The organism is Atlantibacter sp. RC6 (genome assembly GCF_014193285.1).
In the GTDB taxonomy this organism is placed as follows: Bacteria; Pseudomonadota; Gammaproteobacteria; order Enterobacterales; family Enterobacteriaceae; genus Atlantibacter.
Genome location: NZ_JACHZE010000009.1, coordinates 101,381 through 193,578, shown reverse-complemented (window position 1 = coordinate 193,578; position 92,198 = coordinate 101,381). Strand labels below are relative to the sequence as shown.

Below are 92,198 nucleotides of genomic sequence, written 5' to 3'. Positions count from 1 at the left end.
TCGAAATCGCCGAAGCGTTCGCGGGAGGCCGGGGCTGGCGGCATGGATGCCGCCAGAGGGTGCGAGCTACAGGATGTAGCATCGCGCCCGACCCGGAGCCGGACGCGATAAGCTGAGGGTACCGCGAAGCGGCGATTTCGCTCGGGGGAGCCGGGGTCGCCAGGGGGGCGGCGGCGAGCCCCCCTGGCCCGTTCGCGTACACTGGCGCCAGAGACTGACCCGAAAGCCCATGCGAACGGAACAATTCCACTAAACCCACGCGAACGGAACAATTCCACTAAACCCATGCGAACGGAACAATCCCCCTAGCGAGTCCGCCAGGCCTCCCTGGCATTCCCCTTACCTTTCACAGCCTCACCGCCCTTCTCCGGCGTAATCGCCTCCAGCGAATACCCTTTCGTATTCACCCCCCAGGCCAGCAACACCACAACCCCCGCCGCGAGCACCGAAGTCGTCATCGTAAACACCCCGGCAAAACCCAGCGATGCTGAGAACACCCCGATAATCGACGGCGCCATGATGCTGCCCACACGACCAAAAGCGCTGGCGAAACCGCAGCCGGTGGCGCGAATGGCGGTAGGGAAACTCTCCGGCGTATAGGCATACAACCCGGCATAGCAGCCGTTAAGGAAGAATGACAGTACCGCGGCGGCGGCGACAATCGCCCCCGCGCTATCGGCCTGGCTCAGGCACCAGGCGCTGATGGTGCTGCCCACCAGATACAGCGCGATGGTGCGTTTACGGTCGAGCCAGTCGGAGCAGACGGCGGCGGAGAAATACCCGGGTATCTGCGCAATATAAATAATGATCGAGAACTCAAAACTGCGGGTCACAGTGAAACCGCGTTCGACGAGTAATGACGGTATCCAGGCGAAAAATCCGTAGTAGCAGAACGTCACCACAAACCAGATCACCCAGATGACCGTGGTCTGGCGACGCATCGCGCTGCCAAACATGATCACCAGACTCTGAAGCAGGCCCGGCGATGGCGCAGGCGCAACCCTGGGCTCAACCTCACGCGGCGTATCTACTGGCGGCAACGGTTTGCCGGTAGCCGCGATCACCTGGGTCTCCAGCGTTTCGACAATCGCGCGCGCTTCGTCGGCGCGCCCTTTGCCCAGCAGGAAGCGCGGAGATTCCGGCAGGCTGCGGCGCCACCACAGCAGCATCAGGATCGGCAGCGCGGTGATCACCTGCGCATAACGCCAGCCATCTTCAAATTCCGGCACCACAAAGCGGCCCAGCAGCGCGGCCCCGACAAAACCGAATGAGAAGAACCCCGCCAGCGAGCCGATAAACCAGCCGCGTTTTTTCGGGGGGATAAATTCGCTCAGGAACGGCGCGATAATCACGCTTTCCGCCCCGGTACCCACGCCCGCCAGCACGCGGGCGATAACGAAGACCGTAAAGTTGGGTGAAAACGCAGCAACCAGCGTCATCACGCAGTAGATCGCCAGCGCCCAGCACATCACTGTTTTACGGCCATAGCGGTCGCCCACATAGCCCGCCAGTAGCGCGCCAATCAGCACGCCAATCGGTGTGGCAGAGCCTACCAGGCCCAGCTCGGCCCCGCTCAGCGACCAAACGTCGCGCAGGGCGGGCAGTAAAAAAGCAATAATGGCGACGTCCATGCCATCAAAGGTGTATCCCAGTCCACCTATCAACAACAACATGTAATGCGGACGGCTCAACGGGAGCCGGTCGAGACGATGTAACAGTGACATAGGCGCATTCTCATCTTAATAATTGCTGTGTTGGCACGGATGCCGCGTAGTCGGGTGTGTTCGGGAATTAGTCCACTGGCAGGAAGCCCGCGTTTTTCACCGGTTTGCCCTGCTGGAGGATCAGCGGAATGTGTTTGCCCTGGCCGGTCAGCAGGCTGATGTCGTCCAGCGGGTTGCCGTTGACCACGATCAGATCGGCCCAGGCACCCGGCGTCAGGCTGCCGATTTCGCCCTCTTTACGCAGCAGGCGCGCGGCGACAGAGGTGGCGCTGCGGATCACTTCTGCGGCAGGCAGCACGCGGTTACGGATGACAAATTCCTCGGACTGGTGCACGTGCATATCGCCCAGCAGATCGGAGCCATAAGCCATCGGCAAACCGGCTTCGAACATGATTTTCAGGCTGTCGAGGCCGCTTAAGCGCACGTCGTCTATTTTGGCGATGGAGTCTGGTTGCAGGCCGTATTGCTCGCCTTCGTTTTTCAGCATTTCATAGGTCACCAGCGTCGGGCAGGCCATCGCGCCTTTACTGGCGGCGAGCGCGGCGGTTTCCGGGGTGATCAGATTACAGTGTTCGAGAGAGTGGACGCCCGCGTTCACCGCGCGGCGAATGGCTTCATCAGTATAAAGATGGGCGCTGACGTAGGTTTGGGCGTTACGGGCTTCTTCAACGATGGCTTCCAGTTCGGAAACCGAAAAGCTCAGGAAATCGATAGGGTCGCTCGGAGAAGAGACGCCGCCGTTCGCCATCACTTTAATAAACTCGGCGCCGGCTTTAATTTCTTCACGCACCGCGCGGCGCACCTCATCCACACCGTTACAGATGCGGCCCAGCGCGCCAAGCTTTTTGGCATAAAAATCGGCGTTGCGCGAATCATAACGACCGCGATAGTCGGTATGGCCGCCGGTTTGCGACAGCGCTTTTCCACAAATCATCAAGTGCGGGCCGCTAAGCAATCCCTCTTCCAGCGCCTGCTTCAGACCGTAGTCGGCGCCGCCGACGTCACGCACGGTGGTAAAGCCGCGGTTCAACATGCCCTGCATGATCTTCGCGGCGCGGGCGGTAATCAACGAATCCGGCAGCATGGCGTTGTGGCCCAGATTGGCAGAACTGGCGATCACATGAACGTGGCAGTCGATCAGGCCCGGCATCAGTGTCTTGCCTTTTAAATCCACCACGGTGGCGGAGGGCGCGTCGATAGAACCGGCAGAGATCTGGCTGATTTTGCCGTCTTCAACCAATAACTGATGGTTTTTTAGCGCGGTGTCGGAAACGCCATCCACGAGGGTAGCGTTGATAAAGAGTAACGGCGTGTGTTGCGTTGTCATAAGGGTCACGCTCCTGTTGTGATGGCGTTGTGTTACTTCTTGATTACGAATTGGTTAAAAGATTTACAATGTTTAGTTAAAATTCGTAAATGAAAAACACGCATGCCACCATGCGCAGCGATCATGACACGGGTTAAAAAATCGCCTCATCAGGCGTGACGGTTTTGCGCCACATCATCCAACAGCCAACGCTTAAACAACCGCGTGGCGCGGTTCTCATGGCGATGTTGGGAAGTAATCAGGAAAAATCCTCCGCCTTTACTGACGGAAAAATTCGAGGCTTTAACCAGCCGTCCGCTGGCGATCACGCTGTCAATGATGTGACGCCACGCAAGCGCCACGCCGTTGCCGAGACAGGCCATTTCAATCAGCGGCGGATAGTGATTGACGCGCAGCGTCTGGCGCAGCGGCGGGCTGGCGGTGCCGTTGATTTCAAACCATTCCGGCCAGCCAATCCACTGATGTTGCGCGTCCTCCAGCACCAGCAGGGTTTCCTGCTTCAGGGTTTCCGGCGTAAACAGCGGCCTGCCCGCCAGATAGCGCGGCGAACAGACCGGGAACATCTCTTCATCGAACAGTTTTACCGTGTCGAAGTTAATAAGGTTTTCCTGTCGCAGGTAATAAATGCCCAGATCAAATTCGAATGACGTCAGGCGGGTGACGCCGTCGCGCATGATTAAATTGATCTTGATTTCCGGGTGCTGGCGGCGGAATTCGCTCAGGCGCAGCGGCAGCCAGAATTGCGCAATGCCCGATGAGCAGGCCAGGGTGATGTCGTTTTCACCGGCGTTTTTCATTACCTGGGCGGTGGCGTCGGCGCACTCTTCGAGAAAATGGCGGATCTGATGCAGATAACGCTCGCCAGCGGTGGTTAACTCCAGGCCGTGGCGACGGCGGATAAGCAGCGTGCGGCCTAACGAGGCCTCCAGTTGGGCAATCTGGCGGCTGACGGCGCTTTGCGTCAGGCTAAGCTCTTCCCCGGCGCGGGTAAAACTGCCAAGGCGCACGGTGGCTTCAAAGGCAATCAAAGTATTCAACGGGGGCAACGGCGCAATCGACATGGGTTCTGGCCTGGCTGAATCATCGTGGGTCAATAAGACTCTACTAATTAACAGCTTAATGCAAACCCGTTCCGGCGCGTAACAGCTCAAAAGCCGCAACGGCGTCGGCCAGAGCATTCATTGTCAGTAAAAAAGGGCTGCCAGTAACACTGACAGCCCTGTTAAAAGGCGCTTTTGGCTATGCATCAACACATCCGCCTGAAAAGGCGGGGTTTCCCCCGCCTCCAGGTGCTACTTACCAGGTTCGTAAGCCAGTAACGCAGCGACCTCCCTGCTTCCGTCTTTCACCCTCAGCTCGCAGAGCGAACTGCGCGTCAGATACGTGAATATCAACAGTGTCAAACACACCATAAATACACACCAGATCAGGGCGTTTCGCGGCAGTTTCATGCTTTCTTCTCCTTGTCTTGCGACAGGTAAGAGGCTATCCTGATGTTGTTTATGTATAGGGTAGCCTCGTTGGTTAATTGAAAAATTGACCTTCGGGGCTTTCTTCTTTCTGCCGCACAACACCACTTCACTACCCTGCGTTAATGAGGCAAAAAGCCTCAAGCGCCGCCGCCATCATACGCCCGCGTTTGACTGACTCCCGCCGCATCCATGTCCAAAAGTAGAACGCATTAAAAGCGCTTAACCAATTTGCGGCAAAGGTTCCAAAATCGGTAACAAGGGCAGTTATGACGCCGTCGAGAAGGGTTTTACTGCGCTTCGGTATGATTCACCGTAGCGGTATAGCCGGTTTTCGCCACCGCTTTCAGCAGCGTCTCGGTAGGGAACCCTTCAGGGACGATCACTTCAGTCTGGCGGCTTTTCAGGGACGATTTGGCTTTGATTACCCCGTCGGTCTCCCGTAGCGCCTGATTCACGGAGATCACGCATAGCGAACAGGTCATGTTTTCCACATCCAGCACCACTTTTTCATTTCCTGCCTGCGCCCACAGGGGCAGCATCAGGCAAGCGGCTAGCGCGAGTCGTTTCATTCAAATACCTCATAAAACCAGCCGACAACTGTCGGGTAAAACAGGATCAGCAGCATAAACGGCAGCGCCAGACAGTACAGCAAACGCATCTGGCCCAGCGTCAGCCGCCCGGTACACCACAATCTTTTCGAAAACCAGAGCCGCCAGAAGCCGCGCGCGATAAGCCCGAGTGAAAGGGCGATCATCGGGATACGTAAAAACTCCAGCTTCGCAAGCCCGGCAAACCCCGCCGCCGAGATGCCGAACAGCAGATACAGCAGCGGGCCGATGCAGCACAGCCCGGCGGTAACGGCAGCCGCAGCTGCCGTCAGGAGAGTCAATCCCGCGCTTTTAGCGCTGTTCGGTTGAGACATAGCGATAAGAGAATACTTTCGGATCGTAGAAGTTAATTGGGTCGCCATCGACTTCAGCATAGGGATAGCCAAAGTTGTTCATCGCGCCCTGCTCCGTGGCCGGGTAGAGTTCAAAGTCGCGCCCGTAGTTAAAGCCGACCCAGTTCATTTCCCAGTTGCCGAACAGATATGTATTCACCGCCTGCACATCGGCATCTTCATGGGCTTTTTTCTCCGCCAGACGCATTTTGGTCACGTCCGCCGGATCGCACGGCAGCCAGCCGTAGCCCGCCAGATAAAATTCCGCCCGGCAGTGCTGGCCGCCGCTGACGTCAGCCACGCCCTGCTCATCGGCTTTACCAAAAGCGCTTTTCGAGTAGCGCTCAAGCTTGTTGGCTTTGCCCAGGCGGATACCGAACAGTTCACGCGCCGGAATGCCGCTGGCGCGCGCTAGGGCCACGAACACCGAACTCATATCGGTGCATTTGCCGCTGAGTTTGCCGCTTTTCAGGATCGCCGCCACATCGCCGGTACCGCAGCCGATAACGTCGTTATCGCGTTCCATATTCCGGCTAACCCACTCATAAATCAGGCGCGCTTTTTTCAGCGGGTCCTGTTCGCCGTTGGTAATTTTCTGTGCCGTTTCCCGGACCTGGCCATCAACCGGCGTATGGGTGGTTGGCAGCAGATAAGGCTTCACGTCCAGCGGATAAATAATGTGTTCCGGTGCCTGCCAGGTTTTCAGCGCGTCGTGCTTCAGCGGCTCCCAGTCGGCGGTTTCGATTTCAATTTCCACCTTCATCTGCAAATCGCCGCCGGATGTCGGCCAACTGGCGAACAGCGTTTTCGCGCCGTAGCTATTATTGGTGGTGATGTAAGCCTGCTGGTAGTTGCCGCTGAATGTCAGGTTCGTCATCTGCTGAAACGCGGTATCCACCGGCAGTGGGATCCACAGTTTCACCACGCCGCTGGAGCCCTGCGGCGGATTCAGTTTATAGGTTTGCGAAAGCACAAAACGACGGCGCGCAACCGGCGCGGCGGCGGGTTCGGCAGCATGAACCGTCTGGCTGACCACCGAGGGGCCAACTAAACCGGCAGCAGAAAGCAGCACACTATTTTTAAGGAATTGTCGACGTTGCATAGTTATCTGTCTTTTTTGATGGAAGTGAGGCGGCGGCAGCGCGGGCCAAAACCGCAGAGGGTCATCACAGCAGACAGGGACTGGTGGAGAAAGGCGGGTCGATAACTATTCATCAATAACAGACCTGTTAACTGTGAATGAAAACGCCGTTATTAAGCCGCGAACAATAACCTATGTACAGTAGGGATATCAAAAAACCGGCAAATAAATATAAAAAACTGATGATTCGCCGCGAAAAGCGACGGCTAATTATCAGTTTGCCTAAGGTTGATCCAGAACAACGCCCGCGTATGCAGTTTTCATAAAATCATCATACTCATTTTGGGTCCCCCCTTATTCCGCAAGGAGTAGTCCTTTGTTCACTTTACGGCGTTGTTTAACAGTCTTGCTGGCGTGTGTTTCATTGATGGCTGGCGCTGCGACACCGCATGAAATAACTACCGCCTGGCCGGTCAACGTGGGGCCGCTAAATCCCCACTTATATACGCCAAATCAAATGTTCGCCCAGAGCATGGTTTATGAGTCTTTGGTGAAGTATCAGGCCGACGGCAGTATCGCGCCGTGGCTGGCAAGCGCATGGACCCATTCCGCGGACGGCAAACAATGGATTTTCACCCTGCGCGATAAGGTGACCTTTTCCAATGGCGAGCCCTTTAACGCCCAGGCCGCCGAAGCTAATTTCCGCGCGGTGCTGGATAATCGCCCGCGGCATGCCTGGCTGGAGTTGGCGAACCAGATCGTCGGCGTGAAGGCGCTGGATGAACACCGTCTGCAAATCGAGTTAAAAGACGCCTACTATCCGTTTCTGCAAGAGCTGGCGCTACCGCGCCCGTTCCGCTTTATCGCGCCGTCGCAGTTTAAACAGGGCGGAACCAAAAACGGCATTATCGCGCCGATTGGCACCGGTCCATGGGTGCTGCAGGAAAGCAAACTTAATCAATACGATGTGTTTGTGCGTAACGATCATTACTGGGGAGATAAACCAGCGCTGGATAAGGTCACCATCAAAGTGATTGCCGACCCCACCAGCCGCGCGGTGGCGTTTGAAACCGGCGAAATCGATCTGATGTACGGTGACGAGGGGCTGCTGCCGTTGGATACCTTTGAGCGCTTCAGCCATAACCCGCAGTGGAAAACTCAGCTTTCTGCCCCGGTGGAGACCGTGATGCTGGCGCTCAACTCCGCGAGATCCCCCACCCGTGAACAGGCGGTGCGGGAAGCGCTGAACTATGCGGTGGATAAAAAAACCCTGGTCAACAGCGTACTGTACGGCACTCAACAGGTGGCGGATACCCTGTTCGCCCCGAGCGTGCCCTACGCGAATATCGGCCTGACGCCGCGCCACTATGATCCCGAAAAGGCGAAATCCCTGCTGGAAAAGGCCGGTTGGACGCTGCCCCCCGGCCAGCAGATCCGCGAAAAAGCGGGCCAACCGCTGCGCCTGGAGCTGGCGTTTATCGGCACCGATGCCCTGAATAAATCGATGGCGGAAGTGATTCAGGCCAACCTGCGCCAGGTGGGCGTAGAGGTAAAACTGGTTGGCGAAGAAGAGAGCAGCATTGACGCCCGCCAGCGCGATGGCCGCTTCGATATGATTTTCAACAGCACCTGGGGCGCGCCGTTCGATCCGCATGCCTTTATGAGTTCGATGCGCGTCCCGTCCCACGCCGATTATCAGGCCCAGCTCGGCCTGGCGGATAAAGCGCAAATCGACGCGGAAATCGGTCAGATCCTCACCGGCACCGATGAAACTCAGCGCAAAGCGCTGTACCGCGACGTGCTGACCCGCCTGCATCAAAGCGCGGTGTATCTGCCGCTGAGCTACGTTTCCCTGATGACCGTCTCCCAGCCGCAGTGGGGCGCGCTGCCCTTTGCGCCGATGTCCTCGGATATTCCGTTTGAACAGATTAAGCCGGTAACGCCCTGATGCTACGTTATATTTTGTGGCGCGTTGCGCTGCTGGTGCCCATGCTGCTGGCGGCGTCGCTGATTATCTTCCTGCTGCTGCGCCTCGGCAGCGGCGACCCGGCAATGGACTATTTACGGCTGTCCAACCTGCCGCCAACGCCGGAGCTGGTGGCCTCGACCCACGTGATGCTCGGCCTCGACCAGCCTCTGCCGGTGCAGTATGGCCGCTGGCTGTGGAACGCTTTGCATCTCGATTTCGGCGTGTCGTTCGCCACCCAGCGCCCGGTACTGGACGATTTACTGCGCTTTTTCCCCGCAACGCTCCAGTTGGCGGGTTTCGCGCTGGCGTTGATTCTGGTGACCTCAGTGCCGCTCGGCATCTGGGCGGCGCGCTACCGCGACCGGCTACCGGATTACCTTGTGCGGTTAATCGCCTTTCTGGGCGTGTCGATGCCCAACTTCTGGCTGGCCTTTTTGCTGGTGATGCTGTTTTCGGTCCATCTGCAATGGCTGCCTGCGCTGGGTTACGGCGGCTGGCAGCACATCATTTTACCGGCAGTGTCTATCGCCTTTATGTCGCTGGCGATCAACGCGCGCCTCCTGCGCGCCAGCATGCTGGATGCGGCGGGTCAGCGTCATGTCACCTGGGCGAAACTGCGCGGGCTTAGCGATCGGCAAACCGAGCGGCGGCACGTGCTGCGCAACGCCACGCTGCCGATGATAACGGCGGTGGGCATGCATATCGGCGAACTGATCGGCGGCACCATGATTATCGAAAATATCTTCGCCTGGCCCGGCGTCGGGCGCTATGCCGTATCGGCGATTTTTAATCGCGACTACCCGGTGATCCAGTGCTTTACCCTGATGATGGTCGGCGTGTTTGTGATCTGCAATCTCGGCGTCGATCTGCTGAATGCCGCGCTCGATCCGCGCATTCGCCGCCACGAAGGAGCGCACTCGTGAATTTTTTCCGTATGGCGCGCTGGCCGGTGCGCCTGGCGCTGCTCTCTCTGGCGTTGTTGATGACCATCGCCCTGACCAGCCAGTGGTGGCTGCCGTTCGATCCGCTGGCGATAGATTTGCCGCAGCGTCTGCTGCCGCCGGATGGCACCCACTGGCTGGGCACCGACCATCTGGGGCGCGATATTTTCTCTCGCCTGCTGGCGGCGACGCGCGTGTCGCTGGGATCGGTGCTGGCCTGCCTGTTATTAGTGTTGACCCTGGGGCTGGTGATAGGCGGCAGCGCCGGGCTGATGGGGGGGCGTGCCGACCAGTTGATGATGCGTACCACCGATATGTTTATGACCTTCCCCACCTCGATTCTGTCGTTTTTTATGGTGGGCGTGCTGGGCACCGGACTGGTGAACGTGATCCTCGCCATCGCCCTCTCCCACTGGGCCTGGTATGCGCGCATGGTGCGCAGCATCGTGATTTCGCTGCGCCATCGGGAATTCGTGCTGGCGGCCCGGATGAGCGGCGCTAACCGCTGGCATCTCTTCTTTGATCATCTCGCTGGCGCGGTGATGCCCTCGCTGCTGGTGCTGGCGACGCTGGATATCGGCCATATGATGTTGCACGTGGCGGGCATGTCGTTCCTTGGGCTGGGCGTCAGCGCACCCACGCCGGAATGGGGCGTGATGATCAACGACGCGCGCCAGTATATCTGGACCCAACCGATGCAGATGTTCTGGCCGGGCCTGGCGCTGTTTATCAGCGTGATGACCTTTAACCTGCTGGGCGACGCGCTGCGTGACCAACTGGATCCGCATCTTGCCATGGAGCATAGCCACTGATGTCACAACTTGAATTGCACAACATTACGCTGGCAGCAGAGCGCCCGCTGGTGCAGGGCGTGTCGCTGACGCTGCGCTCGGGGCGCGTGCTGGCGCTGGTCGGCGGCAGCGGCAGCGGGAAATCCCTCACCTGTGCCGCCGCGCTGGGCGTACTGCCCGCCGGGGTGCGGCAAACCGCGGGCGAGCTGGCGCTGAATGGGCAGACCGTAACCCCGCAATCGCTGCGTGGCAGGCAGGTGGCGACCATCATGCAGAACCCGCGCAGCGCCTTTAATCCGCTGTTCACCATGGCGACTCACGCCAGAGAAACCTGCCGGGCGCTGGGCAAAAGCCTGGATGACGCCGTGCTTATCGCCACGCTGGCGTCCGTTGGGCTGGAAGAGGCCGAGCGGGTGCTGGAGCTCTACCCGTTTGAGATGAGCGGCGGGATGCTCCAGCGCATGATGATTGCCCTGGCGGTGCTGAGCGATGCGCCGTTTATTATCGCCGACGAACCGACGACCGATCTCGACGCGCTGGCGCAGGCGCGCATTCTGGAACTGCTGGAGGATCAGATGCGCCAGCGCGCGCCTGGCATGTTGCTGGTCACCCATGATATGGGCGTGGTGGCGCGGCTGGCTGACGAAGTGGCGGTGATGGAAAACGGCAAAATTGTCGAACGGGGCGACGTACAAACGCTGTTTCGCGCGCCGCAGCACCCGGTGACCCGCAATCTGGTATCGGCGCATCTGGCGCTGTATGGCATGGAGTTAGCGTGATGGCACTGTTATCGGTTTCGAACGTTTCGCACCGCTACGGGCGGATGGGGCTGACCGGCGCACACCATCATCAGGTGCTGACCGGTATTTCGCTGGCGATTAGCGAAGGTGAAAGCGTAGCGCTGCTGGGCAGTAGCGGCTGCGGGAAAAGCACCCTGGCGCGTCTGCTTATTGGCCTGGAATCCCCGAGCGCGGGCGATATTTGCTGGCGTAACAAGCCCCTTTCCACGCTGAAAGGCGACGAGATGCGCGCTTTTCGCCGCGAAATCCAGATGGTGTTTCAGGACGCCATCAGCGCCGCCAACCCGCGCCGCACGGTGAGCGAAATTATCCGTGAACCGCTGCGGCACTTATTGAAACTCTCTGGCGCACAGCAAAATGAACGCATTGCGCGGGTGATGGCGGCGACCGAACTGGACGCCGGTTTACTGGATAAACGCCCACCGCAGCTGAGCGGCGGCCAGCTTCAACGGGTGTGCCTCGCCCGAGCGATGATTGTCGAGCCGAAGCTGTTAATTCTCGACGAAGCGGTGTCGAATCTGGATTTGGTGCTGCAGGCGAACATCATTCAGCTACTGAAAAACCTCCAGCAGCAGTACCACACCGCCTGCCTGTTTATCACCCACGATTTGCGTCTGGTGGAGCGCTTTTGCCAGCGGGTACTGGTGATGGATAGCGGCGAAATTGTCGAAACCCTGCCGGTGACCACGCCAATGGCGTTTGCCAGCGCCCCAGGCCAGGCGCTGCAACGCGCCGTGCTGCCTGCCTTCCCCATCCGCCGCGAACCGCGCGGGCCGGGACTCACGCTGGTTAGCGATAATGCTGCGCCCGCGTCGAGGCCGCGTTTGATTAGCGCGTGACGGCGGTGAGTTAACATCGCTATACCTGACAACAGTAGTAAAAAAGTCAGAAATTTGCGCATAGTAGCCATAGCCAAAAAGCTATAACTTTGCTATAGCTTATTTGCTATGGAGTGGCACCATGTGGGAAGTCATCACTACCGATGTTTTTGATCAGTGGTTGTTCGCACAGAACCAGGGATTACGTGAAGATGTACTGGCAGCAATGCATATTCTTGAGGAGTTTGGTCCCCATTTGGGACGCCCTTATGTCGATACGCTTCATGGTTCCATTTTCCCGAATCTGAAGGAGCTACGTATTCAACATGAAGGAAATCCTGTTCGTGCGTTTTTTGCTTTCGATCCACTGCGCCGCGCCGTCGTACTTTGCGCTGGCGATAAAACAGGCGTGAACGAAAAGCTTTTTTACAAAACGATGATCCGCCAGGCCGAAGCGGAATATCGTCGTTATCTATCGCAAGAGGAGAAAAATGATGTCCACACTTAAACAACTCATGGCTAAAGAGAGCCAGGAAAGCCAACGGCGCATCCTCGAGAAAGCGGACATTATTCGTCATGAAATTGCCCTGAATGCGTTACGGGAGGCGCTGAATATTTCGCAAACCGAACTGGCGCAAATTCTGGGAATTTCGCAACCCACCCTCGCTAAAATTGAAAAACCGCAGAATGATTTACGGCTTTCCACGCTCAAACGTTATGTCGATGCGCTCGGCGGTGAGTTAAGCATCAATATTAAACTGCCCACAGGGCAACAGATGGGCTTTCATCTTTAGTACTTCGCATTCCCTTTCCCTTTTACTTATCCCCCCGGGGAGGTTTTAACCTCCCCTGATACCGCTCTACATCAAAGCGTCTCCGTCGGCGTCGGGGTTAGGATGCCATGTCAGGCCGTCTGTCGATGCGGGTCAAAGTGATAATAATGACATGACACTTTTGTCGAATTCTCCCCATCGCTCATCAGCCCGTTTTATTTATCTATCAATTTCAACGCATTAAACAAAACAATCTTTGTGGCATGGATTATGCATTAAAGAGTCGTTGAGAAGGTAAAGACGTTTTGCAAGAACACGATTAACTGGAGAGCCAGGATGAAAAAAGTCGTCACGGTTTGCCCGTATTGCGCGTCGGGGTGCAAGATCAACCTCGTCGTCGATAATGGCAAAGTCGTTAAGGCGGAACCGGCGCAGGGTAAGACCAATCAGGGGGATTTATGCCTGAAAGGGTATTACGGGTGGGATTTTATCAATGACACCCAGATCCTGACGCCACGCCTTAAATCGCCTATGATCCGTCGCCAACGCGGCGGGAAGCTGGAAGCCGTTTCCTGGGATGAGGCGCTGAAGTATGTCGCCGATAAGCTCAGTACCATCAAAGCCAAATACGGTCCGGACGCCATTATGACCACCGGTTCGTCCCGTGGTACCGGCAACGAAACCAACTACATCATGCAAAAATTCGCGCGCGCCGTTATTGGAACCAATAACGTCGATTGCTGCGCACGTGTCTGACACGGCCCATCGGTTGCAGGTCTGCACCAGTCGGTCGGTAATGGCGCGATGAGTAACTCCATCGTTGGCATCGAAGATGCTGATTTAGTGTTTGTGTTTGGCTATAACCCTGCTGATTCTCATCCGATCGTCGCCAACCGCGTGATCCGGGCGAAACAGAAAGGGGCGAAAGTGATTGTCTGCGATCCGCGTAAAATCGAAACCGCGCGTATTGCCGATATGCACCTGGCGTTAAAAAACGGCTCGAATATCGCGCTGTTAAACGCCATGGGCCATGTGATTATCGAAGAAGATCTGTATGACCACGCGTTTGTCGCGGCGCGTACTGAAGGCTTCGAAGAGTATCGCAAAATCGTTGAAGGCTATACGCCGGAATCCGTGGAAGAGATCACCGGCGTAAAAGCCAGTGAGATCCGCCAGGCCGCGCGGATGTACGCGAAATCCGAACGTGCCACCATCCTGTGGGGCATGGGCGTGACGCAGTTCTATCAGGGTGTGGAAACGGTACGCTCGTTGACCAGCCTGGCGCTGCTGACCGGCAACCTCGGCAAGCCGAGCGTGGGCGTCAACCCGGTGCGTGGGCAAAACAACGTTCAGGGTGCCTGCGATATGGGCGCGCTGCCGGATACCTATCCGGGCTACCAGTACGTGAAGTTCCCGGAACACCGGGAGAAGTTCGCCAAAGCCTGGGGCGTGGCTGAGTTGCCAGCGCATACCGGTTATCGCATTAGCGAACTGCCGCACCGCGTTGAGCATGGCGAAGTGCGCGCGGCGTACATCATGGGCGAAGATCCGCTGCAAACCGATGCCGAGCTGTCAGCGGTGCGCAAAGCCTTCGAAGGGCTGGATCTGGTGATCGTTCAGGATATCTTCATGACCAAAACCGCCGCGCAAGCGGATGTGATTTTGCCGTCCACCTCGTGGGGGGAACATGAAGGGGTATATACCGCCGCCGACCGCGGATTCCAGCGCTTCTTTAAAGCGGTGGAACCGAAGTGGGATCTGAAAACCGACTGGCAGATCATCAGTGAAATCGCCACCCGTATGGGCTATGCGATGCACTACAACAACACCAAAGAGATTTGGGATGAACTGCGCGGACTGTGCCCGGACTTCTACGGCGCCACCTATGAGAAAATGGGTGAGCTGGGTTATATCCAGTGGCCGTGCCGTGATGTCTCCGAGGCCGATCAGGGAACCGACTATCTGTTCGAGGAGAAATTCTCCACGCCCAACGGTCTGGGTCAGCTCTTCACCTGCGACTGGGCGCCACCGCTCGATCGCGTGAATGACGAATACCCGATGGTGTTGTCGACGGTGCGTGAAGTGGGCCACTACTCCTGCCGTTCCATGACCGGCAACTGCGCCGCGCTGGCCGCGCTGGCGGATGAACCGGGCTACGCCCAGATCAACACCGCCGATGCCGCCCGGCTGGGCATTCAGGATGAAGCGCTGGTGTGGGTGAATTCACGTAAAGGTAAAGTCATTACCCGCGCTCAGGTGAGCGATCGCCCGAACAAAGGCGCGGTATATATGACTTACCAGTGGTGGATTGGCGCCTGTAATGAGCTGGTAACGGAAAACCTCAGCCCGATTACCAAAACGCCGGAGTACAAGTACTGTGCGGTGCGCGTTGAACCGATTGCCGATCAACATGCGGCAGAGCAGTACGTGATCAATGAGTACAACAAGCTAAAACGCCATCTGCGGGAAACCGCAATGGGCTAAGCGTTAGCTGATGATAAAAAGCCGGACAGTTTTCACTGACCGGCTTTTTTATGTGACAAATAACGCGGCGACGTTAAACAATAATCACATCAATATTTCTGCTTTCCAGCAGTGTGACTATTTCACGGCTGATGCCATCATCAGTAATTAATATGTCAATATCGCTAATCGGCAATACCGGATTAAAACCAATCCGGCCAAATTTGGTTGAATCAAGTACCGCCACCACTCTTTTCGCCGCTCGCGCCATAACCTTACTGATGGCATAACCCTCGTTAAAGGTGGTGATGCCTTTATCAATATCAATACCGTCGGCACCAATAAACAGATAATCCGCAACGATGCCTTTTAATACCGATTCGGCATGCATACCGTGAAAAGAACGGGTTTTATGGCGAAACGTTCCCCCGCATAGCACCAGCGTGATGTGCTGATTAATCGACAGCACTTCCGCAGCGGGTAAATTATTAGTGACGACGATTAAATCGGCGGCATCCGCTAATTGTTGGGCAATTTTTAAGGTGGTACTTCCGCTGTCGATAATCACGCTATTGCCGGTGGAAACCAGGCGCGCGGCGGCATTGGCGATGCGGGTTTTCGCATCGGCAGAGAGCAGCGCGCGGTCTTCCAGTTTCACTTCGTTATGACTATCGCTATTCCCGTTGGGCTTTCCGGTCAGCGCCCAGTTATTTATTTGATTAGTCGCCCCGCCGTGAAAACGAATAAGCAGCCCCTGGGTTTCCAGCTCCCGTAAATCGTTGCGGATAGTGACCTCGGAAATACCAAACTTATTTGCCAGATGCGCCACCTGCACACTGCCCTTTTCCGTCAGCGCGGCCAGAATTTGATTCCTTCGTTCCACCAGATGCATCGTTTCGCGTCCCCGCTGTTTTTATGTGGGCATATTTTGATGATAGCGATCATAAATGGGCTGATAGATCGCCCGCTGCTGCGGACAGGGCAGTATAACGTCACGCCCAATATCGCGCAGTGATGCGGGTAATATCCCGTGCAGCGGAATCATGTCGCCTGGCTGCTGAATATTCTCATGGCACCAACGGGCCTGTAATGCCGCGCCTAACGCGCCAGCGTCGCTTACCGTTGGGCGGATGACCTCAATGCCGCTGATATCGGCAATTAACTGGCACCAGGCCCGGCTATTGGCCCCGCCGCCAATCACCCGCAGCTGCCCGAAATGCAATCCGCACTGCTGGAATATTTCGATGCCTTTACACAGTTTAAAGGTCACGCCTTCCACCACGCTGCGCAATAAATTGGCTTTATTAAAATTGCGGCTGGTGATGCCCATTACGCTGGCGGTAGCGTCCGGGCGATTCGGCAGACGCGCGCCGTTCAGCCACGGGTAGCACCACAGCCCCCCTGCCCCCGGCTCGCTGTTAATGAGATAATTTTCAAATTCCGCCAGCGGAATATCCATCACTGTGCGAAAGGCATTGATGGCGTTGGTCACGTTCATGGTGCTGACCAACGGCAACCAGCCGCCGGAGGAGGAACAGAAGGCGTTAATATCCGGATGCTGCTGGGTTTCGATTTGCTGCGCGGCGTGAGTAAACAACGTGCCCGAGGTGCCGAGACTCATGGTCAGAATGCCGGGTTCAATATTGCCGGTGCCGATGGCGGACATCATATTGTCGCCGCCGCCGCTGGAAACCGGGATACCTTCCGGCAGCCCCAACAGCGCGGCGCTGGCGGCGCAAAGAAACCCGGCGGGCTGATGAGCTTCAATCAGCGGCGGCAGTTTCGCCATCAATAGCGGATCGATGGCGTCCACCACCTCTTTGCACCAGCGGCGGTTAAAAGTATCAAACCAGCCGGTGCCCGATGCATCGCCATATTCCGCGCAGTAGCGACCGGTCAGCCAGTAATTAACATATTCATGGGGCAGAAAGAGTTTCGCGATGCGCTGATACGCCTCAGGCTCATGCTCTTTCACCCACAATAACTTAGCGAGCGTAAACGCGACGGGAATATGGATGCCGGTGAAATGGGCCACCGGTGCGCCTTTCGCGGCGTGAAACCGCGTCAAAAATGCGTTCAGTTCCGGCACCGTTTCGGTATCGCACCACAACTTTGCCGGGCGGATAAGCGCATCCTGTTCATCCAGCAGCACTAAACCGTGCTGCTGTCCGGATACGCCCATCGCCGCAATCTGCTCAGGCGCGATCGCCGCGTTGGCAATAACCGCCTGAATCCCTTTTTTTATTGCGTCCAGCCAGGCGGCGGGATGCTGTTCTTTTTGCCCCGGGCGATCGCTGATGAGCTCACAGGTGTGGTAGCTGGATGCCACCACCCGTTCCATTTCAGCATCCCACAGTAAAACCTTGGTGCCCTGCGTGCCACAGTCGATGCCCAGATACATAGTCAATTCCCCGGTGAAGAGTCAGTGTCGCGTGGGTTATTTGACGATAACGCCGTCAAGATCCCACAGGTCTTCCCAACCTTTGGCGTGTTCCCATAAGAACACCTGACCTTTGATTAACCGGTTATTGCGATCGATACCGGCAATCGCCGCCATCTCCTCATCGGTTAACGGGTCTTGCGTAATGCAGGTGATGTTGCCGTAGATCTGATCTTTATGAACCGAGAACGGGATCGGGATATGGCCGCGCTGCACCGCCCACTTGATGCAGACAATCGCCGGATGAACACCCAGGCGATTTGCAATCTCTACAATCACCGGATCTTCAATATCGCAAGTATCGTCTTCGGTGCGGTCGCGATCCGGACGCATCGGCGAACCAATCGGGCAGAAGCCGATCGGCTGGATCTCCCTGGCGACCAGGTAGTCATACAGTTCCTGCTGCTGAAAATGCGGATGGATTTCCATTTCGTTAACCACCGGGCGGATTTTGCAGTCGCGCAGCAGCAGTTCCATTTTGGCAATGGTCATGTTGGAGGTGCCGATGCTTCGCACCAGGCCCATCTCCACCAGTTGCTCCATTTGCGCCCAGGTCTTCATAAAGCGCTCGTGGGAATAAGGCGTCGCGTCCGGGCTACGGGAATCCACGCTACAGCCAGGCGCGTGATAGTTAGAGAACGGCCAGTGCACTAAATACAGATCGAGATAGTCGAGTTTGAGGTCCGCCAGCGACTTTTTGCACGAGGCGATCACGTCGTCATGCTGGTCATTCCAGACTTTCGAGTCGATATACAGCTCAGAACGGCTCACGCCGCTTTGCATGATCCTGGCAAAGACCTCACCAATCATACTTTCATTGCCGTAGACCGAAGCGCAGTCAAAGAAGCGGAAACCGGCTTCGGCGGCGTGAAATACACCCTCTGCCACCTGTTGTGCGGTAAAACGGTCAGAGCCGAAGGTGCCCATGCCAATACCGGGGATCTTATAGCCATTCGCTAAGGTTTTATAAGGAATGGCTTCCTGCGCGGGTGCGACTACGTTTGATAAGTTGCTCATTTCTCACGGCTCTATGAAGAAGTTATCGTTATTCCCGTTCATCGGGCCGCTTAAGCAGCCCGATGAACGGCGTGAATTAATACAGAACAGCCTGGGCTTCCGGGGAATCGATATTGTTTTTATCGATGTACACCACGCCGGTATCGATGACTTTGTCGACTTTTTGCTGGTTCAGAATATGGTCGATGGTCTCAACGCCTTTTTTACCCATCTGATAAGAGGACTGAACGATAATCCCGTTCAGGGTTCCGTCACGGACGAAATGCTGCAGCGCGGCGTTACCGTCAAAACCGACGGCCACCACTTTGCCGCTATAGCCCAGCTGTTTAATGGCGCGCGCCATACCGACCGCAGTCGGCTCGTTAGCCCCAAACAGTGCGGTAATATCTTTGTTGGAGGAGAGCGCGTCGATGGTCTGGTTCAGCGCCGTGGCCATGTCCGCCTGGGAATAGAAGGGGCCAATCATGTTTAATTTCGAATCGGCTTTAATCACGTCGGTAAAGCCGCCGACACGTTCAATGGCGCTGCCTGCGCCCGGCGTAAAGGACATCACGCTGACTTTCCCTTCCTGGCCGTTGGCTTCAATCAATTTCTGTGCGGCCAGGGCGCCCGCTTTACGGTTATCGGTAGAGAGGAAGGACTGGTAATATTTTGCGCCTTTTTCGCCTAATGAGGAGTCAATCAGCACCACCGGAATACCGTTTTCCCAGGCCTTTTTCACCGCCGGGATCAACGCGTCCGGATCGGACGGCGCAAGGACAATACCGGATACGCCGCGGTTAATGGCGTTATCCACCATATTCACCTGCTCGGCGACCTGCGTTTCCGCTTCCGGGCCCTGGAAGGTCACTTTATATTTGTCTTTAAATTCGCTACCCGCGTCCGTGGCGCCTTTATTCACGTTTTGCCAAAAGTTAGAGTTAGCCGTTTTAACGATAACCGCAATTTCATTTGATTTGGCGAACGCAGCCGATGTGCTCATCGAAATTGCCGCCGCCAAACCCAGCATTGCAAATGTTGCTAATTTCTTCATGAACGTGTTCCTTATTATCTTATGTGTAGTGGTACTACGGTTAATGTCATTTCACCGAAGGATTAACCTGTGGCTTTTTATTACTGACTTTTTGCTTTACGGATTTTTTGGTTGCCGGACGCTGGCGGATCTGGTCATAGGCCACCGCCAACAGAATCACGCTGCCGATAATAATTTGCTGAACGAAGAACGATACGCCGTTCATATTCAGGCCATTACGCAGCACGCCGATAATAAACGAACCGATTAAGGTGCCCGGAATGGTGCCGACGCCACCCATTAACGAGGTGCCGCCCACCACCGCACTGGCAATCGCATCCAGTTCATACATCATCCCGCCGTTCGGCTGGGCAGTCACCAGGCGAGAGGCGATAACCACGCCGCACAACCCGGCAAACGTGCCGCTGATGATGTAGGCCACTAATTTGACCTGATTGGTTTTAATGCCGGACAAACGCGCCGCTTCTTCGTTAGAGCCAATCGCGTATAAATAACGGCCCATGCGCATTTTGGTTAAGGCGAAAGTAAACAGCACCGCCGCGACAATCATTAAAATTACCGGGTAAGGAATGCCGGGGAAAATCACCTGCGGTAAACCGTTATCCCCTTCCTGAACGATGCGGAACAGCGAGCCGTTGCCCAAATCGCCGAAGGATTCCGGCATACCGGACACCGGCGCGGCATTGGTGACGTACAGCGCCAGGCCGCGCAGGATCATCATGGTGCCAAGGGTGGCGATAAACGGCGGCAGACGGAACGTCGTCACCAGAATGCCGTTCGCCAGGCCGCAGGCGCTGCCGGTCAGCACGCCAAGCAGCAGCCCCATGCTGACCGGCACCCCGGCATTTACCGCCAGGCCTGCCGCCACGCCGGAGAGCGCCACCACTGAACCGATACTCAGATCGATGCCGCCGGTCAAAATAACGCAGGTCACGCCAATACCGATAAAGGCGATAGTCGAGGTTTGCAGGCCCACCGTCATGATGTTATTGACGGAGAAGAAGCTGTCGCTGGTAAAGGAAAAGATAATAATCAGTAGCAGTAAACCGCCCAACGCAGTCAACTTCTGCAATAAAAGTTTTCTTTTATCGTTCATTTAAGCTAACTCCTGTTCGGTGACGTACATATTTTTCACTCCTGTCGCGTACTGCATGATCTCTTCCTGGCTGGTGTCTTTGGTTTTTAATACCGCCGTCATCTGCCCTTCCTTCATGATCACCACGCGATCGGTCATGCCCAATATTTCCGGCAGTTCTGATGAGATCATGATGACGCCGATCCCCTGGTCCGCCAGTTCATCCAGTAATTCATAAATGGCATATTTCGCGCCGACGTCGATCCCCCGGGTTGGCTCATCAAAAATCATGATCCTGGCGTCGCGGAATAACCATTTCGCAATAACCACTTTCTGCTGGTTACCGCCGCTGAGGTTTTTAACAATCTGCTCAATGTGCGGTGTTTTGATACTTAATTTTTTTATGTATAAATCGCATGCCACTTTTTCTTTGATGCCGGAAATCACGCCCCACTTACTACAGACTTTATCCAGCGCCGCCATCATCACATTGCTTTTCACCGACATATCCACCGCCAGACCATTTAACTTACGGTCTTCCGATAAATAGGCGATGCCGGCTTTAATGGCGTCGTTCGGGCTGGTAATGGTAATTTCTTTATCGAAAGAAACTATCTGCCCGTCATCCAGCGTTTCCGCGCCAAAAATCGCCCGCGCCAGTTCGGTTCGTTTCGCGCCGACCAGGCCGGTGATGCCGAGAATTTCCCCTTTCATCAGGTCAAAATCGATACCTTCAAAGACGCCGAAACGGCTGGCGTTCTGAATCGATAAAATCACCTTATCTTCCGCCTGTGATTTGCGCGTCGGGAAATGATTATCCAGCGAACGCCCGACCATTTTGGTGATAATTTCATCCATGGTGATGTCGGCAAATGGATGGTCAGAAATATAGGTTCCGTCGCGAAAAATGGTAATATGATCGCAAATGCGCTTTAATTCTTCCATGCGATGAGAAATATAAACGATACAAACATCGCGGCTTTTTAATTTCTCAATCAGCTGGAAAAGTTTATCAATTTCTTTTTTCGTTAATGCCGAAGTCGGTTCATCCATAATTAAGACTTCAACATCAAACGACAGCGCTTTAGCAATTTCCACCATTTGCTGTTTCGCCACCGACAGGGTGTTAACGATATCTTTTGGCGAAACATCAATATCAAACATTTCCAGTAATTTAGCGGATTTCTCTTCCATTAAGGCAAAATCCACCAGCCCGTTTTTTAACGGCTCGCGCGCCAGAAAAATGTTTTCCGCCACACTAAGATGCGGAACTAAGTTAAGTTCCTGGAAGATCATGCTGATACCACTTTTCTGCGCTTCCAGCACCGAATCAAACGCAACTTCTTTATCTTTATAGTAAATGGTCCCTTCATCTGCGGCATGTACGCCAATCAACACTTTCATTAATGTCGATTTACCCGCACCGTTTTCGCCCATTAAAGCGTGAACTTCCCCTTTACGTAGCTGGAAATTCACATTTTTAAGTGCGTGAACACCGGCAAATGATTTGGATATATTTCTCATTTGCAATATGGCTTGCTTCATGAAAAACTCCGGAAAAAAGAGAATAAGAGGATTAACATTCCACTGGCGTAACGCCTTTCTTCAGAAGAATGTTTCCATATTTCCGCGTTGAGGAAGTGATCACCACGCAACTGGCTTTTTGCGCTCTTTCATAAAAAGCAAAGCGGTCGATAAAGGTAATTTCCTGGTTTTTTGGCAACACCGATTTATAATCATCAATTAACCCTGGCGGTAATTCATCACCCGCGCTCGCGGACATCATTACAACAGCATCGGTAACGTAGCTGTCTAACTCAAAAAGCGGCATTATTGCTTTTAGTAATTGTTCCACCTGATTACCATCAGCGCGAATAACATTTTCATTCACCGAGTGAGCCGGGAAATGCGCATCGCTCAAAACAATTTCGTCGCCGTGACCCATACAATATAGCGTATAAAGCAATTCAGGAGAGAGACGGGGATCAATATTTTTAAGCATGATTGCTCCAGTATTAATAAAAATCGCAAATATGTTTTTAGGCGCAGGAATAAATACGCCCGGCGCTGCCGCAGGTCATAATTTTATGGCGTACGACATCGGCCATGGCCGCTTTCGCCAACTGGTTATATTCGCGCGGATCGGTAGAACCTGGCTTTTCAAGGAAAAAGGATTTTAATGTTTCCGCGAAAGCTAATTTAAGATCGGTGGCGACATTGACCTTACTTATCCCCAATTCAATGCATTTTTTCACATCGCTATCGGGAATACCGGATGCGCCATGCAGCACCAGCGGAATGTCCACTAATTTGGCGATTTTCTGCAACCGCTCAAAATCCAGCTTTGGCGTGGACTTATACAGACCATGCGCCGAGCCAATTGCCACGGCCAGCGAGTCGATGTTGGTTTGCTCAACCAGCAAGCGCGCGTCCTCCGGGTTGGTATAAGGATCGGCCACTTCATCGACAATCAAATCATCTTCCTGACCGACAAGTTGACCAATTTCCGCTTCCACGCTGCACCCGTAGTAATGGCATAATTCGGTGACTTTACGCGTAATAGCAATATTCTCTTTCAGCGGCATGGCGCTGCCATCAATCATTGCCGAACGGATCCCGGCGCGAATTTTGCTGTGAATATCTTCGAAATCATGGTGATGGTCGAGATGCACGACCACCTGCTGATTATTTTCCGCCGCCATAGATTCCACAATGGCGATGATTTGCTGCACCCCGGCATAACTATAGGTGCCCGGCGTACCGGCTAAAATAACCGGCGATTCCAGTTCTTTGGCAATGGTTAATACCACCTGAATAGTTTCCAGGTTATGAATATTAAAAGCCGGTACGGCATAACCAAATTTACGGGCATGATTAAGCAAATAGCTGCTGTTAATAATATGGTTCATTGATTACTCCCAGTGCAGTAGAATTTTGCCGTTTGCCGGACCGCCCTGTAATGCCATCACCTGCTCGACATAGTCATTTTCATTCACGATGCAGTTAATCAGCGGGTCGATTTGTATTTGCCCGTTACGGAACATGTCAATGGTCAAGCGCCATTCATCACCGGGGAATGGCGCGGAATAATTCATCCAGCTGCCGAACACCCATAATTCTTTGCGCAGGATTTGCTCATATTCGGTATAGGTCAGCGCGAGGTCTTTATGCAGCGTACCGATTAATGCGACCTGCGCCCGGGGGCCAGCTATTTTTAATGCCAGTTTAAAAGTCTGCGGCGTACCGGCGGTTTCCAGAATGAGCTGGTCGAAACGGATATCAGCGAGGAACGCGGCTTCTTCCAGCGCATTCTCTTGCGCCACGTTGATAACGTGATCTGCGCCAAGTTGCTTCGCCAGTTCTAAACGCTCGTTATTAATATCTACCGCCGTGACGGATTTAGCGCCAAGCGCTTTGGCGCTTTGCATCGCCAGTAAGCCAATGGTGCCGACGCCCAACACAATGACATTTTTATCCTGGCAACCGCCCGCCATTAATATCGGATGCACGCCCACGGTGACGGGTTCAAAAAATGCGCCCTGCAACGGCGTTACGCCTTCCGGTAATAAAAAGCAGCTGCTTTCCGGCATGGTGACGTATTGCGCATTGCCGCCCGGCAGACGGGAGCCGACAAATGAATACCCCTTCCCTAAGGAATAAAATCCACGCTGGCATTCCGGCGCTGAGAAATTGGGGATCAAGGGTACACAGCAAATGTTGTCGCCTTCTTTTACCGAGCTAACCTTGCTGCCGGTCGCGACTACCCTGGCCGAGAACTCATGGCCTAAGCGCACCGGGTAAAAATGCGCGCCGTGGTGAAAAATACGCGGAATATCGGAGCCGCATAGCCCGGAATAGATGACTTTGACCAGCACATCATATTCGCCGTATTCGGGGATCTCGGTTTCACGAATTTCCAGTTGGTTATTTTCCGGGATCACTATCTCTTTCATGGTTGTCATGTTGATGTCCTTATTCCGGGTCGCAACCATAGGCATACAGGCGCAGAACATCCTGAATACGGAACAACACCAGGTTTTTCGGCGTCAGGGGAATTTGCTTCGCGTTAATGCGCTGGAACTGTTCCGGGAAGTACTGGCTAATCACTCCCAGCGGCAACGTCACGCTTTCCAGGTTGGCGAACATTTTGTTCACGGCTTTATTGATGGTCGGATGCGGCCAGTAGTAACGCAGACGGTCTGACAGGCTAAAGTGCAGGTCGATCATCGCCTTTGAATGCAGCGTGCTGTAGTAATTCTTCCAGTAGCCCGGTTCGTCCTGCATCACATTGTCGATTACCGAAACCAGTTCGCTACGTTCGCCCGGCGCGACCAGGGTATTTTCAATCATTGCCAGCGCGAACATGGCTTCACGCAGGGCGAAAGTGAGCGCCGGGCCGACTTTCAGAATCGCAAAGTGGTCGCGCACCAGCGCTTTGTAAGCCTCTGCCGTCTGGTAATCGGTCGAGTGGGCTTCATACACCAGGCTGGTGCTTTCGATTGCTTTCGTCAGATCGCGCGCCAGTTCCGGCTGATAGTGAACGATGGAAGAGTGGTCAAACTCCACCCCCGGTTGCACCACGATGGCGATGATGCGCTCAATGGCGTCATGCAAATCCAGTTTGGCGAAGGCGTCGTAATGGGTCTGGATGGTTTCCATCGCCGCATCCGGCGTAGTGATGTGTACCGACTGGATAGCGGCTTTCTCACCGCCCGGTACCGGTACTTCCGTCCCCACCACATAAGTGATGTGCTGTTTTTGCTCGTCGGTCGCCACGCGCTCCGCCACCTGGCAAAGACGCGCTGCGCGCTGGGCGACGGTAGCCGGCAGCAGTGGAACCGGATCGTCGCCGCAGGACATGGAGGTATCGATATGAATTTTGGTAAACCCGGCGCGCACGTATTGTTCAATCAGAACTTCCGATTTCAGTAACGCGCTTTCGGCGTCTTCGCTTTGCCAGCAGTTGGGGCCCAGATGGTCGCCGCCCAGGATCAGGCGCGAGTGGGGGAAGCCCACTTTATCGGCAATCGCCAGCACAAAATCCCGGAACTGCTCCGGCTTCATTCCCGTGTACCCACCGAACTGGTTCACCTGGTTGGAGGTCGCTTCAATCAGCACTTTGCGATCGCTATTCAGATCGAACAGCAGCGCCGCCTCTATGACCAACGGATGGGCAGAACAGACTGAACAGATACCAACAGGTTGCCCTGATTTATGTTTATGTATGATATCTTTCATTTGATTTCCTTTATGTTGCAAATTTGAAAAATATTGATTCTCTGGTTTCTATCATTACCCTTTTACTTTCTTTTGTTTGCGATAGGCATCACAAAAATGGTCAAAGCGAAAAAAGAAAACGAAAGTGAAACGTTTAAAGGAAAGAGTTCTTTCGGTTGGTTTCGGTTTCGGCGAGCGCGTGTAATGACGTTGCGAAGCGCGTAAAGGCGGAGCCCCATCACGAGAAAGCGGGTTTTTACGAGAGAAATTCCATTGTTGAAATATACAAGGCCAGACGGTTGGGTCTGGAAGGGCGTTTGATTACCCTGTTAATCGTGAGGTGTTTGTAGAGGAACCATTAAAACAGGGACCACCTTCATGGAAGAACTTTCGATTTTAGAAATCCATCAACTCTGTATCGCTATGACTAACCAGATTATTCAGCGCCTCGGCTGGAAAGACGTTTCGCTACATACGCTGAATAATCAACAAAAGGAGCTTCTTAACGCCGGGAACTTGAACAGTGTACTTAACTGGAAGTGGGCGATGGATCGGTACAGAGATAGTTTCATAGACAGCATTTTGGATTTAACTATCAGGGTTAATGAACTCGACGAAACAGAGCCTGTTCACGCCGTGATCCTTTGCAAATACGATAGCTGCCGAAGGCAATTTTCTCTCTGTATGCTGGAGAATTTTATTCAACATAAGAGATCGGCCCTGTCAGGCAAAACTCTGAAAATCGCACTGATTTACTCAACCTATTTTTGTGAAATTCTCGGGCTGGACGATATCTTCATCCAGGATCCCACCACCGAGGCGCGGCCACGCTACGCGGCCTATAGCTTCGCTCAGGTATGGCATGATCACGCTAAAATTTCAGCTGATGTGACAGATGTACTTCATTACCTGAGAGCCAGGTTAGGATCTCAGGGGCTGGTTGTTTAATAGACAAACCCTACTTAGAATGCTCTTTTGAGGATAATTTCAACCAGGGGGGAGCCATGAGTGAATCAACGATAAAAATCAAAATTGATCCAAAAAATTTACAAGCAGCGATAAAACGTGTCTCAGATTTTTGGGCAACGATAGACGGCGAAAAACTCGCTCAGTTATGTCTTGAAGAGCAAGACATGGATCTCATAGGGCGCAAAAAAGAGCGGGAAAAACACCAGCTCGATTAGCATTTGCTTTCCTGAACAGCAAAAAGGCGCCTGACAGGCGCCTTTTTGCTACGCTGATTCCCTTTCCATCAGCCTGAACCCAATATCCACAATCCCCTCCTCCACCGGCAGTCCTTCAATCTTATCGGCCAGCAGCGTGGCGGCGTCTTTACCGATTTTCCAGCGGTCGATATTGACGGTGGTGATTGCCGGAATATTACAGGCGGCGAAATCGAGATCGCCGAAGCCCATCACCGCGATATCCTGCGGGACGCGCAACTGGTGGGTCTGCGCTTCGAAAATTGCCCCCTGCGCCAGGGTGTCTGAACTACAGATAATGGCGTCAAACGTCTGGTCGGTTTCTAACAGTGCGCCAAGACCGCTGCGCCCCAGCGCCATGGTCGCGGGCAGCGGCACCAACGCCTCCCGCCACTGGCAATCTCCATGGCGGATGAGCACATCCAGCACGCCCTTTTTACGCAGCATGGCGCGTTTATCATCGGTCCAGATAAAACCAAACCGCCGATGGCCTTTGTTAAGTAAGTACTCGCCAATAGCATTGCCGATTTTCTCATGGGAGAACCCCACCAGCATATCAATGGGCGTGGGGGTAAGATCCCAGATTTCCACGACCGGCAACCCGGTATTGATGATCGCCTTTTTCAGCTCGGTATTGTGATGGATGCCGGTTAAGACGATGCCGTCAGGGCGGCGGGAAAGCAGCGTCGAGACAATATCGGTTTCGCTTTCATGGCTATACCCCGCCACGCACAACAGCATGTGATAGCCCCGTACCGCCAGCTCATCGCTTAACGACTGCACGGTGTCGACAAACATATTGTTGTTAATTTGCGGCACCACCACGGCGATCAACTTACTGCGCCGCGACGCCAGGCTACCGGCTAACAGATTGGGGATGTATCCGGTCACTTTCACCGCTTCCATCACTTTCGCCACGGTGGCCGGGCGAACGATATTCGGCGTATTCAACGCGCGGCTTACCGTCATGGGCGACAGTCCAGCGGCGCGGGCGACATCTTCGAGCGTCGGCGCGCGGGATGCCGTCTTTCTGGCGTTTCGTTCACTTTTCAATTCAACAACCGTCCTCTCATGGCGCGTGAAAACGGCGGTCATTATCGGTTAATTATCCCACTGTTTCCAGAATTGCGAGACATCGCCAATGATTGCGCAATCATTAATAAAGAAAAATCCGCTATTCCATTGCGAAAATTCTCGATTAACCTCACAAAAAGCGATCAATTAAGCCCATGTTTGCGATCTGAATCGCAATTCACACCCTGAAAGATAGCGCTAACATGACAACGGATTTAAAAATGTTAGCGCAAACATTTTAAACCACAGGGTTAATGGAGACTCTTATGATCGATAGCGCTAACTCCCAGGCTGTGACCTACGCCAAAGTGACTAATGCCAAAACGGCTGCCGAAACCGGCGACCGTATTGCGTGGGTAAAAATTTCCCTTTCGTTTCTGCCGCTGGCCACGCCGGTAAGCGATGCGAAGGTCTTGACCGGTCGTCAAAAGCCGTTAACCGAAGTCGCGATTATTTTTGCTGAAATTCGCACCCGCGACGGCTTTGAAGGGGTGGGTTTCAGCTATTCCAAACGGGCTGGCGGCCAGGGGATTTACGCGCACGCTAAGGAGATCGCCGATAATCTGCTGGGTGAAGATCCAAACGATATCGATAAAATCTATACCAAACTGCTGTGGGCGGGCGCGTCGGTGGGCCGCAGCGGCATGGCGGTGCAGGCGATCTCCCCGATCGATATCGCACTGTGGGATTTGAAAGCTAAACGCGCCGGTCTGCCGCTGGCAAAACTGCTCGGCTCACACCGCGACTCCGTGCAGTGCTACAACACCTCCGGCGGCTTCCTGCATACGCCGCTGGATCAGGTGCTTAAGAACGTGGCGATTTCGCGCGAAAGCGGCATTGGCGGCATCAAGCTGAAAGTGGGCCAGCCTGACACTCAGGAGGATATCCGCCGCTTAACCGCCGTGCGCAAAGAACTGGGCGACGCGTTCCCGCTGATGGTCGACGCAAATCAGCAGTGGGACCGGGAAACCGCCATCCGCATGGGCCGCAAAATGGAAGATTTCAACCTGATCTGGATTGAAGAGCCGCTGGACGCCTATGACGTGGAAGGCCACGCCGCGCTGACCGCCGCGCTGGACACCCCTATCGCCACCGGTGAAATGCTTACCAGCTTCCGCGAACATGAGCAGTTGATCCTTGGCAACGCCAGCGACTTCGTCCAGCCGGACGCGCCGCGCGTCGGCGGCATTTCGCCGTTCCTGAAAATCATGGATCTGGCCGCTAAACATGGCCGTAAACTGGCACCGCATTTTGCCATGGAAGTGCACCTGCATCTGGCGGCGGCCTACCCTATCGAGCCGTGGCTGGAACACTTCGAGTGGCTGAACCCGATGTTCAACGAGCAGCTCGAACTGCGCGATGGCCGGATGCATGTTTCTGACCGCCACGGTCTGGGCTTTACCATCAGCGAACAGGCTCGTCGATGGACGGTGCTGGAATGCGAATTCGGTAAACAGCCTTAATGAGTTCGGGTGGATAATCAATAACGGCAGCAGATCGGGCATTATCCACCCTGAATATTCCTTACCTCTACTGATATTAATCATCCTACTCAGGAGTTATCTTCCATGGATAATTTCAAGGCCAAGACCAATGTTCGTTATTCGATTTTAATTTTTTTATTTTTAGCCACCGTATTTAATTATGCCGACCGCGCCACGCTTTCTGTGGTTGCGCCGTTTATGAGTAAAGAATTAGCTTTCGATCCGGAAATGATGGGGCTGGCGTTTTCCTCATTTGGTATTTCTTACGTGATTATGCAAATACCCGGCGGCTGGCTGCTCGATCGCTACGGTTCCCGGCTGGTGTACGGCGTGGCGCTGATTGGCTGGTCGCTGGTGACCATGCTCCAGGGCACGATTTACCTGTTCGCCACGCCGCTAATGGCGCTGGTCACCCTGCGTTTGCTGATGGGTGCGATTGAAGCGCCGGCCTTCCCGGCCAACAGCCGGTTAAGCGTACAGTGGTTCCCGAATAAAGAGCGTGGCTTCGTCACCTCGGTTTACCAGGCGGCGCAGTATATTTCTTTAGGCATTGTTACGCCACTGATGACCATTATTCTGCATAATTTAAGCTGGCATTATGTGTTTTATTATATCGGCGGTATTGGCATTATTTTGGGCATATTCTGGCTGGGTTTTGTCCAGGATCCGTTTAAGCATAAAAAAATTAATCAGCAGGAACTCGATTATATTAAACAGGGCGGCGGCGAGCCGGAATTAGGCAAACAGGAGAAGAAGCAAAAAATCTCGCTGGCGCAGTTAAAACAGGTGTGCGTAAACCGCATGATGATTGGCGTGTATATCGGCCAGTTCTGCGTCACCTCCATCACCTGGTTCTTCCTGACCTGGTTCCCGACCTATCTGTATCAGGCCAAAGGGATGTCGATCCTCAAAGTCGGTTTAATCGCCTCTATCCCCGCGATTGCCGGGTTTGCCGGCGGGCTAATCGGCGGCATGTTCTCTGATTACCTGCTGCGTAAAGGCCACAGCCTGACATACGCGCGCAAAGTGCCGATTATCTGCGGCATGCTGCTCTCCTGCGTGATTGTGAGCGCTAACTACACCGAGTCGGAAGTGATTGTCGTGGCGGCGATGAGTATCGCGTTCTTCGCCAAAGGCTTCGGCAATCTCGGCTGGTGCGTGCTGAGCGACACCTCGCCGAAAGAAGTGCTGGGCGTGGCGGGTGGCGTATTCAATATGTGTGGCAACCTGGCGAGTATCATCACTCCGCTGGTGATTGGCTATATCCTGACCACCACCAGCTCTTTTGATTACGCCATTCTGTATGTCGGTTCGATGGGGCTGATTGGCCTGATTTCTTACGTATTTATTGTCGGTCCGCTGGATCGCATTAAATTGCAGCCACTGGCGGCTGCGTAATTGGTGTTTTAATTAGCACACGTGCTGGACGGCGCGCACTCAACTGCCGCCAGCACGTTTTTTAAAAATTCTCCAGCGCCTTCTCCACGTACAAATAACCGATCCCCATAATCTGCTGGGCCCGGCTCAGTTCCCCGAAAGCCACACGCGTGGCGTTAACCCGCGTCGGGTCCGCCGGGTCGAACGGGTTGGTGCTGATCTGCCGGGTAATGGCCGCCAGCCAGCGCTCACCAAACTCGCAGCAGCGCCCGTAAAACCAAATCTGGTTGATATTCAGGATATTGAGAAAGTTGTACAGGCTCAGGCCGATGGTGGTCGCGCCGTTTTCTATCCACTGTTCCACCATGGGATCATGCTGCCGCCACAGGGTCAGCAGATGCGCGGTGGTCAGCTTGTCGATATCCTGATCGCCCATGCCCGGCTGGCTTTTAAACCAGATCCGCGCCTGCTTTTTCAGCGCCGTCAGGGAAGCCACTGTCTCCAGGCAGCCGTAGCGGCCACAGGTGCAGGCCATGCCATCCGGGTCGATAATGGTGTGACCAATCTGGCCGCTGCCGTACAGGCTGCCGCGATAAATCTGCCGGTTAATCACGAACGACGAACCAATCCCGTAATCAACGTTGATCACGCAGAAATCCTGCTGGCGATTGGGGTTCTGCCACTTTTCCGCCAGTGCCAGCATCACGCAGTCGTTATCCACCAGCACCGGCCATTTGAGCTTCTCTTCCAGCAGATATTTAATTTCTACCGGCGTTTTCCACGGGGCCTGGGGCATGGTTTGCGACACGCCGGTCACCGGGTCCACCTGGCCGTGGATGGCGACAGCAAGGCGAAAGGTGTTGCCGCTGTATGTTTTGGCATATTGATGACAAATCCTCAGCATCGCCGCCAGCAGGGCTTGCGGGTGCGGCGCATCAACGTGGGTTTTGGCGTACTCCCCCAGCGGCGAAAGTTGCTGATCCGCCAGCTGGCTTTCAATCGTGGTCGGCGTCACATTCAGGCACAGGGTCAGCGGCCCGGTTAACGGGATTTGATAGCTGCCGCTGCTCAGCCCCCGTTTACTCAACGCCTGCTGCGAATGGGCCAGGTGCCCCTCCTCCACCAGCTCATCGAGAATATTACTGACCGCCGGGATCGACAGGTCGGTCTGGCGCGCCAGCTGCGATTTACTGACTACTTTTTCCTGCCAAATCAGCGTCATTAGCGCCTTTTTGTTGTACTGCCGCACCCGCTGATTATTCAGCCCAACGCTAGTCACTTCACTTAACTCCGTTAACTGTATTACGTGACCACTGCGTGTTACCGCCACGAATTTGTTGTCCAGAATGACAGCATACCTTATTTCACTGTTATTTTTTTACTGGAGAGACGCACATGTACGGCGATGTGAAGGTCTGGCGCGAGAGCATTTCCCTACCGACATGGACCACGGGTCAGGAAGATCCCAACCCAATGTTTCTGGAAAAACGCGTTTATCAGGGGTCATCCGGCGCGGTGTATCCCTGGGGCGTCATTGATACGCTGACCGGCGAGCGCGAAGAGAAAATCTACCAGGCGGTGTATCTGGAAAATGACTTTATCAAGGTGATGCTGCTGCCTGAGTTGGGCGGGCGTATCCACCGGGCGTGGGATAAGGTGATGCAGCGCGATTTTGTCTACTACAACGAGGTGGTCAAACCCGCGCTGGTCGGGCTGGTCGGCCCGTGGATCTCCGGCGGGATCGAGTTCAACTGGCCGCAGCACCATCGCCCCACCACCTTTATGCCGGTGGACGTTACCATCAAGTCCAACGACGACGGCTCGCAAACCGTCTGGCTGGGTGAAGTTGAGCCGATGCGCGGCCTGCAGGTGATGACCGGTTTTACCCTCTATCCGCATAAAGCGCTGATTGAAATCACCGGTAAAATATTCAACCCCAATGCCACCCCGCGCCACTTCCTGTGGTGGGCAAACCCGGCGGTTAAGGGCGGCGACGATCATCAAAGCGTCTTCCCACCGGACGTTACCGCGGTATTCGACCACGGCAAGCGCGACGTTTCTTCATTCCCGATTGCTCACGGCACCTATTACAAAGTGGACTACTCGGCGGGCGTAGATATCTCGCGCTACAAAAACATCCCGGTTCCCACCTCCTATATGGCGGATAAGTCGGATTACGATTTTGTCGGCGCCTGGCACCATGGGGAAAACGGCGGGTTGTTGCATGTGGCGGACCATCATGTATCGCCGGGCAAAAAACAGTGGAGCTGGGGCTATGGCGATTTCGGCCAGGCCTGGGATCGCAATCTCACCGATGAAAATGGGCCCTATATTGAACTGATGACCGGGGTATTTACCGACAACCAGCCGGACTTTACCTGGATTGCCCCGTTTGAAGAAAAAGTGTTTGTCCAGAACTTCCTGCCGTACAGCCATCTCGGCACAGTGCAGAATGCCAGCACCGAGGCAGCGATCAAGCTGGAGCGCCACAACGGGCAGCTGCATCTCGGCGTCTACGCCATCGCGCCGCTGAACGACGTGACGCTGGAACTGTCACATAATGGCAGCGTAGCCTGGCAGCAGCCGCTGTCATTAACCCCGGCGCAGGCGTGGCAGGAGGCGATTGCTGATAATTTCCCGGAGCGTCTGACCCTGACCTTACGCGACGCCAACGGCCAGCTGATATTGCACTACCTTGAGCATATCGCCGAAGCAACCCCGCTGCCCGATCCCGCCAGCGCCCCGGCGCTGCCTGGAGAGATAACCAACGGCGATGAACTCTATTTTATCGGCCAGCATCTGGAGCAATACCTGCACGCCAGCCGCTCCCCGTTCGACTACTACCTGCGGGCGCTGGAACTCGACCCGCACGATTACCGCTGCAACGTCGCGCTGGCAACGCTGGAGTTTAACCGCGCCAGATGGCCGCAGGCCCAGGCGTATGCCGAAGCGGCGCTTAAACGCGCGCACCGCCTGAACAAAAACCCCCAGTGCGGCCAGGCGAGCCAGTTGCTGGGCGCGGCGCTGGAAAAACAGGGCCAGCTCGATGCGGCATACGACCACTATTTCAAAGCCAGCTGGAGCGGAAACTGCCGGGATGCGGCGTTTTATGACCTGGCCCGCCTGGCGCTGCGCCGGGGCGATAGCGCCAAAGCGCTGGCGTTCTGCCAGCAGAGCCTGCGCTTCAACGCCAGCAATAACCTGGCGATGGCGCTGAATGCGCTGCTGATGGCGCAAAACGGTCGGCGCGATGACGCGTTAAGTTATACCGAGCAGCAGCTTGCCGACTACCCGCTGAGCTACGCGCTGCACTATGCTCGCTACGCCATTTCACAAAGTGAACAAGCGCTTACTCAACTCCTTGAGATCACCAACCAGCGCGGCGTTAACGCCTCGGTGCTGGCGGGCTGGCTGGTCACTCTGGGGATGACATCCGAGGCGCGCGAACTGCTGGCGCTGCTGAATAACCGGGAAACCCTGCCGCTGCTGTGGCGTGCGGCGCTTACGGAAGACATCACACAGCGCGAAACGTGGCTGGCGCAGGCCAAAGCCAACTTTACGATTAAAGTGCGCTTTCCGAATCTGGTGGATGAAGTAGAGATGCTGCGCCAACTGCCGCAGGACGGCTTCGCCCAATACTTGCTGGGCTGTTTTTACTACAGCAAACGGCTATATGCCGAAGCAGTAGCCTGCTGGGAATTCACCCGCCAGCAGTTGCCTGACTTTGCCGCTGTTCACCGCCTGTTGGGTATCTGGGCCTGGAATAAACAGCACGACGCCGCGCAGGCGGAAGCGTCGCTGCGAAAAGCGGCGGAGCTGGAGCCGGAAAACCCGCGCCTGCTGTTCGAGCTGGATTATCTGCACAAACAGCTGGGCCGCCCCACCGCAACGCGCCTGGCCCTGCTGGAAAAACATCAGCCCGTGGCGCTGCTGCGCGACGATCTCACCGCTGAGTTGCTCAGCCTGTGGCATATCCACGGCAAAACCGCCGAGGCCCACGCGGTGCTGGCGCAACGCACTTTCCATCCCTGGGAAGGCGGTGAAGGCAAGGTTACCGGTCAGTATCTGATTAACCAGCAGCGCCGGGCGTTACAGGCCATTCACCACGGTGATTACCACAGCGCGCAAACCCTGTTGAAAGAGGCGCTGCACTACCCGCTCAATCTTGGCGAAGGCCGTCTGGCCGGGCAAACCGATAACGACATCTGGTATCTGCTGGGCTGGTGCGCCGAACAGCAGCAGGAAACCCAGCACGCCAATGCGGCCTGGCGGCAGGCTATTCAGGGCGACGCAGGCCTTGATGCCGGGCGCTATTACAACGATCAGCCGGTGGATTATCAGTTCTGGCAGGCGATGGCGCAAAAGCGCCTCGGCGAGCGCGAGCAGGCCGACACCCGTTTCCGCCAGTTTATCGCCTGGGGACAACAGCATCAGAACGACCCGGTGGAGAGCGATTTCTTCGCAGTCTCCCTGCCGGATCTGGTGGTGCTGGACAGCGACCCGCAACAGCGTCATCGCCAGCACTGCCTGTTTGTCGAGGCGCTGGGCTATCTGGGTCTGGGCGAGCGCCACGCCTTTAGCGAACGCATCCACACCCTGCTGGCGCTCAATCCGGCCCATGATAAAGCGCATCTGCTACTGGCTCTGAGCAATAGCCCAATTCTCGCTTAACGAAACGGGGGGAGCGATCCCCCTTCCCATAACGACTTCTCTCAACGGGAGAGGAACATCATGCATAACACTCAACAACTCCGTATGGGCTACATATGGATGATTTGCCTGGTCGCCGCCTGCGGCGGCCTGTTATTCGGTTACGACTGGGTGGTCATTGGCGGGGCGAAACCCTTCTACGAGGCTTATTTTAATATTACCGATCCGGCGGAGTCCGGCTGGGCGATGAGCTCGGCGCTGGTAGGGTGTATTTTCGGCGCATTTATCTCCGGCTGGTGCGCTGACAAACTGGGCCGCAAGATCCCGCTGATTATCGCCGCGATCCTGTTTACGCTTTCCGCGTGGGGCACGGCGGTCGCCACCAACTTCGATCTGTTCGTGGTGTTCCGCATCGTTGGCGGCATCGGCATCGGCCTGGCCGCAGCGGTGAGCCCGATGTATATCGCTGAAGTCAGCCCGGCGGAAAAACGCGGCAAATTCGTGGCTATCAACCAGCTAACCATTGTAATCGGCGTGCTGGCTGCGCAGTTGATTAACCTGACGATTGCCCAACCGGTAGCCTCCAACGCCACGCTGACCGAAATCCAGCAAAGCTGGAATGGCCAGATGGGCTGGCGCTGGATGTTCGCCGCCTGTGGGGTGCCGTCGTTCCTGTTCCTGGTGATGATGTTCTTTGTGCCGGAATCGCCGCGCTGGCTGGCCAGGGCCGGGAAAACCGAACGCGCCCGTAAAACACTGCTGAAAATCGGCTCGCAACACTATGCCGACACCACCCTGGCAGACATCAATCAGACCCTTAGCGCCGATGCTAACGCCCAGAAGGTAAGCTACTCCGCGCTGCTGGAGCCGAAAGTAAAACCGATTATCATCATCGGCATGGTGCTGGCGGTGTTCCAGCAGTGGTGTGGGATTAACGTCATCTTTAACTATGCGCAGGAGATTTTCGCCTCCGCCGGTTTCGATATTAACAGTACCCTGAAATCGATTGTCGCCACCGGCTTAATCAACCTGGTGTTTACTCTTATCGCCCTGCCGCTGGTCGATAAACTGGGCCGTCGCAAACTGATGTTGATTGGCGCGGCGGGTTTGACGGTGATTTATGCGCTGATTGCCGCTGCCTACGGTCTTGGCATTCTCGGCTGGCCGGTGCTGGTGCTGGTGCTGGCCGCCATCGCCATTTACGCACTGACGCTCGCCCCGGTTACCTGGGTACTGTTATCAGAAATTTTCCCCAACCGGGTACGCGGCCTGGCGATGTCGGTCGGCACGCTGGCGCTGTGGGTAGCCTGCTTCATTCTCACCTACACCTTCCCGCTGCTCAACGCCGGGTTGGGTGCGGCGGGCAGCTTTATGCTCTACGGGGTGATTTGCGCGGCGGGCTACCTCTTCGTGCTGCGTAACGTACCGGAAACCAAAGGCGTGACGCTGGAAGCGCTGGAGAAACAGATGGCGGGTGGCGATCCGCGTCATGCCTCCACAGCACATCGCGTGAGCCCGTAATGGACGTCTTTACGCTGCAAAACCCGCATCTTCGGATGCGGGTCACTCCGCAAGGCGCTGCGCTGCTGGCGCTGGAAACCGCCGATAACCGGGCGATCCTCCGCCCCTGGCAGAACAATGCGTCGTTTCATCCCGGCGAAAGTTCGCTTTTTCCGATGTTACCGCTGGCAAACCGGGTGGCGCACAATCGCTTTCCGTTACGTCGCAGTCAGGTTGATTTGCCGGGCCAGCCTGGCGATCCAGACGGTTTTTTACACGGTAACGGCTGGCTCAGGCAATGGGAGGTTCGCGATGCCGATGAACAGGCAATCACTCTGCAACTGCGTGCCACAGAAGCCTGCGGTTTCGACTATCAGGCAGAAATTACCTATGCCCTCGAAAAGAACCGGTTTAACGCACAAATAGCCATAACGCATGTTGGCGCAACGCCGATGCTTTATGGGGCTGGCTTTCATCCTTTCTTTGCTAAAACGCCGCAAACTCAATTGCAATTTTCCGCTGGCGGATACTGGCCAGAAGACCCGCAGCATTTACCGCTCGAATGGTCGTCAATTATCCCCGCCGAGCTGGATTTTATGGTTCCATCTTTTCCCGGCGCAAAATGGATTAACAACGGTTATTCCGGCTGGAGCGGCATCGCACGGCTTTTCAACAATAAAAATGAAACTCTTTTGCGCAGTAATACGCCGTGGCTAATGGTTTACCAGACGCCGCAAAGTGAATTTATTTGCCTCGAACCCCAGACGCATCCGGTCAATGCCCATAATCAGCCCGGGCAACCGGGACTAAGGCTCTTAATGGCGGGAGAAACGTTGATATTAACCCTGCAAATTGAAGCGCTGTAACCTGCATGACATATTCCGGACTATTTCAGCAAAGCGAAAAATAGTCCGAATGTTTTCTTAAAAATTAACTTGTCTCTCCCGCCTGACACCTTAATTTATGTGACGCACATCACAAAATAAAAACAATTTCACTAAGAAAAAAGTTTTACCTGTGAAAAGTTTTTATTTGCCCAACAAATATAACCGATTGATAAACATCAAAATAAACAATTACCATGCTAATAAAAATCTATTATTTTTACCTGTAAAAGTTTTTTTAGGTAAAACCATGATGGAAATCTTCGTTTGTCGGTAAGGAATGAAAAAAAACGCTAAAGTCGATCCGTTGATCGGCTGGATATCTTTAATATTATATTAATTGAACTATTACTTGATTTCGTCTGGCTGGGGCCTATCGATGAACCACCTTCACTGCATAAACAAGTTTGCACGCAAAGGAAATTCAGGTTTTATCGCAAGGATTAGCTCAATGCACAATGAAAAACCGAATCATTTATCGGGCTATAATGTCTGTGTTGTAGGGGGGATTACTTGCGTAACACAGTCGCCAGACAATACGTTGTGGAGAAAATGGGTAAAAACAAAAGATCAACTGAAAGCCGGAACAAGAACATTTCTTGAGCGGGTAATGTCGATGAATATGAGGGTAAAGCTGACACCAGGGCGTTTTCCTGTTTTTGTTAACATTTCCATTAGGGAAACTGCGTTCGCACTCAAGGTATTCTGTTATTTCCTTCAGAATATTCCGTTACTGATGCCATTGAATCATAAAGGCAAATACTTGCCGGAAATTTTTGATTATGCTGACGCTGTAACTTAAATGGCAAGCCAGAAGGGCTTCTCTGAGGAATTATCCCCGCGTAATGTATGACAATGTTAACCCATGCCATACTGCGGGCTAATCCGGTTGTGGCCTCTTTAAATCGATCGGTCAAATTTAATAATTAAAACTCCACTCTCATCCGGCATAACCTGAAGGAGTTAATGATGAGTCAATACTGGTCAGATGACAGCATGCTTTTTTCTCTGGTAAAAGAGAAACTCTTTGTCGCATTAGTTGGCGATGTTATGGATACGATGGGTTTACATCATCAATTTTTAAATTCGCAACTTAAACCGATCGATCCCCAGATGGTGATTATTGGTCGTGCTATGCCAGTACTGGCCGCAGATTTTTATCAACAGCAGGCAACGGGGCATAACGAAATTAGCGAAAAGCCCTTTGGTTTACTTTTTCAGGCAGTGGACGACCTTAAGAAAAATGAAGTTTTTGTTTGCGCAGGCGGTTCGCTGCGTTACGCCCAGTGGGGCGGGTTAATGACGATGCGCGCACTCCAGTGCGGAGCAGCAGGGGCGGTAATTCATGGCCACCATCGTGATACTAACGAAATTCTACACCTGGATTTTCCCGTAGCCTCTTTTGGCAGCTACGCACAAGCCATAGGCCCACGCGGAAAAGTCGTTGACTGGCGTGTTCCGATTGAACTTGATGGTATACGGGTTATGCCTGGCGATGTGATTTACGGCGATCGTGATGGCATATTAGTGATACCCGCTCAGGCAGTAGACGATGCCTTTCATGGCGCTTTTGAAAAAGCCGAAGGGGAGAACAAAATATCAGCCGCGATTAAGAGCGGAATGACGACGGTTGATGCATACAGCACATTCGGAATGATGTAAGCGTTCATAACCGTTTATTTTAATTCGGAAGTTTCACATGAAAAATAATAACAGTAAAACTGAAGCCTTTTTTATAAAAAGGGTGCAGCATCGATACAGTTTCATTTACGGCTTTTTATCAGCGCAATAGTTACGCTCATCAAGTAATAATGCCGCCGGCTTACTAAGCCGGGAGCCTGAATTAAGTGAAATTACCCGTGATATAAACACATCACAGGTCTCATTACTGTTTTTTTGTAATGGCTAATACACATTGAACGATAAGCCATCGGCCTGTCGTCGGTACGCCTTACTTATCAAATCGCAATCTGGGAGGCAGAATGTCTAATCGCACGAATGTATACCGCGCTCCGGCATTAAGTCGGGGACTTCAGGTGCTGATGCATATGGCTAACGCCGGCACGCCCAAAAGTATGGGACAATTAGTTATCGAACTGCAATCATCATTCAGTCAACTTTATCGTATCGTGGTCTGTCTGGAAGATGAGGGGTTTCTTATTCAGGATGCGCAGCGCTATTACCACCTGACCGACAAACTTCTGTTACGTAATAGTTCTTACTGTGTCAGGGAGCTGGCGACATCTTCTTATTGTCTTGAGCTAATGAGAGATTTTACCTGGCGTATGAATCAGCCTTGTCATATTGCGGCTTACCATGACAACGCCATCCGGATTTGCGCTCAAGCTCACCCTGACTTTACGCCGTTAATCAGTGCCCGTGAGGGTTCGGTATTAAATACGGTGAAATCCAGTTCATCACTGCTTTTTCTCGCCATGGCGAACGATCAGGACGCCTGGTCGTTAATGCGTAATTACCAGCTTGACCATAATTTACGTGGCGAACTGGCGGAACAGCTTGCATCCATCGCCAGGCAGGGCTATGCGGAAATCCCGCACGATCACATTGTCGGCTTGACCTCTATTTCTTATCCGATAAAAGGAATCGATGGTTATGCCAAAGCTGTCCTGACCTGCCCGTATTTCGAGCATGAACCCGGTAAAGTACAGGAAGTGAAACAGGCGCTGGAAATGTTGGCGCATAAATTGACTGAGGAACTCTGCCAGTTAGTATTCAGGCCTGAGGCAGCCGCCCTCAGGCCTGAATAGCGTTATTGGTAAACCGGCAGCAGATTCATACTGAACAGGATATGAATGATGGCGTTGGCCGCCCCGAAACAGAGGATCAACGCAATCATTGCATTTCCGCCCCATACCCGATAACGCGGGCTGCCAAAGCGTTGCCGGGAAGCGCGCGCCAGCAGTGCTGGTACAATCGCGGCCCAGACCGTTGCCGCCAGTCCGGCGAAACCAATCGCGTAAATAAACCCGTTCGGCCAGATTAAACCGCCAAGGATGGACGGTAAAAACGTCACCAGCGCGGTTTTAAACCGCCCGTGACGGCTGTCGTCGAATTTAAACAGATCCGCCAGATAATCAAACAAGCCTAACGTCACGCCAAGGAACGAACTGGCGACCGCAAAGTTAGAGAATACCGTTAACAGCAAATCCAGAGTTGAGCTGCTTAACAGGCCGCTCAGGGTCTGTACCAGCACATCAATATTGCCGCCCTTTTCGGCGATTTCAATAAACGCCGGGCGCGGAATATTACCCATGGTACCCACCAGCCAGATCACATACAGCACCAGCGCCATCAGGGTGCCTAATAACAGGCAGCGGCGAATGGTTAACGGATCTTTGCCGTAATATTTCATCAGGCTGGGGACGTTGCCGTGATAGCCGAACGAGGCCAGGCAGAACGGCAGCGTCATCAACACATAGGGCAGATACTGCGGAGCGACTTCCGCTTCATTCAGCAGTATGGCAGGCTGAACGTGCCACAGCAGACCACCAAATGTCATAAAGAAGGTAAGGATTTTTGCGCCCAGTACGATGGTGGTCATGCGACTCACCGCCCGGGTGCTCAGCCAGACGATAAACGCCACCGCTAAGGCAAATAACAATCCTCCCAGCCTGGCCGGGAAATCAATATTCATTTGCGAGAATGTATGATGGATAACCGACCCGCTGGCAGAGATATAGGCGTAGGTTAGTATATACAGCACAAACGCAACGGTAACACCGTTAATAATATTCCAGTGTTTTCCTAACAGATCTTTGGTAATGGTGTCGAAACTCGCACCGATGTGGTAATTAAGATTGGCTTCCAGGATCATTAATCCGGAATGCAGCATACAAAACCAGGTAAAAACCAATGCCAGTAGTGACCAAAAAAACCAGGCGCCGGACATGACTACCGGCAATGAAAACATGCCTGCGCCAATAATGGTTCCGCCAATAATCATCGCTCCGCCAATTAACGACGGAGTACTATTTGTAACCGATAATGTAGCCATGGTGCGTTTTCCTCGCGAGGCTAAATACACGTCATCATTCACGCCGCTTCTGCGATATCAGCAGCGCGAATGATTTTGGGTATTAATTTATCCTGGGAACAAATATAGGGCGCTCCTGTTGCGGGAGCGCCCGTTTAAATTATTTAACCGGTTTCAGGCGAGCGACAAAGTGACGCAGCACCGGCGGCTCGTAAGTGAAGGTTAATCCTTTGATGGTGGATGCGCGCGCTTTCACGGCAATTAACGCATCAGCGATGTAGTCCATATGGTCATTGGTATAGACGCGGCGCGGAATGGTCAGGCGCAGCAGCTCCATTGGCGACGGTTTCTGCTCGCCCGTTGCCGGGTCGCGTCCCAGCAACAGCGAACCAATCTCGACGCTACGAATGCCCGCTTCAAGATACAGCTCGTTATTCAGCGCATGCGCCGGGAACTGTTGCGCCGGAATATGCGGCAACAGCAGTTTGGCGTCAACAAACACTGCGTGGCCGCCGGTCGGGTACTGGATTGGGATACCGCCTTCACGCAGGCGCTCGCCCAGATATTCCACCTGGTTAATGCGGTACGCCAGGAAGTCTTCGTTGGTGCCCTCTTCCAGGCCAATCGCCAGCGCTTCCATATCGCGCCCGGCCAGGCCGCCGTAGGTCACGAAGCCTTCCATCGGTACGCAGCGGATACGCACTTCGTTAAACAGATCTTCGTCATCGCGGAAGCAGCACAGGCCGCCAATGTTCACCAGTGGATCTTTCTTCGCCGACATGGTCAGCATGTCGCCGTACTGGTACATCTCGCGCACGATCTCTTTGACGGTTTTATTGGCGTAGCCTTGTTCACGCTGCTTGATAAACCAGGCGTTTTCGCAGAAGCGCGCGGAGTCGATCACCACCGGAATATTGTGTTGTTTAGCGATTTCATAGACTTCGCGCATATTCGCCAGCGACACGGGTTGCCCGCCGGAACTGTTGCAGGTGACGGTGGTAATAATTGCCGCCACGTTCTGCGCGCCGTGTTCCGCAATAGTCGCTTTGAGCTGCGGAATATCAAAGTTGCCTTTCCAGTCGTACCAGGAGGTGGTGTCGAACGCTTTCGGCGTCACCACGTTAATCGCTTTCGCGCCGTTTAGCTCCACGTGCGCGGCGGTGGTATCAAAGTGGAAGTTAGAGATAAACACCGGGCGTTTGGACTTGCAGCGCGCAATCAGGCTCGGGAACAGGATCTGCTCCGCGCCACGGCCCTGATGGGTTGGGATAGTGTAGGGATAGCCGATGATCTCCTGCACTTTTTCGCACAGATGGAAGTAGTTGCGTGAACCGGCGTAGGCTTCGTCGCCCATCATCAGGCCCGCCCACTGGCGATCGCTCATGGCCCCGGTGCCGGAGTCGGTCAGCAGGTCGATATAAACATCTTCGCTTTTCAACAGGAACGGGTTATACCCCGCCTCTTCCAGCGCTTTAACGCGATCGTCAAAGGTGGTCATGCGGATGTTTTCAACCATTTTAATGCGGAACGGCTCAGGAATGCGTTTCATAATATTTTCTCCAAAAGATTACCCTGCTGCGCGGAGAATATTTATGGCGGATTAAGGCACAATAAATACCGTCCAAACGCAGTGTTTAGATTGAGTTTTTTATAAGGGAATAACCGGAGAATTAACGTGGGAAATCGTTGGAGATGCGCGGGTCGAGATTATACCAGGCGTTTAAGCCACCTTTCGCTATGAGGCGATAACACGCGGTGTGTTTCATTACATCGTCCTCTGTCGGGTTAAAAGGAAACATAAAGATAACCGGCTTTAAAAATTTGTCCGTGATTAAATGCACAAATTAACGATTGGTTATAAAGCGTATTGAATTATATTACTTTACGTAAAGTATTCATTAACGGCTGTCGTTATATAATATATTTTGTCCAACTGTCATTATGACCCTGCGGGGTAGAACGCTATTTCTTGCGATACTTCTCGGGGATTTCCGGCACCGGCGTACGATCGTCAATTAAGTGGTGAAGGGTCAGAATCGGGTGGCGCCATAACATTTTCGGCCCCGCCCAACGCATAATTTGCTTCATCTCTTCCCGTTTGGCGGGTTGATAACAGTGGATCGGGCACTGACGGCAGGCGGGTTTGTTGTCACCAAAGACGCATTTATCGAGGCGCTTCATGGCATAGTCATACAGCGCCTGATAGTGGGCGGGCTCCGCCAGCGCCTGCGGGCTTTTGCGCTGGTACAGCGCAATCATTTTCTTGATAGTGAGCTTTTCACGATCGAGGCGCGCGCCCATGATCTTCTCCTGTCAGTTGTTGCTTTTCGTCTGCACCACCTGGCCAAACCCTTTGCCATCCAGTTCTGCATCCGGCGCGGCGAAAAAGTCGATGTTGAAATAGGTGTCCGGCGTCAGCAACTCAATGCGATGCCAGTATTGCGGCGGGCTCACGCCAAACTGCCCTTCATGAATGATGACTTCAATTTCCGGCGTCTGGTCGTGCTCGCTTTTAAAACCGATATATTTTACCGCACCACGCATGACGGAAAGGCGACCATAGACATCTTTTTTGGTGTTGTGATGGGTTAACAGCGCCTGAGGAACCGTAGCGCTATCAAAGAAAGCGGTAGAACGCGTGTGTTTATATTGTGCAGGAATGCGATGAGCCATAAGTCATACCTCAAAAGTTACGTTATTTAACGTTGCTCTGCATCTTGCATGCCAAAAATAAAAATCAATAAGATCAAATAACTAAAAAAGTAAAATAAGAAAGAATGTCATTTTAATAGTATCGATTTGACTATTTATAGTCTGAATGACTATCGCGCAGGTCACACAGTATTGCGCCAGATTAACCTGGCGCAGGTGGCAGGTCATTAATCATGATAATTATTCGAGCGGGGTGACGCCTTTCTTAAGCAAAATATTGCCGTACTTCGCGCACTCACGTGTCACCACGATGGCATACGCCTTGCGGGCCCGGTCATAAAACGCGTAACGATCGATACGCTCAATTTCCGGCCCCGGCTGGCCGTTGAACAGCGCCTGGCGATAGCGGGCTTCTACGGCGGGATCGCATTGGTCGCCGTTAACCGGCGCCATCATCACCAACGGCGGCGCGTAGCTGTCGAGCTCAAACAGCGGGATCACGGCGGCCAGTAGTTCGCTCACCGTCGAGCCGTCGGCGCGCAGCGTCTGCGGCCCGAGGCTGTGGGCGGGGAAATGGGCATCGGCAAAAATAATCTCATCGCCATGGCCCATTTCCGCCAGCACTTTCAGCAGATCCGGAGAAATTAACGGCGAGATGGTTTTTAGCATGGTTTGCTCCTTAAGGTTTTCCACAGATCGCGCTGTTCGCCGGGCCAGAGGGTGCGATAACGCCATTCAAGGCTGGCGCGCGCCGCATCCGCACTGGCGAATTCGCCGCAGCCCGCCCAGGCGTACAGCGCCGCGCCCACGACCGTAGTTTCCGCTTCACTGAGTATTTTAATCGGCAGATCGAGAATATCGGCTTTCATTTGGTTCCACAGCATATTGCGACTGCCGCCACCCACCAGCAACAGCTCCCGCGCGCGAAACCCGCCAAGGGTTTCCAGCACCTGTAAATTGTTTTTCAACTGCCAGGTGAGATTCTCCAGCGCCGCCCGGTAAAAATGACCGCGAGTGGTATTCAGGGTTACGCCGCGCCAGCCGGAGTCGCTACCCTCCAGCAGATTGCCCTGCATGGTCACGCCCTGCGCGCCGGGAGGCAGAGCCGCCGCCTCCGCCATCATCTGCTGATACACCGCCGCGCCCTCTGCTTGCGGCCACCAGCTTTTCCGCACCCATTCCAGCACACCCGACGCCAGCCACTGTAGGCCGGGGTTAAACCATGCCGGATGGCTGTCCAGTTCGCAGGTAGATCCCGGGTATTGCGGGAGCAAGTTGGTATTAATTTGCGCGCTGCGCACCATCAGGATTTCCCAGGTGCCGGATGACAGCACCGGTTCGCCCAGCCCCGCGCCGGAGCCAAACAGCGCGAACTGCGTATCGTGCCCGGCAGAAATAACCGGAATACCGGGGCGGATGCCGAGAAAATTCGCCATCTGCGGGCGTAATTCCCCCACGATATCCCCCGGCGCGACCTGGCGCGGGAACAACCGCGCCGGGATACCCGCCCGCGATAATATCACGTCGCTAAACGCGCCGGTATGCAGATCCATCAGCTGACTGGTGCCCGCCATGGTGCGATCGGTGGTGAATTCACCGGTCAGACGTTGGTTAATCAACGAGGAGATAAATAGCCAGGCATGGGCGTTTTCCAGCGCCAGCGGCTGGTTGAGCTTCAGCCAGAGCAGCTTATAGAGCGTATTAAAACTGAACTGCCCGATGCCGGAAATTTGCTGGAGGGTTTGCGGGTCAATCATGCGCGCAATGTCATGCATGATCGGCACGGTGCGCGGGCATTTCCAGCTGATGATCGGATACAGCAGCGCGCCTTTGTCATCGGTTAACGCGCCGTCCACGCCAAAGGTGGTCACGGTCATCGCGCGCAGATTCAGTCTGTCCAGTTGCGGCGCGATTTGCTGGCAGCATTGCTGAAATCGCTGAAGAATATGATCGAGGGACCAGTTATGCCAGGCGTGATCTTCGGCGGCGGGCTCGCTGGCGTTGGCAACCACGCCCCTGGCCAGCATGTGTCCCCGCTTATCTATCGCAATTGCCCGCACGTTGGTGGCGCCACAGTCGAGCACCAGAACCGCGTCTTGCATCATCAACTCTCCTGAAAAAACGGGGCAACCCGCAGGCCGCCCCGTATTCGGTTAGCGTTTGTACAGAGGGCCGTAGTTCTGGCAGGCGCGATAATCCTGGCCTTCGCTGTCCATGCCGTGGGCGGCCCAGGCGGTGGGACGATAAATCGCCTCATCGTCTACGTTATGCATACAAACCGGAATGCGCAGCATTGATGCCAGGGTAATCAGGTCCGCGCCTACGTGCCCGACGGTCAATACACCGTGGTTAGCGCCCCAGTTCGCCATGACCGAATAAACGTCGCGGAACGGTCCGCTGCCGGTCACGCGCGGCGCAAACCAGGTGGTCGGCCAGGAGGAGTCGGTGCGTTTATCAAGCGTATCGTGAACGGCTTTCGGCAGCTCTACGCTCCAGCCTTCGGCGATTTGCAGCACGGGCCCAAGGCCTTTCACCAGATTGATGCGGCTCAGGGTGAACGGCACCCCGCCCAGGGTCAGGAAGCGCGACGAAAAACCGCCGCCGCGGAAATACTCGTGCACCGCCGTACACCATTCCGTGGCGGCCAGGCAGGCGTCGGCCTCCTGCTGGCTGATTTGCCAGTGCGGTTTCATGGTCGGCTTGCCGTTTTCATCCTGCTGACGACAGGTGCCATCCAGTGCCGCCGAACCCGAGTTAATCAGGTGGATGATGCCCTGCTGCGCATGGCCCGTCAGTTTATGTCCGGTCACGCGTTCAACCGCGTCGGCAGACCAGTAGGTGCGCACATCGGCAAACACCTGGGCGGTGCCGGTAAGCAGATGACCAAACAGCATCGAGACGCCGTTCAGGCTGTCGTTTTCCGTCGCCACGACAAAGGGCTGACGCACGCCGTTCCAGTCGAAAGAGCTGTTCAACAGCGCTTCGGCAGTGTCGCCATTCGGATATTGATCGGTCCAGTGGCGCTGCCCCTGGAAACCGGCGGCGATAGCGTTGTAACCCAGAGACTCTTCCACACGCCCCATTTCCGCCAGCTTGCGGTTGCCCTGCATCATGTCGCGGATGCAAATCGCCATCAGCAGGCTTTCGCGCAGGATCGCCCGGTTGGCCTGCTCATCGCGGCGGTATTGCTCGGCGTTTTTATCTTCACCAAAGCGGAAATGCTGGTCGGCCCAGCTCACCGCCAGCTCCAGCTCCTGCTCATCGTAGATCCGCTGATCGATGCGGCGGCGCAGCTCGGTCATATCCACCGCCTGCACCTTCATGCCGAGATAAGATTCAAAGAAGTTGTGATCGACAATCGAGCCGGCGATGCCCATCGATACGCCGCCCAGCGACAGATAGCTTTTGCCCTTCATGCTGGCCACCGCCAGCCCGGCACGGGCGAAGCGCAGCAGTTTTTCCTGCACGTCCTGCGGGATGGCGGTATCGCCCGCGTCCTGGACATCGTGACCGTATATCGAAAACGCCGGCAGCCCCTTCTGGTTGTGGGCCGCTAACGCCGCCGCCAGGTAAACCGCGCCCGGGCGTTCAGTGCCGTTGAATCCCCAAATCGCTTTCGGGCGCATCGGATCCATATCGATGGTTTCGCTGCCGTAGCACCAGCACGGCGTAACCGTAATGGTTAAGCCCACGTTTTGGGTACTGAACTTTTGGTCGCAGGCGGCAGATTCCGCCATGCCTGCAATGCAGGTATCCGCAATCACGCACTCCACGGTCGCGCCGCACGGATGGCGCAGTTGCTCCGCCAGCAGCTGCGCCGTGGCTTTCGCCATGTCCATGGTTTGCTGTTCTAAGGATTCGCGCACGCCCATTCTGCGGCCATCGATGACCGGGCGGATGCCGATTTTCGGTAGGGTAGTCATTGTTACTCCTCATATTTTTGAGATCGTTTTCAGGCCAGTACCCCAGCGCCGCAATACGCTTGCAGCACCAAAAGCCCAGAAAGAGGTAAAATTGCTAACTCGAAGTAGCATAGAGACCAAAAAGCAAAACGGACAATAACAATTGCGTTGAAGTGTGATGTTTTTCACGGACTAAAAATAATGATATTCATGTTTTGCGGGTGCCAACTGACAGCAGAATAAATAAAATTTTATTTATCAAATGGATACACAATAACCATTGCGCAGCGTCACAATTTGAGTTCAAAGTGTTTGTCGAATTTTTGGCCTTTGCATAGGGTTAAACACGCAAAAGCTACCTCGACGCAGCTAATTTTTAACTAAACGGGCTTTATGCCTGGGATAAACGATGCGGTGAATTTTCTTAGCCTGTGAATAATCGTTTTTTAATCCCAAACCGGCATCTGTCTTTCCCGCTTTCTCAGACAGCGAACACCTGATCAATTAAGGGAAAACGCCATGTCAGATCTATTTTTGCAGATGAATAACATTACCAAGCGTTTCCCCGGCGTGGTGGCGTTAAGTAATGTGGGGTTTACTTTACGGCGGGGCGAAGTACATGCCCTGCTGGGTGAGAACGGTGCCGGAAAATCCACGTTAATGAAAATTTTGTCCGGCGTGTACCAGCCGGATGAAGGGGAAATCCTGTTCGAAGGCCGGTCGGTTACATTTGCCAGCCCGCTGGAAGCGCAGCTACTCGGCATTACGATTATCCATCAGGAATTTAATTTATTCCCTGATTTAACCGTCGAAGAGAATATTTTTATTGGCCGGGAGTTTTGTAAAAAAAACAACCGCTGGCAGCTGGATGCCAAAACCCAGCGCCAGAAAGTACAAACTATTCTCGACACCCTGAATTTGAAAATTAAACCGGAAACCCGCGTGGCGGATTTAACGGTCGCGCAGCAGCAAATGGTGGAAATCGCCAAAGCCATTTCCGTTAACGCGAAAATACTGATTATGGATGAACCCACCGCCGCCCTGACGGAAAGCGAGATCGATAGCCTGTTTAACGTGACCCGCCTGCTGAAGCAACAGGGCACCGGCATCGTCTATATCTCGCACCGGCTGGAGGAACTGGCGCTGATTGCCGATCGCGCCACCGTGATGCGCGACGGGCAGTTCATCGGCACAGTGGATTACGAAACGGTACAAATCAGCGACTTAATCGCCATGATGGTGGGCCGCAAACTGGGCGACATCTATCCACGCAGGCCGCCGTTTACCGGGCGCGATGCGGTGCTGGAGGTGAAAAACCTCACGCGTAAAGACGTGCTGCACGATATTCATTTTTCGTTGTATCGCGGCGAAATTCTCGGGCTTTCCGGCCTGATGGGCGCCGGGCGTACCGAGCTTGCCAGGGCACTGTTTGGCGCCGATAAAATCGACGGCGGCGAAATCAAACTTCACGGCAAAGCGGTGGCCATTTCCAGTGTCCATCAGGCGATTGAACAGGGCATCGGCTATCTCACCGAGGACCGTAAAAAAGAGGGGCTGGCGCTGGGCTTATCGGTGGAGCTCAATATTATGCTCGGTAATTACCCTGAATATTCCGATGCATTCGGTATTGTCAAAGAGAAGCGCTGCCAGCAAACCAGCGAACAATTAGTCAACGCCTTACGGATTAAAACTCCGCATTTGCAACAACCTGCGCTGCATTTAAGCGGCGGCAATCAGCAAAAAATTATTATTGCCCGTTGGGTATGTAAAGACACCGATATTTTAATTTTTGATGAACCCACGCGCGGTATTGATGTGGGCGCAAAACTGGAAATTTATGAATTAATGAATCGCCTGGTGGCAAAGGGGAAATCCATCATCATGATCTCCTCGGAATTACCGGAAATCCTCGGCATGTGCGACCGCATATTAGTGATGCGCAATGGCCGTATTACCGGTGAGCTCGATAACGCGACCGCCACTCAAGAAAATATTATGAAATATGCGACGTTAGAGGATTAAATCATGACTGACTCATTAACGCCCTCCAGCCAGCCGGTGAAATCAGGGAAAATAAACAAAGCCCTGCTGATGCGCCTGGCACCCTTATTAAGCCTGGTTTTACTGGTGCTGTTTTTTAGCTTTAGCTCGCCGTTTTTCTTTAATACCGAAAATATTATGACCATCGCCCTGCAAACCTCGGTGATTGGCATTATGGCGATTGGCGTGACCTACGTCATTATCACCGCCGGGATCGATCTGTCGCTGGGGTCGGTGGTGGCGTTCTCCGGCGTGGTGGTGGGCCTGTGCGCGTCGTACAGCATGCCGCTGATAGTCTGCGTCATTGCCGGTATGGTGGCGGGCGGCCTGTGCGGCTGCGTCAACGGCCTGCTGGTCACGCGCGCGACCATCCCACCGTTTATCGCCACGCTGGGCCTGATGATGTCGGTGCGCGGCATCAACATGGTGATGACCGACGGGCGCGCCATTTACTTCTCTGATTACCCTACTTTCAAACTCCTGGCCCAGGGACGCCTGTTCGACATCCTCCCCTACCCGGTGTTCTACCTGGCGATTATCGCCGCCATTGCCGCCTGGATCCTCAAGAAGACGGTAATTGGCCGTTATGTCTACGCCGTGGGCAGTAATGAAGTGGCCGCGCATCTGTCAGGCATCAAAGTGCAGCGGGTGAAGATTTTTGTCTACGCCTTCTGCGGGCTGCTCACCGGGATCGCCGGGGTGATTCTGGCGTCGCGCCTTAATTCCGGGCAACCGACCGTCGGCGTGGGTTATGAGCTGGAAGCCATCGCCGCGGTGGTGATTGGCGGCACCAGCCTGATGGGCGGCGTGGGCACGATTGGCGGCACCATTATCGGCGCGTTCATTATGAGCGTACTGAAAAATGGCCTCAACCTGATGGGCGTCTCCCAGTTCTGGCAAATGGTCGCCATGGGCGTGGTGGTGGTGGCTGCGGTGTATCTCGACACGTTGCGCAAAAAAATGCGTTAGCGATCCGTTGTAGCGATGTGGATCTTCCCCTGTACCAAAACCTAATAAGAAACGGAGTCAGTCCTATGAAAACCAAGTATCTGTTGAGTGCGTTAGCCATGGCGGCGGTGCTTGCCAGCCCCGCATGGGCGAAAAACCTCACCCTGCCAGTGGTCAGCAAAGGTTATCAGCATGAGTTTTTCCAGACCGTGAAAATGGGCACCGAAGCCGCTGCCAAAGAGCTGGGGGTGAGCACCAGTTTTGTTGGCCCGGCGGATGAAACCCAAATCGCCGAGCAAATCCAGCTGCTGGAAAACACCATGGCGAAAAGACCGGACGGGATTTTACTCGCCGCGCTGGACGCCAACGCCCTGGCACCGCTGGTAGAGAGCGCCAACAGCCGCGGCATCAAAGTCGTCACTTTCGATTCCGGCGTTAACTCCGCTATTCCGGCGAGCTTCGTCGCCACCAATAACGTGAAAGCCGGGGCGCAGGCGGCGGACGCGCTGGCCGCCGCCATTGGCAACAAAGGCAAGGTCGGCGTGATCGCTCACGTGGCAGGCACCAGCTCGGCGATTGAACGCTCCGAAGGTTTCATCAAACAAATGAAAGAGAAGTACCCGGACATCACCGTTTTACCCGTACAGTACAGCGATGGCGACCCGCAAAAAGCGATGGATAAAACCACCGATATGGTGCAGGCCAACCCGGATTTAGCCGGGATCTACGCCACCAACGAAGGGGCGACGCTGGGCGTGGCAAACGCGGTTGACAGCCTCGGCATTAAAGGCAAAGTGAAAGTCATCGGCTTCGACAGCACCGAAGCGATTATCGGCTTTCTGCGTGCAGGCGTTTTGCAGGGATTTGTGGTACAGGATGCGTACCAAATCGGCTATCAGGGCATTAAAGCGCTGGATTACGCCATCAACGGCAAAGCGGTAGCGAAAGTGATCGATATCCCCGTTAAATATGTCAGCATGGACAACATTGACGATCCGGCGGTGGATAAATTGTTGCACCCGTTCGGTAAGAAAAAATAATCCCCCGGCCGTCACGCTATCGGTGCGTGGCGGCATTGAGTTCACAGGAGGCAGTCATGGCCCAAAACGGCTATTTCGTCGGTGTTGATGTCGGTTCCGCCAGCGTGCGCGCCGGATTGTATGATACCGCCGGTCAGCGTCTGGCGTTCGCCACGCGCCCTATCTCGCAGTTTCGTCACGGCGCGGAGCAGGTTGAACAGTCATCCCGCGAGATCTGGCAGCGTATCTGCGAGGTGGTCAACAGCGTGGTGCAGCAGGCCGATGTCGACTCCTCGGCCATTCGTTCTTTGGGTTTTGACGCCACCTGTTCGCTGGTGGCGATAGATGCGCAGGGCCAGGGAGTGTCGGTGGCGGAAGATGGCGATGCGGATCGCGACATCATTATGTGGATGGATCACCGTGCCGCAGAAGAAACCGCCGCCATCAACGCCACGGGCGATGACGCGCTGCGCTTTGTCGGTGGTGAAGTGAGCATCGAAATGGAACTGCCGAAAGTGCTGTGGCTGAAGCGCCACTTCCCGGAGCGCTACCAACAGACGGCGCGCTTTTTCGATCTGGCGGATTTCCTGGTGTGGAAAGCCACCGGCAATGATGTGGCCAGCCTCTGTACCCTGACCTGCAAATGGAACTACCTGGCCCACGAGCAACGCTTCAGCGCGTCAATGCTGGCGGCGGTGGATCTGGCCGATATTACCGATAAAATCCCTGCCCGTATTATTGACGTCGCCAGTCCTGCCGGGACCCTGAGCCCACAGGCGGCGCAGCAGCTTGGCCTGCATCAGGATGTGGTGGTGGCGAGTGGCATCATTGATGCCCACGCGGGCGGCCTGGCGCTGACCGGTCTCTCTCCCGAAGGGCAACTGGCGATAATCAGCGGCACCTCAAATTGCCATATGCTGGTCAATCAACAGCGTATCGAAACCCCGGGCGTCTGGGGGCCCTACTGGTCGGCAATGCTGCCGGGCTGGTGGCTGACCGAAGGAGGCCAGAGCGCCGCCGGAGCGCTCATCGACTGGACGCTGCAACAGCAGGGCGAAAGCGCAGGGCTGAAGCAGAAAGCCGAGGCGGAAAACCTGCATCCGGTGGCGCTGGTGAACCGTTGGGTAGAAGAACTGGAACGCCGGGAGCCTTTTCCGACGCGTCAGCTCCATGTGCTGTCCGATCACCACGGCAACCGTTCGCCCCGCGCCCGCCCGGATGCGCGCGGCAGCGTCACTGGCTTAACCCTTGAGCGCGGCGAGCCGGCGCTGGCGCGGCTTTATCTGGCGACGCTACAGGCTATCGCTTACGGTACGCGCCATATTATTGACGCCATGGAGCAATCCGGGCATCGCATCACCGGGATCGCCCTGTGCGGCGGCGCAACCCATAATCCGCTGTGGCTGCGGGAGTACGCCGATATCACCGGGCGCGAAATCCAGCTCATCAGTGAAGAAGATGCCGTCACGCTGGGTGCGGCAATTTGCGGCGCGGTTGCCTGTGGGGCCTGGCCGGATATTCCTGCCGCCTGCCGGGCGCTGGTACAAACCGGGGAGATTATTCGTCCACGCGCGCAAACCGCCGATTTCCACCAGCGCAAATACCAGGTGTACCTGGCGCTTTTCGATCAGCAGCAGCAGCTAAATAGCTTGATGAGCGTCTAATGGAAGTCGATGTGTTTGATTATAATAAGCCTTTATCAATGGTGTGGGACGAGGGCAGATGGCCAAAACCGTAGAACAGATTGCGACCGACCTGAATTTGTCAGTGACGACCGTCAGATTAGTGCTGGGCGGGAAAGCGGAGCAGTATCGCATCAGTTTAAAAACACAGGCCAGAATCAACGAATATGTCGAGCGTTATGGCTACACCATTAACCATTCCGCTCGCAGTTTGAAATTAAATAAAACCGATACCCTGGGATTGATTATCCCCTGTATTTCGAACGTATTTTTCGCCACCCTCGCCGAGAAACTCGAGCTGCGCTGCCGACGTTCGGGATACCAGTTGATGATCAGCTGTACCTATAACGATGTCGATTATGAAAATAAGCTGGTGAAAGCGTTAATCGCCCGCAATGTGGATGGCTTATTTATTGCGCCAGCCACACTGGAAAATCAGCAGCACCATTTGCGCCAGGTGAAAAAGCCGCTGGTGCTGCTGGACCGCGATTTTAAATTCACCGATAACGCGCTGGTGGAAAGTAATAACTTCGCCGGGGGCGTGACGCTTACCGATGCCATGCTCAACGCCCGCCATGCGCCGCTGTGGTTTTTAGTGGGCGACAAACAACTTCCCAGTATTCATGACCGCCTGGCCGGTTATTTACATGCCGTGGAACAGCACCAGCTGGCGTCGTCATGGGTAGCGGAAGATCCGGATAATACGCCGGAAGGCGGCGCGCAGATGATGAGAAACTTAATCGCCGAACACGGCGTGCCGAAGGCATTTATCGCCTCGTCGCTGCCGGTGCTGGAAGGGGCGATTAAAGAGCTGCGCGAACAGTGTGGCGGCATTCCGCCGGATATTAATATCGGCACCTTTGACGAACATCCGATGCTGGGATTTTTATCCAATAACGTCTGGTCAATGCAGCAGGATGAAGACAGCTGGGCGGAAAAAGCCTTCGATTTAATGCAGCAGGCGATTGACGGCACGCCGGTCAAACGCACTGAACAGGTGACGATGAAATTAATTAAGCGCCAATAATAATTTTAAAAAAACATCGCTGAATACACGTCAGGCAAAGCCGCTTTGGGCTTTGCCCGGCTCCCCATATCCAAATTTATGTTTTACCGATTCGGAGAAGAAAGATGGAACGTGAAAAGCTGGCCCGTGGAATTATTACTACCTGTCTTGAAATGACGCGTCTTGGATTAAACCAGGGCACGGCGGGAAATGTCAGCGTGCGCTATCGCGACGGCATGTTAATTACCCCCACCGGTATTCCCTATGAGAAATTAACCGAACAGAGCATTGTCTTTGTCGATGCCGAAGGCCGTCATGAAGAAGGCAAATTGCCCTCCAGCGAATGGCGCTTTCACCAGGTGGTGTACCAGACCCGCGCCGACGCCAATGCGGTGGTGCATAACCATGCGGTGAACTGCACGGCAGTGTCGATTTTAAATCGCCCGATCCCCGCCATTCACTACATGATCGCCGCAGCAGGCGGTAACTCGATCCCCTGCGCGCCCTACGCCACGTTCGGCACACGCAAACTCTCTGAATACGTGGCGGAGGCGATAAAAGATCGCAAAGCCACGCTGTTACAACACCACGGCTTGATTGCCTGCGAAGAGAATCTTGATAAAGCGCTGTGGCTGGCCCATGAGGTGGAAGTGCTGGCGCGACTTTATCTGACAACGTTAGCCATCGTTGATCCGGTCCCGGTACTGGATGATGAAGAAATCGCCATAGTGTTGGAGAAATTTAAAACCTATGGCCTGCGGGTCGAAGCGTAGCGAGCCCGGTAACAGGCAGACTTTATCAGGAGCAAACGTTATGGCTAACAGAATGATTCTTAATGAAACTTCATGGTTTGGACGTGGCGCGCTGAATGCGCTACCGGACGAAGTGAAGCGTCGGGATTATCACAAAGCGTTAATTGTCACCGACAATACCCTGGTCGCCTGCGGTCTGGCGGCGAAACTCACCGACAAGCTCGACAGCGCAGGTCTTGCATACCACATTTTTTCCGATGTGGTGCCCAATCCCACGATCAAGGTCGTGCAGCAGGGTCTGGCGGCGTTCCGCCAGAGCGGCGCGGATTACCTGATCGCGCTGGGCGGCGGCTCCCCGCAGGATACCTGCAAAGCCATCGGTATTATTATCGCTAACCCGGAATATGAGGATGTGCGCAGCCTGGAAGGCGTCGCCCCAACCCGCAATCCCAGTGTGCCGATTTTCGCTATCCCGACAACCGCCGGGACGGCCGCCGAAGTCACCATTAACTACGTGATCACCGACGAAGAAAACCGCCGCAAATTTGTCTGTGTCGATCCTCATGACATCCCGCTGGCGGCGTTTATTGACGCCGATATGATGGACGGTATGCCCGCCGCGCTGAAAGCCGCCACCGGCGTGGATGCGCTGACCCACGCCATCGAGGGCTATATCACCCGCGGCGCATGGGAGCTGACCGATACGCTGCATCTTAAAGCCATTGAAATTATTGGCCGCTCCCTGCGTCAGTCGGTAGCAGGCGAATCCGCCGCGGTGGAGGAGATGGCGCTCGGGCAATACATCGCCGGGATGGGTTTCTCAAACGTCGGTTTAGGGCTGGTACACGGCATGGCGCACCCGTTAGGCGCGTTTTACGATACGCCGCACGGCGTGGCGAACGCCATTCTGCTGCCACACGTGATGCGCTATAACGCCGATTATACCGGTGAGAAGTACCGTGATATTGCCCGGGCGATGGGTGTGGACGTCCAGGGCATGGATATTGCGCAGGCGCGGGAAGCGGCTATCGGCGCGGTGGAAGCGCTTAACCGCGATGTGGGTATTCCGGCCTCGCTGCGCGATGTCGGCGCCCGGGAAGAAGATGTGCCGGACCTGGCCCAGGCTGCGCTGGCCGATGTCTGCACCGGCGGCAACCCGCGTGAAGCCACGCTGGATGATATCGTCGCGCTCTACCACGGCGCATTCTGACACCCTAAGGCGGACCGCAGTCCGCCTTGTTATTTCCTGCGTTACGCGATTGCCCGCGCCGCGCCGTCAACGTGCTGACGCCGTACGGGCACACAGCAATGATTTTTCCATTGCGTAACCTTTTCCCCTGACCAGGGAGTCAAAAGTTTAACAACGATCCTGAGACTGACGTATCGAGCGCCGCGCGGCGGCGTTTTTCCTGCACCATCTGAGCGACGACATTTCTGTCCATCACCACCAGCGCTTTGGTCGGGCATACTTCAACGCAGGCGGGACCGAGATCGCGGGTATGACACAAATCGCATTTATTGGCCTGGGCGCGGGTATTCAGACCGTTGCTGAGCGCGTGGTCGTCGTGAATCATAACCTTTGTCACCACGTCCATGGTGCCGTAAGGGCACGCCACCACGCAGGTTTTGCAGCCAATACATTTTTGTTGATCGACATAGATGAAGTCGTTCCTGCGCGTGATAGCGGCATTCGGGCATACCGTCGCACAAGGCGCGTCCTCACACTGTCGGCAGATCACCGCCGTACTGACGCTAAAGCCTTTCACCACATGAATGCGCGGTGAAAACTGATACTGCGTTATCTGCGTGATATCGCCGTCCCCGTGTGCCATAACACAAGCTACTTCACACGTCCGGCAACCAATACATTTATTGGAATCCGCAAAGATGAACCGGTTCATCAGCTCACTCCTGAGTCTTCGTTATTGTTAACCGGACACTGCCGGTCCCTCACATTGCCAAAGCGAAAAGCAAACAGCGTGCCAGGCTGAAGTGTTTTTTTTATTCTTTAATATCAAATGGTTAATTTTCATCTCCGCCGAAGAGCATTCTCAATATGGGTTTTCGGCAGAAATGTCGAACAGATTTCGATAAAAAGCCTGGCAACCATGCGCCCTTCCCACGCACGCATCATTGAAATATATTTCCGTGACAAAACTGCTGATATTTAATACGGCATTTTTGTCTGATCGCGATGCGTCACGTAAATTAATGCCGCTGATTAACCGGATTAAGATAAATTACCCAGTAAGTGATCCCTACCAACACGCCACCGCCAATAATATTGCCAATCGTTACCGGTATTAAATTATTAATAATAAAATCATGCACAGTTAACGCAGGAAACTGTTCGGCACTCATTCCTGTTGAATGCCAGAATGCGTCCGGCGCAAAATAGCGAATAACAATACCCATCGGAATAAGAAAAAGATTGGCAATGCTGTGCTCAAATCCACTGGCAACAAACATAGCGACAGGAAATAACATTGCCACAACTTTATCCGTCAGCGAATGCCCGGAATAACTCATCCAGACCGCCAGACAGACCATGAGATTACATAATGTCCCCAGGCAAACCGCTTCAATAAACGTATGATGGAGCTTATGATCCGCCGTGGTGAGCACGCTCAATCCCCACTGCCCGCCGATGGCCATATACTGCCCGGCCCCCCAGATCAGCGCCACCAGAAACAGTGCGCCTGCCATATTGCCAAGATAAACAATGACCCAATTTACAATAAGTTGCCGCCAGGTAATCAAACCGCTTGCTTTCGCGACGACGGTCAATACTGTTGAGGTAAACAGGTCGGCTCCGCAAATCACGACCAGAATCAACCCCATGGCAAAACATAACCCGCCCGCCAGTTTTGTTAATCCGTTCGCCGGGCTGGCGGTAATCACCGTAATATAAAAAACAAAAGCCAGGCCAATGAAGACACCGGCGGTAATAGCCAGGAAAAAAGACAGGGATTTCTTTTTTGTTGCTTTATAACAACCGGCCTGTTCAGCTACCTTTGCCATTTCCGCAGGCAGACGCAAATCAAAAAAATTATTATCGCTCATGTTGATCACCATCATATCGGATTTAAAAGAGAGACAGCATCAACTGTCTTTATGCATAATCCGTACCATTCATTTCTCATTAACCTGAAGTTTTGAACTGCTTAGCAAATACGCGTGAAAACAAAGAAAATGAGAATAATTATCAGAGGTATGGCGGAATAACCTGACATGACACATTCAAAATAATGAGTCACAACGGTATAATTTTTTTAATGGTGAAATTTTAATGTCTTATTTCGCCTGACATCAGGGTGATGAATGTGACAATGGCCTCCGAAAACGTGAAGACCTCTTCTTCTGAGCAGGAAAGTATTCTGCGAATATCGCAATCGCTTTTTTTACAAAGCGATATTCCCGGTCTGCTACAGACACTGATCCGCCATCCGGCACTGACATATCCTCCTGCGGCGCTGGAACTCCAGTTACCGCATGTCCGCTGGCACTGTAACGCGCAGGGTAACGTCGCAAAGCAGGACAATCTGTTTTCGACTCCCCACGACGAGCCTAAAGACGCCTTTATTCAACCGCTCAACGGGAATGGCGCGCTGTTGGGTCGCTTGCTGTTTATTCCCCCGGCGCAGAAACCCTTTAGCGATAGCGCAAAGCGCTGGCTCAGCCAGCTATGCCCGCCTGTTGCCGCTCTTTTGCAGCATCTGTTGGCCCAGGAGGCATTGCAGAATGAGTGTCGGCAATTGCGTGACGAACGCGATCACTTTCGTATTCTGGTGGATACCACTAACTCGGTGATCTCTCATCTGGATATGCACGCGCTGGTGTCGGAAGTGTCCAAAGAGATTCACCGTTTTTTCGGCATTGATTACATTGGCATGGCGCTACTGGACGCCGATTCGCGCCATGCGCGCTTCGATCTCTACTCGACCTGGTATGTGCCAGGCGCCCCGCTGGTGTGCGAGCGCGAATATATCGCTATGCAGGATACCTTGCTGGCACAAAGCGGCGCGCAGCCGCAGCTGTGCGTGATGCAATTAAATAGTGAGGATGAAAAGGTTCGTGAAGATGGCCTGCTTACCCGCGCGACCCGCAACGGGCTGAATAATGTCTGCCTGCTGCCGCTGCAATTTGGCCATGAGCCTCAGGGGGTACTGATGCTGGCCCACCGGAGCGGGGGGATGTTTCAGGGCAATCATCTTCATTTACTGCAACAGATCGCAGCGCGTATCAGCATCGCGGTGGATAACGCCAGCGCCTATAGCGTGATCAATCGTCTGAAAGAAACGCTGGAAATTGAAAACATCTGGCTTAACGAGCAGATCGGCAGCGAAGAGCATTTCAGTGAGATCATCTATCAAAGCCAGGCCATGAAAGAGGTGATCACCCAAATCGAGATGGTGGCGCAAAGCGATTGCACCGTCCTGATCCTCGGGGAAACCGGCACCGGCAAAGAGCTGGTGGCGCGGGCGATTCATAATCTCAGCCAGCGCAAAGGCCACCGGATGGTAAAAATGAACTGCGCCGCCATCCCCGCCACGCTGATTGAAAGCGATCTGTTTGGCCATGAAAAAGGCGCGTTTACTGGCGCCACCTCAACCCATATTGGCCGCTTTGAACGCGCGGAAGGCGGCTCACTGTTCCTGGATGAAGTGGGCGATATGCCGCTGGAGCTGCAACCGAAACTGCTGCGCGTGTTGCAGGAACGCGAAATCGAACGGCTCGGCAGCAACCGGGTGATCCCGGTGAACGTGCGGCTGATTGCCGCCACCAATCAGGATCTGCATCAAAAATCGCTGGATCGCGAATTCCGCAGCGATCTTTATTATCGGTTAAACGTGTTTCCGATCCTGATCCCGCCGCTGCGCGAACGCCCCGAAGATATTCCGTTACTGGCGAAGCACTTTACCCAAAAGATTTCCCGGCGGATGAACCGCAATATCGACAGCATTTCTGCCGAAGGGATGCGCCTGCTCAGCCAGTTGCCCTGGCCGGGTAACGTGCGCGAACTGGAAAACGTGATTGAGCGGGCAGTGATATTAAGCCAGGGCAATACGCTGCATTTACCGCTGGAAAAGCTGCGCCATTATCTTCCTGCCGAACCGCCTGCGCCGGTACGCGCGCCGCGCTCTACGCCAGCCATGATCACCCCGCCGGTGCCAGAGCATGACGACGCCGAGCGCGAGCGTATTATTCAGGTACTGCGGGAAACCAACGGGATTGTCGCTGGCCCGCGCGGCGCGGCGGCAAGGCTGGGGTTAAAGCGCAGCACGCTGTTATCACGGATGCAGAGGCTGGGGATATCGGCGCGGGAAATTTGAGTAAGAGACTTTTAAGACAATAATGCCGGGGAATATCCCCGGCAGACGACTCATCAAAGAAAAACTTATATTCCCTCAGATTCCTTTTCCACCACCAGCGCCTCAATCTCCTCCGGCCCCTGCCAGTTTTCCAGATGCTGATACAAGCGCTCTACCGCGTCATTCACCAATGGGGAAATGGGAAAATAAAACGCGACAATATCCGGCTGAATGCCGATAAATGTCACGTCCGGCACATCGTCCTTGAGGCTGTCGATCAGAAATGTCAGCGGCAGGGTGTGGGTGCTGACGATAAACATCTCGGCGATATCATTCGGGTCCACCACCCGAATTTCACCGGGGTTTAGCCCCATGTCGGTGGCATCCACCACCACCACTCGCGCCGGAGCCAGCGCGCGCACCTGATGAACAACGTTTTCCGGCGCCGTACCGCCATTAATGACTGTCCAGCCAGGGATCGGATCGCGCAGCATTTTCTCCCCGAGCATCGGCCCCGCGCCATCATCGCCCATCATGCTGTTGCCAACGGTTAACACCACGCCGTTGATTTCTGAAGGTTTCATGGTTTCCTCTTCACAATCAGATAGATGGCTGGCTCACGCACAATATCGCCCATCAGGCGGACCAGCGTGGCGCTCCAGTGGTTAAACGGCTCGGCAGCCGTATCGCGCAGCGGCGCAAGGGCGTTTGCCAGCAGCGAGGTATGGGTGGAATCGATGGTGATTTCGCCAAAGGTCAGCAGCCCCTGCAACTTGCGCCTGGCCTCCCCTTCCGGCAGCAGCGCCAGCCACTGTTGATACTGCGCCAGCGGGCAAACCAGTTCGGTTTTCAGGCAGTCGATCATCCCGACGTGATGCCCTATCGCCAGCGAGTAGTACATCACCTGCTGTGCTTCTTCCGGTACGTCGTCATCGCTGTCGACGAATTTCTGGCGCAGCGACCAGAACACCACTTCCGGCGGACGGGTGTTAGCCATGCTGCCCTCCCTGCTGTAACAGCCCGGCCAGACGCTGAACGATTTCCCGCAGTCGGGGATCGTTTTCTTCGCTCAGCCACTGGGATAAACGCGGCGCAACGTCACTCACCGATGCGCCATGCAGGCGTTTTAAAAACTCATCGCTGATCAACCGCCCCTGCCAGTAGCCGCCCATGCGCCGGGCTTCGCGTTCAATCATGACGCGAGTCGCCAGCGGCACTTCCGGCAGGATCAGCGCCGCTTTTTCACCGATGGCCTCAATATATTGTTCGCCCTTCAGTTTTTGATCGAGCAGCCCCAGCGCCACCGCAAAGCCGTACAGCGTGGCGGCAGGCGTCGGCGGGCAGCCGGGGATCCACACATCGATGGGCACGATTGATTCGCTGCCGCTCCACACGCAGTACAGGTCGTGGAATATTCCGCCGCCGCAGCCGCAGGCACCGTAAGAGATGCAGATTTTCGGGTCCGGCGCGGATTCATAAGCGCGTAGCGCCGGGACGCGCATCGCACGGGTCACCGCACCGGTAAACAGCAAAATATCGGCATGTCGCGGCGAAGCGACGACTTTGATGCCAAAGCGTTCGGCATCGAACAGCGGGGTAATCGCCGAGAAGATCTCAATTTCGCAGCCGTTGCAGCCGCCGCAGTCCACACGATAGACATAGGCGGAACGCTGAATATCCTTCAGCAGAGTGCTTTTTAGCTTCGCCGCCTGTTCATCCAGCTGGATTGGCTGGCTGACGTGATGATTCACCTTAATGTCTGGCAGGCTCATGATTTTTCTCCCACGGCAATCTGGCGCATACGCAGTGAACCGTTGGTACTCAGGTTGTATTTTTGACGACAGCTCGGGCAACGTTCGTATACGCCGCGCAGCGCCTCTACCGTGTGCGGATCGCCGCTGGACTGGGCCAGTAAGTCGAGTGTCAGCGCCAGCGCTTTTTTGGTGGTAAACGGCTGATGGCACTGTGGGCAACTGTGCAGCGTAAAGGCCGCCGTGGTGTAGAGATCGGCTTTATGGGTTACCGCCAGTTCAAACTCTTCCGACAGCACAATGGCGCGGGTCGGGCACACTTCTTCGCAGCGAGCGCAGAAAATGCAGCGGCCATAGAAAATCTGCCACACCCGCTCACCGGTAGTGGTGTTGGTTTCCATGGTTAACGCATTCGCCGGACAGGCCACCGTACAGGCACCGCAGGCGATGCACTGTTCGGCGTTATACACCGGTTTGCCGCGAAAACCCGGGCAGACATCCAGCGGTTTAAACGGGTACTTAACCGTGGCTTCGCCCGTTTTGAGGATGGTTTTAAACAGTTTCAGCATCGTTTAGTCCTCACTTGAGCGGCGACTGGGTGCGCGCAATCCCGTAACGTTCAATTTCCTGATACGGCACGGTTTTGACGCTGCGTTTACGCACATCCACCAGCGTGATGCGGTCAGTACAGGAGTAACAGGGGTCAAGGCTCCCGATAATCAGCGGCGCGTCGGAGACGGTATTGCCCTGTAGCATGTAGCGCAGCACCGGCCAGTTGGCGTAGGTGGCCGCGCGGCAGCGCCAGCGGTAGAGCTTCTGGTTATCCCCCAGCATGCTCCAGTGAATATCTTCGCCACGCGGCGCTTCGGTAAAGCCCAGCGCGAATTTATGCGGTTGATAGGTAAAGCCTTCGGTGAGAATGTCCCCTTCCGGCAGGTTATCCAGCGCGTATTCAATCATCGCCATCGAGTCGAACACTTCTTTCACCCGCACCATCACGCGGGAGAACACGTCGCCGCCGTCCATGGTGAACAGCGTTTTTGGCAGATTGCCATAATCGGCAAAGGGGTGGTCGAAACGCACGTCGCGGGCAAAGCCGCTGGCGCGGATCATCGGGCCCACCGGGCTGTGGTCGCGGGCGACTTTACGGTCCAGCACGCCGACGCCCACGGTACGCTGTTCAATATTCGGCGTACTGAGCAACATATCCACCAGATTCTGGAATTCAACGCGCATTTCGCGCACCAGTTTCAGGGTGTTAAGGCGCTGGGTTTTATTGATATCGCGGCGCACGCCGCCAATCAGGTTCATACCGTAGGTTTTACGCGCCCCGGTCAGCAATTCCGCCATGGTCATGGATTTTTCACGGATGCGGAAAAACTGCATAAAGCCGGTATCGAAGCCGACGAAGTGGCTGCTCAGGCCGATGTTCAGCAGGTGGCTGTGCAGCCGCTCCACTTCCAGCAAAATACTGCGGATGGTGTGGGCGCGCTGCGGCACATAAATTCCTAATGCGTTTTCCACGGAGGTGGCGTAGGCCACGCTGTGGGTAAAGCCGCAGATACCGCACACGCGGTCAGATAAGAACGTGACTTCGTTATAGCCCATGCGGGTTTCCGCCAGTTTCTCCATGCCGCGATGGACATAGAACAGGCGGTAATCGGCATCGACAATCTGTTCGCCATCGACGAACAGCCGGAAGTGGCCCGGTTCATCGGAGGTGATATGCAGCGGGCCAATCGGCACCACGCGAGTTTCTCCGGTGGCTTCGTTAACGAACGGATAGGTCTCTGTTTCCGTGGTCGGCGCCGGGCGCTGGCGATAATCCATGGTGTCCTTGCGCAGCGGGTAGAGATCGTCCGGCCAGTCGTCCGGCAGCACCAGACGGCGTTCGTCCGGCAGCCCCACCGGTTTCAGGCCGTACATATCGCGCACTTCGCGCTCGCCCCAGACCGCCGCCGGTACGCGCGGCGTCACGGACGGATACTCCTGGGTGATCGGGCTGACCAACGCCTTCACGGTGATCCAGCATTTCTCCTGGCCTTCCAGCGACAGCACGTAATACACCGCAAACTGGCCGTTGAGCGGGCGCTCGTCATTGCCGAACAGTACCGGCAGCCAGCCGTTCAACTGGTAATAAATAAACTCCACCACCTCCGGCAATGCATCGGTTTTAACCGTAATGGTGAGCTGGTCCGCCGTTTGCCATTCCTCATCCAGCACCGCCGCCGGGAACCGCTGGCGGATTTGCGCCAGGTAGCCCATGCCGCGCCTGGCGCTGTTTTGCATACTGTTGACGAAATTTTCGTAGCTCACATTACTTCTCCTGACGATGGGTGGTGGCGGTAATAGATGCGTCGTGGGTGGCCCACGGCCATGAATAGCGCTGTTGTGAATCGGGCTGATTCAGGACGATGGTGGACGCGCGCTCCAGCATGTACGTCACCGGTTTCGGGATGTGGGTGCCCATCACCAGCATCAGCACCAACAGGATCAGCAGCGGCAACGTGGTCAGAATGCCCAACTCCCCTTTCGCTACCGCCTGCGGCGCCTCGCCGAAGCACACTTTCGCGACCATGCGGATTAACCCGCCCAGCACGACCGTCAGCAACAGCAGCAGCACGATGGTGAGCCACAGATGTTCGCCCGCCAGCCCGGCGGTCACGGTCATAAACTCGCTGAGGAACACGTTAAACGGCGGCATCCCGCCGAGAGCCAGCGCGCCGCCTGCCAGCAGCACCGCGCTGAACGGCGCGACGCGCATCATGCCGCGCACCACGTCCAGATCGCGGGTGCCGTATTTCAACAGCAGGTTGCCGGAGCCGCAGAACAGCAGCGCTTTCGCCAGGCTATGGTTGAGGGTATGCAGCAGTCCGGCCAGCACGCCAAGCGGCCCGCCGATGCCGATCGCCACCGCGATAAGCCCCATGTTCTCCACGCTCGAATAGGCCAGCAGGCGCTTCACGTCGCGTTGCACCAGGATAAAGAACGCCGCCACCGCCACCGACAACATGCCAAAGACAATCAGCAGGGTATTGGGGAACTGCGGACCAATCGCCGCGCTGATCAGGATGTAGTAGCGCACGATGATCAGCAGTGCGCAGTTGAGCAGCACCGCCGAGAGCAGCGCACTGGTGGGGCTGGGCGCCTCACTGTGCGCGTCCGGCAACCAGGCGTGCATCGGGAAAATCCCCATCTTGGTGCCAAAGCCGATCAACACGAACACAAACGCCAGGTGCATCAGCGTCGGGTCCAGCAAATCCGGGTGTTTCATCACTTCGGTCCAGAAAATGGCATCGCCCGGATTTGGCAACATGCCCGCCGCGTTGGAGTACACCAGCACCGTACCGTAGAGGCCGAACGCCACCCCGACGGTACAAATGATGATGTATTTCCAGGCCGCCTCCAGCGATGAACGCTGGCCGTACAGCCCCACCAGGAAGGTCGAGCTCAGGGTGGTGGCTTCGATGGCCGCCCACATCAGGATCAGGTTATTACTGGTCACCACCAGCAGCATGGTGAAGATAAACAGGTGGAAGAAACCGTAGTAGTTGCACAGGCTCTTCACGCTCAGTTCGCCGCTGTGGACCTCATGGTTCATATACCCGATGGAGTAGAGGCCGGTTAAGAACCCCACCACGCCCAGCAGCCCAAGGAACAGGCCGCTCAGGCTGTCGAGATGCAGCCACTGGTGCGCCGCCAGCAAATCCTGGTGTTCATACACCAGCGCCACGCCCCACAGACTGACGCCCAGCAGCGCGGTGATGGCAGCGGCATGCAGTGCCGTCACCACGCCGCGCGCACCGTCGCCGAGTAACCGGCAGGCGAACGCCAGTAGCGCGGCCACCAGCGGTATGCCCAGCAGCCAGAAAAACATCGTACTGTCATTCATCTGCTTACCCCTTCAGCGCCGTCAGTTGATCAACATTGAGCGTGTTGAGCGTGTGATAAATTTTGCGCGCCAACACCGCCATCACGATCACGGCAAATATCGCGTCCGTGGCGATCCCGATTTCCACCAGTTCCGGCGCGCGGTTCGCCAGCAGCGCCAGCGTCAGGTGAGAGCCGTTTTCCATCAGGCAGTAGCCGAATACCTGTTTAAGGATGTTGCGTTGGGTGACGATGCACAGCAGCCCCAGCAGGAAGTGGCCCAGCGATACCGCCAGCGCCGGTTTCAGCTCCGTCACCAGCGGCACCTGGACGGGTTCCACTACGAACCAGGCCAACAGCACGATGACGGCGGCGGCCACCATCAGCAGCGCCGGGCTGATAATGCCGGCATTGGCGCTGGGATCGGAGAGTTTGCGAAACGCGTAGCCCATGATCAGCGGCACCATCACCACCTTGGTGATAAAGGCGCTGATCGACCAGGAAAGCAGCTCATGGGCGTTGAGGGTTTCCGCGAGGGTGATAAAAATGCCCACCAGCATCAGTGATTGCAGCGCGTAGAACCCGCACGCAGCGGCAGGACGTTTGACGCCAATCACCAGCAGCGAGGTGATCATCATCACCCCCGCAAGGTTATTGACGATAAGTGTTCCGGTCATGTTCGACTCCCTTATCCCAACCAGGCGACAGCAATGACGCTGGAGCACAGCGACATCACCACCAGGACAATCAGCACCACCCGCATCGCAACCGACACAGGCGAGGCATCCGCCACCGCCTCGCTCGGTTCGCCGGGGACCACACGCCCAAACCAGTAAAGCAGCCAGGCGAAGCTTGCTACCGATTCAACCAGCAGCAGCACCATCAGCGGGGTCATGACCCAATAGTCGCTGGAGAGCGCAAAACCGACGGCAAACAGCGGGAACTTGCTGAAGAAACCGTTGAACGGCGGCACACCGGCAATGGCCAGCGCCGCCACGCAGAAGCCAACGCCCAGCAATGGCATCGTGCGCATCAACCCTTTCAGCTTCGGCAACATACGGGTGCCGCAGCTGTAGCTGAGCGCGCCCGCCACCAGGAAGAACAAGCTCTTGGCGAAGGCGTGGTTGAAGATGTAGGCGATACCGCCGTTGAAGGCCTCTTTCGAGCCGAACACCGCCATCGACAGGGCGAAGAAAATCCAGCCCAGTTGAGTGATTGTCGACCAGGCAAGCAGGCGCTTCATGTCTTTCTGCGGCAGGTACATCATGAAGCCGTAGACGATGGTGAGGCTCGCCATGCCCATGCCGATCCAGCCGATGACGTGCGGCACCTGGTCAGCGGAGAGAATGGCGCGGGCAAAAATGTACACGCCCACTTTCACCATCGACGCGGCATGCAGGTAAGCACTCACCGGGGTGGGCGCTTCCATGGCGTCCGGCAGCCAGGCCTGCAACGGCAGTTGCGCCGATTTACCCCAGGCCGCAAACAGAATGCCGCCGAACACGATCAGGCTGGCCGGGCCATCCAGCTCCGCCAGCGCGCTCAGCGCGAAGGTGCCGGTTTGCAGGAACAGCGTCGCCGCCGCCAGATACAGGCCGATGGACGCCACATGGGTGATCAGCAACGCTTTCATGGCGGAGCGCTGGGATTTCGCGCTCTGGTAGTAGCCGATCAGGCCCCAGGAACAGCCGCCGGTGATTTCGAAAAACAGCAGTTGCCCGAGGATAGTGGATGACAGCACCAGCCCGGCCATCGCGCCGATAAACACCAGCAGCAGCGCATAGTAGCGGTTGGTGCCGTCGTGCGGATGTTCGCGGTTGCCTTTGGTCAGATAGCCGGTGGAGTAAAGGCTGACCAGGAAGCCTAAAAACACCACCGCGAAGACAATCAGTGTGCTGACGCGATCGAGGGTGAAGCCAAACAGCGCCACGTCGCCGTACTGAACCAGCGACAGCGTGGTGGCCTCCATGCCGCCCAGATAAAACAGCCACGCCAGTTGAACCGTGCCCAGCGTCGCCAGCAGCGCAATGAGAGTGCACAACCACGGCGCGTAACGCTGCGGCAGGCAGGCCGTGAGCAGCGCCCCGATAAAAGGGATCAGCAGGGTCGCAAGTGCGATAGTTTCCATAATGGTTTCCCTGGCTCCTTACAGACCGGTTAAGTAAAAGACGAAGGCCAGCGTCGCAACGCCGAAGCCCAGCCAGGTGACGCGGTGGGTTAGCAAGAAGCGTCCACGCGCCAGGCTGTTCTCAATCAGCCCTGCCAGCACGAACACCACCAGCAGCTTGATGCAGGTGGCGAGCACCGCCCACATCAACGCTGGCGGGGTAAATTCCGCCGCTTTGCCGAACGGGATAAACACCGCCAGGAACAGCTGCGCCACCACCACCTGCTTCAGGCCCAGCCCCCATTTCACCAGCGCGAAACCGGAACCGGAGTACTCGGTCAGCGGCCCTTCCTGCAACTCCTGCTCCGCTTCCGCGAGGTCAAACGGCAGTTTGCCCATCTCGATAAAGCAGACGAAGGCGCAGGCGATAAACGCCAGCAGCGTGGCGGTGGGCGAGGTCCAGCCCTGCGCCAGAGTGGCGCTGATGGTGCCGATGTTGGTGGAGCCGGCGATCAGCGCCACCACCAGCAGCGCCAGAATCAGCGTCGGCTCGACTAAAATGCCGATGACCAGTTCGCGGCTGGCCCCTATCCCGGCGAAAGTACTGCCGGTATCCAGCCCGGAGAGCGAGAAGAAAAAGCGGAACAGCGCGAACAGGTACAGCAGCGTGATCAAATCCCCTGCCCCGCCGAACGGCGACATCAGGGTGAAAATCGGTAAGGTCATCGCCACCAGCAGCATCGAACCCAGCAGCACATAAGGCATGATGCGGAACATCGCGCCTGATTGCGCCGGCGCCACTTCCTGGCGTTTGAGTAATTTGGCGATATCGCGATAGTCCTGCCAGATGCCAGGCCCCTGACGCGAATGCATCCGGGCGCGGATCTGGCGGGAGATCCCGGTGAGTAACGGGGTAACCCCCAGCATAATCAGGGCCTGAACCAGCGCGAACAGCCCCATGGTCAGCGTCGGTGTGTGTTGCGTTAACATGCGCTCCCTCCTCAGACCGCGGTGATCACGAGTAAAACGACCAGCGCCGCCACGACGTACAGGCAGTAGAGACGGAAATCCCCACCCTGAAGTCGCTGTATCCCGCTGCCCACAGACTGGGTCAGACGGACCAACGGATAGATAATTTTTTCATCCCAGAACGGCTCGACGCGGGTGGCGCCTGCGGTGGTTTTCTCCAATGCGCGACCCAGCCCGGCAGACGGATCGAGCTGACGGCGCAGTTTGTACAGCGAGGAGAACATCACGCGCAGCGGCTGGGTGAAGCTGCCAGCGGACGCCGACATCGCCTCTTCCCAGGCATAACCACAGGCCCACGGCTCGCCGCGACGACGGAAGCCTTGTTGCCCGCGGCGGTTAGAGAGATAAATCATCAGAGGGATTAGCGGCAGGGCCAGCAGCAGAATGAACATCACCGCCGGCGAGAGCATCGCCTGATGGGCCACCCCCGGCACCAGCAGCGCCCCTTCGCTCACCGTGACGGCGGGCGTTTGCACCAGCCCGGCGGCGATGTTTGCGATAACCGGCGCGATCCACGGCGCGCCAACACCCAGCACCACACAAAGTAGCGCCAGCAACAGCATGGCGGCGGTCATCGGCCACGGCACTTCACGCGCCTGGGCTGCTTTCTCGCTGCGCGCGCCGCCGCAGAAGCTGATGCCATACACCTTCACGAAGCACATCGCCGCCAGCGCGCCGGTGATCGCCAGCATCACCATAGCGATGGGGCCGCTCAGTTTCATGATAAAGCTGCCGTCGCGGCTCATGGTGAACAGCGACTGATAGGTGTACCACTCGCTGATAAACCCGTTGAGCGGCGGCAGTGCGGAAATCGCCATACAGCCGATGAGAAACGCCAGGCCGGTCAGCGGCATCAGCTTGCCTAAGCCGCCCATTTTTTCCATATCCCGGGTATGAACCCGGTAGATAATCGCCCCCGCGCCGAGAAACAGCAGCCCTTTAAACACCGCATGGTTCACCAGATGGTAGAGCGCGCCGAGAATGCCCAACGTCGCCAGCACCGGATGGCCGGTGGCGATACCCACCATGCCGACGCCGACGCCCATCAAAATGATCCCGATGTTTTCCACGGTATGCCAGGCCAGCAGGCGCTTAATGTCATGTTCCGCCAGCGCATACAGCACGCCCAGCACTGCCGAAACTGCGCCGAACGCCAGCACCACGATCCCCCACCACAGCTGAGTGGCGAGCAGATCAATGCCGACTTTGATGATCCCGAAGATACCGATTTTCACCATCACGCCCGACATTAATGCCGACGCATGAGACGGCGCGGCGGGGTGCGCACGGGGTAGCCAGCTATGCAGCGGCAACATCCCGGCTTTCGCCCCAAAGCCCAGAAACGCCAGCAGGAACACCACAGAGGCGCTGCCCGGCGAGAGTTGCAGAGCGCGGAAGCTGGCAAAATCAAGGCTGCCGCTCTCCCGCCACAGCAGGAAAAACGCCATCATGATCAGCACCGACCCGGCGTGGGCGATAAAAAAGTACAGCAGCCCGGCGCTGACCGATTCTTCATCCTGCTCGGCGATAACCAGGAACCATGACGCCAGCGACATCATTTCAAACAGGATGATGAAGTAGAACGCGTTATCCATCACCACCAGACCGACCATCGAGGCGATAAACAGGTTCATAAAGAACCCCATGCCCCACGCGCCGCGCCCGCGGTATTCCTGAACGTAGGAGAGCGAGTACAGCGAACACACCACTACCAGCAGGGAAATCACCAGCAGCATAAAGGCGGCCAGGCCATCGAGACGCACGCTGAAGGCGGCAAACGGAAACAGGCCCTGGGTAGCGAATGTCACCGCGTCGCCGCCCATCACCACCGGCCACGCGGCGGCAATACCCAGAATGCCGCCGATCATGGCGCCCGCGCCGGCGACATAAATCGCAACCGTCTCTGCATGGCGTAGCAGCAGAGACGCGCAGCCGCTTGCGACGTAAAACACGGTGGCCCATAAAAGAAGCTGAAGAGGATCCATCATAATTTCTGCTCCTGAGAAGCGGTGGGAAACAGGTTCAGTTCCGGCGGCAGACTGCTCATCGCCGCCAGACGCCGCGCTTTTGCCTCCCGCGCGATGCCGCGTTCATCCACCAGTTTCAGCGCCGCCGTCGGGCATGACCTCACGCAGGCCGGGCCTTCCGCACGGAAATCGCATAAGTCGCACTTCACCGCCACGCTGCGCACCCCGGCGTTCCAGGCAAGGAATGGATTCATGCTGGCAGGGCTTTCTGGCACATCGGCCAGCAGATTCGCCGGGACGTAGTTTTCGAATTGCGAGGGGATAGACAGCGGGCGGCTGCCCGATGGCGTAATGGCCCCAAAAGGACAGGCCAGGCCGCATAACTTACAGCCGATGCACAGGCTTTCGTTAAGTACGATGGCGTCGTTTTCATGCGTGATGGCGTTCACCGGGCACACCCTGGCGCAGGGGGCATCCTCGCAGTGACGGCAAAGCATGGGGGCGGTCTGCTCGTCAACGCGGGTGACGGTCAGACGTGGATGCGATTGTAATCCCTGAGCCTTATGGACCTCCGAACAGGCAGCCATACAGGTATTGCATCCGATACATAGCTGTGGCTCCGCAATCACGAAGCGATTCATCGCTGTACCCTCCAGAATCATATGAATAACAGCGAGTCGATACCGTCGGCATTGCCCACTGCTGGTCTAGTCAGCAGGCTTTAAGCAGGAAGTATGCCAGTTTAAATATTTTCTTTAATTTTTTTATAAATCAAATAGTTAATTAAAAATTAACGCTATAAAAAGAAGATGTCGATCGGTGTGAAATGCCGAGTCGGCATTTGTGTCGACACGGTTTATCCTGGGATTTGCGTTAAAGAGAAAACGTGCCGGGCTGGCGGCACGTTGCAATGGCGGGGTTAATCGTGGTGGTGATGAGGATGCGCTTCGTCGTGCTCAACCGGCACAACAATGACCTGGCCATGACGCACGCCGCGCTCGGTAATCACCTTATCGGCGAACGTGCGTACCTGCTGGGTTTCCCCTTTCAACAACGACACTTCAAGGCAACTGCCGTGGTCAAGATGCACATGCAGGCTGGTGAGCGACAGGTCGTGATGGTCATGGAAAGTGCGCGTTAACCGGCGCGACAATTCGCGGGCCTCGTGATCGTAAATATAAAACAGCGCCGCGATGCACGGGCCGCTGGCGCTACTGGCGGCGGCATCCTGCAACCCGGCGCGCACCAAATCGCGCACCGCTTCGGAGCGGTTCTGATAGCCGCGGGTCTGGATTAACGCATCCACTTCAGCCAGTAAATCATCGTCAAGTGACAGGGTTACACGTTGCATAATTCAATCCCAAACAGAGTGTTGTGGGCAGTATGCCATGTGCCGGGATGATGAACATTGACGTCGCGCGGTTTGCGGGATTGGCAACGATTCGATCTGAAAAAGGGCTGCCAGCAAATACTGGCAGCCCTGTTAAAAGGCGCTTTCGATATGCATGCCCACACCAGCCTGAAAAGGCGGGGTTTCCCCCGCCTCCAGGTGCTACTTACCAGGTTCGTAAGCCAGTAACGCAGCGACCTCCCTGCTTCCGTCTTTCACCCTCAGTTCGCAGAGCGAACTGCGCGTCAGATATGTGAATATTAACAGTGTTAAACACACCATAAATACACACCAGATCAGGGTGTTTCGCGGCAGTTTCATGCTTTCTTCTCCTTGTCTTGCGACAGGTAAGAGGCTATTCTGATGTTGTTCATGCATCAGAGGTAGCCTCGTTGGTTAATTGAAAAATTACCTTCGGGGCTTTCTTCTTTCTGCCGCACAACACCACTTCACTACCCTGCGTTAATGAGGCAAAAAGCCTCAAGCGCCGCCGCCACTATAAGCCTTCTGTAATCACCCACAGTATTGAGATTTTCTGAAAGAGATACGCCTCCGGCAGGCGGCACTTTGGTGTGTTAAAAACAGAAAAGGGCTGCCAGCAAAACACTGGCAGCCCTGTTAAAAGGCGCTTTCGATATGCATGCCCACACCAGCCTGAAAAGGCGGGGTGTCCCCCGCCTCCAGGTGCTACTTACCAGGTTCGTAAGCCAGTAACGCAGCGACCTCCCTGCTTCCGTCTTTCACCCTCAGCTCGCAGAGCGAACTTCGCGTCAGATACGTGAATATCAACAGTGTCAAACACACCATAAATACACACCAGATCAGGGCGTTTCGCGGCAGTTTCATGCTTTCTTCTCCTTGTCTTGCGACAGGTAAGAGGCTATTCTGATGTTGTTTGGGCATCAGAGGTAGCCTCGTTGGTTAATGAAAATTGACCTTCGGGGCTTTCTTCTTTCTGCCGCACAACACCACTTCACTACCCTGCGTTAATGAGGCAAAAAGCCTCAAGCGCCGCCGCCACTATAAGCCGCACGTTATCCCGGAAATATTAAGAAAATCTGAAATAAAAACGCCCCGGGGCAACGGGGCAAAAAAGTGCTAAATCACTGACATTGCACGTCCTTGTGCGTTGAGAAATGAGGGTGACTGCTTTACGCAGACAAGGCTTTCAGCAAGGCAAATGCCTCTTTCATCTTGTCTTCACTTACCACAAAAGCGCGTAGTTGGCCTTCATCGTCCACGCCTTTTGCCACCATGCCCTGGGCTTCGGTGATAATTTGCCAGTTCAGATCGCTGCGGCGGGTGTCGCCCGCCAGATGCAGCGGCAGTTCCGGCGTTTTAACTTTCACTAGCATGGCAGGAAGTTTTAGCGGCGCGTTGCCGCCAAGCAGGTTTTTCGCCAGCGTCATGGCGCTTATCTGGATCGGTTGCAGGAATGGCAGCAACTGACCGTCGATTTCTGCACAGTCGCCCAGCGCGTAAATATCCGGATTGCTGCTTTTCAGCGTGCTGTCCACCACAATCCCGCGATTCACTTCAACGCCAGCACTACGCGCCAGCGCGGTTTCCGGGCGTAATCCCGTCGCGGAGATCACCGCGTCCACGTCTACATAACGATCGCGATCGAAGTTAGCGCGAATGCCGTTGGCGGTTTGCTCCAGCGACTGCAACTGCGATTTGAGCAGCAGATGCACCCCCATATCCGTCAGACGATGCTGTAAGCGACTACTCACTTCCGGCGGCATCAGCGAAGCCAGAATACTGGCTGCGTTATCCACCAGCGTGACGGATTTACCCGCACGGGTGAAGTCCATCGCCAGTTCGCTGCCGATCAAACCGCCGCCAACGATCAGCACCCGACGCGCATCAAACAATTGCGACTCGCAGGCGCGGTACTCCAGCTGGCTGTTGAGCGTCAGCATCAGTTCGCGCCCCGCCACCGGCGGGATAAACGCGCTGGCCCCGGTCGCCAGCACCAGTTTGTCGTAAGACCACTGGTTATCGGTGCTTTTCACCACGCGGGCGTTGGCATCGATCTCTTTGATCCAGGTGTACGGGAACAGGCGCACGTTGTACTGTTCGGCGAACTCCCCCGCCGACTGGCGCGTCATCTCGTCGGCGCGCTGGCGCAGGCTAATGACGTGGCTCAAATCAGGCTTGCTGTATTCGTCGATACTGTCGGCGGCAATCACGGTAATTGCCACCTGACTGTCCTGTTTACGCAGATTTTTGACCAGTTGCCGGGCCGCGAAGCCCGACCCGATAATCACAATCCCATGGCTCATACCGCCTCCGTTGCCAGCTCGTCGAATACCTCTTTGCCCAGTGAACATTCCGGACACAGGAAGTTATCCGGCACGTCGCTCCACGCGGTACCCGGCAGGACATCCTGCATCGGCTCGCCGACTGCTGGATCGTAAATCCACTGGCAAACGCTGCACTGCATGCAAGGGCCGGGATCGGCTTGCGCAGCAGCGCTGGCGCTGTCATCCGGCTTCGGATCCGCTTTCACTGCGGCTTCCGGCAACGGTGCGAGCGCCCACTGACGGGCAATGTCGCGGCCATGCTGGCGGCACAGTTCCAGTGCATCCACATCCGGACGCCATTTGGCTTTCAGGCTCAGGGACATTTCAAAACCGGCATCCTGCAAACGGGTAGACAGACGGTCCACCGCGCCGCCGCTCCAGCCGTGTGAACCGAATGCGCTGGCGCGTTTGTTACGAAAGCGCAGACCGGTCATCTCTTCCACCAGGCCCGCGATTTTCGGCATCATCACGTTGTTCATGGTGGAGGTCCCCACCAGCACGCCTTTGGAGCGGAACACGTTAGTCAGAATTTCGTTTTTATCGCTGCGCGCCACGTTGAAGATTTTCACCGCCACCACCGGGTCAACTTCGTTGATGCCCTGCGCGATGGCATCGGCCATCATGCGAGTGTTGTTAGACATGGTGTCGTAAAAAATAGTGATGCGATCTTCCTGATAGTCCGCCGCCCATTTCAGATACAGCTCGACGATTTGGGTCGGGTTTTCACGCCATACCACGCCGTGAGAGGTCGCAATCATATCCACCGGCAGGTTGAAGCCGAGGATCTCGGTGATTTTGGGCGTGACCAGGCGGCTAAACGGCGTCAGGATGTTGGCGTAGTAGCGCTGGCACTGTTCGAACAGTTCAGTCTGATCCACTTCATCGTTAAACAGGCGCTCGTCGCAGTAATGCTGGCCGAAAGCGTCATTACTGAACAGCACCGCATCGCCAGTCAAATAGGTCATCATACTGTCCGGCCAGTGCAGCATCGGGGTTTCGACGAAGATCAATTGCTTGCCGTTGCCGATATCCAGGACGTCGCCGGTTTTTACCACGTGGAAATTCCACTCCGGGTGATGGTGATGACCGTTGATCGAATCAATGGCGTTGGCGGTGCAGTAGATCGGAGTATCCGGGATCTGGGTCATCAACTCGGTCAGCGCCCCCGCGTGATCTTCTTCGGCGTGGTTGATGATGATGTAGTCAATATCCGCCAGATCGATTTCGCCGCGCAGGTTCTGCACAAACTCGCGGCTGAATTTATGATCGACAGTGTCGATCAGCACATTTTTTTCTTCACGGATGAGATAGCTGTTGTAGCTGCTGCCGCGCAGCGTTTTGTATTCGGTGCCGTGAAAATCGCGAACTTCCCAGTCACGCTGTCCAACCCAGGAAATATTGTTCTTAACCAGAATAGCCATATCAACCTCTTGTGTTCATGAGAGTAAATTCGATTGTGATATGGCTTACATATCAAGTTGCATGCCAACTTTTTAACTTTATGTTTTTAATGATTTTATTGGATTTACCGATCGAGAAAAATGTTAAAATGACTATCTGAAACACAGTCATTTTGACCTGGTTAACTGTCAAAATGACTGCATAGGGGAAGAGGATTTAAACGCGGTTGATCATGCGCCAGCGGAACCAGATTTGAGCCAGCAGGATCAGTATGCCACCGATAATTTTTTGGGTGGGCAGCCGCTCGCCATACCAAATCCCGGCTGCAATCACGGTAAACAGCGGTTCCAGCACCATAATCAGGGCGGCGCTGGCGACGGCGGCATATTTTTGTCCCTGTAGCTGCAACGCAAAACGCAGGCTGGTGGCGATGAAAATACTGGCCAGCACCCACAGCGCGATGGACCAACTAAACGGCTGGGTAATGTGTTCGAAGCTGGCGGAAATCGCCAGACCAACGAGACCCGTCATCATCAATTGTGCGGTGGTCAGCGGGATTAATGGCACTTCCCGGGCGCAGCGGCTGGTGTAACAAAACGAGATCGACTGCACCAGCGCCGTCAGTAAAAACCAGCCCTGGCTGGGGTGAAAGGATACCGGGCTGTGCAGGCTCAACAGCGCAAGACCTATCGCCGCGACCGGTAGACATTCCCAATAGGCCCGCGCCGGACGCACCCGCATCATGACCCACGCCGTCAGCGGCACAAACAGCATGGCGAGGCTCATAATAAATGCCCCCTCGCCCAGCGACGGCGTGCTGGATACCGAGTAGATCCACAGGCACATGGTTAACGCCATCCAGACTCCGCTGGTCAGCACCTGCCGCCATTGATGACGCGGGATAGCCTGGCCGCGACAAAACGGCAACAGCACCAGCGAGGCAAAGAAAAACCGTACCCCAAGAAACGCAAACACCGGCATTCCGGCAATAGCTTCTTTGGAGAAGATCCAGCCGCAGGCGGCAATAAGCGTGGTTAAAACTAACAACAGATCGGCTTGCCGCTGCCGGTTCATGGGTGATGCTCCCTGGAATAATTAAAGTCAACCAAACAAGGTTCGACTTTATAACATTCCGCTAACCTGAACCACTTCACGCTGGGGAAAAGATTGGGGGGTGGTAAAACATAAAAAAAGCGCCCCGACGAGGCGCTTATCAACAAGGTGAGGATCAGTTCCAGAGCGCCAGAATCGGCCAGCCGACCAGCATCAGCATCGAGATATAAATCACCCCGAAAATCGCGCCGAGCCGCCAGTAGTCTTTGGACTTGACGTAGCCGCAGCCGTAAATGATCACCCCAGGGCCGGTGGCATACGGCGTCAGGCAACCCATGATACCGATAGACAGCACCAGCAGAATACATAAGTGTTCCATCGGTACGCCCGGGATGCCTTTACCCACCGCCAGGATCACCGGCAGCATGGTGGCGGTATGGGCTGACAGGCTGGCGAACAGGTAGTGCGCGAAGTAGAACACTAACACCAGCGCGATCACGGTGCCGGTGGGTGAGAACCCTTCCAGGTGGGTGCTCATGGTTTTAGCAAACCAGTCGATAAAGCCGGAACGGGTCAGGCCGTTGGCCATCACCACCAGGGTCGCCAGGTTCACCAGGGTGTTCCAGGCACTGTTATATTTGGTGATATCTTTCCACGGCACCACGTGCAGGGCCAACATCAGCGATACCGCCAGCAACCCCACCGCGGTAGCGTCAATAGCTTCGCCACCAAACACCCACAGCGCCAGGCTCAGCAGTACCAGGCCAATCAGGGTGATTTCTTTCTGGGTCAATGCGCCCATCTCTTTCAGCGCGCCGCTGGCCCAACTGGAGACTTCCGCGCTGTGGGTTACTTCCGGTTTGTACAGCACATACGAGAGCCACGGCGCGACGATCAGCAGAATAATGCCCACCGGTAAAAAGCTCAGGAACCAGGTTAGCCAGCTGATCTGAATACCGGCGATTTTGCTGACGAACTCCAGGCCCAGCACGTTCGGCGCTGCGCCAGTAACGAACATTGAGGAACTGAGGCTGGTGCTGATCACCATCATCCACATCAGGTAGCCGCCGATGCGGCGTGATGACGGGTCGTTGGGATGGGAGTTAAACAGCGGCGGCAGGTTTTTAATCACCGGAAACACCGTGCCACCGGTGCGCGCGGTATTCGACGGGGTAAACGGCGCCAGCAGGATATCGATAATCACGATGGCATAGCCGAGCGTCAGGGTACGCTTACCCATAAACTTGACCATAAACAGTGCGATACGCCGCCCCAGGCCGGTCACTTCATAACCCAGCGCGAAAATAAACGCCCCGAACACCAGCCAGACCGTGGTGCTGGAGAAACCCGCCAGCCCCCATTTCAGCGCCTCTTTACCGGCATCGAATTTGGGGTTAGCCAGCTCTTCAGCGCCGAACAGCAGATAATCGCTGCCGATAACGCATATCGTGACGGCGATAAAGCTGATCGCCGTTGCCGGGATGGGTTCGAGGATCATCCCGACAATCATCGCGACAAATACGGCAAAATAGTGCCAGGCCTGCGGCGGCATGCCGTCAGGAACCGGAATAAGCAACATGATCCCCATCACAATAAGCGGGGCCAGTAACTTCCATATCTTATCTTTTGAAGCAGTCATCGCTGTTTCTCCATGAAAAGCTTGTACTTGAGAGTGTTTGAGAATTAACGGTTGAAATTTCAGCTAAAAACCAGGTCACGATCAGCAGATCGGCGCTGCCGCCGGGGCTAAGATGGCGGGCGATACAGGCCTTATCGAATTCTGCGAGCGCAGGGAGGTCGCCAGCGTGGCGAATGCCGCCCTGGCGCAGCAGGGCGATCGCCCTTTGCTGCAACCAGCGCAGCCCGTCAGCGCCGCCGCGCGACGCCACATTGGTGTCGCCATTGCGCGCCATCAGCACCAGTAATGTGTCGAGCAGCGCCAGCTCCGGGTCGACGCCCTGCGCTTTCAGGGCCTGGTAATGGGGTAGCGCATGGTCGCGCACCAGCGGGAATCCGGCTTCGGCTTCGCCTCGCGCGCCGGTCAAACCGAGCTGCATATAGAGGCGCTGGCCCGCCGTTTGCCCGGCGTTATGCTGCGCCAGTTCACGCGCGACGATCCCTTCACAAAACCCCGCCGCCAGACGGCACAGCGCCTCTGGCGTGACCCGCTTCTTCTGTTGGCTTAAGCGCCCCGCCGCCGTACACAGCAGCCCCAGCGAGAAAATGCTGCCTTTGTGGGTATTCACCCCATAAGTGGCGCGAAACATTGCCGCTTCGCAGGCCATCCCGATGGGGCGGATCGCGGTCAGCACTGCGCTTTCCGGCAAGCCAGCGCTGCATGCGCCCATCTCCACAAAGCGCGGCAACCACAGGCGGATGGCATCCGCGCTGCGATAAAAATCCTCCAGCGCCATATCCCTGTGCGCGCCGCTGTTATAGCGGTCCACCAGGCCTGGCTTGGGCGAAAGGTTCACTTCCGCCAGCATGGCGCGCCAGGCCCAGTCGCTGTAATGCGCGGCGATGTGCGGCGCAATCCCCTCTTGCTCATGCGTGTTCGACATCATTCAGCCGCGCCTCCATATGGGCCAACAGTTCGGCCAGGGTATGAGATTGCTCACGGGCGCAAAGCACCGCAGCGCGGGAGCAAATCAGGCAGGCGCGGGGCGGCAGGGAAAACTGCTGGCGACTCAGGATTTCGCCTTGCGGCGTTAACACGTCGATATCCCACAGCCGCCCCAGCAGGTGCGTCTGCTCCAGGGCGATGGCGGCGCGTTTCACCGTCTGCGCCGGGGCGTTTACCGCCCATAACGCTTCGGGACCGGTGATCAAGGCAAAGGATGCCTGGGTGATGACCGGCCAACCGGCGTTACGCGCCATATGATCCAGCGCTTGCAGGCCGTGACTAAAAATCCGCCGGGTGAGATCGCTGTCTTTCACCGGGCCGGGGGCCACCACGGTGAAGGAAATCAGCGTCACTCCGTGTTGCTTAAGCCAGGCCGTTTGCCGCGCCTGGCGCGCATCACGGCTGGCCAGCAACGCCGGCAGCGTAACGGCACGATCCGCAGAACGCGTCATGGCCTATTCCTTCACCTGATGAACCACGTCGATCACCGAGCCGTCGCGGTAGCGCACCACGGCGATGACCCGATCGGTAAAGGCAATTGGGCAGGGATCGCCGGTGAGGATGCGCGCTCTCTCCCGCAGCCATTCGATGGTAACGACGCGCAGCCCGGCCTGTTTCAGGCGCTCCGCCAGCTCCGGACGCGCCGGATTGACGGCAATGCCGTGGTCGGTCACCAGGATGTCGACGCTTGAGCCCGGGGTGACGCAGGTCGTCACGCTATCAACCAGGGTGGGGATCCGCCCGCGCACCAGCGGCGCGACGATAATCGACAGCGCCGCCGCGACCGCCGTGTCGCAGTGGCCGCCGGATGCGCCGCGCAACACGCCATCGGAACCCGTCAGCACGTTGACGTTAAACTGGGTGTCGATCTCCAGCGCGCTCAGCACCACCACATCGAGACGGTCGACGCTCGCGCCTTTAGAGCCCCAGTTGGCGTACTGGTTGGCGCTGATTTCAATGTGATTAGGATTTCGGGCCAGGGACTCTGCGGCGGCGCGGTCAAAGCTCTGCACGTCGAGCAGCTTTTTGATCAAGCCCTTTTCGTGCAGATCGACCATGGTGGAAGTAATGCCGCCCAGCGCGAAATCAGCGTAGACGTTGCGGCTGCGCATTTTATCTTCCAGAAAACGTGTCACCGCCAGCGATGCGCCGCCGGTGCCGGTTTGCAGCGAAAAACCGGGTTTGAAGTAGCCGGAATTGACCACCACGTCCGCCGCGTGGCGGGCAATCAGCAGCTCACGCGGGTTCGACGTCATGCGGGTGGCGTCCGCGCCGATTTTATCGGCATCCCCGACGCGGTCGATCTGCACGATCAAATCGACGCAATCCTGTGCGATGCTGGCAGGATGATGCGGATACGGTAGCAGCGCTTCGGTCAGCAGCACCACCTGACGGGCATGCTCCGCATCCACTTTGGCGTAGCCCAGCGAGCCGCAACAGGCTGAGCCGGTGTAGCCATTGGCGTTGCCATAGGGGTCGCAGGAGGGCACGCCGAGAAACGCCACGTCGATCGCCAGTTCCCCGCTGTTGACCAGTTGAACACGGCCACCGTGGGAGTGGATTTGTACCGGTTCGGCCAGTAAACCCCGGGAAATCTCTTCCGCCAACGGCCCGCGCAGCCCGGAGGTATAAATCCGGCTTACCACGTTATTGCGGATATGTTCCACCAGCGGCGCATGGCAATCGCTGAGCGAGCTGGAGGCCAGGGTCAGATTTTTAAAACCCATCCCGGCAATGGCGTCCATCACCAGATTCAGCGTTAAATCGCCGCCGCGAAAAGCGTGATGGAAAGAGATGGTCATCCCATCCTGCAATCCTGAACGGCGAATAGCCTCTTGCAGGGTGGCGCACACTTTTTTATCGCGCGGCTTCTGGGTTTGCAGATTGAGTTTTGAGGCGGGCTGAAAGGCCGGATGATCGCCCTTCCCTGCGCTGACCCGCGCCTGCCGTAGTGTGGTTTGCTGCATGTCGTTACTCCTCACGAAAACCGGAAAGCGCTGCCCGGGACAGCACCAGACGCGCCCGTTCAATGACCGGGCTATCCACCATCTTGCCGTTGAGCGATACCACGCCCAGCCCTTCACGCGCCGCGGCCTCGGCGGCGTCGACCACGCGCTGGGCGTGCTCCGCTTCCTGCCGGGTCGGGGCGTACAGGTTGTGCAGCAGCTCGATTTGGCGCGGGTTAATCAGCGATTTACCGTCAAAACCCAGTTGTTTGATATGCGCGGCTTCTCTCAGAAAACCGGCTTCGTTGTTGGCATCGGAATAGACGGTATCGAACGCCTGAATGCCTGCGGCACGCGCCGCCTGCAGAATGGCGCAGCGGGCAAACAGCAGCTCGGTGCCCTCCGGCGAGCGTTCGGTGCGCAAATTGCGCACGTAATCCTCCGCGCCAAGCGCAATGCCGATCAGGCGCGGTGAGGCATGAGCAATCGCCACCGCCTGAGTAATGCCCTGCGGTGATTCGATAGCGGCCAGCAGGCCGGTGCTGCCGGGTTCGCGGCCACATTCCGCTTCGATACGCGCGATGTGGTTTTCGATATCAATCACGTCCTGGGCCGTGTCGGTTTTTGGCAGGCGCACAATGTCCACGCCGCCGCGCACCACGGCTTCGAGATCCGCCACGCCGTAATCGGAATCCAGCGCATTGACCCGCACGATGGTTTCAACGTCCTGATACAGCGGATGCTGTAGGGCGTGGAACACCAGACGGCGAGCGGCGTCTTTTTCACGCAGGATCACCGAGTCTTCCAGGTCAAACATCAGCGCATCGGCGTGATAGATAAACGCGTTGCTGACCATCGCGGCATTGGCACCGGGGACAAACAGCATGCTGCGGCGGGTGCGGGATTTACGTTGTTCGGGGGTAAGTTTCATGAACGCACCTCCCAGGGCAACGCCGTGATCTCGCAGGCGCGCGCCAGCAGCGTTTCCAGACGTGCGCGTAATACGCAATCCAGCGCGCCTTTATCATCAATAAACACCTGAACGCCGCGCACCTGATAGCGCGTCAGGACCTCAAGAACAGTGGCGCGGATGGCGGCGCCAAACTGTTTTTCCACGCTGCTGTTGATTTGCAGCTCAATATCGTGCGAGTCGAGGGGCGCGATGCGCGCCATTACATCCCCGGACTCCAGCGTGCCAGCGACGGCAGGACGGGTAATTTTCATGGTTCACCTGTAGTTAATACGGATTCGGTTTGAAGCGCTGTCGAACGTAAGCCGCTGTCAGCCAACATACGATGCAGATAACGGGCGGTGGCCTCGGGAACCAGCTGCTCAATGGTCGCGAAATCGCGCTTAACCAATAGCTTGCGCACCCAGGAAGCGGAGATGGCGATGTCGTGATACTGCAGGCGCTCAATCTCCACCAGCTGCACTGGCGGCGCGGGATTGGCCGGGTCCTGAAGAATGCGCCGCATATCAGCGTTATAGCTGGCGGTCACCTTGCAAAACGGTTCTGTGCCGACGAAGCGATGGGTAATGCCCAGCGCGGGGGCAAGATGATTGCGGAAGATTTGCAGATCGATTTCGGTATAGCAGTGGTTAATGACGCTCTGTTCTTTAATGAAGTAGCACGGGAAGGTGGCGCGGGAAATGAGGTACTCCGAGCCGCGATGCACCGTGAGTTTTTCGATGTCCGCTGTTCCGGCGCGCACCAGCGCCAGCCGGTCTTCATACGGGAAACGGGAGGTATCCTCTTTGACTAAAAACAGATGCAGCCAGTCGCACTGTGCCGCAGCCTGCTGCACCAGGTAGCGGTGGCCGCGCGTGAACGGGTTGGCGTTCATCACGATGCAGCCGATCTTGTTGCCGTCCCGGCGCTGTGTCGTGAGATAGCTGGCGTACTGTTGCAGGCGCGTGGCGTTGTTTTCCATCAGCACCATCACGCCCGGCACCCGCGCCAGGGTAAAAAACCCGCACTGCTTAAACAGGGCTTCATTCTGGGTTTTGGTATAGATGAATAACTGCGTGCAAAATCGCTCGTAGGCCAGATTAATTAATTCTGTGGCCAGGGTAAGCGCTAACCCCTCACCACGCACTGACTCATCGATGGCGACACATTTAATAATATTTCCGGCAAGGCCGCCGCAGGCGATGAGGCGTTCATTACGCGTAACCGTAATAAATATCTCAACGGTCGTATCGATACTCAAATCGTTTTCACGCAGGAATTGTGTTATCCCGGCTATTTTCTTATTTTCGCTGCGCTTTACCCGTGTGAACACGGTATTGCCAAACATAGGTATCCGTCCCTGCGCAATGTGTAAGGTGGGGAATAAATGTTAATTAACTGCTGCAATAATAAAAAAGCCCGCAACGCAGGCACTTCCATCAACAGTGTGATATGCGCAGAAAGATTACGCACTATTCAAAATCTGAATTTTGATATATTTCACAAACCCTTCAGGGATTAAAATAGACTTTATGGTTTTTATTTGGTTAATTAAATTCCCTTCGACGCAGTTCATGGTTTTAATGTGTTTAATTGATTTAACGCCATTAATCTGCAACGATAATCCGGCGTCTGACGCGTCTAACAGAAACAATTAAATAACAATCGAAGGACCCCGATTCATTTCGGTATTTAAAGGAAGCGTGATGACCGGGAGAAAACAAATTAACTTATTGCACTTTTTTCGCCGTCTGGCGTTTCCGTTACGGATTTTTCTTTTATTACTGGTGGTATCAACGCTATTAATCAGCGTGTTGGGCAAATATCTCTCCGCCAGTTTTGAAGATTATCTGACCCAGCACGTGCGCGGCATGGCCATGAACCAGGCCAAAATCATCGCCTCTAATGACAGTGTGGTCGATGCGGTAAAACATCGCGACACCGGCCGGCTGAGGCAAATTGTCGGTAAATTATCCACCGGTTCCGATTTTGATTACGTGGTGATCGGCGATAGCCACTCTGTGCGTCTTTATCATCCTAATCCGGCCAAAATTGGCTATCCGATGCAATGGACCAAACCCGGCGCGCTGGAAAAAGGCGAAAGCTATTTTATTACCGGTGAGGGCTCAATCGGCATGGCGATGCGCGCCAAAACGCCGATTTTTGATGAGCATCAGCAGGTGATCGGCGTGGTATCGCTGGGGTATTTAGTAAGCAAAATCAACAGCTGGCGGCTCGATTTTCTGCTGCCGCTGGCCGGTGTGTTCGTGGTTGTCCTGATAATTTTGATGCTGCTGTCGTGGCTGTTCGCCGCCCATATTCGCCGCCAGATGCTCGGCATGGAACCGCAGCAAATCGCGCGCGTGGTGCGTCAGCAGGAAGCGCTGTTTGGTTCGGTATTCGAAGGGCTGATCGCCGTCGATCCCGATGGGCTTATCACAGCAATCAACCGCAACGCCCGTAAAATGCTGGGCTTAGCCTCTCCGGGCCGCCAGTGGCTGGGGAGCCATATCGGCGAGGTGGTTAGCCCTTGCGATTTTTTCACCGAGCGCATTGAAGAGCCGCGCCAGGACGTCATGTGCACGTTTAATGGATTGAGCGTTATCGCCAATCGCGGCGCGATCCGCTACCAGCATGCGCTGCTGGGTGCGATTATTAGCTTTCGCAGTAAGGATGAAATCAGCGCCCTGAACGCACAACTGACGCAAATTAAGCAGTACGTTGAAAGCCTCAGGACGCTGCGCCATGAACATCTTAACTGGATGTCCACCCTCACCGGTCTGCTGCAAATGAAAGAGTACGATCGGGTGCTGGCGATGGTGAAAGGGGAATCCCAGGCGCAGCAGCAGTTGATTGACAGCCTGCGCGAGGCGGTTGACGATCGCCAGGTGGCGGGGTTGCTGTTTGGTAAATGCCAACGGGCGCGAGAGCTGGGGCTGACGTTAACGCTGGTGCCCGGCTGCGTGCTGCATCAACTTCCGCAAAAGATGGACAGCACCGAGTTCGCCGCAATCGTCGGCAATTTACTGGATAATGCGTTTGAAGCTTGCCTGAATAATCCCCAGGGCAATAAAACCGTGGAACTGTTCCTGAGCGATGAAGGCGATGACGTGATTATTGAGGTGGCAGATCAGGGATGCGGCGTGCCAGATGCGCTGCGCCAGACGATTTTCCATCAGGGCGTCAGCACCAAAACTGATGCGCCGGGCGAGCACGGCATCGGGCTATATCTTATCGCCAGTTTTGTGAGCCGCTGCGGTGGCGTGATCACCGTTGAGGATAATCAGCCCTACGGCGCTTTGTTTTCCGTTTTTATACCGAAAGTGAACAAGAGTAATGGAACAATCTCTGACAATTCTGATAGTTGAGGACGAAACGCCGCTGGCGGAAATGCATGCCGAATTTGTTCGCCATTTTCCCGGCTACGGGACGGTATGGCTGGCTGGCAATCTGGCGCAGGCCCGGGACATGATCGCCCGCTTCAAACCGGCGCTGATCCTGCTGGATAATTACTTACCCGACGGCAAGGGCATCACGCTGCTGCATGAGCTTTCCCAGGCCCGATTCACCGGCGGCGTGGTATTTACCACCGCGGCAAGCGATATGGATACCGTATCTGAAGCCGTGCGTTGCGGCGTGTTTGATTACCTGGTCAAACCCATTGCCTATGAACGGCTTGGGCAAACCCTCAGCCGTTTTCAGCAGCGTTACGCATTGCTCGCCAGGCATGCCAGCGCCAGCCAGCGGCAAATCGATGATATGTTTAACGCTTATGCGCGAGGCGAACAAAAGGAAGCACTGCCGCCGGGTATTGATGCGTTGACGCTGGCGAAAGTCCAGCGGCTATTCGCCGACCCGCTGGCGCGGCATACCGCAGAAACGGTGGCGGATGAACTCAAACTGAGCCGCACTACCGCCCGGCGCTATCTGGAGTTCGCCGCCAGCCGCCAGCAGATTGTGGCGGAGATTGTTTATGGCAAAGTCGGGCGCCCGCAGCGGACATATCGGGCGTTATAAGAGCATCATTGCGCGGCATTCTCCGGCATCGCCACCACCTGATTACGTCCACGGTTTTTTGCGGCATACAGCGCCGTATCGGCCCGATGGATTAAGCCGCTGGCGATCATATGCAGCGGCGTAGCTGACGGCAGCGATTCGCAGACGTAGAGCGTCGCCACGCCAATGCTGATGGTGAGATGGCCGGTTGGGCTGGCAACGTGCGGCAGCTTCAGCGCAGTGATGTTTTCGCGCAGGCGCTCCGCTTCCGCCAGCGCGTCGGCCTGATCGGTGCGCGGTAAAATCACCAGAAACTCTTCGCCGCCGTAACGGCTTACATTGTCTTCAGGACGCCGCCTTGATGAAACCAAGGCTTTAGCAACGGCGCGCAGGCAGTTATCGCCGGACTGATGGCCATAGTTATCGTTGTAGCGTTTGAAATAATCGATATCCGCCAGGCACACCGACAGCGGGAAACCGCCGTCGATGGCCTGGTTAATTTCGTTAAGCAGACATTCGTCCATATAACGACGGTTATACAGGCCGGTTAAATGATCGCGCTGGGCATATTGTTGCAGGACCTGGTTGGCGCCCGCCAGCTTTTGCTCCGCCTCGCGACGTGCGGTGATATCTACCCAAGTCACCGACAGCCCCACGACGCGATTGCTGGCGTTGTACAGGGCGACAGGTTGCGTGTCGTAACAGCGATCGTGCCAGATAATCTCACGCCCCGGAATTTCCACACCGGATTCGGCAAGGATGAAATCATCCTGAAACTGATGCCAGACGTCAGGCATCAGACGCCCAAAGTGGCTGTTCATCGCCTGTTCCTGCGAGATATTCAGCAAGCCGTTCATGGCCTTATTCGACATCACCAGCCGCCCGTCAAGATCCAGCATGCACAGCGCAACGGGCGTCGTGTCATAGATGGTTTCAAGCTGAAGAACGCGCTCGCCAAGATTAGAAATATTTCTGTCGATACCGCGATAGCCAGTTAGTTCGCCCTTGTCGTTAAACAGCGGAATGCCGCTGGTTTCCAGCACCACGATCTGACCATCGGCGCGCATATTACGGTTAACCAGCCCGGAAAACGCGCGCTGCTGGGCGACGATTTCGCCAAAAGCCCCCGCAACACGTTCCGCTTCCCCTGGCGGCATAAAATCAAAGGGAGTACGCCCGATCACATAGCCTGGCTCATAGCCCAACAAGTCATGTACCACACCCGAAACCCAGGTGTATCGCCCCTGAGCATCCACTTCCCAGACCCAATCGGAATTGTGATGGAGTAAATCTAAGAGATGTTTTTCATCAACGTCAGGCACAGGCTGTCTCTTTCCATCATTCATGGTTATTTATCCGCATACTCAAAAGGCATTCAAACGCAGGCTGGTAGTATTAAGTGGCTCTAAAGATACAGGTTAGTTGTCGCAGAAAGTAGCAATCATTGATAAGAAGAATTTGAAGATATTATTTATTCGCCTCGCTTATCAATACATTTTATATCGCGAAATGTATTCGCTTGATTTTCAAGCTGAAACGTTAAGGCGAAGCAATAATGGCCATGTAGTACAAATAAAGAGGGGTACAGGAGAACTTAAGATGGCGCGCCCTACAGGATTCGAACCTGTGACCCACGGCTTAGAAGGCCGTTGCTCTATCCAACTGAGCTAAGGGCGCCTGAAAGGCAGTTAAGCAGGTATCCTGTGATGAAAAACAAGGCGCTGCGAAACGCGTGGAATTATACGGTGAGCGCCTTGTGAGTCAATGGCTTTTCCGCCGTCTGCCTGCCTTTTAAGCATAAACCGCTATTGGTGACTGACAGCACGCCGCGCTTCTGACAAAATATCAACATCCCCTCTCCTTTTAGACTACAGATGGAATCCTCTCTCTGATGGCAGCAAAGATTATTGATGGTAAAACGATTGCGCAGCAGGTACGACTTGAAGTCGCGCAAAAAGTAAAAGCACGCCTGGATGCCGGAAAACGAGCGCCTGGGCTTGCGGTGGTGTTGGTCGGGCAGAACCCCGCCTCACAAATTTATGTCGGCAGCAAGCGCAAAGCGTGTGAAGAAGTAGGATTCCTTTCTCGCTCTTTCGATCTGCCGGAAACCACTACCGAAGCAGAGTTGCTGGAACTTATCGACACATTAAACGCCGACAAAACCATTGACGGTATTCTGGTACAGTTGCCGCTGCCTGCGGGCATCGACAATGTCAAAGTACTGGAGCGCATCGCGCCGGATAAAGATGTCGACGGGTTCCACCCCTATAACGTAGGCCGTTTGTGCCAGCGGGCGCCGCGTCTGCGTCCTTGCACCCCACGCGGTATTGTGACGCTGCTTGAGCGCTACAATATCGACCTTTATGGGCTGAACGCCGTTGTTATCGGCGCATCCAATATTGTCGGCCGCCCGATGAGTATGGAACTGCTGCTCTCCGGCTGTACCACCACTGTCACTCACCGCTTTACTAAAAATCTGCGCCAGCACGTAGAAAATGCCGATCTGCTGGTGGTCGCGGTGGGTAAACCGGGCTTTATTCCTGGTGAGTGGATTAAAGAAGGCGCGATTGTGATTGATGTTGGCATTAACCGCCTGGATAACGGCAAGGTCGTCGGGGATGTGATTTTCGAAGAAGCCGCTGCGCGTGCTTCTTATATCACGCCAGTGCCGGGCGGCGTTGGGCCGATGACAGTGGCAACGCTGATTCAAAACACCTTGCAGGCTTGCGAAGAGTATCACGACGTGGAGGGCGAATAAGATGGCGACGTTTTCTCTCGGTAAGCACCCCCACGTTGAGCTGTGTGACCTGCTGAAACTTGAAGGCTGGAGCGAAAGCGGTGCCCAGGCCAAAATCGCTATCAGCGAAGGGCTGGTGAAGGTAGATGGCGTGATTGAAACCCGTAAGCGCTGCAAGATTATCGCTGGTCAGACTGTGAGTTTTGATGGGCAGAGCGTTACCGTAACCGAGTAAATTAAAGGGCCGAATCATCGGCCCTTTTTTATGGCATTAACCCGCTGGCTTTTTTGCCCCCGGAGATACATCAACGACTTTGATGTCATAGATCATGGTGGAGTTTGGCGGGATGTCCGGCATACTGCCTTTTTCGCCATACGCCAGTTCAGGCGGCACCACAATCCGCAGTTCACCATGATTGTTCACCTGAGAAATCGCCGATTTAAACAGCGGCGGGAACTGATTTAACGGCAAGGCAAGCACCGAACCTTTTTTACTCATATCATTGATAACTTTACCGTTGGGCAAACTCTCACGCATGGTGACCGCAACGGTATCGTTGTTTTTAATCTTTCCAGTGCCCTTATCCACGATCAGATAGTAATAACCTAATGATGCGCGCTTCACGCCAGTCGTTTTACTAAACTGCGCAATATATTTACTGCCTTCGGAAAGTGCTGCTTTCGATACGCTGGTTTCTTTGCTTCATCCAGTTCTTTCAGGGCGCTCACCAGCTTATCTTTGGGTATTTTAAGCTGATTATTGATTTCGTCATTCACCCCGTTCAACACTTGTTGCTGGGCAATATGGTATCCATAACCTTCTTTGCTCTTAATCATACTGAGAATTTCATGAGCCCAGTATGCACCCAGTGCATAATCCCGCAGTTCATCTTTGCTGGTTGGCCTGGCTGTAGCCGCCACTGCAGGCTTCGCTTTTTGCAATTCAGCAAGCTGTTTTGATTGCGCTTCAAGTTGTTTGTTGGCCTCAAGCCATTTCGCTTTCATTGCCTCGCCGTCTTTTTGGCTTCCTGCCAGATTTTGTTGCAGCGTACTGAGTGTTTTGTCTTTTTCTTTTTGAGCAGTGGTGAGTTCGTTTATTTTTTTCTCAAGCGTAGCCGCTTTATTACGGCTTTCAGTGAGGAATTTTTGCGTTTCATCCACTGTTTTTTTATCACTTAGAGATGTCGCGCTCAGAGCGGCGATCTGCTGTTGATAAACTTTGGCTTGTTCCTGGCTCGCTACGAGCGATTTTTGTAATTGTCCGGCTCGTTGTGCGTTTTCATCCTGGGCGCCAAGGGCATTTTTTAACTGGGTATTTGATGCCTGTAACGCTTTATCGCGCTCGGCTAACTGTAATTGCAGATCGGCCAATGCTTTGGTTTTTATCGCCTGTTCATCGGTTAATCTCGCGAGCTTTTTCTGACTTGCCTCAAGCGCTGTCTGCAACTGGACGGTTTGCTGCGCTTTTTCATCCTGTGTACCGCTCAGGGCTTTTACCTGGGCAGTTAGCTCCTGCAGGGTTTTATCACGTTCTGCCAGCCGCTGTTGCAGTTCGGCCAGCGCTTTCGCTTTTGCCGACTGGTCGCCGGTTAAGTCAGCAATCTGCTTCTGAAACTCCGCTTTTTGCTTCTGGTTTTCCGCCAGCGTTTTCTGCAACTGGGCGGTTTGCTGCGCTTTTTCATCCTGTGTACCGCTCAGGGCTTTTACCTGGGCA

85 protein-coding genes, 1 tRNA gene and 4 pseudogenes are annotated in these 92,198 nt (G+C 55.3%); 30 read left to right on the top strand and 60 right to left on the bottom strand.

The window, feature by feature from the left end; genetic code table 11:
* Positions 1-305: 305 nt before the first annotated feature.
* The 8 genes and pseudogenes from FHW74_RS18435 to FHW74_RS18405 form a co-directional block, all read right to left on the bottom strand.
* Positions 306-1,724: an MFS transporter gene (locus FHW74_RS18435; RefSeq protein WP_183171803.1), complete on the bottom strand. Its 1,419-nt coding sequence runs from the start codon at positions 1,722-1,724 to the stop codon at positions 306-308.
* A gap of 67 nt (positions 1,725-1,791) precedes the next feature.
* Positions 1,792-3,051, bottom strand: coding sequence for an amidohydrolase family protein (locus FHW74_RS18430; protein ID WP_183171802.1), 1,260 nt, complete (start codon positions 3,049-3,051; stop codon positions 1,792-1,794).
* A 149-nt stretch (positions 3,052-3,200) separates the two neighbouring features.
* Positions 3,201-4,112: a LysR substrate-binding domain-containing protein gene (locus FHW74_RS18425; protein WP_183171801.1), complete on the bottom strand. Its 912-nt coding sequence runs from the start codon at positions 4,110-4,112 to the stop codon at positions 3,201-3,203.
* Between the two features lie 231 nt (positions 4,113-4,343).
* Positions 4,344-4,442 carry a Hok/Gef family protein gene (locus FHW74_RS22925; RefSeq protein ID WP_333473298.1) on the bottom strand — a complete coding sequence of 33 codons (99 nt, stop codon included), beginning with the start codon at positions 4,440-4,442 and terminating at the stop codon, positions 4,344-4,346.
* Positions 4,417-4,473 (bottom strand): annotated as a pseudogene (locus tag FHW74_RS22920) (hypothetical protein); the annotation flags it as partial. The gene FHW74_RS22925 and the pseudogene FHW74_RS22920, both read right to left, overlap by 26 nt.
* Before the next feature lie 337 nt (positions 4,474-4,810).
* Complete coding sequence (locus FHW74_RS18415) at positions 4,811-5,092, bottom strand: heavy-metal-associated domain-containing protein (protein ID WP_183171800.1); 282 nt, start codon at positions 5,090-5,092, stop codon at positions 4,811-4,813.
* The gene (locus FHW74_RS18410) at positions 5,089-5,445 is read right to left on the bottom strand and encodes a mercuric transporter MerT family protein (RefSeq protein ID WP_183171799.1); all 357 of its coding nucleotides are present in this window, start codon (positions 5,443-5,445) and stop codon (positions 5,089-5,091) included. The genes FHW74_RS18415 and FHW74_RS18410 overlap by 4 nt, the downstream gene beginning before the upstream one ends.
* Positions 5,423-6,565: a transglutaminase-like domain-containing protein gene (locus FHW74_RS18405; protein WP_183171798.1), complete on the bottom strand. Its 1,143-nt coding sequence runs from the start codon at positions 6,563-6,565 to the stop codon at positions 5,423-5,425. Before FHW74_RS18405 ends, FHW74_RS18410 begins: the two co-directional genes overlap by 23 nt.
* 406 nt (positions 6,566-6,971) lie before the next feature.
* On the opposite strand from FHW74_RS18405, the gene nikA reads away from it, so the two are divergent.
* The 8 genes from nikA to fdhF all read left to right on the top strand — a co-directional run bounded on the left by nikA (position 6,972) and on the right by fdhF (position 15,120).
* Positions 6,972-8,492, top strand: a complete 1,521-nt coding sequence (nikA, locus tag FHW74_RS18400) for a nickel ABC transporter substrate-binding protein (protein WP_183171797.1) — start codon at positions 6,972-6,974, stop codon at positions 8,490-8,492.
* The gene (gene nikB / locus FHW74_RS18395; protein ID WP_183171796.1) at positions 8,492-9,436 is read left to right on the top strand and encodes a nickel ABC transporter permease subunit NikB; all 945 of its coding nucleotides are present in this window, start codon (positions 8,492-8,494) and stop codon (positions 9,434-9,436) included. Before nikA ends, nikB begins: the two co-directional genes overlap by 1 nt.
* On the top strand, positions 9,433-10,266 hold the full coding sequence (nikC, locus tag FHW74_RS18390; protein WP_183171795.1) for a nickel ABC transporter permease subunit NikC: 834 nt from the start codon (positions 9,433-9,435) through the stop codon (positions 10,264-10,266). The genes nikB and nikC overlap by 4 nt, the downstream gene beginning before the upstream one ends.
* Positions 10,263-11,024: a nickel import ATP-binding protein NikD gene (nikD, locus tag FHW74_RS18385; RefSeq protein WP_183171816.1), complete on the top strand. Its 762-nt coding sequence runs from the start codon at positions 10,263-10,265 to the stop codon at positions 11,022-11,024. The genes nikC and nikD overlap by 4 nt, the downstream gene beginning before the upstream one ends.
* Positions 11,024-11,884 (top strand): nickel import ATP-binding protein NikE, encoded by an 861-nt coding sequence (nikE, locus tag FHW74_RS18380; protein WP_183171794.1) that lies wholly within the window; start codon positions 11,024-11,026, stop codon positions 11,882-11,884. The genes nikD and nikE overlap by 1 nt, the downstream gene beginning before the upstream one ends.
* Positions 11,885-12,005: 121 nt before the next feature.
* The gene (locus tag FHW74_RS18375) at positions 12,006-12,371 is read left to right on the top strand and encodes a type II toxin-antitoxin system RelE/ParE family toxin (RefSeq protein WP_183171793.1); all 366 of its coding nucleotides are present in this window, start codon (positions 12,006-12,008) and stop codon (positions 12,369-12,371) included.
* Complete coding sequence (locus FHW74_RS18370; RefSeq protein WP_183171792.1) at positions 12,358-12,657, top strand: helix-turn-helix domain-containing protein; 300 nt, start codon at positions 12,358-12,360, stop codon at positions 12,655-12,657. The genes FHW74_RS18375 and FHW74_RS18370 overlap by 14 nt, the downstream gene beginning before the upstream one ends.
* A 315-nt stretch (positions 12,658-12,972) precedes the next feature.
* A complete protein-coding gene (gene fdhF, locus FHW74_RS18365; RefSeq protein ID WP_183171791.1) occupies positions 12,973-15,120 on the top strand; it encodes a formate dehydrogenase subunit alpha in 2,148 nt (715 codons plus the stop codon).
* Positions 15,121-15,193: 73 nt separating this feature from the next.
* Here the strand turns inward: fdhF and FHW74_RS18360 are convergent, their stop codons facing one another.
* The 10 genes from FHW74_RS18360 to gatZ form a co-directional block, all read right to left on the bottom strand.
* Positions 15,194-15,991 (bottom strand): DeoR/GlpR family DNA-binding transcription regulator, encoded by a 798-nt coding sequence (locus FHW74_RS18360; RefSeq protein ID WP_183171790.1) that lies wholly within the window; start codon positions 15,989-15,991, stop codon positions 15,194-15,196.
* 21 nt (positions 15,992-16,012) lie between these two features.
* Positions 16,013-17,500, bottom strand: coding sequence for a xylulokinase (gene xylB / locus FHW74_RS18355; protein WP_183171789.1), 1,488 nt, complete (start codon positions 17,498-17,500; stop codon positions 16,013-16,015).
* Between the two features lie 36 nt (positions 17,501-17,536).
* Complete coding sequence (locus tag FHW74_RS18350; RefSeq protein WP_183171788.1) at positions 17,537-18,556, bottom strand: aldo/keto reductase; 1,020 nt, start codon at positions 18,554-18,556, stop codon at positions 17,537-17,539.
* Between the two features lie 76 nt (positions 18,557-18,632).
* The gene (locus tag FHW74_RS18345; protein ID WP_161659926.1) at positions 18,633-19,589 is read right to left on the bottom strand and encodes an ABC transporter substrate-binding protein; all 957 of its coding nucleotides are present in this window, start codon (positions 19,587-19,589) and stop codon (positions 18,633-18,635) included.
* A 46-nt stretch (positions 19,590-19,635) separates the two neighbouring features.
* Complete coding sequence (locus FHW74_RS18340; protein ID WP_183171787.1) at positions 19,636-20,685, bottom strand: ABC transporter permease; 1,050 nt, start codon at positions 20,683-20,685, stop codon at positions 19,636-19,638.
* Entirely contained in the window at positions 20,686-22,209 is a 1,524-nt protein-coding gene (locus tag FHW74_RS18335; RefSeq protein WP_183171786.1) for a sugar ABC transporter ATP-binding protein, read from the bottom strand.
* A 31-nt stretch (positions 22,210-22,240) separates the two neighbouring features.
* Positions 22,241-22,666 carry an L-fucose mutarotase gene (gene fucU / locus FHW74_RS18330; RefSeq protein ID WP_183171785.1) on the bottom strand — a complete coding sequence of 142 codons (426 nt, stop codon included), beginning with the start codon at positions 22,664-22,666 and terminating at the stop codon, positions 22,241-22,243.
* Positions 22,667-22,703: 37 nt separating this feature from the next.
* Entirely contained in the window at positions 22,704-23,573 is an 870-nt protein-coding gene (gene gatY, locus FHW74_RS18325; protein ID WP_183171784.1) for a tagatose-bisphosphate aldolase subunit GatY, read from the bottom strand.
* A gap of 3 nt (positions 23,574-23,576) precedes the next feature.
* Positions 23,577-24,617, bottom strand: coding sequence for a zinc-binding dehydrogenase (locus FHW74_RS18320; protein ID WP_183171815.1), 1,041 nt, complete (start codon positions 24,615-24,617; stop codon positions 23,577-23,579).
* A gap of 19 nt (positions 24,618-24,636) precedes the next feature.
* Positions 24,637-25,902, bottom strand: a complete 1,266-nt coding sequence (gene gatZ, locus FHW74_RS18315; protein WP_183171783.1) for a tagatose-bisphosphate aldolase subunit GatZ — start codon at positions 25,900-25,902, stop codon at positions 24,637-24,639.
* Positions 25,903-26,259: 357 nt separating this feature from the next.
* Between gatZ and FHW74_RS18310 the strand changes: the two genes are divergently transcribed.
* Positions 26,260-26,829: a hypothetical protein gene (locus tag FHW74_RS18310; protein ID WP_183171782.1), complete on the top strand. Its 570-nt coding sequence runs from the start codon at positions 26,260-26,262 to the stop codon at positions 26,827-26,829.
* Positions 26,830-26,885: 56 nt separating this feature from the next.
* Complete coding sequence (locus FHW74_RS18305) at positions 26,886-27,065, top strand: hypothetical protein (RefSeq protein WP_183171781.1); 180 nt, start codon at positions 26,886-26,888, stop codon at positions 27,063-27,065.
* Between the two features lie 48 nt (positions 27,066-27,113).
* On the opposite strand, the gene FHW74_RS18300 is transcribed toward FHW74_RS18305, so the two are convergent.
* Positions 27,114-28,136: a LacI family DNA-binding transcriptional regulator gene (locus FHW74_RS18300; RefSeq protein WP_255459941.1), complete on the bottom strand. Its 1,023-nt coding sequence runs from the start codon at positions 28,134-28,136 to the stop codon at positions 27,114-27,116.
* Positions 28,137-28,423: 287 nt separating this feature from the next.
* Between FHW74_RS18300 and FHW74_RS18295 the strand changes: the two genes are divergently transcribed.
* Together FHW74_RS18295 and FHW74_RS18290 are read left to right on the top strand one after the other, a co-directional pair.
* The gene (locus FHW74_RS18295; protein WP_183171779.1) at positions 28,424-29,620 is read left to right on the top strand and encodes an L-talarate/galactarate dehydratase; all 1,197 of its coding nucleotides are present in this window, start codon (positions 28,424-28,426) and stop codon (positions 29,618-29,620) included.
* 105 nt (positions 29,621-29,725) lie between these two features.
* The gene (locus FHW74_RS18290) at positions 29,726-31,039 is read left to right on the top strand and encodes an MFS transporter (protein WP_183171778.1); all 1,314 of its coding nucleotides are present in this window, start codon (positions 29,726-29,728) and stop codon (positions 31,037-31,039) included.
* A gap of 61 nt (positions 31,040-31,100) precedes the next feature.
* Here FHW74_RS18290 and FHW74_RS18285 read toward each other — a convergent pair whose 3' ends face one another.
* Entirely contained in the window at positions 31,101-32,297 is a 1,197-nt protein-coding gene (locus FHW74_RS18285; RefSeq protein ID WP_183171777.1) for an ROK family transcriptional regulator, read from the bottom strand.
* 116 nt (positions 32,298-32,413) lie between these two features.
* On the opposite strand from FHW74_RS18285, the gene FHW74_RS18280 reads away from it, so the two are divergent.
* The 6 genes and pseudogenes from FHW74_RS18280 (at position 32,414) to FHW74_RS18255 (ending at position 40,820) form a co-directional block, all read left to right on the top strand.
* A complete protein-coding gene (locus FHW74_RS18280) occupies positions 32,414-35,689 on the top strand; it encodes a DUF5107 domain-containing protein (RefSeq protein WP_183171776.1) in 3,276 nt (1,091 codons plus the stop codon).
* Positions 35,690-35,743: 54 nt separating this feature from the next.
* A pseudogene (locus FHW74_RS18275) lies at positions 35,744-37,189 on the top strand (sugar porter family MFS transporter); the annotation flags it as partial.
* Complete coding sequence (locus FHW74_RS18270) at positions 37,189-38,034, top strand: aldose 1-epimerase (protein ID WP_183171774.1); 846 nt, start codon at positions 37,189-37,191, stop codon at positions 38,032-38,034. The pseudogene FHW74_RS18275 and the gene FHW74_RS18270, both read left to right, overlap by 1 nt.
* A gap of 469 nt (positions 38,035-38,503) precedes the next feature.
* Complete coding sequence (locus FHW74_RS18265; protein ID WP_183171773.1) at positions 38,504-38,854, top strand: hypothetical protein; 351 nt, start codon at positions 38,504-38,506, stop codon at positions 38,852-38,854.
* Between the two features lie 167 nt (positions 38,855-39,021).
* Positions 39,022-39,714: an RraA family protein gene (locus FHW74_RS18260; protein WP_183171772.1), complete on the top strand. Its 693-nt coding sequence runs from the start codon at positions 39,022-39,024 to the stop codon at positions 39,712-39,714.
* A gap of 320 nt (positions 39,715-40,034) precedes the next feature.
* Positions 40,035-40,820 carry a hypothetical protein gene (locus tag FHW74_RS18255; RefSeq protein WP_183171771.1) on the top strand — a complete coding sequence of 262 codons (786 nt, stop codon included), beginning with the start codon at positions 40,035-40,037 and terminating at the stop codon, positions 40,818-40,820.
* Positions 40,821-40,822: 2 nt separating this feature from the next.
* Here FHW74_RS18255 and mtr read toward each other — a convergent pair whose 3' ends face one another.
* From mtr to FHW74_RS18215, 8 genes are all read right to left on the bottom strand, one after another.
* Positions 40,823-42,067, bottom strand: coding sequence for a tryptophan permease (mtr, locus tag FHW74_RS18250; protein WP_183171770.1), 1,245 nt, complete (start codon positions 42,065-42,067; stop codon positions 40,823-40,825).
* Between the two features lie 139 nt (positions 42,068-42,206).
* The gene (gene tnaA / locus FHW74_RS18245) at positions 42,207-43,595 is read right to left on the bottom strand and encodes a tryptophanase (protein WP_183171769.1); all 1,389 of its coding nucleotides are present in this window, start codon (positions 43,593-43,595) and stop codon (positions 42,207-42,209) included.
* A gap of 121 nt (positions 43,596-43,716) precedes the next feature.
* Positions 43,717-43,812 (bottom strand): tryptophanase leader peptide, encoded by a 96-nt coding sequence (tnaC, locus tag FHW74_RS18240; RefSeq protein WP_183171768.1) that lies wholly within the window; start codon positions 43,810-43,812, stop codon positions 43,717-43,719.
* A gap of 196 nt (positions 43,813-44,008) precedes the next feature.
* Positions 44,009-44,347 carry a nitrous oxide-stimulated promoter family protein gene (locus tag FHW74_RS18235; protein WP_221192446.1) on the bottom strand — a complete coding sequence of 113 codons (339 nt, stop codon included), beginning with the start codon at positions 44,345-44,347 and terminating at the stop codon, positions 44,009-44,011.
* 12 nt (positions 44,348-44,359) lie between these two features.
* On the bottom strand, positions 44,360-44,719 hold the full coding sequence (locus FHW74_RS18230; RefSeq protein WP_183171767.1) for a DUF1971 domain-containing protein: 360 nt from the start codon (positions 44,717-44,719) through the stop codon (positions 44,360-44,362).
* Positions 44,720-44,938: 219 nt separating this feature from the next.
* Positions 44,939-45,367, bottom strand: coding sequence for an L-fucose mutarotase (gene fucU / locus FHW74_RS18225; protein WP_183171766.1), 429 nt, complete (start codon positions 45,365-45,367; stop codon positions 44,939-44,941).
* Positions 45,361-46,803 (bottom strand): L-fuculokinase, encoded by a 1,443-nt coding sequence (gene fucK / locus FHW74_RS18220; RefSeq protein WP_183171765.1) that lies wholly within the window; start codon positions 46,801-46,803, stop codon positions 45,361-45,363. The genes fucU (FHW74_RS18225) and fucK overlap by 7 nt, the downstream gene beginning before the upstream one ends.
* Before the next feature lie 48 nt (positions 46,804-46,851).
* Entirely contained in the window at positions 46,852-48,621 is a 1,770-nt protein-coding gene (locus FHW74_RS18215) for an L-fucose isomerase (protein ID WP_183171764.1), read from the bottom strand.
* 498 nt (positions 48,622-49,119) lie between these two features.
* Between FHW74_RS18215 and FHW74_RS18210 the strand changes: the two genes are divergently transcribed.
* The 7 genes from FHW74_RS18210 to fucO all read left to right on the top strand — a co-directional run bounded on the left by FHW74_RS18210 (position 49,120) and on the right by fucO (position 57,257).
* Positions 49,120-50,622: a sugar ABC transporter ATP-binding protein gene (locus FHW74_RS18210; RefSeq protein WP_183171763.1), complete on the top strand. Its 1,503-nt coding sequence runs from the start codon at positions 49,120-49,122 to the stop codon at positions 50,620-50,622.
* Between the two features lie 3 nt (positions 50,623-50,625).
* Positions 50,626-51,609, top strand: coding sequence for an ABC transporter permease (locus FHW74_RS18205; RefSeq protein WP_183171762.1), 984 nt, complete (start codon positions 50,626-50,628; stop codon positions 51,607-51,609).
* A gap of 65 nt (positions 51,610-51,674) precedes the next feature.
* The gene (locus FHW74_RS18200; protein ID WP_183171761.1) at positions 51,675-52,628 is read left to right on the top strand and encodes an ABC transporter substrate-binding protein; all 954 of its coding nucleotides are present in this window, start codon (positions 51,675-51,677) and stop codon (positions 52,626-52,628) included.
* A gap of 56 nt (positions 52,629-52,684) precedes the next feature.
* A complete protein-coding gene (locus FHW74_RS18195) occupies positions 52,685-54,271 on the top strand; it encodes an FGGY-family carbohydrate kinase (protein ID WP_183171760.1) in 1,587 nt (528 codons plus the stop codon).
* Between the two features lie 58 nt (positions 54,272-54,329).
* The gene (locus FHW74_RS18190) at positions 54,330-55,316 is read left to right on the top strand and encodes a LacI family DNA-binding transcriptional regulator (protein WP_183171759.1); all 987 of its coding nucleotides are present in this window, start codon (positions 54,330-54,332) and stop codon (positions 55,314-55,316) included.
* Positions 55,317-55,420: 104 nt separating this feature from the next.
* Positions 55,421-56,068, top strand: a complete 648-nt coding sequence (gene fucA, locus FHW74_RS18185; RefSeq protein ID WP_183171758.1) for an L-fuculose-phosphate aldolase — start codon at positions 55,421-55,423, stop codon at positions 56,066-56,068.
* Positions 56,069-56,108: 40 nt separating this feature from the next.
* Complete coding sequence (fucO, locus tag FHW74_RS18180; protein WP_183171757.1) at positions 56,109-57,257, top strand: lactaldehyde reductase; 1,149 nt, start codon at positions 56,109-56,111, stop codon at positions 57,255-57,257.
* 139 nt (positions 57,258-57,396) lie between these two features.
* On the opposite strand, the gene hydN is transcribed toward fucO, so the two are convergent.
* Complete coding sequence (gene hydN / locus FHW74_RS18175) at positions 57,397-57,948, bottom strand: electron transport protein HydN (RefSeq protein WP_183171756.1); 552 nt, start codon at positions 57,946-57,948, stop codon at positions 57,397-57,399.
* A gap of 307 nt (positions 57,949-58,255) precedes the next feature.
* On the bottom strand, positions 58,256-59,110 hold the full coding sequence (focA, locus tag FHW74_RS18170; RefSeq protein ID WP_183171755.1) for a formate transporter FocA: 855 nt from the start codon (positions 59,108-59,110) through the stop codon (positions 58,256-58,258).
* A gap of 266 nt (positions 59,111-59,376) precedes the next feature.
* Between focA and FHW74_RS18165 the strand changes: the two genes are divergently transcribed.
* Positions 59,377-61,380, top strand: coding sequence for a sigma 54-interacting transcriptional regulator (locus FHW74_RS18165; RefSeq protein WP_221192456.1), 2,004 nt, complete (start codon positions 59,377-59,379; stop codon positions 61,378-61,380).
* A gap of 65 nt (positions 61,381-61,445) precedes the next feature.
* On the opposite strand, the gene hycI is transcribed toward FHW74_RS18165, so the two are convergent.
* The 26 genes and pseudogenes from hycI to citC all read right to left on the bottom strand — a co-directional run bounded on the left by hycI (position 61,446) and on the right by citC (position 85,099).
* Positions 61,446-61,943, bottom strand: a complete 498-nt coding sequence (gene hycI, locus FHW74_RS18160) for a hydrogenase maturation peptidase HycI (protein WP_183171754.1) — start codon at positions 61,941-61,943, stop codon at positions 61,446-61,448.
* On the bottom strand, positions 61,940-62,356 hold the full coding sequence (locus FHW74_RS18155; RefSeq protein ID WP_183171753.1) for a formate hydrogenlyase maturation HycH family protein: 417 nt from the start codon (positions 62,354-62,356) through the stop codon (positions 61,940-61,942). Before FHW74_RS18155 ends, hycI begins: the two co-directional genes overlap by 4 nt.
* Complete coding sequence (locus tag FHW74_RS18150; protein ID WP_183171752.1) at positions 62,349-63,131, bottom strand: NADH-quinone oxidoreductase subunit B family protein; 783 nt, start codon at positions 63,129-63,131, stop codon at positions 62,349-62,351. The genes FHW74_RS18155 and FHW74_RS18150 overlap by 8 nt, the downstream gene beginning before the upstream one ends.
* Entirely contained in the window at positions 63,128-63,679 is a 552-nt protein-coding gene (gene hyfH / locus FHW74_RS18145; RefSeq protein WP_183171751.1) for a hydrogenase 4 subunit H, read from the bottom strand. The genes FHW74_RS18150 and hyfH overlap by 4 nt, the downstream gene beginning before the upstream one ends.
* Before the next feature lie 10 nt (positions 63,680-63,689).
* The gene (locus FHW74_RS18140) at positions 63,690-65,426 is read right to left on the bottom strand and encodes an NADH-quinone oxidoreductase subunit C (RefSeq protein WP_370528049.1); all 1,737 of its coding nucleotides are present in this window, start codon (positions 65,424-65,426) and stop codon (positions 63,690-63,692) included.
* A gap of 1 nt (position 65,427) precedes the next feature.
* Positions 65,428-67,002, bottom strand: coding sequence for a hydrogenase 4 subunit F (locus tag FHW74_RS18135; protein ID WP_183171750.1), 1,575 nt, complete (start codon positions 67,000-67,002; stop codon positions 65,428-65,430).
* A 4-nt stretch (positions 67,003-67,006) separates the two neighbouring features.
* On the bottom strand, positions 67,007-67,657 hold the full coding sequence (gene hyfE, locus FHW74_RS18130) for a hydrogenase 4 membrane subunit (RefSeq protein ID WP_183171749.1): 651 nt from the start codon (positions 67,655-67,657) through the stop codon (positions 67,007-67,009).
* 11 nt (positions 67,658-67,668) lie between these two features.
* Positions 67,669-69,108 (bottom strand): hydrogenase 4 subunit D, encoded by a 1,440-nt coding sequence (locus tag FHW74_RS18125; protein WP_183171748.1) that lies wholly within the window; start codon positions 69,106-69,108, stop codon positions 67,669-67,671.
* An 18-nt stretch (positions 69,109-69,126) separates the two neighbouring features.
* A complete protein-coding gene (locus tag FHW74_RS18120) occupies positions 69,127-70,077 on the bottom strand; it encodes a respiratory chain complex I subunit 1 family protein (protein WP_183171747.1) in 951 nt (316 codons plus the stop codon).
* A gap of 11 nt (positions 70,078-70,088) precedes the next feature.
* Entirely contained in the window at positions 70,089-72,101 is a 2,013-nt protein-coding gene (gene hyfB, locus FHW74_RS18115; protein WP_183171811.1) for a hydrogenase 4 subunit B, read from the bottom strand.
* Positions 72,101-72,724 (bottom strand): 4Fe-4S dicluster domain-containing protein, encoded by a 624-nt coding sequence (locus FHW74_RS18110; RefSeq protein ID WP_183171746.1) that lies wholly within the window; start codon positions 72,722-72,724, stop codon positions 72,101-72,103. Before FHW74_RS18110 ends, hyfB begins: the two co-directional genes overlap by 1 nt.
* A 278-nt stretch (positions 72,725-73,002) precedes the next feature.
* A complete protein-coding gene (gene nikR / locus FHW74_RS18105) occupies positions 73,003-73,434 on the bottom strand; it encodes a nickel-responsive transcriptional regulator NikR (protein ID WP_183171745.1) in 432 nt (143 codons plus the stop codon).
* 205 nt (positions 73,435-73,639) lie between these two features.
* Positions 73,640-73,750 (bottom strand): DUF5431 family protein, encoded by a 111-nt coding sequence (locus FHW74_RS22915; protein WP_370528051.1) that lies wholly within the window; start codon positions 73,748-73,750, stop codon positions 73,640-73,642.
* Positions 73,699-73,851 (bottom strand): annotated as a pseudogene (locus tag FHW74_RS23040) (Hok/Gef family protein); the annotation flags it as partial. The gene FHW74_RS22915 and the pseudogene FHW74_RS23040, both read right to left, overlap by 52 nt.
* 313 nt (positions 73,852-74,164) lie before the next feature.
* A complete protein-coding gene (locus tag FHW74_RS22905; protein WP_370528050.1) occupies positions 74,165-74,275 on the bottom strand; it encodes a DUF5431 family protein in 111 nt (36 codons plus the stop codon).
* Positions 74,224-74,376 (bottom strand): annotated as a pseudogene (locus FHW74_RS23035) (Hok/Gef family protein); the annotation flags it as partial. The pseudogene FHW74_RS23035 and the gene FHW74_RS22905, both read right to left, overlap by 52 nt.
* Before the next feature lie 248 nt (positions 74,377-74,624).
* A complete protein-coding gene (gene norW / locus FHW74_RS18090) occupies positions 74,625-75,758 on the bottom strand; it encodes an NADH:flavorubredoxin reductase NorW (protein ID WP_183171742.1) in 1,134 nt (377 codons plus the stop codon).
* Positions 75,755-77,200: an anaerobic nitric oxide reductase flavorubredoxin gene (gene norV, locus FHW74_RS18085; RefSeq protein WP_183171741.1), complete on the bottom strand. Its 1,446-nt coding sequence runs from the start codon at positions 77,198-77,200 to the stop codon at positions 75,755-75,757. Before norV ends, norW begins: the two co-directional genes overlap by 4 nt.
* 196 nt (positions 77,201-77,396) lie before the next feature.
* Positions 77,397-78,254, bottom strand: coding sequence for a DMT family transporter (locus tag FHW74_RS18080; protein ID WP_183171740.1), 858 nt, complete (start codon positions 78,252-78,254; stop codon positions 77,397-77,399).
* Positions 78,255-78,408: 154 nt separating this feature from the next.
* A complete protein-coding gene (locus tag FHW74_RS18075) occupies positions 78,409-79,872 on the bottom strand; it encodes an anion permease (protein WP_183171739.1) in 1,464 nt (487 codons plus the stop codon).
* The gene (gene citG / locus FHW74_RS18070; protein ID WP_183171738.1) at positions 79,853-80,797 is read right to left on the bottom strand and encodes a triphosphoribosyl-dephospho-CoA synthase CitG; all 945 of its coding nucleotides are present in this window, start codon (positions 80,795-80,797) and stop codon (positions 79,853-79,855) included. Before citG ends, FHW74_RS18075 begins: the two co-directional genes overlap by 20 nt.
* A complete protein-coding gene (gene citX / locus FHW74_RS18065) occupies positions 80,778-81,308 on the bottom strand; it encodes a citrate lyase holo-[acyl-carrier protein] synthase (RefSeq protein WP_183171737.1) in 531 nt (176 codons plus the stop codon). The genes citG and citX overlap by 20 nt, the downstream gene beginning before the upstream one ends.
* A 3-nt stretch (positions 81,309-81,311) precedes the next feature.
* Positions 81,312-82,823: a citrate lyase subunit alpha gene (gene citF / locus FHW74_RS18060; RefSeq protein ID WP_183171736.1), complete on the bottom strand. Its 1,512-nt coding sequence runs from the start codon at positions 82,821-82,823 to the stop codon at positions 81,312-81,314.
* A gap of 4 nt (positions 82,824-82,827) precedes the next feature.
* Positions 82,828-83,733 carry a citrate (pro-3S)-lyase subunit beta gene (gene citE, locus FHW74_RS18055; protein ID WP_183171735.1) on the bottom strand — a complete coding sequence of 302 codons (906 nt, stop codon included), beginning with the start codon at positions 83,731-83,733 and terminating at the stop codon, positions 82,828-82,830.
* Entirely contained in the window at positions 83,730-84,026 is a 297-nt protein-coding gene (gene citD / locus FHW74_RS18050; RefSeq protein ID WP_183171734.1) for a citrate lyase acyl carrier protein, read from the bottom strand. Before citD ends, citE begins: the two co-directional genes overlap by 4 nt.
* Entirely contained in the window at positions 84,023-85,099 is a 1,077-nt protein-coding gene (gene citC, locus FHW74_RS18045) for a [citrate (pro-3S)-lyase] ligase (protein ID WP_183171733.1), read from the bottom strand. The genes citD and citC overlap by 4 nt, the downstream gene beginning before the upstream one ends.
* Positions 85,100-85,457: 358 nt before the next feature.
* On the opposite strand from citC, the gene dpiB reads away from it, so the two are divergent.
* Together dpiB and dpiA are read left to right on the top strand one after the other, a co-directional pair.
* The gene (dpiB, locus tag FHW74_RS18040; protein WP_183171732.1) at positions 85,458-87,119 is read left to right on the top strand and encodes a sensor histidine kinase DpiB; all 1,662 of its coding nucleotides are present in this window, start codon (positions 85,458-85,460) and stop codon (positions 87,117-87,119) included.
* Complete coding sequence (dpiA, locus tag FHW74_RS18035; RefSeq protein WP_183171731.1) at positions 87,088-87,768, top strand: two-component response regulator DpiA; 681 nt, start codon at positions 87,088-87,090, stop codon at positions 87,766-87,768. Before dpiB ends, dpiA begins: the two co-directional genes overlap by 32 nt.
* A gap of 5 nt (positions 87,769-87,773) precedes the next feature.
* On the opposite strand, the gene FHW74_RS18030 is transcribed toward dpiA, so the two are convergent.
* Positions 87,774-89,069, bottom strand: a complete 1,296-nt coding sequence (locus FHW74_RS18030) for a diguanylate cyclase (protein WP_370528048.1) — start codon at positions 89,067-89,069, stop codon at positions 87,774-87,776.
* 278 nt (positions 89,070-89,347) lie between these two features.
* A tRNA-Arg gene (locus FHW74_RS18025) sits at positions 89,348-89,424 on the bottom strand.
* A gap of 214 nt (positions 89,425-89,638) precedes the next feature.
* On the opposite strand from FHW74_RS18025, the gene folD reads away from it, so the two are divergent.
* Both folD and ybcJ read left to right on the top strand, forming a co-directional pair.
* Positions 89,639-90,505, top strand: coding sequence for a bifunctional methylenetetrahydrofolate dehydrogenase/methenyltetrahydrofolate cyclohydrolase FolD (folD, locus tag FHW74_RS18020; RefSeq protein ID WP_183171729.1), 867 nt, complete (start codon positions 89,639-89,641; stop codon positions 90,503-90,505).
* 1 nt (position 90,506) lies between these two features.
* Positions 90,507-90,719, top strand: coding sequence for a ribosome-associated protein YbcJ (gene ybcJ, locus FHW74_RS18015; RefSeq protein WP_183171728.1), 213 nt, complete (start codon positions 90,507-90,509; stop codon positions 90,717-90,719).
* 36 nt (positions 90,720-90,755) lie between these two features.
* Here the strand turns inward: ybcJ and FHW74_RS18010 are convergent, their stop codons facing one another.
* Together FHW74_RS18010 and FHW74_RS18005 are read right to left on the bottom strand one after the other, a co-directional pair.
* On the bottom strand, positions 90,756-91,109 hold the full coding sequence (locus FHW74_RS18010) for an FKBP-type peptidyl-prolyl cis-trans isomerase (RefSeq protein ID WP_183171727.1): 354 nt from the start codon (positions 91,107-91,109) through the stop codon (positions 90,756-90,758).
* Positions 91,106-92,198, bottom strand: a 1,093-nt coding sequence (locus FHW74_RS18005; protein ID WP_183171726.1) for a hypothetical protein, incomplete at its 5' end; no start/stop codon positions are given. The genes FHW74_RS18005 and FHW74_RS18010, both read right to left, overlap by 4 nt.

What these genes read in the sequence shown, in the direction of transcription:
- FHW74_RS18305 (WP_183171781.1), top strand. Translation starts at nt 26,886, where the DNA reads ATGAGTGAATCAACGATAAAAATCAAAATTGATCCAAAAAATTTACAA.
- FHW74_RS18195 (WP_183171760.1), top strand. Translation starts at nt 52,685, where the DNA reads ATGGCCCAAAACGGCTATTTCGTCGGTGTTGATGTCGGTTCCGCCAGC.
- FHW74_RS18320 (WP_183171815.1), bottom strand. Translation starts at nt 24,617, where the DNA reads ATGAAAGAGATAGTGATCCCGGAAAATAACCAACTGGAAATTCGTGAA.
- FHW74_RS18235 (WP_221192446.1), bottom strand. Translation starts at nt 44,347, where the DNA reads ATGGGCGCGCGCCTCGATCGTGAAAAGCTCACTATCAAGAAAATGATT.
- tnaC (WP_183171768.1), bottom strand. Translation starts at nt 43,812, where the DNA reads ATGAAACACACCGCGTGTTATCGCCTCATAGCGAAAGGTGGCTTAAAC.
- FHW74_RS18075 (WP_183171739.1), bottom strand. Translation starts at nt 79,872, where the DNA reads ATGACTGCTTCAAAAGATAAGATATGGAAGTTACTGGCCCCGCTTATT.
- hydN (WP_183171756.1), bottom strand. Translation starts at nt 57,948, where the DNA reads ATGAACCGGTTCATCTTTGCGGATTCCAATAAATGTATTGGTTGCCGG.
- hyfE (WP_183171749.1), bottom strand. Translation starts at nt 67,657, where the DNA reads ATGACCGGAACACTTATCGTCAATAACCTTGCGGGGGTGATGATGATC.
- FHW74_RS18425 (WP_183171801.1), bottom strand. Translation starts at nt 4,112, where the DNA reads ATGTCGATTGCGCCGTTGCCCCCGTTGAATACTTTGATTGCCTTTGAA.
- fucA (WP_183171758.1), top strand. Translation starts at nt 55,421, where the DNA reads ATGGAACGTGAAAAGCTGGCCCGTGGAATTATTACTACCTGTCTTGAA.
- fucO (WP_183171757.1), top strand. Translation starts at nt 56,109, where the DNA reads ATGGCTAACAGAATGATTCTTAATGAAACTTCATGGTTTGGACGTGGC.
- FHW74_RS18205 (WP_183171762.1), top strand. Translation starts at nt 50,626, where the DNA reads ATGACTGACTCATTAACGCCCTCCAGCCAGCCGGTGAAATCAGGGAAA.
- FHW74_RS18165 (WP_221192456.1), top strand. Translation starts at nt 59,377, where the DNA reads ATGGCCTCCGAAAACGTGAAGACCTCTTCTTCTGAGCAGGAAAGTATT.
- nikA (WP_183171797.1), top strand. Translation starts at nt 6,972, where the DNA reads ATGGCTGGCGCTGCGACACCGCATGAAATAACTACCGCCTGGCCGGTC.
- fucK (WP_183171765.1), bottom strand. Translation starts at nt 46,803, where the DNA reads ATGATGCAAGACGCGGTTCTGGTGCTCGACTGTGGCGCCACCAACGTG.
- gatY (WP_183171784.1), bottom strand. Translation starts at nt 23,573, where the DNA reads ATGAACCATATTATTAACAGCAGCTATTTGCTTAATCATGCCCGTAAA.
- FHW74_RS18410 (WP_183171799.1), bottom strand. Translation starts at nt 5,445, where the DNA reads ATGTCTCAACCGAACAGCGCTAAAAGCGCGGGATTGACTCTCCTGACG.
- FHW74_RS18150 (WP_183171752.1), bottom strand. Translation starts at nt 63,131, where the DNA reads ATGAGCCTGCCAGACATTAAGGTGAATCATCACGTCAGCCAGCCAATC.
- FHW74_RS18430 (WP_183171802.1), bottom strand. Translation starts at nt 3,051, where the DNA reads ATGACAACGCAACACACGCCGTTACTCTTTATCAACGCTACCCTCGTG.
- FHW74_RS18230 (WP_183171767.1), bottom strand. Translation starts at nt 44,719, where the DNA reads ATGGCTCATCGCATTCCTGCACAATATAAACACACGCGTTCTACCGCT.
- nikR (WP_183171745.1), bottom strand. Translation starts at nt 73,434, where the DNA reads ATGCAACGTGTAACCCTGTCACTTGACGATGATTTACTGGCTGAAGTG.
- FHW74_RS18335 (WP_183171786.1), bottom strand. Translation starts at nt 22,209, where the DNA reads ATGAAGCAAGCCATATTGCAAATGAGAAATATATCCAAATCATTTGCC.
- xylB (WP_183171789.1), bottom strand. Translation starts at nt 17,500, where the DNA reads ATGTATCTGGGCATCGACTGTGGCACGCAGGGCACCAAGGTTTTACTG.
- FHW74_RS18280 (WP_183171776.1), top strand. Translation starts at nt 32,414, where the DNA reads ATGTACGGCGATGTGAAGGTCTGGCGCGAGAGCATTTCCCTACCGACA.
- FHW74_RS18415 (WP_183171800.1), bottom strand. Translation starts at nt 5,092, where the DNA reads ATGAAACGACTCGCGCTAGCCGCTTGCCTGATGCTGCCCCTGTGGGCG.
- norW (WP_183171742.1), bottom strand. Translation starts at nt 75,758, where the DNA reads ATGAGCCATGGGATTGTGATTATCGGGTCGGGCTTCGCGGCCCGGCAA.
- FHW74_RS18255 (WP_183171771.1), top strand. Translation starts at nt 40,035, where the DNA reads ATGTCTAATCGCACGAATGTATACCGCGCTCCGGCATTAAGTCGGGGA.
- FHW74_RS18110 (WP_183171746.1), bottom strand. Translation starts at nt 72,724, where the DNA reads ATGAATCGCTTCGTGATTGCGGAGCCACAGCTATGTATCGGATGCAAT.
- nikB (WP_183171796.1), top strand. Translation starts at nt 8,492, where the DNA reads ATGCTACGTTATATTTTGTGGCGCGTTGCGCTGCTGGTGCCCATGCTG.
- FHW74_RS18210 (WP_183171763.1), top strand. Translation starts at nt 49,120, where the DNA reads ATGTCAGATCTATTTTTGCAGATGAATAACATTACCAAGCGTTTCCCC.
- citG (WP_183171738.1), bottom strand. Translation starts at nt 80,797, where the DNA reads ATGATGTCGAACACGCATGAGCAAGAGGGGATTGCGCCGCACATCGCC.
- fucU (WP_183171785.1), bottom strand. Translation starts at nt 22,666, where the DNA reads ATGCTTAAAAATATTGATCCCCGTCTCTCTCCTGAATTGCTTTATACG.
- FHW74_RS18345 (WP_161659926.1), bottom strand. Translation starts at nt 19,589, where the DNA reads ATGAAGAAATTAGCAACATTTGCAATGCTGGGTTTGGCGGCGGCAATT.
- norV (WP_183171741.1), bottom strand. Translation starts at nt 77,200, where the DNA reads ATGGCTATTCTGGTTAAGAACAATATTTCCTGGGTTGGACAGCGTGAC.
- citF (WP_183171736.1), bottom strand. Translation starts at nt 82,823, where the DNA reads ATGCAGCAAACCACACTACGGCAGGCGCGGGTCAGCGCAGGGAAGGGC.
- FHW74_RS18125 (WP_183171748.1), bottom strand. Translation starts at nt 69,108, where the DNA reads ATGGAAACTATCGCACTTGCGACCCTGCTGATCCCTTTTATCGGGGCG.
- FHW74_RS18350 (WP_183171788.1), bottom strand. Translation starts at nt 18,556, where the DNA reads ATGAGCAACTTATCAAACGTAGTCGCACCCGCGCAGGAAGCCATTCCT.
- tnaA (WP_183171769.1), bottom strand. Translation starts at nt 43,595, where the DNA reads ATGAAACGCATTCCTGAGCCGTTCCGCATTAAAATGGTTGAAAACATC.
- FHW74_RS18135 (WP_183171750.1), bottom strand. Translation starts at nt 67,002, where the DNA reads ATGAATGACAGTACGATGTTTTTCTGGCTGCTGGGCATACCGCTGGTG.
- citD (WP_183171734.1), bottom strand. Translation starts at nt 84,026, where the DNA reads ATGAAAATTACCCGTCCTGCCGTCGCTGGCACGCTGGAGTCCGGGGAT.
- FHW74_RS18295 (WP_183171779.1), top strand. Translation starts at nt 28,424, where the DNA reads ATGATCGATAGCGCTAACTCCCAGGCTGTGACCTACGCCAAAGTGACT.
- citC (WP_183171733.1), bottom strand. Translation starts at nt 85,099, where the DNA reads ATGTTTGGCAATACCGTGTTCACACGGGTAAAGCGCAGCGAAAATAAG.
- FHW74_RS18370 (WP_183171792.1), top strand. Translation starts at nt 12,358, where the DNA reads ATGTCCACACTTAAACAACTCATGGCTAAAGAGAGCCAGGAAAGCCAA.
- hyfH (WP_183171751.1), bottom strand. Translation starts at nt 63,679, where the DNA reads ATGCTGAAACTGTTTAAAACCATCCTCAAAACGGGCGAAGCCACGGTT.
- citE (WP_183171735.1), bottom strand. Translation starts at nt 83,733, where the DNA reads ATGAAACTTACCCCCGAACAACGTAAATCCCGCACCCGCCGCAGCATG.
- FHW74_RS18375 (WP_183171793.1), top strand. Translation starts at nt 12,006, where the DNA reads ATGTGGGAAGTCATCACTACCGATGTTTTTGATCAGTGGTTGTTCGCA.
- FHW74_RS18265 (WP_183171773.1), top strand. Translation starts at nt 38,504, where the DNA reads ATGCACAATGAAAAACCGAATCATTTATCGGGCTATAATGTCTGTGTT.
- FHW74_RS18435 (WP_183171803.1), bottom strand. Translation starts at nt 1,724, where the DNA reads ATGTCACTGTTACATCGTCTCGACCGGCTCCCGTTGAGCCGTCCGCAT.
- FHW74_RS18360 (WP_183171790.1), bottom strand. Translation starts at nt 15,991, where the DNA reads ATGCATCTGGTGGAACGAAGGAATCAAATTCTGGCCGCGCTGACGGAA.
- FHW74_RS18260 (WP_183171772.1), top strand. Translation starts at nt 39,022, where the DNA reads ATGAGTCAATACTGGTCAGATGACAGCATGCTTTTTTCTCTGGTAAAA.
- focA (WP_183171755.1), bottom strand. Translation starts at nt 59,110, where the DNA reads ATGAGCGATAATAATTTTTTTGATTTGCGTCTGCCTGCGGAAATGGCA.
- mtr (WP_183171770.1), bottom strand. Translation starts at nt 42,067, where the DNA reads ATGGCTACATTATCGGTTACAAATAGTACTCCGTCGTTAATTGGCGGA.
- FHW74_RS18155 (WP_183171753.1), bottom strand. Translation starts at nt 62,356, where the DNA reads ATGGCTAACACCCGTCCGCCGGAAGTGGTGTTCTGGTCGCTGCGCCAG.
- FHW74_RS18290 (WP_183171778.1), top strand. Translation starts at nt 29,726, where the DNA reads ATGGATAATTTCAAGGCCAAGACCAATGTTCGTTATTCGATTTTAATT.
- FHW74_RS18080 (WP_183171740.1), bottom strand. Translation starts at nt 78,254, where the DNA reads ATGAACCGGCAGCGGCAAGCCGATCTGTTGTTAGTTTTAACCACGCTT.
- hyfB (WP_183171811.1), bottom strand. Translation starts at nt 72,101, where the DNA reads ATGGATCCTCTTCAGCTTCTTTTATGGGCCACCGTGTTTTACGTCGCA.
- FHW74_RS18340 (WP_183171787.1), bottom strand. Translation starts at nt 20,685, where the DNA reads ATGAACGATAAAAGAAAACTTTTATTGCAGAAGTTGACTGCGTTGGGC.
- FHW74_RS18120 (WP_183171747.1), bottom strand. Translation starts at nt 70,077, where the DNA reads ATGTTAACGCAACACACACCGACGCTGACCATGGGGCTGTTCGCGCTG.
- FHW74_RS18215 (WP_183171764.1), bottom strand. Translation starts at nt 48,621, where the DNA reads ATGACTACCCTACCGAAAATCGGCATCCGCCCGGTCATCGATGGCCGC.
- FHW74_RS18270 (WP_183171774.1), top strand. Translation starts at nt 37,189, where the DNA reads ATGGACGTCTTTACGCTGCAAAACCCGCATCTTCGGATGCGGGTCACT.
- folD (WP_183171729.1), top strand. Translation starts at nt 89,639, where the DNA reads ATGGCAGCAAAGATTATTGATGGTAAAACGATTGCGCAGCAGGTACGA.
- FHW74_RS18310 (WP_183171782.1), top strand. Translation starts at nt 26,260, where the DNA reads ATGGAAGAACTTTCGATTTTAGAAATCCATCAACTCTGTATCGCTATG.
- nikE (WP_183171794.1), top strand. Translation starts at nt 11,024, where the DNA reads ATGGCACTGTTATCGGTTTCGAACGTTTCGCACCGCTACGGGCGGATG.
- FHW74_RS18405 (WP_183171798.1), bottom strand. Translation starts at nt 6,565, where the DNA reads ATGCAACGTCGACAATTCCTTAAAAATAGTGTGCTGCTTTCTGCTGCC.
- ybcJ (WP_183171728.1), top strand. Translation starts at nt 90,507, where the DNA reads ATGGCGACGTTTTCTCTCGGTAAGCACCCCCACGTTGAGCTGTGTGAC.
- fucU (WP_183171766.1), bottom strand. Translation starts at nt 45,367, where the DNA reads ATGCTAAAAACCATCTCGCCGTTAATTTCTCCGGATCTGCTGAAAGTG.
- dpiB (WP_183171732.1), top strand. Translation starts at nt 85,458, where the DNA reads ATGACCGGGAGAAAACAAATTAACTTATTGCACTTTTTTCGCCGTCTG.
- citX (WP_183171737.1), bottom strand. Translation starts at nt 81,308, where the DNA reads ATGACGCGTTCTGCGGATCGTGCCGTTACGCTGCCGGCGTTGCTGGCC.
- hycI (WP_183171754.1), bottom strand. Translation starts at nt 61,943, where the DNA reads ATGAAACCTTCAGAAATCAACGGCGTGGTGTTAACCGTTGGCAACAGC.
- dpiA (WP_183171731.1), top strand. Translation starts at nt 87,088, where the DNA reads ATGGAACAATCTCTGACAATTCTGATAGTTGAGGACGAAACGCCGCTG.
- FHW74_RS18190 (WP_183171759.1), top strand. Translation starts at nt 54,330, where the DNA reads ATGGCCAAAACCGTAGAACAGATTGCGACCGACCTGAATTTGTCAGTG.
- FHW74_RS18200 (WP_183171761.1), top strand. Translation starts at nt 51,675, where the DNA reads ATGAAAACCAAGTATCTGTTGAGTGCGTTAGCCATGGCGGCGGTGCTT.
- gatZ (WP_183171783.1), bottom strand. Translation starts at nt 25,902, where the DNA reads ATGAAAGATATCATACATAAACATAAATCAGGGCAACCTGTTGGTATC.